Source organism: Streptosporangium pseudovulgare, from assembly GCF_014648055.1.
GTDB lineage: Bacteria > Actinomycetota > Actinomycetes > Streptosporangiales > Streptosporangiaceae > Streptosporangium > Streptosporangium pseudovulgare.
The window spans coordinates 280160-392916 of record NZ_BMQJ01000004.1; the positions used below are offsets into that span (position 1 = coordinate 280160).

108 protein-coding genes, 2 tRNA genes and 2 pseudogenes (3 of these 112 only partly in view) are annotated in these 112757 nt (G+C 72.3%); 64 read left to right on the forward strand and 48 right to left on the reverse strand.

Annotated elements, in window-relative coordinates:
• Positions 1 to 14, forward strand: the final stretch of a protein-coding gene (locus tag IEZ10_RS11035) for a hypothetical protein (protein WP_179825708.1). It extends 193 nt beyond the left edge of the window; the window shows 14 of its 207 coding nt (coding positions 194-207); the start codon falls outside the window, past its left edge; the stop codon is at positions 12 to 14.
• Positions 1 to 447, forward strand: the 3' portion of a protein-coding gene (locus tag IEZ10_RS11040) for a type II toxin-antitoxin system VapC family toxin (RefSeq protein WP_268246296.1). Its footprint begins 36 nt before the window's first position; 447 of the gene's 483 nt are visible here — the last part of the coding sequence; its start codon lies off the left edge, out of view; its stop codon occupies positions 445 to 447. The genes IEZ10_RS11035 and IEZ10_RS11040 overlap by 50 nt, the downstream gene beginning before the upstream one ends.
• Before the next feature lie 292 nt (positions 448 to 739).
• On the forward strand, positions 740 to 1159 hold the full coding sequence (locus IEZ10_RS11045) for a DUF5959 family protein (RefSeq protein WP_189246392.1): 420 nt from the start codon (positions 740 to 742) through the stop codon (positions 1157 to 1159).
• On the opposite strand, the gene IEZ10_RS11050 is transcribed toward IEZ10_RS11045, so the two are convergent.
• From IEZ10_RS11050 to IEZ10_RS11075, 6 genes are all read right to left on the reverse strand, one after another.
• A complete protein-coding gene (locus tag IEZ10_RS11050) occupies positions 1131 to 1772 on the reverse strand; it encodes a site-specific integrase (protein WP_189246552.1) in 642 nt (213 codons plus the stop codon). The genes IEZ10_RS11045 and IEZ10_RS11050 overlap by 29 nt on opposite strands.
• A 353-nt stretch (positions 1773 to 2125) precedes the next feature.
• Complete coding sequence (locus IEZ10_RS11055) at positions 2126 to 2413, reverse strand: hypothetical protein (RefSeq protein WP_229811146.1); 288 nt, start codon at positions 2411 to 2413, stop codon at positions 2126 to 2128.
• Positions 2414 to 2508: 95 nt separating this feature from the next.
• Entirely contained in the window at positions 2509 to 3105 is a 597-nt protein-coding gene (locus tag IEZ10_RS11060; RefSeq protein WP_189246394.1) for a response regulator, read from the reverse strand.
• A complete protein-coding gene (locus IEZ10_RS11065; protein WP_189246395.1) occupies positions 3105 to 4190 on the reverse strand; it encodes a sensor histidine kinase in 1086 nt (361 codons plus the stop codon). Before IEZ10_RS11065 ends, IEZ10_RS11060 begins: the two co-directional genes overlap by 1 nt.
• Positions 4191 to 4194: 4 nt before the next feature.
• The gene (locus tag IEZ10_RS11070) at positions 4195 to 4884 is read right to left on the reverse strand and encodes an ABC transporter permease (protein ID WP_189246396.1); all 690 of its coding nucleotides are present in this window, start codon (positions 4882 to 4884) and stop codon (positions 4195 to 4197) included.
• Positions 4881 to 5594 carry an ABC transporter ATP-binding protein gene (locus IEZ10_RS11075; RefSeq protein WP_189246397.1) on the reverse strand — a complete coding sequence of 238 codons (714 nt, stop codon included), beginning with the start codon at positions 5592 to 5594 and terminating at the stop codon, positions 4881 to 4883. Before IEZ10_RS11075 ends, IEZ10_RS11070 begins: the two co-directional genes overlap by 4 nt.
• Positions 5595 to 6173: 579 nt before the next feature.
• On the opposite strand from IEZ10_RS11075, the gene IEZ10_RS11080 reads away from it, so the two are divergent.
• The 3 genes from IEZ10_RS11080 to IEZ10_RS11090 all read left to right on the forward strand — a co-directional run bounded on the left by IEZ10_RS11080 (position 6174) and on the right by IEZ10_RS11090 (position 7811).
• On the forward strand, positions 6174 to 6458 hold the full coding sequence (locus IEZ10_RS11080; protein WP_229811147.1) for a DUF7710 domain-containing protein: 285 nt from the start codon (positions 6174 to 6176) through the stop codon (positions 6456 to 6458).
• Positions 6459 to 6495: 37 nt separating this feature from the next.
• The gene (locus IEZ10_RS11085; protein WP_189246398.1) at positions 6496 to 6906 is read left to right on the forward strand and encodes a VOC family protein; all 411 of its coding nucleotides are present in this window, start codon (positions 6496 to 6498) and stop codon (positions 6904 to 6906) included.
• A 563-nt stretch (positions 6907 to 7469) separates the two neighbouring features.
• On the forward strand, positions 7470 to 7811 hold the full coding sequence (locus tag IEZ10_RS11090) for a YciI family protein (protein WP_189246399.1): 342 nt from the start codon (positions 7470 to 7472) through the stop codon (positions 7809 to 7811).
• Between the two features lie 215 nt (positions 7812 to 8026).
• Here the strand turns inward: IEZ10_RS11090 and IEZ10_RS38870 are convergent, their stop codons facing one another.
• Positions 8027 to 8182 carry a S8 family serine peptidase gene (locus IEZ10_RS38870; RefSeq protein ID WP_229811148.1) on the reverse strand — a complete coding sequence of 52 codons (156 nt, stop codon included), beginning with the start codon at positions 8180 to 8182 and terminating at the stop codon, positions 8027 to 8029.
• A gap of 352 nt (positions 8183 to 8534) precedes the next feature.
• Between IEZ10_RS38870 and IEZ10_RS11100 the strand changes: the two genes are divergently transcribed.
• From IEZ10_RS11100 to IEZ10_RS11110, 3 genes are read left to right on the forward strand one after another with little or no spacing between them, the layout of a single operon-like run.
• Positions 8535 to 9107, forward strand: coding sequence for a TetR/AcrR family transcriptional regulator (locus IEZ10_RS11100; RefSeq protein WP_189246400.1), 573 nt, complete (start codon positions 8535 to 8537; stop codon positions 9105 to 9107).
• The gene (locus tag IEZ10_RS11105) at positions 9098 to 9586 is read left to right on the forward strand and encodes a cupin domain-containing protein (protein WP_189246401.1); all 489 of its coding nucleotides are present in this window, start codon (positions 9098 to 9100) and stop codon (positions 9584 to 9586) included. Before IEZ10_RS11100 ends, IEZ10_RS11105 begins: the two co-directional genes overlap by 10 nt.
• 28 nt (positions 9587 to 9614) lie before the next feature.
• Positions 9615 to 10079: a DUF4267 domain-containing protein gene (locus IEZ10_RS11110; RefSeq protein ID WP_189246402.1), complete on the forward strand. Its 465-nt coding sequence runs from the start codon at positions 9615 to 9617 to the stop codon at positions 10077 to 10079.
• Positions 10080 to 10481: 402 nt separating this feature from the next.
• Here the strand turns inward: IEZ10_RS11110 and IEZ10_RS11115 are convergent, their stop codons facing one another.
• Positions 10482 to 11060, reverse strand: a complete 579-nt coding sequence (locus IEZ10_RS11115; protein WP_189246403.1) for a TetR/AcrR family transcriptional regulator — start codon at positions 11058 to 11060, stop codon at positions 10482 to 10484.
• Positions 11061 to 11139: 79 nt separating this feature from the next.
• On the opposite strand from IEZ10_RS11115, the gene IEZ10_RS11120 reads away from it, so the two are divergent.
• Entirely contained in the window at positions 11140 to 11556 is a 417-nt protein-coding gene (locus IEZ10_RS11120) for a VOC family protein (protein WP_189246404.1), read from the forward strand.
• 176 nt (positions 11557 to 11732) lie between these two features.
• On the opposite strand, the gene IEZ10_RS11125 is transcribed toward IEZ10_RS11120, so the two are convergent.
• Positions 11733 to 12140, reverse strand: a complete 408-nt coding sequence (locus tag IEZ10_RS11125) for a MerR family transcriptional regulator (protein ID WP_189246405.1) — start codon at positions 12138 to 12140, stop codon at positions 11733 to 11735.
• 49 nt (positions 12141 to 12189) lie between these two features.
• On the opposite strand from IEZ10_RS11125, the gene IEZ10_RS11130 reads away from it, so the two are divergent.
• The 3 genes from IEZ10_RS11130 to IEZ10_RS11140 all read left to right on the forward strand — a co-directional run bounded on the left by IEZ10_RS11130 (position 12190) and on the right by IEZ10_RS11140 (position 14575).
• Entirely contained in the window at positions 12190 to 13074 is an 885-nt protein-coding gene (locus IEZ10_RS11130; RefSeq protein WP_189246406.1) for an NAD(P)-dependent oxidoreductase, read from the forward strand.
• Positions 13075 to 13361: 287 nt separating this feature from the next.
• Complete coding sequence (locus IEZ10_RS11135) at positions 13362 to 13988, forward strand: ClpP family protease (protein ID WP_189246407.1); 627 nt, start codon at positions 13362 to 13364, stop codon at positions 13986 to 13988.
• Complete coding sequence (locus tag IEZ10_RS11140) at positions 13985 to 14575, forward strand: ClpP family protease (protein WP_189246408.1); 591 nt, start codon at positions 13985 to 13987, stop codon at positions 14573 to 14575. Before IEZ10_RS11135 ends, IEZ10_RS11140 begins: the two co-directional genes overlap by 4 nt.
• 27 nt (positions 14576 to 14602) lie before the next feature.
• Here IEZ10_RS11140 and IEZ10_RS11145 read toward each other — a convergent pair whose 3' ends face one another.
• From IEZ10_RS11145 to IEZ10_RS11155, 4 genes are all read right to left on the reverse strand, one after another.
• Positions 14603 to 14959 carry a helix-turn-helix domain-containing protein gene (locus IEZ10_RS11145; protein WP_189246409.1) on the reverse strand — a complete coding sequence of 119 codons (357 nt, stop codon included), beginning with the start codon at positions 14957 to 14959 and terminating at the stop codon, positions 14603 to 14605.
• A gap of 353 nt (positions 14960 to 15312) precedes the next feature.
• Positions 15313 to 16824, reverse strand: a complete 1512-nt coding sequence (locus IEZ10_RS11150; RefSeq protein ID WP_189246410.1) for an aKG-HExxH-type peptide beta-hydroxylase — start codon at positions 16822 to 16824, stop codon at positions 15313 to 15315.
• Between the two features lie 89 nt (positions 16825 to 16913).
• Positions 16914 to 17045 carry a hypothetical protein gene (locus IEZ10_RS39880; RefSeq protein WP_268246297.1) on the reverse strand — a complete coding sequence of 44 codons (132 nt, stop codon included), beginning with the start codon at positions 17043 to 17045 and terminating at the stop codon, positions 16914 to 16916.
• A gap of 109 nt (positions 17046 to 17154) precedes the next feature.
• Positions 17155 to 19941, reverse strand: coding sequence for an AfsR/SARP family transcriptional regulator (locus IEZ10_RS11155; RefSeq protein WP_189246411.1), 2787 nt, complete (start codon positions 19939 to 19941; stop codon positions 17155 to 17157).
• Between the two features lie 432 nt (positions 19942 to 20373).
• On the opposite strand from IEZ10_RS11155, the gene IEZ10_RS11160 reads away from it, so the two are divergent.
• The 4 genes from IEZ10_RS11160 (at position 20374) to IEZ10_RS11175 (ending at position 22913) form a co-directional block, all read left to right on the forward strand.
• The gene (locus IEZ10_RS11160) at positions 20374 to 21306 is read left to right on the forward strand and encodes a hypothetical protein (protein ID WP_189246412.1); all 933 of its coding nucleotides are present in this window, start codon (positions 20374 to 20376) and stop codon (positions 21304 to 21306) included.
• A gap of 51 nt (positions 21307 to 21357) precedes the next feature.
• Positions 21358 to 21906, forward strand: coding sequence for a GNAT family N-acetyltransferase (locus IEZ10_RS11165; protein ID WP_189246413.1), 549 nt, complete (start codon positions 21358 to 21360; stop codon positions 21904 to 21906).
• Between the two features lie 81 nt (positions 21907 to 21987).
• Positions 21988 to 22338, forward strand: a complete 351-nt coding sequence (locus IEZ10_RS11170; protein ID WP_189246414.1) for a VOC family protein — start codon at positions 21988 to 21990, stop codon at positions 22336 to 22338.
• Positions 22339 to 22643: 305 nt separating this feature from the next.
• The gene (locus IEZ10_RS11175) at positions 22644 to 22913 is read left to right on the forward strand and encodes a hypothetical protein (RefSeq protein ID WP_189246415.1); all 270 of its coding nucleotides are present in this window, start codon (positions 22644 to 22646) and stop codon (positions 22911 to 22913) included.
• Between the two features lie 5 nt (positions 22914 to 22918).
• On the opposite strand, the gene IEZ10_RS11180 is transcribed toward IEZ10_RS11175, so the two are convergent.
• From IEZ10_RS11180 to IEZ10_RS11190, 3 genes are read right to left on the reverse strand one after another with little or no spacing between them, the layout of a single operon-like run.
• Complete coding sequence (locus IEZ10_RS11180) at positions 22919 to 23326, reverse strand: antibiotic biosynthesis monooxygenase family protein (RefSeq protein ID WP_189246416.1); 408 nt, start codon at positions 23324 to 23326, stop codon at positions 22919 to 22921.
• Positions 23320 to 23760 carry an acyl-CoA thioesterase gene (locus IEZ10_RS11185; RefSeq protein WP_189246417.1) on the reverse strand — a complete coding sequence of 147 codons (441 nt, stop codon included), beginning with the start codon at positions 23758 to 23760 and terminating at the stop codon, positions 23320 to 23322. Before IEZ10_RS11185 ends, IEZ10_RS11180 begins: the two co-directional genes overlap by 7 nt.
• Positions 23761 to 23762: 2 nt before the next feature.
• Positions 23763 to 24395, reverse strand: a complete 633-nt coding sequence (locus IEZ10_RS11190) for a TetR/AcrR family transcriptional regulator (RefSeq protein WP_189246418.1) — start codon at positions 24393 to 24395, stop codon at positions 23763 to 23765.
• Positions 24396 to 24524: 129 nt separating this feature from the next.
• Between IEZ10_RS11190 and IEZ10_RS11195 the strand changes: the two genes are divergently transcribed.
• On the forward strand, positions 24525 to 25040 hold the full coding sequence (locus IEZ10_RS11195; RefSeq protein ID WP_229811149.1) for a DoxX family protein: 516 nt from the start codon (positions 24525 to 24527) through the stop codon (positions 25038 to 25040).
• 109 nt (positions 25041 to 25149) lie between these two features.
• Here IEZ10_RS11195 and IEZ10_RS11200 read toward each other — a convergent pair whose 3' ends face one another.
• On the reverse strand, positions 25150 to 25611 hold the full coding sequence (locus tag IEZ10_RS11200; protein WP_229811150.1) for a MarR family winged helix-turn-helix transcriptional regulator: 462 nt from the start codon (positions 25609 to 25611) through the stop codon (positions 25150 to 25152).
• A 120-nt stretch (positions 25612 to 25731) separates the two neighbouring features.
• On the opposite strand from IEZ10_RS11200, the gene IEZ10_RS11205 reads away from it, so the two are divergent.
• The gene (locus IEZ10_RS11205; protein ID WP_229811151.1) at positions 25732 to 26799 is read left to right on the forward strand and encodes an SMP-30/gluconolactonase/LRE family protein; all 1068 of its coding nucleotides are present in this window, start codon (positions 25732 to 25734) and stop codon (positions 26797 to 26799) included.
• Positions 26800 to 27011: 212 nt separating this feature from the next.
• Here the strand turns inward: IEZ10_RS11205 and IEZ10_RS11210 are convergent, their stop codons facing one another.
• On the reverse strand, positions 27012 to 27437 hold the full coding sequence (locus IEZ10_RS11210) for a winged helix-turn-helix transcriptional regulator (RefSeq protein ID WP_189246419.1): 426 nt from the start codon (positions 27435 to 27437) through the stop codon (positions 27012 to 27014).
• A 102-nt stretch (positions 27438 to 27539) separates the two neighbouring features.
• On the opposite strand from IEZ10_RS11210, the gene IEZ10_RS11215 reads away from it, so the two are divergent.
• Positions 27540 to 28163 carry an NAD(P)-dependent oxidoreductase gene (locus tag IEZ10_RS11215; protein ID WP_189246420.1) on the forward strand — a complete coding sequence of 208 codons (624 nt, stop codon included), beginning with the start codon at positions 27540 to 27542 and terminating at the stop codon, positions 28161 to 28163.
• Positions 28164 to 28202: 39 nt separating this feature from the next.
• Here the strand turns inward: IEZ10_RS11215 and IEZ10_RS11220 are convergent, their stop codons facing one another.
• The gene (locus IEZ10_RS11220; protein ID WP_189246421.1) at positions 28203 to 28754 is read right to left on the reverse strand and encodes a CGNR zinc finger domain-containing protein; all 552 of its coding nucleotides are present in this window, start codon (positions 28752 to 28754) and stop codon (positions 28203 to 28205) included.
• Between the two features lie 87 nt (positions 28755 to 28841).
• On the opposite strand from IEZ10_RS11220, the gene IEZ10_RS11225 reads away from it, so the two are divergent.
• Positions 28842 to 30128, forward strand: coding sequence for an MFS transporter (locus IEZ10_RS11225; protein WP_229811152.1), 1287 nt, complete (start codon positions 28842 to 28844; stop codon positions 30126 to 30128).
• A gap of 33 nt (positions 30129 to 30161) precedes the next feature.
• Here IEZ10_RS11225 and IEZ10_RS11230 read toward each other — a convergent pair whose 3' ends face one another.
• The 3 genes from IEZ10_RS11230 to IEZ10_RS11240 form a co-directional block, all read right to left on the reverse strand.
• Positions 30162 to 31424 (reverse strand): AI-2E family transporter, encoded by a 1263-nt coding sequence (locus IEZ10_RS11230; protein ID WP_189246422.1) that lies wholly within the window; start codon positions 31422 to 31424, stop codon positions 30162 to 30164.
• A gap of 77 nt (positions 31425 to 31501) precedes the next feature.
• The gene (locus IEZ10_RS11235) at positions 31502 to 32782 is read right to left on the reverse strand and encodes a hypothetical protein (RefSeq protein WP_229811153.1); all 1281 of its coding nucleotides are present in this window, start codon (positions 32780 to 32782) and stop codon (positions 31502 to 31504) included.
• Positions 32783 to 32828: 46 nt separating this feature from the next.
• Positions 32829 to 34499 carry a dolichyl-phosphate-mannose--protein mannosyltransferase gene (locus tag IEZ10_RS11240; RefSeq protein WP_189246558.1) on the reverse strand — a complete coding sequence of 557 codons (1671 nt, stop codon included), beginning with the start codon at positions 34497 to 34499 and terminating at the stop codon, positions 32829 to 32831.
• Between the two features lie 242 nt (positions 34500 to 34741).
• On the opposite strand from IEZ10_RS11240, the gene rsmI reads away from it, so the two are divergent.
• Positions 34742 to 35596 (forward strand): 16S rRNA (cytidine(1402)-2'-O)-methyltransferase, encoded by an 855-nt coding sequence (rsmI, locus tag IEZ10_RS11245; protein ID WP_189246423.1) that lies wholly within the window; start codon positions 34742 to 34744, stop codon positions 35594 to 35596.
• A gap of 66 nt (positions 35597 to 35662) precedes the next feature.
• Here rsmI and IEZ10_RS11250 read toward each other — a convergent pair whose 3' ends face one another.
• Positions 35663 to 37243, reverse strand: coding sequence for a hypothetical protein (locus IEZ10_RS11250; RefSeq protein WP_229811154.1), 1581 nt, complete (start codon positions 37241 to 37243; stop codon positions 35663 to 35665).
• A 100-nt stretch (positions 37244 to 37343) separates the two neighbouring features.
• Here IEZ10_RS11250 and IEZ10_RS11255 point away from each other — a divergent pair, with 100 nt between their 5' ends.
• The 6 genes from IEZ10_RS11255 (at position 37344) to IEZ10_RS11280 (ending at position 45562) form a co-directional block, all read left to right on the forward strand.
• Positions 37344 to 38606 carry a glycosyltransferase gene (locus tag IEZ10_RS11255; RefSeq protein ID WP_189246424.1) on the forward strand — a complete coding sequence of 421 codons (1263 nt, stop codon included), beginning with the start codon at positions 37344 to 37346 and terminating at the stop codon, positions 38604 to 38606.
• A gap of 210 nt (positions 38607 to 38816) precedes the next feature.
• Positions 38817 to 40604: a methionine--tRNA ligase gene (gene metG / locus IEZ10_RS11260; protein ID WP_189246425.1), complete on the forward strand. Its 1788-nt coding sequence runs from the start codon at positions 38817 to 38819 to the stop codon at positions 40602 to 40604.
• A gap of 7 nt (positions 40605 to 40611) precedes the next feature.
• Entirely contained in the window at positions 40612 to 41472 is an 861-nt protein-coding gene (locus IEZ10_RS11265) for a TatD family hydrolase (protein WP_189246426.1), read from the forward strand.
• 213 nt (positions 41473 to 41685) lie between these two features.
• The gene (gene rsmA / locus IEZ10_RS11270; protein ID WP_189246427.1) at positions 41686 to 42534 is read left to right on the forward strand and encodes a 16S rRNA (adenine(1518)-N(6)/adenine(1519)-N(6))-dimethyltransferase RsmA; all 849 of its coding nucleotides are present in this window, start codon (positions 41686 to 41688) and stop codon (positions 42532 to 42534) included.
• Positions 42535 to 42676: 142 nt separating this feature from the next.
• A complete protein-coding gene (locus IEZ10_RS11275; RefSeq protein WP_189246428.1) occupies positions 42677 to 43588 on the forward strand; it encodes a 4-(cytidine 5'-diphospho)-2-C-methyl-D-erythritol kinase in 912 nt (303 codons plus the stop codon).
• A gap of 159 nt (positions 43589 to 43747) precedes the next feature.
• Positions 43748 to 45562 carry an ABC-F family ATP-binding cassette domain-containing protein gene (locus IEZ10_RS11280; protein WP_189246429.1) on the forward strand — a complete coding sequence of 605 codons (1815 nt, stop codon included), beginning with the start codon at positions 43748 to 43750 and terminating at the stop codon, positions 45560 to 45562.
• A 135-nt stretch (positions 45563 to 45697) separates the two neighbouring features.
• Here the strand turns inward: IEZ10_RS11280 and IEZ10_RS11285 are convergent, their stop codons facing one another.
• Positions 45698 to 46261: a MarR family winged helix-turn-helix transcriptional regulator gene (locus tag IEZ10_RS11285; protein ID WP_189246430.1), complete on the reverse strand. Its 564-nt coding sequence runs from the start codon at positions 46259 to 46261 to the stop codon at positions 45698 to 45700.
• 56 nt (positions 46262 to 46317) lie between these two features.
• On the opposite strand from IEZ10_RS11285, the gene IEZ10_RS11290 reads away from it, so the two are divergent.
• Positions 46318 to 47085, forward strand: a complete 768-nt coding sequence (locus tag IEZ10_RS11290) for a trans-aconitate 2-methyltransferase (RefSeq protein WP_229811155.1) — start codon at positions 46318 to 46320, stop codon at positions 47083 to 47085.
• 72 nt (positions 47086 to 47157) lie between these two features.
• Positions 47158 to 48654, forward strand: a complete 1497-nt coding sequence (locus IEZ10_RS11295; RefSeq protein WP_229811180.1) for a CYTH and CHAD domain-containing protein — start codon at positions 47158 to 47160, stop codon at positions 48652 to 48654.
• Positions 48655 to 48757: 103 nt separating this feature from the next.
• Here IEZ10_RS11295 and IEZ10_RS11300 read toward each other — a convergent pair whose 3' ends face one another.
• The 4 genes from IEZ10_RS11300 to IEZ10_RS11315 all read right to left on the reverse strand — a co-directional run bounded on the left by IEZ10_RS11300 (position 48758) and on the right by IEZ10_RS11315 (position 53973).
• Positions 48758 to 49645 carry an NUDIX hydrolase gene (locus IEZ10_RS11300; protein ID WP_189246432.1) on the reverse strand — a complete coding sequence of 296 codons (888 nt, stop codon included), beginning with the start codon at positions 49643 to 49645 and terminating at the stop codon, positions 48758 to 48760.
• Positions 49638 to 51701: an RNA degradosome polyphosphate kinase gene (locus IEZ10_RS11305; protein ID WP_189246433.1), complete on the reverse strand. Its 2064-nt coding sequence runs from the start codon at positions 51699 to 51701 to the stop codon at positions 49638 to 49640. The genes IEZ10_RS11300 and IEZ10_RS11305 overlap by 8 nt, the downstream gene beginning before the upstream one ends.
• 75 nt (positions 51702 to 51776) lie before the next feature.
• Positions 51777 to 52733 carry a TetR/AcrR family transcriptional regulator gene (locus IEZ10_RS11310; protein WP_229811156.1) on the reverse strand — a complete coding sequence of 319 codons (957 nt, stop codon included), beginning with the start codon at positions 52731 to 52733 and terminating at the stop codon, positions 51777 to 51779.
• Positions 52734 to 53031: 298 nt separating this feature from the next.
• Positions 53032 to 53973, reverse strand: a complete 942-nt coding sequence (locus IEZ10_RS11315) for an acyl-CoA desaturase (RefSeq protein WP_189246434.1) — start codon at positions 53971 to 53973, stop codon at positions 53032 to 53034.
• A 325-nt stretch (positions 53974 to 54298) separates the two neighbouring features.
• Here IEZ10_RS11315 and IEZ10_RS11320 point away from each other — a divergent pair.
• The 5 genes from IEZ10_RS11320 to pth all read left to right on the forward strand — a co-directional run bounded on the left by IEZ10_RS11320 (position 54299) and on the right by pth (position 58524).
• Positions 54299 to 54370 (forward strand) — tRNA-Gln (locus tag IEZ10_RS11320).
• A gap of 169 nt (positions 54371 to 54539) precedes the next feature.
• A complete protein-coding gene (gene glmU / locus IEZ10_RS11325) occupies positions 54540 to 55991 on the forward strand; it encodes a bifunctional UDP-N-acetylglucosamine diphosphorylase/glucosamine-1-phosphate N-acetyltransferase GlmU (RefSeq protein ID WP_189246435.1) in 1452 nt (483 codons plus the stop codon).
• A 76-nt stretch (positions 55992 to 56067) separates the two neighbouring features.
• Entirely contained in the window at positions 56068 to 57045 is a 978-nt protein-coding gene (locus IEZ10_RS11330; protein ID WP_189246436.1) for a ribose-phosphate diphosphokinase, read from the forward strand.
• 199 nt (positions 57046 to 57244) lie between these two features.
• Positions 57245 to 57853, forward strand: a complete 609-nt coding sequence (locus IEZ10_RS11335; protein ID WP_189246437.1) for a 50S ribosomal protein L25/general stress protein Ctc — start codon at positions 57245 to 57247, stop codon at positions 57851 to 57853.
• A 74-nt stretch (positions 57854 to 57927) separates the two neighbouring features.
• Positions 57928 to 58524 (forward strand): aminoacyl-tRNA hydrolase, encoded by a 597-nt coding sequence (gene pth / locus IEZ10_RS11340; RefSeq protein ID WP_229811157.1) that lies wholly within the window; start codon positions 57928 to 57930, stop codon positions 58522 to 58524.
• A gap of 47 nt (positions 58525 to 58571) precedes the next feature.
• Here the strand turns inward: pth and IEZ10_RS40390 are convergent, their stop codons facing one another.
• Positions 58572 to 58910 (reverse strand): zinc ribbon domain-containing protein, encoded by a 339-nt coding sequence (locus tag IEZ10_RS40390; RefSeq protein WP_373287388.1) that lies wholly within the window; start codon positions 58908 to 58910, stop codon positions 58572 to 58574.
• A 178-nt stretch (positions 58911 to 59088) separates the two neighbouring features.
• A pseudogene (locus tag IEZ10_RS40395) lies at positions 59089 to 59169 on the reverse strand (helix-turn-helix domain-containing protein); the annotation flags it as partial.
• A 350-nt stretch (positions 59170 to 59519) separates the two neighbouring features.
• Here IEZ10_RS40395 and IEZ10_RS11350 point away from each other — a divergent pair.
• The 8 genes and pseudogenes from IEZ10_RS11350 to IEZ10_RS11385 all read left to right on the forward strand — a co-directional run.
• Positions 59520 to 59729 (forward strand): annotated as a pseudogene (locus IEZ10_RS11350) (sugar transferase); the annotation flags it as partial.
• A 1-nt stretch (position 59730) separates the two neighbouring features.
• Positions 59731 to 60498 carry a 3'(2'),5'-bisphosphate nucleotidase CysQ gene (locus tag IEZ10_RS11355; protein ID WP_189246439.1) on the forward strand — a complete coding sequence of 256 codons (768 nt, stop codon included), beginning with the start codon at positions 59731 to 59733 and terminating at the stop codon, positions 60496 to 60498.
• A 19-nt stretch (positions 60499 to 60517) separates the two neighbouring features.
• Entirely contained in the window at positions 60518 to 61432 is a 915-nt protein-coding gene (gene cysD / locus IEZ10_RS11360) for a sulfate adenylyltransferase subunit CysD (RefSeq protein WP_189246440.1), read from the forward strand.
• Between the two features lie 97 nt (positions 61433 to 61529).
• Positions 61530 to 62792: a sulfate adenylyltransferase subunit CysN gene (gene cysN, locus IEZ10_RS11365; RefSeq protein WP_189246441.1), complete on the forward strand. Its 1263-nt coding sequence runs from the start codon at positions 61530 to 61532 to the stop codon at positions 62790 to 62792.
• Positions 62793 to 63020: 228 nt separating this feature from the next.
• On the forward strand, positions 63021 to 64061 hold the full coding sequence (locus IEZ10_RS11370; protein WP_229811158.1) for a sulfotransferase: 1041 nt from the start codon (positions 63021 to 63023) through the stop codon (positions 64059 to 64061).
• Complete coding sequence (locus tag IEZ10_RS11375) at positions 64058 to 64996, forward strand: glycosyltransferase family 2 protein (RefSeq protein ID WP_189246443.1); 939 nt, start codon at positions 64058 to 64060, stop codon at positions 64994 to 64996. Before IEZ10_RS11370 ends, IEZ10_RS11375 begins: the two co-directional genes overlap by 4 nt.
• A gap of 227 nt (positions 64997 to 65223) precedes the next feature.
• On the forward strand, positions 65224 to 65967 hold the full coding sequence (locus IEZ10_RS11380) for a WecB/TagA/CpsF family glycosyltransferase (RefSeq protein WP_506004877.1): 744 nt from the start codon (positions 65224 to 65226) through the stop codon (positions 65965 to 65967).
• 147 nt (positions 65968 to 66114) lie between these two features.
• Positions 66115 to 66765 carry a TetR/AcrR family transcriptional regulator gene (locus IEZ10_RS11385; protein ID WP_189246445.1) on the forward strand — a complete coding sequence of 217 codons (651 nt, stop codon included), beginning with the start codon at positions 66115 to 66117 and terminating at the stop codon, positions 66763 to 66765.
• Between the two features lie 47 nt (positions 66766 to 66812).
• On the opposite strand, the gene IEZ10_RS11390 is transcribed toward IEZ10_RS11385, so the two are convergent.
• The 8 genes from IEZ10_RS11390 to IEZ10_RS40270 all read right to left on the reverse strand — a co-directional run bounded on the left by IEZ10_RS11390 (position 66813) and on the right by IEZ10_RS40270 (position 77391).
• A complete protein-coding gene (locus IEZ10_RS11390; protein WP_189246446.1) occupies positions 66813 to 68378 on the reverse strand; it encodes a sigma-70 family RNA polymerase sigma factor in 1566 nt (521 codons plus the stop codon).
• Positions 68379 to 70163, reverse strand: a complete 1785-nt coding sequence (locus IEZ10_RS11395) for a ricin-type beta-trefoil lectin domain protein (RefSeq protein WP_189246447.1) — start codon at positions 70161 to 70163, stop codon at positions 68379 to 68381.
• 209 nt (positions 70164 to 70372) lie between these two features.
• Positions 70373 to 71278: a sulfotransferase gene (locus IEZ10_RS11400; protein WP_189246448.1), complete on the reverse strand. Its 906-nt coding sequence runs from the start codon at positions 71276 to 71278 to the stop codon at positions 70373 to 70375.
• Positions 71275 to 72969, reverse strand: a complete 1695-nt coding sequence (locus IEZ10_RS11405) for a lipopolysaccharide biosynthesis protein (protein ID WP_229811159.1) — start codon at positions 72967 to 72969, stop codon at positions 71275 to 71277. Before IEZ10_RS11405 ends, IEZ10_RS11400 begins: the two co-directional genes overlap by 4 nt.
• 97 nt (positions 72970 to 73066) lie before the next feature.
• A complete protein-coding gene (locus IEZ10_RS11410; RefSeq protein WP_189246449.1) occupies positions 73067 to 73924 on the reverse strand; it encodes a sulfotransferase family protein in 858 nt (285 codons plus the stop codon).
• 82 nt (positions 73925 to 74006) lie between these two features.
• Positions 74007 to 75008, reverse strand: a complete 1002-nt coding sequence (locus IEZ10_RS11415; RefSeq protein ID WP_189246450.1) for a hypothetical protein — start codon at positions 75006 to 75008, stop codon at positions 74007 to 74009.
• Positions 75005 to 76519 (reverse strand): hypothetical protein, encoded by a 1515-nt coding sequence (locus IEZ10_RS11420; protein WP_229811161.1) that lies wholly within the window; start codon positions 76517 to 76519, stop codon positions 75005 to 75007. The genes IEZ10_RS11415 and IEZ10_RS11420 overlap by 4 nt, the downstream gene beginning before the upstream one ends.
• Entirely contained in the window at positions 76516 to 77391 is an 876-nt protein-coding gene (locus IEZ10_RS40270) for a Wzz/FepE/Etk N-terminal domain-containing protein (RefSeq protein WP_189246451.1), read from the reverse strand. The genes IEZ10_RS11420 and IEZ10_RS40270 overlap by 4 nt, the downstream gene beginning before the upstream one ends.
• 940 nt (positions 77392 to 78331) lie before the next feature.
• Here IEZ10_RS40270 and IEZ10_RS38890 point away from each other — a divergent pair.
• On the forward strand, positions 78332 to 79324 hold the full coding sequence (locus IEZ10_RS38890) for a glycoside hydrolase family 26 protein (RefSeq protein WP_229811181.1): 993 nt from the start codon (positions 78332 to 78334) through the stop codon (positions 79322 to 79324).
• Here IEZ10_RS38890 and IEZ10_RS11435 read toward each other — a convergent pair.
• The 3 genes from IEZ10_RS11435 to IEZ10_RS11445 all read right to left on the reverse strand — a co-directional run bounded on the left by IEZ10_RS11435 (position 79208) and on the right by IEZ10_RS11445 (position 82277).
• Complete coding sequence (locus IEZ10_RS11435; protein WP_189246452.1) at positions 79208 to 80161, reverse strand: sulfite exporter TauE/SafE family protein; 954 nt, start codon at positions 80159 to 80161, stop codon at positions 79208 to 79210. The genes IEZ10_RS38890 and IEZ10_RS11435 overlap by 117 nt on opposite strands.
• 30 nt (positions 80162 to 80191) lie before the next feature.
• Positions 80192 to 81433, reverse strand: coding sequence for an adenylyl-sulfate kinase (gene cysC, locus IEZ10_RS11440; RefSeq protein ID WP_189246453.1), 1242 nt, complete (start codon positions 81431 to 81433; stop codon positions 80192 to 80194).
• A 115-nt stretch (positions 81434 to 81548) separates the two neighbouring features.
• Positions 81549 to 82277: a class I SAM-dependent methyltransferase gene (locus tag IEZ10_RS11445; RefSeq protein ID WP_189246454.1), complete on the reverse strand. Its 729-nt coding sequence runs from the start codon at positions 82275 to 82277 to the stop codon at positions 81549 to 81551.
• A 152-nt stretch (positions 82278 to 82429) separates the two neighbouring features.
• Here IEZ10_RS11445 and mfd point away from each other — a divergent pair, with 152 nt between their 5' ends.
• The 14 genes from mfd to IEZ10_RS11515 all read left to right on the forward strand — a co-directional run bounded on the left by mfd (position 82430) and on the right by IEZ10_RS11515 (position 97645).
• Positions 82430 to 85999: a transcription-repair coupling factor gene (gene mfd, locus IEZ10_RS11450; protein ID WP_189246455.1), complete on the forward strand. Its 3570-nt coding sequence runs from the start codon at positions 82430 to 82432 to the stop codon at positions 85997 to 85999.
• A gap of 126 nt (positions 86000 to 86125) precedes the next feature.
• Complete coding sequence (locus IEZ10_RS11455; RefSeq protein ID WP_189246456.1) at positions 86126 to 86746, forward strand: SurA N-terminal domain-containing protein; 621 nt, start codon at positions 86126 to 86128, stop codon at positions 86744 to 86746.
• 96 nt (positions 86747 to 86842) lie between these two features.
• The gene (locus IEZ10_RS11460; RefSeq protein ID WP_189246457.1) at positions 86843 to 87820 is read left to right on the forward strand and encodes a nucleoside triphosphate pyrophosphohydrolase; all 978 of its coding nucleotides are present in this window, start codon (positions 86843 to 86845) and stop codon (positions 87818 to 87820) included.
• 77 nt (positions 87821 to 87897) lie between these two features.
• The gene (eno, locus tag IEZ10_RS11465; protein ID WP_189246458.1) at positions 87898 to 89175 is read left to right on the forward strand and encodes a phosphopyruvate hydratase; all 1278 of its coding nucleotides are present in this window, start codon (positions 87898 to 87900) and stop codon (positions 89173 to 89175) included.
• A 121-nt stretch (positions 89176 to 89296) separates the two neighbouring features.
• Positions 89297 to 89719, forward strand: a complete 423-nt coding sequence (locus IEZ10_RS11470; protein WP_229811162.1) for an FtsB family cell division protein — start codon at positions 89297 to 89299, stop codon at positions 89717 to 89719.
• A 41-nt stretch (positions 89720 to 89760) separates the two neighbouring features.
• Complete coding sequence (locus tag IEZ10_RS11475; protein ID WP_229811163.1) at positions 89761 to 90345, forward strand: DUF501 domain-containing protein; 585 nt, start codon at positions 89761 to 89763, stop codon at positions 90343 to 90345.
• Complete coding sequence (locus IEZ10_RS11480) at positions 90342 to 91313, forward strand: Ppx/GppA phosphatase family protein (protein ID WP_189246460.1); 972 nt, start codon at positions 90342 to 90344, stop codon at positions 91311 to 91313. Before IEZ10_RS11475 ends, IEZ10_RS11480 begins: the two co-directional genes overlap by 4 nt.
• 177 nt (positions 91314 to 91490) lie before the next feature.
• Positions 91491 to 92873, forward strand: a complete 1383-nt coding sequence (locus tag IEZ10_RS11485; RefSeq protein WP_189246461.1) for a hypothetical protein — start codon at positions 91491 to 91493, stop codon at positions 92871 to 92873.
• Positions 92874 to 93106: 233 nt separating this feature from the next.
• Positions 93107 to 93904, forward strand: coding sequence for a uracil-DNA glycosylase (locus IEZ10_RS11490; RefSeq protein WP_189246462.1), 798 nt, complete (start codon positions 93107 to 93109; stop codon positions 93902 to 93904).
• A gap of 169 nt (positions 93905 to 94073) precedes the next feature.
• Positions 94074 to 95390 carry an NAD(P)/FAD-dependent oxidoreductase gene (locus IEZ10_RS11495; RefSeq protein ID WP_189246463.1) on the forward strand — a complete coding sequence of 439 codons (1317 nt, stop codon included), beginning with the start codon at positions 94074 to 94076 and terminating at the stop codon, positions 95388 to 95390.
• 167 nt (positions 95391 to 95557) lie between these two features.
• A tRNA-Leu gene (locus tag IEZ10_RS11500) sits at positions 95558 to 95630 on the forward strand.
• Positions 95631 to 95895: 265 nt separating this feature from the next.
• Positions 95896 to 96678 carry a Bax inhibitor-1/YccA family protein gene (locus IEZ10_RS11505; RefSeq protein ID WP_189246464.1) on the forward strand — a complete coding sequence of 261 codons (783 nt, stop codon included), beginning with the start codon at positions 95896 to 95898 and terminating at the stop codon, positions 96676 to 96678.
• A 259-nt stretch (positions 96679 to 96937) separates the two neighbouring features.
• On the forward strand, positions 96938 to 97165 hold the full coding sequence (locus tag IEZ10_RS11510; protein ID WP_179826446.1) for a DUF4287 domain-containing protein: 228 nt from the start codon (positions 96938 to 96940) through the stop codon (positions 97163 to 97165).
• Positions 97166 to 97234: 69 nt separating this feature from the next.
• Positions 97235 to 97645: a PPOX class F420-dependent oxidoreductase gene (locus IEZ10_RS11515; RefSeq protein ID WP_189246465.1), complete on the forward strand. Its 411-nt coding sequence runs from the start codon at positions 97235 to 97237 to the stop codon at positions 97643 to 97645.
• Between the two features lie 201 nt (positions 97646 to 97846).
• Here the strand turns inward: IEZ10_RS11515 and IEZ10_RS11520 are convergent, their stop codons facing one another.
• From IEZ10_RS11520 to IEZ10_RS11530, 3 genes are all read right to left on the reverse strand, one after another.
• On the reverse strand, positions 97847 to 99067 hold the full coding sequence (locus tag IEZ10_RS11520; protein WP_189246466.1) for an acetyl-CoA C-acetyltransferase: 1221 nt from the start codon (positions 99065 to 99067) through the stop codon (positions 97847 to 97849).
• Positions 99068 to 99269: 202 nt separating this feature from the next.
• Positions 99270 to 100640 (reverse strand): outer membrane protein assembly factor BamB family protein, encoded by a 1371-nt coding sequence (locus IEZ10_RS11525; protein ID WP_189246467.1) that lies wholly within the window; start codon positions 100638 to 100640, stop codon positions 99270 to 99272.
• Between the two features lie 53 nt (positions 100641 to 100693).
• Positions 100694 to 101668 carry an SGNH/GDSL hydrolase family protein gene (locus IEZ10_RS11530; protein WP_189246468.1) on the reverse strand — a complete coding sequence of 325 codons (975 nt, stop codon included), beginning with the start codon at positions 101666 to 101668 and terminating at the stop codon, positions 100694 to 100696.
• 138 nt (positions 101669 to 101806) lie between these two features.
• On the opposite strand from IEZ10_RS11530, the gene IEZ10_RS11535 reads away from it, so the two are divergent.
• A complete protein-coding gene (locus IEZ10_RS11535) occupies positions 101807 to 103177 on the forward strand; it encodes a cystathionine beta-synthase (RefSeq protein ID WP_189246563.1) in 1371 nt (456 codons plus the stop codon).
• Positions 103178 to 103396: 219 nt separating this feature from the next.
• Here the strand turns inward: IEZ10_RS11535 and IEZ10_RS11540 are convergent, their stop codons facing one another.
• Positions 103397 to 104593, reverse strand: coding sequence for a sensor histidine kinase (locus tag IEZ10_RS11540; RefSeq protein WP_189246469.1), 1197 nt, complete (start codon positions 104591 to 104593; stop codon positions 103397 to 103399).
• A gap of 136 nt (positions 104594 to 104729) precedes the next feature.
• Here IEZ10_RS11540 and IEZ10_RS11545 point away from each other — a divergent pair, with 136 nt between their 5' ends.
• Complete coding sequence (locus IEZ10_RS11545; protein ID WP_189246470.1) at positions 104730 to 104975, forward strand: hypothetical protein; 246 nt, start codon at positions 104730 to 104732, stop codon at positions 104973 to 104975.
• 225 nt (positions 104976 to 105200) lie between these two features.
• The gene (locus tag IEZ10_RS11550) at positions 105201 to 106340 is read left to right on the forward strand and encodes a cystathionine gamma-synthase (protein WP_189246471.1); all 1140 of its coding nucleotides are present in this window, start codon (positions 105201 to 105203) and stop codon (positions 106338 to 106340) included.
• 153 nt (positions 106341 to 106493) lie between these two features.
• On the opposite strand, the gene IEZ10_RS11555 is transcribed toward IEZ10_RS11550, so the two are convergent.
• Positions 106494 to 106937: a hypothetical protein gene (locus IEZ10_RS11555; protein ID WP_189246472.1), complete on the reverse strand. Its 444-nt coding sequence runs from the start codon at positions 106935 to 106937 to the stop codon at positions 106494 to 106496.
• Positions 106938 to 107303: 366 nt separating this feature from the next.
• Between IEZ10_RS11555 and IEZ10_RS11560 the strand changes: the two genes are divergently transcribed.
• The gene (locus IEZ10_RS11560; RefSeq protein ID WP_189246473.1) at positions 107304 to 107726 is read left to right on the forward strand and encodes a DUF6292 family protein; all 423 of its coding nucleotides are present in this window, start codon (positions 107304 to 107306) and stop codon (positions 107724 to 107726) included.
• 189 nt (positions 107727 to 107915) lie between these two features.
• On the opposite strand, the gene IEZ10_RS11565 is transcribed toward IEZ10_RS11560, so the two are convergent.
• Together IEZ10_RS11565 and IEZ10_RS11570 are read right to left on the reverse strand one after the other, a co-directional pair.
• Complete coding sequence (locus IEZ10_RS11565) at positions 107916 to 109865, reverse strand: vWA domain-containing protein (protein ID WP_189246474.1); 1950 nt, start codon at positions 109863 to 109865, stop codon at positions 107916 to 107918.
• A 52-nt stretch (positions 109866 to 109917) separates the two neighbouring features.
• Positions 109918 to 111315: a sigma 54-interacting transcriptional regulator gene (locus IEZ10_RS11570; protein ID WP_189246475.1), complete on the reverse strand. Its 1398-nt coding sequence runs from the start codon at positions 111313 to 111315 to the stop codon at positions 109918 to 109920.
• Between the two features lie 152 nt (positions 111316 to 111467).
• Here IEZ10_RS11570 and IEZ10_RS11575 point away from each other — a divergent pair, with 152 nt between their 5' ends.
• Together IEZ10_RS11575 and IEZ10_RS11580 are read left to right on the forward strand one after the other, a co-directional pair.
• Positions 111468 to 112658 (forward strand): FIST signal transduction protein, encoded by a 1191-nt coding sequence (locus tag IEZ10_RS11575; RefSeq protein ID WP_229811164.1) that lies wholly within the window; start codon positions 111468 to 111470, stop codon positions 112656 to 112658.
• Positions 112659 to 112667: 9 nt separating this feature from the next.
• Positions 112668 to 112757, forward strand: the start of a protein-coding gene (locus tag IEZ10_RS11580) for an ROK family protein (protein ID WP_189246476.1). Its footprint extends 948 nt past the window's final position; the window shows 90 of its 1038 coding nt (coding positions 1-90); its start codon is at positions 112668 to 112670; its stop codon lies beyond the right edge, outside the window.

Sequence of the window (112757 nt, forward strand, 5' to 3'; positions counted from 1 at the left end):
GATCGGGCTTCTGACGTGCTCCTGTGCGACTCGGGTGTGCTCATCGCGGTCGGGAGCAAGAAGGACAGGCACCATCACGCGTGTCTCGATCTGCTGCGCCGTACCAAAGGACCGATCCTTGTGCCGTCGCCGGTGCTTGGTGAGGTGGGGTATTACCTGACGGCCCGGGTCGGTCCCGAGGCGGAGCTGAACTTCCTGAGATCCTTCGGCGGCAACGGCTTCCGCCTGGCCGAGCTTGAGGACAGAGACCTCGTTCGCATGGCGGAGTTGGCGCAGCAGTACATCGGCTTCCCTCTGGGAATCGTCGACGCGTCGGTCATCGCGGTGGCCGAACGCTTGGGGCTGTCGACGATCGCCACGGTCGATCATCGGCACTTCCGCGCGGTGAGACCTCGCCATGTCGATGCGTTCGCCCTCCTGCCGGAAGGGATCACGAGCTTCGGCTGAATGGTCGGGACCAGGACAGACTCATGATCAGCGAAGGCCGGCCGGAGTCAGTGAGAAGTCAGCGAACCCGCTGGCACGAGGACGCGGCCGGGATCATCAGACGGTACTGGCACGGCACCTGACGGCACCGGACGTCATCCGATGAGCTGGTCCGGCACGTCCCACCAGTGTTCGCATCGAAGGGGTCAGGGGTTCGAATCCCCTCATCTCCACAAGGTCGAAGGCCGGTTCCGAAGTCGGGACCGGCCTTTTCGATTTTCTGGGTGACTATGCCTTGCTAAGGTGATCGCCCATGGGTGAGTTCGCGTCCCTTGAGCTAGTCCGCCTCGGGGACGACGAGGCCCATGTTGTCGTGCAGGTGAAGGGGCAATCAGCGCCGTCCGAAGATGTCCTCGATGCACGGATCCTGGTTGCCAGCGAGTTCATGAGGGGCGAGCTCGGTACCTACCTGCTTCCTGATGATCTCGATCAGTGGGTAGTAGCGCTCGATGAACTCGCTGCCGGACGCGACGTGTGTTGGATGGACGACGGACGGGCTCCCGAGATTGAGATCCGGTTGTGCCAGTCGTACGGCGGGGCTGAGGTATGGGTCAAGGATCATCCTGCATCGCTCGTGTGGGTCCGGTTGCTCGTACGCCTGGAGCCTGGATGGATCGAGAATCAGCGCTCCAGGCTGCGACACGTCAGACAGATGTGGCTTGGTCAAGGGTGAGGTGATTTTCCCGTCGCTCTGGGAACAGATGGTCCATCGCTTGGGCTCCCTCCAACAGAGTCGGCCGGAGTTGCTTCCGGTAGACGGTCTCTGTGACGTCGGTGCTGCGGTGGCCGACCAGGCGCGAGATGGTCTCGATGGGCATGCCGGAGTCCGACAGCAGTGAGACGAAGCCGTGGCGCATCTCGCGGGGTGTCCACTCCTGGGTGTTGAGGCCGGCCTTCTTGAGGACGTCCCGGAACGAACGGCGGACGTTGTGGGAGTCCAGCTCCGTGCCGACCTTGGACGCGAACACGAGGCCGTTGTCCTGCCGGCTCGCGCCCGCCGCCTTGCGAGCCACGTCCTGGCGCTCACGGTGGAGCTTGAGTGCGTCCACGCACCGTCTCGGCATGGCCAGTGTGCGTCGGGACCTGCGGGTCTTGGTGTCGCCGCCCTCCCGGACCGAGCGCCAGACCATGATGGACGGCGGGGTGCCGTCGAGGTCGACGTGGGGCCAGGTGAGCGCCCGCAGCTCCTCCGTCCGCGCCCCGAGCAGCAGCGGCAGCACGATGTAGGCGTGCAGCGCCGTACCCTCGGACGCCTTGAGCACGGCTTCCGCCTGGTCGAGGGTCAGCGACTTCGACGGGACCCATCACCTCTGCCCCCTCCAGCATCGCGGGCCGGAGCTGCTTTCGATATACGGTCTCAGTGACGGTGGTATTGCGGTGGCCGACCAGGTGAGAATGTGGCCGCCATCGCCCAACCGGAGGCCGGCCTGGCCGTCCGGCTGTGGCCCGCTTCGCCCACCGGGACTGGTGAAAGCTGACCCGCGCCGGATCCTCGCCCTGGTGAGGGCATCGTCGATCCTTCCCCTGCCCTGCCGATCGCAGGGCAGGCGAAATCCAGGCTCGACGCCTCCCCAAAGGCCCCCATTCGAGTTGCTCTCGGGAGCGCGCGAGCCACCGTCGGTTGGAACCTGGAGGGTGCTCACGCGACCTCGGATGCCGCCGAGGGCCTGATATCGGCGGCGCCCTGCTCGTCCCAGCAGGTCTGCAAGAGAGCGAGGGTCTGCTCGACGACCCAGCGCTGTTCTCCTGGGCCGGAGCCGCGCCCGGTGCCACGGCGGGTGATCAGCGGCCGTACCTGCAGTTGCCGGACCAGGTGGCGGTACGTGTCGTGGTCGTGGCCGCGATCGGCGAGCACGACCTCGGGCCGCTGCCGGGGTCGGCCGCGCGCGGCCGGTCCAGGGGCCCTCGTGCAGGCGCTGCCGGACACCGGCGGCGCCTGCACTCCGACGGCATCAAGCCACCGCCGGACGCTGCCACCACCAGCGCAGATCCCAACCATGATCCCGAAGCGTCACCGGAGTACTAGATGAGCCCTCGCCCCATGGCCACGACGACCGCCGCGGCCCTGCTGTCGACGCCGAGCTTGGCGAAGACGTGTTTCAGATGCGTCTTCACCGTCGTCTCGCTGATGAGCAGGGCCCGGGCGATCTCCTTGTTCGCCGAGCCCCGCGCCACCAGGCGCAGCACCTCCAGTTCGCGCGGGCTCGGCTCCTGGACCGGGGGCTTGCCGATGAGCGCGGACGCGATCGACGGGGCCAGGACGGCGCCGCCAGCGGCGGCCGTACGGACCGCCCGGTGCAGGTCCTCCCGCGGCGCGTCCTTCAGCAGGTAGCCCGCCACTCCGGCGGCCATGGCCCGCGTCACGTCGGCGTCCGTGTCGTACGTCGTCAGCACGATCACTTTGATCTCCGGGTGGTCCATGCGGAGCCGCTGGATCGCGCCGACACCGTCGAGGCCGGGCATGCGCAGGTCCATCAGCACCACGTGCGGCCGCGCCCGCCTGGCCATGACCAACGCCTCGAACCCGTCGGACGCCTCCGCCACGACCTCGATGTCCGCCACGTGGTCGAACATGCCGCGCAGTCCGTCGCGGACCACCGGGTGGTCATCGACGATCATCAGTCTGAGGGGATGCGCAGGCACAGCGCCGTCCCTTCTCCCGGTGCCGACTCCACCGTCAGTGTGCCACCCACGCTGCCGGCCCGCTCACGCATGGCCGCCAGCCCGTAACCCGCGCTCCGTACGGCCGGGTCGAAGCCCACCCCGTCGTCGAACACGTCGAGCGTCACCTCGTCGTCCATATAGGTCAGCGTGATCGCCACCCTGCCCGCCCGGGCGTGTTTCGCCGCGTTCGACAGCCCTTCCTGCACCGCCCGCACCAGCGTTGTTCCCACCTCGCCGGACAGCGGCCGGGGCGTGCCCTCCACCGACACGGTCGCCGTCACCCCCGACGTCCGCGACCACCGCCCGGCCACCTCGGTGAGCGCCGCGTCGAGCCGCGCGTCGGCGAGCGGGCCAGGCCGCAGCGCGTCGACCGAGCGCCGCGCCTCCCGCAGGTTGTCGCGCGCGAGGTCCTTGGCCAGTGCGATCCTCTTCTGCGCGGCGGGCAGATCGGGCATCGCCTGCTCGGCCGCCTCCAGTTGGGTGATGATCCCGCTCAGCCCCTGCGCGAGGGTGTCGTGGATCTCCCTGGCCAGCCTCGCCCGCTCCTCCAGCACGCCGACCGTCCTGTTCTGCGCGCTCTGCCTGGACACGTAGTCCACGAACAGTCCGATCGCCACCACCAGACCCGAGCTGCCGATGAGCCGCCAGACGGAGTTGGGCTCGTCCAGGTAACCCCTGGCCGCGAACGTGCTGAGGACCGTCGCCACCGCCCCCACGTAGGACCAGGGGGTGGCCAGCATCAGGTACGGCTGGGGCATCAGCCCGAAGATCACCACGTCGAAGGACCGATTCCGCGTCACCAGCGCGATGTAGAGCGCGCAGATGACCGCCAGGTGTATCGCCATCGGGCTGAGCCGCCCGAGCAGCCGCGGCCGCCGTACGACGAAGAAGCCGTGCCAGCCGGCCAGCAGCGCGACGATCCCCAGGGTCAGCGGGTCGGGGGCCGCGTCCTCGCCGAACGAGAGGACCAGTCCGAGCGCCAGGCAGGCGTAATAGAGCACGTGGAAGGCGCGCAACCAGCGCGCCTCCCAGATGTTCACGCCCTCACTCCCATCGGAACAGCGTGGCGGCGACGGCCGTGGCCACCACGATTATCCCGGCGAGGATCAGCAGGGGGAAGACCGCGGCGGTGCCGGACCAGGCGACGCGAAGGGCGTCCACGCCGGGGGTCAGGGGCAGGAAGTCGCCGATCCGGCGCAGCGCGTCGGGCAGGGCCTTCCTGGGTACGGCCGCGCCGGACAGGAAGATCATCGGGAACATGACCAGCATGCCGATCAGGCTCGCGCCCCTGGTGTTGCGCACGACGGCGGCTATCACGAAGCCGAGCGAGCAGGCCATGACCGAGCAGAGCAGGAAGGCGGCGGCCAGCACGGGGACGTTGCCGGGCGCCTGCGCGCCGAACGCCGCGATCGCCGTGGCCACCAGGAGCACCGAGCCCGCCAGGCCCGCGGCGACCTGCGCCACCAGTTGGGCGCCGAGCAGCAGGACGGGGGAGATCGGCGTGGTGGCCAGCCGCTTGAGCACCTTGCGCTCCCGGTAGGAGGCCACGATGCCCGGCAGCGCGCCCATCCCGCCGATGGCGACGATCATCGCGAGATACCCGGGGACCGCGTCGCCGTCGCCGCGCTTGAGCACCAGCAGCATGAGCGGAAAGGCGATCATGAAGAACAGTGAGGCGGGATCGCGGAGCAGCAGCCTGAGCTCGGTGGCCGTCAGAGCGGTGAACGCCTTCATCGGTCTGCTCCCTCCAGCGCGAAGTAGGCCTCTTCCAGCGAGGCGGTCCCGGTCTGAGCGACGATGTCACCCGGCGTGCCCATGGCCCGCACGCGGCCGCGGGCGAGGACGGCGACCCTGTCACAGAGCGCTTCGGTCTCGTCGAAGTAGTGGCTGACCAGCACGACGGTGGTGCCCGTCATCTTCAGGTCGTTGACCAGCCGCCAGGTCTCGCGGCGCGCGATCGGGTCCAGGCCCGTGGTCAGCTCGTCCAGCACGACCACCTCGGGGGCGCCGACGAGGGCGAGCGCGAGCATCAGCCGCTGCTTCTGCCCGCCGGACAGGTCGCCGAACGCCTTCCTTGCCAGAGGCTGGAGACCCCAGCGCTCCATCAGCTGCCGCCAGTCCGCCGCGTCGCGATAGAAGGAGCCGAACATGCGCAGCGCCTCGGCGACCTTGATCCGCTCGGGCAGAGAGCTCTCCTGCAGTTGCGCGCCGATGCGCTGGGCCAGGGCCCGCCGCCGGCGCGCGGGGTCCTCGCCGAGCACCCGCACCGCGCCCGCGTCGGGTCGCCTGAGCCCGATCAGGCACTCGACGGTCGTGGTCTTGCCCGCACCGTTGTGGCCGACGATCCCGAACGTCTCACCGGCCCTGACCGTGAACGTCACCCCGTCCACGGCCCGTGTGTCTCCGTACGTCTTGCGCAGGTCCGTCACCTCGATGGCTTCCATGCCTCAAGGTTCGTGCGGGGGCGAGCCGTACGGCATCATCCATCACGTCGTCCGGCATCCCCCGTTCGGAGGATGGTCGCGCGGGCAAGCTCCGTGGCCATGCTCGGTGCTCCGGTGGCGGCGCCACCGGGCATGGGGCCGGCCGGGCCCGCCGCGGCCGTGTTCGGCACCCGGGCCGTCCTCGGCGCCACCGCGGCGCCGGCCGTACTCATCACATTCGCGACCTTGCCGGTGCCATCGGTGCGGCGGATCCGCGGAGACGGTTCTCCGGCTGAACAGAACCAGCGGCCCTCCGGCTCCCAGACCGCCAGAGAGGAGGGCGAGACCGCGACCACCCGGTAGGGCGGGGGTGAGCTCTTCGGGAAGCGATCCTCTTGCAGTCGGGAAGCGATCACCCAGGCACCCTTGGAGCACCCGGTGAAAGCGACTCGTGAACACCCCGCCCAGGCCAGAGGCCGTTTCCGAGAGACCGGGAGCGGCCTTCTGCGTTGCCGGGTGACCAACCGAGTGACTACGGTCCATCCACGGGGGTCGTGCCCCTCCGGGTTTCGCGGAGTCCAGTGACGAGGTGTCTCAGCGGTGAGCGATTCCAGTCCCGTGACCGTGTGGGTCTTCCTGGGCGAGGACGCCCAGTGGCCGTCAGGCGTGTTCCGGACGCGAGAGCGCGCAGAGTCTTGGATCAAGGCCGGCAAGCTGACGGGGATGCTCACGGAATACCCCCTCGACACAGGTGTCTACGACTGGGCGATCGAGCACGGCCACTTCCAGCCCCGCGCCGCCCATCAGCAGACCCCCTCGTTCGTCGGGCGCTTCACGACCGCGTGCCAGGAGCACTTCCACTACGCCGAGGGTGACCCGGACTGAAGCGCCTGCATCAAAGATCTTGTGACAGGATCTCGGGATGCTGCGACTCACCGATTTCATCATCGACTGCCCGGACACGATGAAGCTGGCGGCCTTCTACTCTGAGGTGACGGGCCGTCCGATCAAGGAAGGCAGCCACGAGGACTGGGCCGGCATCAAGTTCGGCGAGGTCGAGCTGGCCTTCATCCGGGTGGACGACTACCGCGCTCCGCAGTGGCCCGACGGTGAGCACCCCAAGCAGTTCCACCTCGACTTCGAAGTGGACGAGATCGAGTCCGAGCAGCGCCGCGTCCTCGACCTCGGTGCGACGCTGCAGCAGGACTTCATCGGCCCCGAAGGCTACGGCTGGCGGGTCTACACCGACCCGATCGGCCATCCCTTCTGCCTGTGCCGCAACAAGGGCGTCATCTGGACCGACCAGGGCCCGATCTGGCCCAAGCGCGACTAGAGGGCTTACTCGTCTGTCCGAGTGTCAGTCGCACTCCTCGGACCACCTGTTCGGCGGTGTACCGCAGCCGCCCGTGCTGTGACACCTCGATGCCGTGGAACCGGTGCCCACCCGGGGCCCCGCACCGAGAACGGGAAGACGCACCTCCTGTTGTGCTCGTTGATCCTGTACGGTTCGCCGGCCTGCAGGGCACCCAAAGCGATGGTCTTCCGGGAAGGGGTCGGTGATGACGACCTGGGTCCCCTCATGGACGCCTGCGTAACCGCCCTCCACCCGGCATTTCTGCTCCGAAATCATGTTGTCCGAGGCACCTCCGGCGACGCTCGCTGTTTTCTTGTCAGAAAGAGACATCCGGCGAGGTGGACGCTCTCGCCGGGCATGGGTCTACGTCAGAGTGCTGAGCTAGGAGCCGGGAAAGAGTTCGTCCATCGCCTCGGCCCCTTCCAGGAGCATCGGGTGGGATCGCCTGCGGTAGACCGTCTCCGTCTTTTGCCTCATGCGTGGTGCGCCGGCGTCGGCGAGGATGGGTGCGATCCCGGAAGCGCGAAGAAGGAGCCGACGCGATGACGAAGTACCTGATCTCGTTCCCGAGCGGCGCCATGGTCTTTCCCGACGAGGATCTGCAGGCGGTTTCGGATGCGTCGCACGCTGTGGTGCAGGAGGCGAAGGACGCCGGCGTCTGGGTGTTCGGCGGTGGCATCGACGAAAGCGTTCCGCCTGTCATGGTGGATGGGGATGGGACCGTGACCGAGGGAACATACCCGCAGACGCAGCAGCTCGAAGGCGGCTACGCGGTTCTGGAGCTGCCGTCCCGCGAGGCGGCACTGGAGTGGGCCGCGAAGATCGCGGTCGCGTGCCGATGCGCGCAGGAGGTCCGCGCGTTCCAGTACGATCCCGCCGGCTGACGGGCCTCGACCTCGCTGGGAATCGCATTCCGCCTCGGCCGGATCCCCTCTTCGCCCCAGCGCCGTTCATGTTCCGCGGACGACCCGGGGATGCCGCCGGATTCATCGGGTGGGCGCCCGTCGGATGCCGATCATCTCGGTGTACGGGTCCTCGCCGGCGAGGACCTTGCTCCGCGCCGCCATGGTGGCGACACCCGGCGCGGTGATGTCGGGCTTCAGCCCCCGTCGCTTGTCCGCGGACCCTGGCTGGAGAAGCGGGCGAGTTGATCGGCACCGTCCACCGCGCCGACGGCGAGCGCCGCGGCGGCGGTGGCAGGGGAGGCGACGGTGCCCTGCTCGCCGTAGTTGCCCGCCGCCACCACGAAGAGCACGCCGTACCGCTCGGTCAGCGTCCGGACGGTCTCCTCCAGCGGGTCGAGGCCGGGTGGCCTTCCCCGTCGTCCTGGAACCTTCCGCGCGGCAGAGCCGGGTGGCCTCCCGCGTCATCCTGGAGTCTTCCACGCCGTAGGACCGGGTGACCTCCCGCGTCACCTCGGAGTCTTCCGCGTCGCAGGACCTGTCGGCATGCCGATCGAGCGGTGCGGGCCCTTGCCGTCCCCATGGCCGCTCCACCAATTACGAAACTGTAGTTGCGCAATCCCGGGGTGAGGAGTAGCTTCTTTTTCGCTACCTGAGTTTCGTAATGGGGAGGTCGGCATGGTGCCTCGGGGACGGCCGCGTGACATGGAGGTTGACGAGCGGGTGCTGCGGATCGCCGCCGCCCTGATACTCGAGCGCGGCTACACCGGTCTGTCCATCGACGAGGTGGCCGAGCAGGCGGGAGTGGCCAAGACCACGCTGTACCGCCGCTGGCCGACCAAGGACCACCTGGCCGTCGCGGTGGTGGCGCGACTGCAAGCCGATGACGAGATCACCGACACCGGCGACATCCGGGCCGACCTCGTCAACTATCTGGAGAAGATCGCCGCCGGGCTCAACCGCATGCGCGCGGCCGGGCACCGCCAGGGCCCCTCCGCCGGAGCGGTCGGCGAGCTCGTGGCCGCCGCGGCCAGGCACGAGGACATCGGCCGGCTGACCCGCGAGCAGTACGCCGAGCGCAACGCCCTCGCGCTAGCCCTGATCGAGCGGGCGCGCGTGCGCGGCGAGCTGCGCGCGGACCTCGACGCCGAGGCGCTGTTCGACCAGATGGCCGGCGCCCTCTACTACCGAGTAATGATCACAGGCGCGCCGGTCGACCGGGCCTACGCAGAACGGCTCGTGTCCTCCGCGCTCGAAGGGAACCTGACATGTCACTGATCGTGGAAACCGCCGTCGTCCGCGAAGTCGACGCCGAGACCATCATCTCGCCCGCGGCGACCGGACGGCTGCTGATCGACTCCAGCGACACCGGCGGCGCGCTGAGCACCATCCGGATGACGCTCGCCGAAGGCGCGGATGGCGCCGTGCCCCACCACCACGCCACCTCCACCGAATTTTTCTACATTCTGGAGGGCAAGGCCCGCATCCTGTCGGGCGAGCAGATCGTGACGCTGGAACGGGGCGACGTTGCGGCCGTGCCCCCGCTGACACCCCACGCGTTCGCCGCCGCCCCCGGCCACACCGCCGACCTTCTCATCGTCGTCGCCCCCGGGATCCAGCGCTTCGAGTACTTCCGCCTGCTCGACCGCCTCCGCCGGGGCGAGGCCACGCTCGAGGAACTGCTGGCCTCCCAGGAGCTCTACGACAACCACTTCCTCGACAGCCCCGCCTGGACCCGCGATCGCCAGGCGTCCTGACCCCCACCCGTGCTGAAGGAGACCTTTCATGTCCGCGAAGCTGCCGTCCCGTGTCACGATCGGCACCATCCTCTCTGTCATCGGTGCCCTCTTCATCGGCTACGTCGGGGTGAGCTATCTGCTGGCTCCCCAGTCCATGGCGCCCGATTTCGGCCTGCCGACCTGGCCGCACGGTGAGGGCGCGGGATTCCTCGCCGTCAAGGGGGTCCGGGATGTCGTGTCCGGCCTGGTGATCGTCGCGGTCGCTCTGGCAGGGAACCGCCGTGTCCTGGGATGGGTCATGCTGGCCATCGCGCTCACCCCGATCGGCGACATGTTCATCGTGCTGTTCTCCGATGGGGCGCCCGCCACCGCCTTCGGTGTGCACGGCGCCACCGCCTTGGCGGTCATGGTCGCCGGTGGCCTGCTGCTCAGCGGTTCCCGGCCCCAGACTCAGATCCAGACCCAGACCCAGACCCAGACCCAGGCCCAGCCCTCCGCGCGCCTCGCATAGCCCCGCAGGTTTTGCGACGGGCCGGTGATCTGCCCGGATTCCATCAGGAGCCGGGAAGAGATCACCCTCCTGCCGGAAAGCGGTCTTCTGCGAAGACATGTCCGGCCAGGCCGTACACACCCGTGAACACCCCGGTCGGGGCCGTTCCCGAGACGGCTGGTGGTCGGTTGACGAGATCCTGTCCGATCGACTTGATCGAATGGGATTCCGTCGTTTTCCGGGTCGGTGGGGTCGTTGGAGGGCTTGTCCGAGCGCGTGCGACGGCGTGGGGAGGGGGACGGGCGGTGTTCGGCCGTCCGCGGGCGCGTCACGGGGCCGGTTCCGCTGGTCATCCCGTACGAGGACGTGAATCTCGTCTCTCCCGTCCGAAGGGCGGGGCGTTCTCGCCGGCTGGACCGCCGGTCAGGTGCGCAGGGACTCCAATATGCGGGTGAGGGCGGCCTTGGTGTCGGCGAGGGCGCCGGGGTCGGTCGAGGTGGCGAGCCACAGGGCGGCCTCGTTCATGGCGCCGGAGAGCAGGTGGGTCAGGGGGGCGATCGGTTGCCTGGCGATGACGCCGGCCTCGATCAGGCGGGTCAGCGCGTCGGTGAGGTGGCGGGCTGAGGCGGCTTCGTCGAACGCGCGCCACTCGTTCCAGCCGAGTACGGCGGGGCCGTCGATCAGCATGATCCGCTGGATGTCCGGGTCGGCGCTCGCGGTGAGGAAGGCGTGGCATCCGGCGACGAACTGGTCCCAGGGATCCGGCTCGGCGTCGGCGGTCGTGGCCACGCGCCGGCCGACCTCGTCCTGCACCTGCGCGAGGACGGCTCGGAACAGCGCCATCTTGTCATCGAAGTGGTGGTAGAGGGCGCCCTTGGTGACGCCGACGGCGTTGACGATCTGGGACAGGCCCACGGCGCCGTAGCCCTCGGCCGCGAACAGCCGCCTGCTCTCCCGCAGCAGTGCGCGTCTGGTCTGTTCGCGTTGCTCGGCTCTGCTCATGTCGCTCCTCGGGCTGTTGACATACCGATGGTACGCCAAATAGCTTTCGCATACCAACGGTATGCGAAAAGGGTTCGCCATGATTCTGACCAGCTTCTATCCGGTCGTCTGCACCAAGCGCCTGGCCGAGAGCCGGGACTTCTACGTCGGCCTGTTCGGCTTCGAGCCGACCTTCGAGGCGGACTGGTACGTGAGCCTGCGGCGGCCCGGCGCGCGGCCGTACGAGCTGGCCCTGCTCGACCACGAGCACCCGACGCTGCCCGAGGCGTACCGGGCGCCGGTGCGGGGGCTGCTGCTCGATTTCGAGGTGGAGGACGTCGACGCGGAGTGGGAGCGGCTGGTCGTACGGCACGGCCTGCGGCCCGAGCTGGAGCTGCGTAGCGAGGGCTTCGGGCAGCGGCACTTCATCGTCGCCGATCCGAGCGGGGTGCTGATCGACGTGATCACGCCGATCGAGCCGTCCGCCGAGTACGCGGAGCAGTTCAGGGCGGGCTAGGGGATGATCACTTCCTGGGCCGGGCCGGGCCGACCGCCGCGGGGGCGAGGCCGAGCAGGACGGAGGGCCCGGTTCCAGGTCATGGAGCCGGACCTTTTGCCATTGCCACCTGGAAGATCCTTCGAACGGGTCCGGAAGGTGACCCTGGGTTCCTGGCCGGAAACCCAGCGGATGGCTCAGGCGGGGACGGGCTCCTGGCCGACGGCTTCAAAGGGGGGATAGCTCTCGCCGGCCATCCGTTCGGCCGCGTCGATGTAGTCGGCGAGGGCGTCGCGGGATCGGGCGAGCCTGTCCATCTGATCGTCCAGTCGCCGCAACCGTGACCGCATCGCGGCCAGCAACTCGGGACATCCGAGTAGCTCCGGGGCTTCTCCGGCCGCGCAGGGCAGCAGGTACGCGATGTCCTCGGAGGACAGGCCCGCACCGAGCAGGTGCCGGATCTGCTTCACCCGCAGTACGGCGTTCTCGTCGTACTCGCGGTAACCGTTCGCGCCGCGGTCCGCCTCCAGCAGCCCCTGGGCTTCGTAGTAGCGCAACTGATGGGTGTTCACGCCCGTCCGGCGACTCAGTTCCCCGATCAGCATCGAGACCTCACTTGACCTTCACACCGGTATCAACGTTGACGATGCTGCCATGAACAGCAGAACCGACACACCCGTGACGGTCATCGGACTCGGGCTGATGGGCCGGGCGCTCGCCGGCGCGTTCCTGAGAGCCGGGCATCCCACGACCGTGTGGAACCGCACGACCTCCAAGGCCGACCAGCTGGTGGCCGAGGGCGCACGGCTGGCGCCGACGGTTGCCGACGCGCTCGGGGCGGGTTCCCTGACGATCATCTGCGTCACCGACTACCAGGCCGTGTACGAGCTGCTCGGCGCGAGCGACGGCGAGCTGGACGGCAAGACGTTGATCAACCTGACCTCGGGCGACTCGACCCAGGCCAGGGAAGCCGCACAATGGGCCGGGCAACGCGGCGCCCACTACCTGGACGGCGCCATAATGGCCATCCCATCGGCGATCGGGACCGCCGAGGCGGTGATTCTGCACAGCGGGCCGCGGCCGGACTTCGAGGCGCACAGGTCGACGCTCGACGCGCTTGGCACCGTCACCTACCTCGGTGCGGACCAGGGGCTGGCGTCCCTGTACGACGTGGCCGGCCTCGCCATGATGTGGAGCGTCCTGAACGCCTGGCTCCAGGGCACCGCCCTGCTCAGGACGGCCGGGGTCGACGCCGCGACGTATGCGCCGTTCGCGCGGCAGATCGCTGCCACTGTTGCCGAATGGCTGCCCGGGTACGCCGAGCAGATCGACAGCGGCTCCTTCCCGGCCGAGGTGTCGGCCCTGGAGACCGACGCGCGGGCGATGGCACACCTGATCGAGGAGAGCGAGACGGTGGGTGTCAACACCGAACTGCCAAAGCTGTTCAAGTCGATGGCCGACCGCTCGATCGCCGCCGGACACGGTGGGGAGCAGTATCCGGTGCTGATCGAGGAATTCAGCAGACCCCGTAAGAACTGACCAGCCCCGGCGCCGGGTTCTCAGCGGTCTCGGTGAAGCCGACTCCGTGCGGTCCGTGGGAAGCGATCATCTCCACCCCGGGAGGCGATCTCCCAGGGCACCGGCCCACCCCGGCTCGCCCCCGCCCGTGAACACCCCGCAGGGCGGAAGGCCCGGCTCCAGCTCCTGGGGCCGGGACTTCGACAGCTCACGAAGCCGGGCCTTCGACGCTTTCGCGCTGCTCAGAGCAGATCTGCCGCAGGCGGATCGCGTCGACGTCGATCCGGAACGCCCCACATGATGGACGCATGGGCGAAGAATCGAAACTTCCACTTTTCGACGCGCGGGTGAGACGTCAGCTTTACGAAGAGCGTGTTCTCGTTCTCGACGGTCCTCTCGATGACGACAACGGGACGTTGCTCGCCACGCAACTGATAGCGCTCGCCACGCAGGACGCGTCGGCCGATATCGCATTGTGGATTCATTCCCCGGGCGGCTCGGTTCCATCGATGCTTGCGATCCGTGACATCATGCGGCTCATTCCCTGCGACGTGTCGACCCTCGCAATGGGTATCGCATACAGCGCCGGGCAGTTCCTGCTGTCATCGGGTACCCGAGGGAAGCGCCGCGCCCTGCCGCACGCACGTGTCCTGATGCACCAGGGCTCGGCCGGGATCGGTGGCACCGCGGTCGACATCGAGCTGCAGGCCGACGACCTCCGGCACACTCGCGACACGGTGCTCGGTCTCATCGCCGAGGACACGGGTCAGCCCGTGGAGCGCATATTCGAGGACTCCCTGCACGATCGCTGGTACACGGCGCAGGAGGCACTGGACTACGGCTTCATCGACGCGATCGTCCAGAGCTTCGACGAAATAGCGCCACGCAGCCGCCCGCGGTCCGGATTCGGCGTCACCGAAGGAGTCGGTAAGTGAGCACGTACACGATCCCCAACGTCATCGCCCAGAATCCGCGTGGCGAGCGGATCATGGATGTCTACTCGCACCTTCTCACCGAGCGAATCGTCTATCTGGGGACCGCGATCGACGCGGGCGTCGCGAACGCGCTCATCGCACAGCTTATTTTTCTGGAGTCCGACAACCCCGAGGCCGGCATACAGTTCTATATCAACTGTGAGGGCGGGGACCCGAGCGCGATGCTCGCGATATATGACACCATGCGCTATATCCGCCCGCAGGTTGAGACGACCTGCGTCGGGCAGGCCATCGCGGTGGGCGCCGTCCTTCTCGCCGCGGGCGCCGAAGGAAAGCGTGCCGCTCTCCCGCACGCACGAGTGATCCTGCACCAACCGGCCGCTCAGGGGCGCGGAACGATCCCCGATCTCATCTTGCAGGCCGACGAGGTCGTACGTATCCGAGCGGACATCGAGCGCATACTGTCACGGCACACGGGTCAGACCGTCGAGACCCTGCGCGCCGACACCGACCACGATCGCGTGTTCACCGCGACCGCGGCCTTGGAGTACGGGCTCCTCGATCAGATCATCGAGGAGCGCTCATAGGCTCGTGAACGATCCCGGCTGGCCGCGTCAAGCGGCCAGGGCGTACGCCGCCGAGCAGGTGGCACCCCTCGACGTGCTGTTCTGAGCGGACCGCAGGCTCTCTGCGACGGCAAGGGTCAGATCGACCAGGGTGACGTCCAGCGCGCCGGCGACCGCGGCGATCATCTCGCTCGATGGCTCTTTGACGCCTCGTTCCATCTCGGAGAGATACTGCGGCGAGACGCCGGCGCGACGCGCCGTCTCGCTCAGCTTCTCGCCCCGCTCGTGACGAAGACCTCTGAGACGCTCACCGAGCACGTGCCGCCACAGCGGCTCGCGAGCCGGAGACGGCTTGGGGGCGGTCCGATCGGTCGCCGGACGTAGCGGCGGGACAGAGGAGGCCATACCTCACCATAGGTAGGCGACGCGTTCGAGTTCTGCCGGCTTCGCGCAGAGCGGAACCGTCCCCGCCTCCTCCGTCCGGACCCTCGGGGCCGGTGAGGATCGCGACCCGTCTGGACGTGACCCAGGTCAGGGGCCGTTCCCGAGAGGCCGGGAGCGGCCTCTCGCGTTGCCGTGCGACCACGCGTCCTCGACGATCGCCGCGGAAACGGCCCGCCGTTCGTGGTCCTGGAGACGGGCGCGGCGAACGGCCACCCGGGGGCGCTCCGCCCCGTACGCGAGACGCTCGGCTGGGAGACAGCCGAGCGTCCGCGTCTTCTATCTTCGAACTTCGCCGGAACGCCGGGCCGGCGCCCTCACGCGGGCACGATGAGTCCCGCGGACACCAGGGCCGCGAGGCCCGCCTCCAGGCGTTCGTCTGTGACGTCCCCCGTCGCCGCGCGGTACCGGCTCCGGATGGAGTCGATGTCCCCGCCGTCGCAGAGGGCGTAGATGGCCCAGGCGTGCTCGTTGAGCCAGCGGAACCGCGGGGGTTCCGGAGAGAACGCGAGCAGTTGCCGGTGCTCGGGAATCGGGCACGCGAAGACCGGCTCCGCCTTCCGGTATCCCGAGACCGGGACCGAGACCGGGACCGGGACCGGCTCGTCCGACACCGGGCGCCGAGCCGGTTCCGGGAGCGCCGTGTCGGCCGCGCCTCCGGGCTCGCCCGTCCCGGCGGCCACCGCGGGTCCGCCCGCGGATCCGGTCCCCGGCGCGAGAGCGTCCAGCGCCTCCAGCAGCCAGTCCACGAACCGCCCGCCCTCGGGGGTCAGCTGGTCGCGGTACGTCTCGGCCGCCTGCCGGCCGAGGTATCGCGCGCGCTGCAGGCCGGTGAGGTAATCGCCGGTCTCCGCCGCCTCGCTCCCCTCGGTCGGCGCGTCGACGACCTCGGTCTTCGGCGGCTCGCCGTACCGGTCGCGCAACTCGGCCGGGGCATCGGCCGCCGCCGCGCGGAAGAGCACCATGTGGACGTACACGTGCAGGGCGAAGAGCACCCGGGTCAGGGCCCATGAGCTGATCCGCCATGGGATGGGCACCGTCTGGTCGGGGTCGCGCACCATGGAGCACGTCCGCAGGATGTCGAACAGCTTGAGATGCAGACCCTCGTGGAGCAGGATCTCCGCGGTCATCCACGGGTCGCCGAGCTGTTCCGGCGCCATGAGGACGGCGGACGGCAGCGGATCGCCACCCGCGAGCGAGTTGAACGGACCGTCCGTCATCTCGCCGCGCGCGAATCCCACGAGCGAGATGTGCGGGAGGACCCCGGCGGCCGCGTTGGGCAGGAGATCGGCCAGCAGCGCCCGGCCCCGATGGAGCGCCACGAGCATGTCCTCATCCGGGACGACCCTGCCGGCGTCACGGGCGTCGGCGAGGGACCCGGCGAGGAGTTCCTCCAGCCGGTCCGCCACGACCTGTTCGGCGGGGGAGGCCGGCCGCAGCTCGGTCCACACCCACGCGGGGCTCCGGTCGGGGGACAGCAGGACCGCGGGGGCGGTCAACCGTTCGCAGGGGCCCCGGCCTTCGGAGAAGGCGCCCAGATCGAGGGCGAGGTAGTGCGCGAGCGAGCCGGGCTCGGCGGCCCCGTTCTCCAGGGCGACGACGTCGTCCTCGAAGGCGTTCCGCAGGACGGGGTCGTACATCATCGGGCGCAGCGCCGCGTCGTCCAGCTCGGCGAGCTGCTTGAAAAGCGGCGCGGCGTCGGGTAGGCGTCCGGCCAGGACGGTCAGTCCCAGGCGGTAACGGGCGATGTTCTTGGCTTCGATGACGGTGCTGGCCCCGAACTCGGGGTCGGATGCCAACGCCAGGTCGGCCTGTTCGGTGAGGTTCAACGTGCCGCCGTCCTCCGCAGCTTGCCAGGGTGTCTGGGACGGCGGTACGGGCACGCCCGTACCGCCGCCGGTCGAGTCGTCTCAGACGGTCACTGCTGCGGCGACGCCGGGGCCCCGTAGGCGGGGTACCAGGCGCGCTCGTGCGAGGAGTCGGTCAGCACGGTCGGCTGCCCGTCGGTCCTCAGGGAGAAGGCAGGCGGGGTCACGTTCTGGGTGGGCATGGTTCCTCCGTCGGTGTCGGTACGGACCACGGTCGCCGCACCGTTTTCCCGGTGCGACTCGGCAAGGTTCACCCACCGGCGCATAACGGGCGCATAACCTCATGCCGGCTCAGACGGCCGCTATCAACGCCCGGACCTCGTCCGCCTCCGGATCGTCCAGTTCTTCGAGGACGGCCAGGGCGCGGTGGAGACGATCGAGGGCGGCCTCCGTCCGCCCCGTCTCCCGCAGCAGCCGCGCGACGCTCCGCAGCGTCGACGCCTCGCCTTTGAGGTCCCCTGAACGGCGCAGGACGGCGACGGCCTGTTCGAAGTGGCGCAGGGCGTCGCCGGGCCGTCGCAGGCCCTCGTACGCCTGCGCCATGCAGTCCAGGCCGTAGCCCTCTCCCCGCGGATCCTCGATCGCGCGCCAGATGCCGAGCGACTCCCGGGACCAGCGGATCGCCTCCTCGAACTCGTTCTGATGCAGGCACACGTATCCCAGGTTGATGAGCGCCGAGGCCTCGCCGTACCGGTCCTCGTCCGCCCGTACCTGGGCGAGGGACTCATGGAGGCATTCCCTGGCCTCGTCGTAGCGGTGGATCTGCGTATAGGTGATCGCCAGTCCGATGATCGCTCTCCCCGAGATCTCCCCTTCCCCCGCGCTCCGCTGGAGGTCGATCGCCCGCCGGATGGCGTCGATGGCCTCGTCGTATCTCCTTCGCTCGCGCAGCGCGCTCCCCATCGCGATCAGGATCGCCGCCTCGTCGGAGGCCCGGCCGCTGCGGTGCGCGGCGTCGATGCCGTTCCGGTGGACCTCCATCTGCTCCGCCCAGCGGCTCCTGATGTAGAGGTAGTCGAGCAGGTTGCGCGAGAGCAGCGAGACGAGGGTGAGATGCCCGGCCTCGACGCCCGTGCGCACCGACGCCACGAGGTTCACCCGTTCGAGCTCGTACCAGGCCAGCGCTTCCTCGCGGGTGACGAAGACGAGGGCCGGGCACCGGCCGGGCTCGCCGTCGGGGAGATGCGGCTGAGCGTCGGGGGTGAGCATGGATCTTCCCGCAGCCGCCGTGCGCAGGTACCAGTCCAGGAGCCGGTGGGTGGCCGTCGCGCGTTCGCCCGGCTCCTCCTCCGCCATGCTGTGGGCGGCGTAGACCCGCACCAGATCGTGGAAACGGTAACGGCCGTCACCGGTGACTTCGAGCAGATGGCAGTCGGCCAGCGCGTCGACGAGCGGCCCGGCCTCGTCCGGAGTCAGGTCGCAGAGGGCCGCGGCCGCCTCAGGGCCGAACTCGGGGCCGGGGTGGAGGCTCAGAAGCCGGAACATCCTGGCGGCCTCCGCGGGGAGCGCCCGGTACGACCAGGAGAGGACGGCGCGGATCGAGGTGGCGCCGTCATCGTCGACCTCGAGTACGTCGAGGCGACTGCGCTCGTCGGCCAGATCGTCGGCCAGAGCCGTGAGGGACGGCCCGGGGGCGATCATGGCCCTCTCGGCCGCGATCCGCAGCGCCAGCGGAAGACAGCCGCACAGCCGGGCGAGGCGGTGCGCGGCGGCGGGTTCGGCGTCCAGCCGATCTGCGCCGATGATCCTGCCGAGCAGTTCCACGGCCTCGGCCGGTGACAGCGCGCCGAGGGTCAGGCGGTGCGCGCCGTCCCGGGCGACGAGGCCGGCCAGGCGGTTGCGGCTGGTCACCACGGCCAGGCAGCCCGGTTCGCCCGGCAGCAGCGGGCGGACCTGCTCCGCGTCGACGGCGTTGTCGAGGACCACGAGCATCCGTTTGCCCGAGAGCAGACCGCGGTAGAGGGCGGCGCGCCGGTCCTCCTGCTCGGGGACCTCGCCGGGGTCGACTCCGAGAGCCTGGAGCAGGTACTCCAGGGCATCACCGGAGGACATCGGCGGACGGGACGGGTCGAAGCCGCGCAGGTCCACGAAGAGCTGCCCGTGTGGGAACCGCCCGGCGGCGTGGTGCCCGAAGTGCACCGCCAAGGCGGTCTTGCCCACTCCGCCGCCTCCGGCGATCGCGGAGATCACCACGGCGCTCGCGTCGATCCGCTCGGTCACGTCGGTGAGTCGCTCCAGCTCGGCGAGCTGGTCCGCTCTCCCGGTGAAATGGCTGACCGCCCTCGGCAGATGCCAGGGCGCCGCGGCGTTCCCCTGCCTCCGCGGAACCGGACGCGGCCCCGGCGACTCCGATTCGGCGGCCAGGATGCTGCGGTGCAGCTCCTGGAGTTCCGCGCCGGGGGCGATGCCGAGCTCTTCCGCCAGTGTTCCGCGGGCCTGGAGGAACGCCTCCAGGGCGTCGCCCTGCCGCCCGGCCTGGCACAGGCCCCGCATCAGGAGAGCCCACAGGCGTTCCCGTAACGGGTGCTCGACGACCTGGGCGCGCAGCTCGGGCAGAACGTCCTCGTGGTGGCCCAGACCCAGCCGTGCGTCGAACCACTCCTCCAGCGCGGCGATCCGGTGTTCACGGAACCGCGTGGCCGCGGCCGTGAAGATCGGGTACGGAGGGACGTCCTGCAGGGGCTCGCCCCGCCAGAGCGCCAGCGCCTGGCCGAGCAGGCCGACGATCTCCTCGGGGTCGGTCCGCTCCCGGGCCTGCCGGACGAGGCCGGTGAAGACGTCCAGGTCGAGTTCTCCCGGCCGGACCTCGATCAGGTATCCCCGGCCGGACCGCCCGACGATCCGCGACGCCTCAGTGCCCAGCCTCCGGCGCAGCGCCGTCAGATGCTGGCGGAGGTTGGGCCCGGCGGACGCGGGTGGTTCCTCGCCCCAGACGGCGTCGACCAGGTGGTCCACCGTGACGGGGCGATTCGCCGACAACAGCAGCGCGGTGAGCAGCGCCCGCTGTCTCGTGCCGGGTAAGGGCACGGCCGCGCCGTCGATGAGGACCTCCGTGGGCCCCAGTAAACGAAACCGCATCGCCCGTTCCTCCGATCGATCACGCCTGCGGAAGGATGGCACCCCGGATCGACGGCACGGCTGATCGCCGTGGTGGTCTGGGTGCTCGCGCCTCACCACACGGCCCTGCGCGACCCCCGGCGCGACGCGGCCGTTTCTACTGCCCGGAACACACATTTCGGACCGGTTTATTGGCGAAGACAAGATATGGTCCTCACGCCACTTGATCAATTGTTTCGGCGCGCACCGGATCCGCGGTCGACGTGCTCCCGCTCATCGCCTGCGACGTCGTGAACGGTCGGCGCAGTGCGTGCCCGGACGCGCTCGGCCCGCCGGCCGAGGTCGGACCTCTCGTATTCCGTGAATGCGTGCCCGGACGTGCTCGGCTCGCCGGCCGGGGGCGAACTTCTCGTATTCCGTGAACGGGCGGTCCCGATGGTTTAGGGTGCGGCGGTGAGCGTGATCGATTGGTTGTTCGAATCCGACCCCGCCATCCGCTGGCAGGTGCTGCGCGACCTCACCGGCTCCTCGCCCGGCGAGGTCGCCGCCGAGCGGGCGCGTGTGGAGCACGAGGGCTGGGGCGCCCGTCTCCTGGCGCTTCAGGGCCCCGACGGGTCGTGGGACGGCGGCGCCTGCTTCCCGGCGTCCTACACCGGCGGCGAGCCCGGGCAGCCCTGGACGCCGACGATGCACACCCTGCAGACCCTGCGGATCCTCGGGCTCGACCCGGCGTCGGAGGCGGCAGGCCGCGCGATCCCGCTCGTCGCCGAGCACGGACGATGGGAGCACGCCGGGCAGCGGTACTTCGACGGCGAGGTCGAGCCGTGCATCAACGGCAGGACGATCGAGACCGGCGCCTACTTCGGGGTGGACGTCTCGGCGATCGTGGAGCGGGTCATCGGTGAGCGGCTCGCCGACGGCGGATGGAACTGCGAGGCCGAGAACGGTTCCGTGCGCTCCTCGTTCGACACGACGATCAACGTGCTGGACGGCCTGCTCGAATTCGAGCGCGCGACCGGCGGGTCCGCCGCGGTGCGCCAGGCACGGCGCGGCGGGGAGGAGTACCTGCTCGAACGCGGCCTGTTCCGCCGCAGGAGCACCGGTGAGGTCGCCGACGCGGCGTACCTCGACTTCGCCTTCCCGTACTACTGGCACCACGACGTGCTGCGCGCGCTCGGCTACTTCAGGCGCTCGGGGGCCGAACCGGATCCCCGGATGGCGGAGGCCGTGGAGGTCGTCCGCTCCAAGCGGCAGCCCGACGGCCGCTGGCTGCTCGACCGCGTCCACCCGGGTCGCGTCCACTTCCCCTTCGAGGAGGGCGTGGGGAGGCCGAGCCGCTGGAACACCCTCCGCGCGCTCAGGGTGCTCGACTGGTGGCGGGGCTGACCCCGCACGCGCGTTCTTGCGCCGCCGAGGTCGCTCCCGGAGGATCTGCCCATGAGGCAGGACGTGATCACGACCGAGTGGCTGACCCTGCGACCGTTCACCGCCGCCGACATCCCGTGGGTTCACGAGGTGTCCATGGATCCCGCCCTCCAGCGGTTCGTCGAGCTGCCTTCGCCCTACCGCCTGGAGAACGCCGCGTTCTTCGTCGAGCGGCTCGCCGCCCCGGGATGGGACGGCGGCCGGCGGGTGGAGTTCCTCGCGGAGGAATCCGGTACCGGGACCCGCCTCGGCCGCGTGGGGCTGGGCTCGAAGGGGAACGGCCTGGCCGAGATCGGCTACTGGGTGGATCCCCGGGCCCGCAAGCGCGGGGTCGCCACCGACGCGGTGCGGGCCGTCTGCCGATGGGCCTTCGGAACGCTGAACCTGGAGATCATCGAGTGGCGGTGCGAAGTCGGGAACACGGCGTCGAGGCGAGTCGCCGAGAAGGCGGGGTTCCTGGTCGAGGCGACGCTTCGCAGGCGTCTCTTCCATCGGGGCATGCGCGTCGACGCCTGGGTCGGCTCCCTGCTCCGGGATGAGGCGTACGGTCGACGGCGGTGATCCGCCGGACGAACGCGAGGACCGCCCGTCCACGGGTGGAATGCTGGACGAGGTGCCGATACGGTCCTACCATAACGGCCCATGACTCGATTCAATCACATCGACCTCGTCGAATTCCCGGCGGAATCCACCGAACAACTCCAGGCCGCCAAGGAGTTTTTCGGCCAGATATTCGGCTGGAAATTCCAGGACTGGAGTGACCATTACGCCGACACCGCGGACAGCGGCGTGAGCAGCGGACTCATCGCCGACGCCGGGGAGCGGGCCCGCATGCCATTGGCGGTCGTCCATGTCGACGACCTGGAAGCGGCGTACGAAAAGGTAACCGGCGCCGGTGGAACCATCGTGAAAGAGATATTCTCTTTTCCCGGCGGCCGGCGCTTCCATTTCAGGGACCCGGCCGGCAACGAGCTGGCGGCCTGGTCCGAGTGATCCCGGGCGATCGAGGGTGATCGGGGGCCCGCCGCGGGCCCTTCGCGCGCACGCCGGCCGACGGGCCGGCGTGCGACCGTAAAGCTCTCGGCGGCCGTGTTACGGCTCGCGGGGAACGGGCACCCCAGCTGAGGGACCCTGATTCGTGACTCCTCCACCCTCCGAGGGAGCGGCTCTCGCCTCCCTCGGCCGAGGTGGGCGACGGACAAGCCCTGCCCGCTCCGAACACGCGGGCGGTCGCGGGGAAGCGACTTCCCAGCCGGGCGGACCCGGCAGCCCCCTCGCCAGATTCGATGGAGGCCATCATGGCGGCGAGATCCACATCGGCCGCGCCCGGCAAACGGGGCGGCGGGCTCGGCAAGCTCCGGGATTTGCACGTCACCGTGCCGGTGATCGGCAAGGTGACCCTTCCACCTCCCGAGCACCTCGCCTTCTACGCGGTGCTGGGCGCGCTGGGAGCCCTGGAGATCGTCGACTGGCCCATCGTGCTCGTCATCGGGGCCGGTCACCTCCTGGCCGGGCAGCAGCGCTCCCGTGTCCTGCGCGGGGCCGGGCAGGCCGCCGAGGCGGCGTAGCCGGGCTAAGACTTTTGTGGATCCTTGCCGTGGTGAGGATCCACGAAACAGGTCCCGGGCCCGGGCGGGACGACCTGGTCCAGGCCGTCGATCTGCCAGGTACGGGATCGGAGCACGCCCCGGTGGCGGTACTCACGCATGATCCGCACGTGTGCGCGCAGCCGTACGAACGCCTGGAGATCGTCCTCATCGCGCCACACCGACAGTGAACCGACCCGGCGTCCGGGAAGGTCCGCCCACAGCCACATGCCCACCGCGCCCGGCAGGGTCGGCCACAGGCGGCTCAGCGAGAGGCCGTGCCGGGCGATCCCGGGCAGGTCGAGGAGCCGGTTCGTCCGATAGTCCGTCAGCGCGGCCACCAGCGGGCCCGGGCGGCCGGCCGCCGGACCGGCGATCCAGCGGGTCCTCAGCATGCCGCCGCCGTACGGCGGAGCAGGGGTTCGGCGGCGGCGCGCAGCTCGTCGCTGAGCGGCGTCGGCCGCAGCGTGGCCGGGTCCAGGTTGACGTTGACGCGGTAGCCGTCGGCGTGCACCACCGCGCGGTCGGGCGACAGCACGCGGAAGCCGTACATGTTGCTGGTGCGGCCCATGCGCTCGATCCAGAAGTGCACCACCGGCTCACCGGCCCCGGCGATGGGGGCGTGGTAGGTCACCTTGAACTCGCGCACGGCCAGGAACACGTCTTTGAACGCCGACCGGGCCGGGTCCGTCGCCCAGCCCAGGCGCTGCCAGTACGCGCCGACCGCCCGCTCGACCAGCAGGGCGTACCGGGAGTTGTGCAGCAGCCCCATGGCGTCGAGATCATCGAAATGCACCTGGACCGGCTCGAACACACCGTCTTCAGTCATGGTCAGTCCTCCGGGAGAAGCGCGGGGTCGGGGCAGAGCGCGCGCAGGCGTTGCAGTACGGCGCGGCGGGCGTGGGTGAACGAGGCGTGTCCTTCGTGCAGGCGGGAGTGCGGGACGACCATCTCGCCGAGCGCGTCGATCTCGTAGGCGAGCTGGTCCGGGTCCACGCTCCCGGCCAGTTCGCCCAGCGCCGCGGCCTCGGCCACCTGCCGCCGGACGAACTCCAGCCACTCGCGCATGGCCCGCGCGACGCGGTCGCGCACCGGCCCTGGGCGGTCGTCGAACTCGGCCTGCACGGTGAAGAAGAAGCAGCCGCCGGGCAGCACGCCGTCGCTGTAGAACTTCAGCCGCGCCTCGTGCAGCGCGAACAGCCGTCGCACACCGGCGGGGGCCCGCAGGGCGGGCGCCACCACCGATTCGGCCCACTGGCGGGCGGCCCATTCGACGGCGTCGAGCTGGAGCTGCTCCTTGTCGCGCCAGTGGGCGAAGAACCCGGACTTGCTGGTGCCGGTCGCCGCCGCCAGCCGTCCCAGGGAGAGTCCGTCCAGTCCTTCGACGGAGGCCAGGCTCACCGCCCGCTCCAGGATCGCCTCCCGGCTGCGCGACCCGCGCAGCCGTCGGCCGTCGTGTGTCATGGGCGCCAAACTACATTAACGACCGATCGTTTGTATATCTCCGCGGGAGATCCCGTCCGCCGGAACTTCCATTGGATAGTGAAACTATCCATAATTGGATACTGTAGCTATCCAAAAGGGGTGAGTCTCATGACGTTGATCGTTCTCATCGTGGCCACGCTGGTCTTCCGTCTGCTGGGCGCGGTGCTCCATCTGGCTCGTTTCGCCACCTGGCGGGTGAGCGCCGCGCACGGCCTGGCCGTCATGCTGGTGATGACGGCCAGTGCCCACTTCGTCCCGCCGGGCGTGACCTTCATGCCGAACCACGCCGACATGGTGGCGATGGTCCCGCCGTTCGTCCCGTTCCCGGCCTTCGTGGTCTACCTGACCGGCGTCCTGGAACTGGCCGGGGCGGTGGGTCTCGTGCTGCCGGCCACCCGGCGGGCGGCCGGGATCTGCCTGGCGCTGCTGTTCGTGCTCATGCTCCCGGCCAACGTCCACGCCGCGCTCGCCGGGACGACCCTCGGCGGAGAACCGGCGACGCCGCTGTGGCAGCGCGTCCCCGAGCAGATCCTCTACATCGGCGTGGCGCTCTGGGCCGCGGGCGTCCTGGAGAGGCGTGCCGCCCGTACGGCCCCCGTGAGCGGCGCGTCCCCGGCGCTCTGAGGCTCCCGCCCTCTCCGGGGCGACCGGCGGGACGGATGTCCCGCCGGCCGGAGACCCGTCTCGCCCGGTCGTCCCGGCGTGGGGAGCCGGGGCAGCCGGGTCCGCCCTGTCAGTCGCGGCCGCCCGGCTGGTCCGAGCGGGCCGACTGGAGGAACTCGATGCAGCGGCCCAGCAGGGCGACCAGCGTCTCCCGCTCCTCCGGGCTGAACTCGGCGGCGAGTCCCCGCTCGACCCGCACCGCGCGGGCGTCGCCGTCGGCCAGCACCCGCTCGCCCTTCTCGGTGAGCCGGGTCTCCAGGATGTTCCGGTGCCACTCGTGCGGGGTGCGCTCGATCAGGCCGTTCTCCTGGAGGTTCTTGAGCACGGTGTTCATGGTCGGCGGGGTGACCGCGCACGCCCGGGCGAGTGCGGCGGCCGAGATCCCGGGGTTCCGCGACAGGTGCAGCAGCGCCGCGTACTGCGACACCGTCAGGTGAGCCGGCTTCAGCGCGGACTGCTTGGCCGCGCTGAGCGCCTGCTCCGCCCGCTTGAGGTGGGATCCCAGGCGCTCCGGAACCGGCATCGAGGTCATTCCTGCATGTTAACGGCCTGGAGGATTCGCGGATTGACGATCATTAGAACTCTAATTATCGTTAGAGCTCGATTCGAGCATAGCCATCTAAGAATCTTGAGCAGTCGAATGGAGAAGCCTGTGTTCCGAGTTCGCAGGTCCGTCACCGTCGCGACCGCGGCTCTCGCCGCCGCCCTCGCCTGTGCCCCGGTGGCCCAGGCGGTTCCGGCCGGCCCGGCCACGGCCGTCACCTCCACCGTCGCGGGCGCCATGGCCCCTGCGGCCGATCGGCTCGCGTCGGCCCCCTCCGGGGCGCGCCTCCGGATCTCCACCGCGTACGAGCTGCCGGGGGAGCGGGTCTATCCGGAGGGCATCGCCGCCGACCCGCGCACCGGAGACCTCTACGCCGGGTCGTTCGCCGACGGCACGGTCTTCAGGATGGCCCCGGGACGGCGCACGGCCCAGATCTTCCTGCCGGCGGGCGCTGACGGCCGGCACACCGCCAACGGGCTGAAGGCCGACCGGTTCGGACGGCTGTGGGTGACCGACTCCACCACCGGGGTCTCCGTGTACGACACGCGCAGCCGCCGCCTGCTGGCCCGCTTCGAGGTGCCGGGCGAGGGCGCGCGGTTCGTCAACGACATCGCCGTCACCCCGGACGGCGGCGCCTACCTGACCGACAGCGCCCGCGCCGTGGTCTACCGGGTCACGCCCGACCGGCTGGCCGACGCGGGTGACGAGCCCGTGGCGCTCACCCCCCGGTTCGACCTGGGCGGTCTCCTCGACGCCCACGCGCCCGGCGCGTACACCCTGAACGGGATCGTCGCCGACCCATCCGGGCGATACCTGCTGGTCGTGGACATGGCCGGCGGTGACCTCTACCGGCTCGACACCGGCTCGGGCGCGATCCGCCGGGTCGCGCTGCACGGCGGCGACCTGCGCAACGCCGACGGGCTGGAGCTGCGGGACGGCACGCTCTGGGCCGTCCACAACTCCGACTACGCCATCAGCCGGTGGCGGGTCTCCCGGGACGGCTCCTCGGCCCGGCTGGAGCGGCGGGCGGCCGACGAGGAACTGCGGCTCCCGACGACCCTGGTACGGGTCCGTGGGACCCTCTACGTGATCCGCTCGCAGTTCGACAAGGGCGGCCCGATGGGGGAGGGAACCCCGGAGACGCCCTTCACCGTCGCCGCCGTGCGCGGGATCTGAGCCCTCCGGGATCCGGGCGCTCCTGCCCCGTCCGTCCGGGCGTTCCAGCGGGAGTCACGGCGTAGGCGTAGGCGTCACGGCGGGGGCGTCGCGAAGCCGGCCCCGCCTCACCCGCCCCTACCTCACTCGTCCATGCCTCACCCGCTCGCGCTTCACATGCTCGCGCTTCACATGCTCGCGCTTCACATGCTCGCGCTTCACATGCTCGCGCTTCACCCGCCCGTGCCTCCGGCCGCCCGGCCGAAGGCACGGGCACGCGCGGGCCGCGGCCCGGTGGCGTCGTCGTAGGTCTCGCGGGCGTCGATCAGCTCGTCCCAGTGCTCCTCCGCCCAGGCGCACGCGGCGGCCAGCGGCACGAGCATGCTGCGGCCCAGCGGGGTCAGCCCGTACTCCACGTGCGGGGTGGCCCCGGCGCGGACCGTACGGCTGACCAGGCCGCTGCGTTCGAGGGAGCGCAGCGACCCGGTGAGGACCTTGGGGGTGACGCGACGCAGCGGCACGCGCAGCTCGGAGAACCGGCGCGGCCCGTCTTCGAGGCACCGGATGATGAGCGCCGCCCACTTGTCGCCGAACCGGATCGGGTTGAGCGGGGACGGGCACAGCTCGTCGAACATGTCGGCGGGCAGAGGCTCCCTCATGACCTCACGATAGCCGGTATCCCGGCGGTAACCGCGGCTGCGGATAGCGTCCGCGGGCAGGCCGGGCGCACGGGACCCGGCCCCGGTGAAAGGCGGTTCCCCATGGACATCGTGATCTTCGGCGCGGGCGGCAGGGCCGGGCGGCAGGCCGTCGCCGAGGCGCTCCGGCGCGGCCACCGGGTCACCGCCGTGGTGCGCGACCCCGCGCGCCACGGCGACCTGACCGGCGCGCGGGTGGTGGCGGGCGACGTCATGGACGAGGCGGGCGTCGAGCGGGTGGCCGCCGGGCACGACGCCGCGATCAGTGCCGCCGCGGACCTGGCCGTGCCACCGCGCGACTTCTTCACCTCCTCGGCCCGCGCCCTGTCGGCCGGCCTGGCGAAGGCGGGGGTGGGCCGTCTGGTGGTGGTCGGCCTCTCGTCCGTCCTGCCCGGCGCGTCCGGCCTGCCGCTGATGGACGAGCCCGGCTACCCGAATGAGTACCGCGCCTTCTACCTCGGCCACGCGGCGGGCCTCGACGAGCTGCGGGCGTGCGAGCCGGACTGGGCGTACGTCGCGCCCGCGGGCGACTTCGACCACGGCGGCGTCCCGACGGGGCGGTACCGGGTCGCCGAGCACGGCGACCCGGACAGCCGGATCACCTACGAGGACTTCGCGATCGCGCTGCTGGACGAGGTCGAGACCCCGCGAACCCGCCGCGCCGCCGTAGGCGTCCGGGAGGCGTGACCCCGGCGGCCCGGTCCCCGGCCGGGACCGCCGAGCCCGTCAGCGGGCGCGGGCCCGGAAGGCTGCGGCCTTGGCGCGGTTGCCGCAGCCGCGCATGTCGCACCAGCGGCGGGAGCGGCGGTGGGAGAGGTCGACGTAGAGCCGGGTGCAGGGGGACGCCTCGCACTCGCGGACCAGGGCCGCGTGCGGGCCGCCGAGGAGTTCGGCGGCGGCCCGTGCCACGGCGGACAGGGCGGCGGGCAGGTCGCCGGTCCGCTCCAGGACGCCGTGGGCGCGCAGCCGTACGGCGGGCGGGGGGTACGCGGCGACACGGTTGAGCAGGTCGAGGTCGGCGGTCTCTGAGGAGGGGGCGGTGGATGGGGAGGCGACGCGGGCGGCGGAGGCCAGCCGGTAGATCGCCTCGCGCAGCGCCCTCGCCCGCGTCAGGTCGTCGTCGTCGACGTCCGGCGGGGCGTCGAGGAGGCCCGCCTCGACCGTCCAGCGGGCCAGGTCGGCGGGGGTCGCCAGCAGGTCGACGCGCTCTCCTCTGCGGCGCCCGACCGTCCCGGCCAGGTCGAGGCCGAGGTCACCGCTGACGAAGGTGAACTCCATGAGGCCAATAGTAACCCCTTTGACAGGTTATTTGGTTCCTGCCAGTCTAAGTAACCGTTCAAGACGGTTACTTTTGAGAGGGTCAATGTGACGACCTCACTCTCCGCCGGCGCGCGCATCGCCCCCGAGACGCGCCGGTACGCCCCCCGCCACCGGTGGGTCGTCCTGTCCGTGGGCGTCGCCGCGCAGGCGAGCTTCTCGGTGATGTTCTCCGGCATCCCGGTCACCGGGGTCGTGATGCGCTCCGGCTACCACCTGTCCATCGGCGCGCTCGGCCTGGTCCTCGGCTGCCTGGGGCTGGGCGTGGCGGTGTCGGACATCGCGTGGGGACTGCTCACCGACCGGTTCGGCGACCGGCGCGTCCTGCTCACCGGGCTGGTCTCCACCGGTGCGCTGCTGGCGCTGATGGCCGTCGCCGTCACCCCCGCCGAACGGCCCGGGACGGCCGCGCTCGCCGGGTGCCTGCTGGCCGCCGGGGCGCTCGGCGGCAGCGTCAACGGCGCCTCCGGCCGCGCGGTCATGACCTGGTTCGCCGACGGGGAACGAGGGCTGGCCATGAGCATCCGCCAGACCGCGATCCCGGTCGGCGGCGCCGTCGGCGTGGCCCTGCTCCCGGCCCTGGCATCCTCCTACGGCTTCCGCGCCGCCTACGCGGCGCCGGCCGTGTTCTGCCTGATCACCGCCGTGGCGGTCTGGCACTGGCTGCGCGGCCCCGGCCCGGAGACCGCCTCACCGAAACCCGCCTCCCCGGAAACCGCGTCCGGCCCGGAGGCCGTCCCCGGGGCGTGCCGGCCCGCGCCCGCCGTCTCACCCCTGCGGCGCCGGGACGTGTGGCGGGTGGCCCTGGCCGGCAGCCTGCTCACCGTCCCGCAGATCGCCGTGCTCACCTTCACCGCGGTCTTCCTGCACGACGCCAGGGACACCGGGACGGCCCTGGCCGCCGCGGCCGTGCTGGTCGCCCAGCTCGGTGGCGGCGTGGCCCGCATCTGGACCGGGCGGCGCAGCGACCGGAGCGGCGACCGCCGCACCCCCATCCGGCTCATCGGGACGCTCACCGCCCTCGCCATGGCCGGCGCCGCCGTCCTGACCCACGCCCCGGCCCCGCTGACCGTCGCGGCCCTGGCGCTCGGTGGGCTGCTGGCCAACTCCTGGCATGGCCTCGCCTACACCGAGATCGCCGTCATGGCGGGCGCGGACCGGGCCGGCACCGCCCTCGGCCTGGTGGGCACCACGATCTTCGCCGCGGCCTTCGTCACCCCGCTGCTCGTGCCCGTCGTCCTCGCCGCCTCCTCCTGGCAGGGGGTGTGGGCGTTCGCGGCGACGGCGCCGCTGCTGGCCGTACCGCTCACCCCGGGGAGGCGGCGTTCGCCGTGAGGTCCCGGCGGCCTGAGAGGGGCGTGTCCCGTGTCAGGCCTGTTCCTGGCGGGGCATGATCACCTCGCGGATGATGAGCAGGATGGCCGCGACCAGCGGGATGCCCAGCAGCGCCCCCACCACGCCGAGCAGGGCGCCGCCGAGCAGCGCCCCGACGACCGTGGCGAGCGGCGGGACGTCCACCGAGCTCTTCATCACGCTCGGCGCGATCCAGTAGTTCTCGATCTGCTGGTAGACGGTGAAGAAGACGATGCAGACGATGCCGACCGTGGGCGAGACGAAGAACCCGACCAGGGAGGCGATCCCCGCGCCGATGAAGGCGCCCACCATCGGGATCAGGTCGGTCAGGGCCACGATCAGGGAGAGCCCCAGGGCGTAGGGGACCTTCATGAGGACCAGGAAGAAGAAGGTCGCCACCCCGGCGATGAGGGAGATGATGAGGTTCCCGGCGACGTAGCCGCCGATGCTGGCGATGATCTGGTCGCCGAGCAGGCTCGCCCGGGTACGGCGGGAGCGCGGCACCAGGCGGTAGGCCATCTTCTTCAGGGAGTTGAGGGAGCCCAGGAAGTACAGCGTCAGGACCAGCACGGTCAGCGAGTTGAAGACCGCCCCGATGAGCACCTGGCCGAAGCCGAGCACGCCGCCGAACATCTGGCTGCCGAAGTCGCCGCTCGTCACGTACTGCTGGAGTCGTTCCAGGATCTGGAAGCGCTGGTCCAGGTCGCGGATCACGGGGTTGTCCTGCAGCTCCTGCACGTACTGCGGGAGCTTCTCCACGAAGTCGGTGGACTGCGTGGTCAGCGGCGGCACCACGGCCAGGCCGAAGGCGCCGAAGACGGCGATGACGCAGAGGAAGACCGCGGTGATCGCCACCATGCGGGGCAGGCCGTGCCGCTGCAGGGCCTCGACCGCCGGGTTCAGGCCGATGGCGAGGAAGAGCGAGACGACGATCAGGATGATCACCGAGCTGGCGCTCACCACGGCCTGCACCAGCCACCAGGCGGTCAGCACGCCGAGCGCGGCGGTGAAGCCGAACACGAACGGGTGGTTGCGCATGGACCGGCCCGGCCGCCCGAAGGGCAGGTCGGGAGGGTCCGCGGAGGCGTCGAGCGGCCGCAGGGGGCCGGCCGAGGTGAGGATCGGCTCGGCGGGCCCGGCCGTGTCGACGGGATCGGCCGCGACCGGGTCGGGGGCCTCGGGGCCGGCCGGGACGGCCTGAGCCGTCCGGGTGGCGCCGGATGACGGCGCTTCGGTCGCCGCGGCGCCGTCGGGGGTGGGGGAGCGGTGCTCGGACACGGAGGGCACCTGCCCGTCGTTTGGGCGAATAGTCGGATTCAACGGGTGATGACCGCCACCGGCGGCACTGGGAGCGGTCATGACGCCTTGGCGTACGTGCGGGGGCGCAGGGCGTGACTGCGCAGCGCCGCCAGGGCCGCGGACCGGCCCGCAGGGGTCAGCCGCCCGCCGGTCCGCAACCCGAAGGCGGCCAGGCGCCGCGCGAGGTCGGCCAGGACGGCGTCCACCTCCCTGGCCCGCCCCTCCCCGCGGCCGACCACCCCGGCGACGCGGTCGCGGTCGGCGGGGGCTCCCTCGGCGAGCAGCATCAGCGCCGCCTCGCGGGCCGAGGCGCGGAAGGCGTCCTCCCCGGGAGCGGGGGCCAGCAGCGCGGCGGACGCCGTCTCCCACAGCAGGTCGCGGTCGCCGAGCAGGCGCCGCCCCTCCCGGGTGGTCACCAGCCTCCGGCCCGCGCGGCGCAGCGCGCCCATGCGTCCCTCGGCCAGCTCGCGGGCCGCCTCCAGCTCCCCGTCGCTCCAGTGGCTCCCCTCGGGTGCCGGGCGGGCCGGGTCGCGGTCCTGGGGCAGCGGGATCCCGCCGGGGCGGCGGCCCAGCTCCAGCAGCCACCGCAGCGCGGCGAGGAACGTTCCGGCCGGAGCCGGGACCGGGGCGTGCAGGTGCGCCTCGAAGGGCTGGGCGAGCTCACGCCAGGCGGCGCCCCGGCCCAGCACCCAGCGGTTGAGCCGCTCGCCCCGGACCCGGTGCAGCCAGCTGTCGCCGCCGAGGTCGGCGCGGGGTTCGGTCAGCCAGCGGCGGGTCAGCGCCTCGCGCCCGGCGGCCGAGTCCGCGGCCGGCTCCCCGCAGACGCGGGCCAGCTCCAGCGCGGCCGAGCAGGCGCCGTGCGCGCCCAGCTCCTCGGGGCCCATGATCGAGCTCCACCGCAGCTCGGGGAGGTCGGGCGGGAGCAGGCCGGTGGCGTCCAGGGCGCGCCGGCAGGCGGCCGTCCCGGCCTCCTCGCCGGACCGCTCGTAGGTCCGCAGGATCCGCGCGGTGACCGGCGAGGAGCAGAGCGCGGCGTAGCGGCCGAGGCCGCCCAGCTCCAGCAGCCTGCCCAGCGCCGCGGCGACCGCCCCGCGGTCGCCCGCGACCTGCGTCGGCAGCGTGTACCAGAGGAACTCGCACACGGTCAGCTCGGTGAGGGTCTCCAGCGGCTCGCCGCCGGTGAGCCGGTCGATCGCGTCGCGGGCGTGCCCGGCGTGGCCGGGTTCGGACCGCTCCAGCTCGGCCAGCAGCGCGGCCACGTCCGGCGCGGGCACGCTCCGCAGCCTGCCGTGGCCGGGCCTGCCCTGGCGATGGAGGTGACGCAGTCGTTCGTGCACCGTGCCTACCCTAGGAAATCCGCATCCGAGCACCACATGGGAACGATCAGATCCAGCCCTTCTTGAAGAGCATCCGCGCGCTCCAGTCCGTGTAGGGAATGATCTCGGCGGTGAGGACGGGGTACAGCCACCAGAAGTTGAGGAGCGCCAGCAGCGTGAAGGCGCCGACGACCACCCCCCCGACCATACGCCTGCGCGGCGGGGCGTCCGCGCGGCCCAGGACGAGCCCGGCGGCCAGGGTCAGTGCCAGGATCATGAACGGCACCATCGGGGCCGTGTAGAACAGGAACATCGTGCGGTTGTCGGCGATCGCCCAGTAGAACCAGGGCAGCCAGCCCGCGAGATAGGCGAGCAGCACGGCCCCGGCCCGCCAGTCGCGGGTCGAGACGTACCAGGTGAACATGGCGACGAGCGCGGCGAGCCCGCCGTACCAGATGATCGGGGTGCCGACCCCGAGGACGGCCTGCGAGCAGTTCTGCACGCCGCAGCCGGTCTTGGGCGACTCGTAGAAGAACGCCACCGGGCGCAGCAGCAGCGGCCAGCTCCACGGTTCGGACTGGTAGTTGTGCGGGGTGGTCAGGCCGTTGTGGAAGCCGAGGACCTGGAAGTGGTAGGCGAGCCACGACCGGACCGAGTCGAAGACGAAGTAGGCGGGGCCGTGGGAGGTGGCGCGCTCCCAGTTGCGGCCCCAGCCGCCGGCGGTGGCGAACCAGCCGCTCCACGAGGCGATGTAGGCGACGGCGGGGGCGAGGGCCATGGCGGTCAGCGCGGTCGGCAGGTCCTTGCTCGCCGCGCCGCCGTACGGCCTGCGCAGGCCGACGGCCTTGCGGGCGCCGGCGTCCCAGACGAGGGACATGACGGCGAAGGCGATCAGGAAGAAGATGCCGGACCACTTGACGGCGCAGGCCGCCCCCAGGCAGATGCCGGCCGCGATGCGCCAGGGGCGCCAGCCGAGCCAGGGGCCGTGCTCGTCGAGCGGGGAGGTCTCGTACCAGGCGGCCAGGCGGGCGCGGGCCCGGTCGCGGTCGGTGACCAGGCAGGCGAAGCCGGCCAGCACCCAGAACATCAGGAAGATGTCGAGCAGCGCGGTGCGGGACAGCACGAAGTGCAGCCCGTCGACCGCCAGCAGCAGCCCGGCGAGGCAGCCGAGCAGGGTGGAGCGGGTCATCCGGCGGGCGACGCGGGCCAGGACGAGGATCGACACGGCGCCGGCGAGGGCGGCGGCGAAGCGCCAGCCGAACGGGGTCATGCCGAAGATCTGCTCGCCCAGCGCGATCATCCACTTGCCCAGCGGCGGGTGGACGACGTAGGAGGCGCACTTGTCGAGCTGGTCGGCCGCGCATCGCTGCCAGATGTCGGTGTTGCCCTGGATCAGCAGCGCGTTGGCGTTGTCCAGCGGGGTGTGCTCGGTGCCGAAGTTCAGTAGCGCGAAGCCGTCCTTGGCGTAGTACGTCTCGTCGAACATGACCGCCTTCGGGCGGTCCAGGTCGACGAAGCGCAGGATCGCACCGAACGCCGCCACCAGCGCCGGGCCCAGCCATCCCCACAGGACGCTCCCGGGCATCGGCGGGACCAGGCGGTCACGCACGGAGCGTGCCGATTCGCGGGTCGGCGAGGGGTCGGGCTGCTCGAACCCCTTGTTGGTGAAATCGGTCACGGCCACCCGGCCATCGTACGGGCCACCCCGCCCGGCCACCCAGGGAAACCCCGGCCGCATGCCCAATTGAGGGTGATATTCCCGGGTGATCCGGGTTGGGCGCCGAGTGGGGCGGTCCTCCGGCGGGACCCGCCCCGTGGCGGCGCCGGTGAACGGGTACGGTCTCCCGGCCGGTCCCCGGGAGGAGACCGTTTCCATGGGGGTGAACCCGAACGACCTCGAGGCTCCGGCCGGTCCCCGGGCGGGCCGCCCCCGCGCGCCGGTGAACGGGGGCCGATCCCCGGGCGGGGGCCCGCCCCAGGATGCGCGAGGATGGGAGCGTGACGGACAACGGCAGGCTGGTGCTGGCGGGAGCCCCGATCGGGCAGGCGGGCGACGCCTCCCCGAGGTTGCGCGACGCCCTGGAGAGCGCCGACGTGGTCGCGGCCGAGGACACCCGGCGCCTGCGCCGGCTGGCCGCCGAGCTGGGCGCCGAGATCGGCGGGCGCGTCGTCTCCTACTACGACGCCAACGAGTCCGGCCGGGCCGCCGAGCTCCTCGCCGCGCTCCAGGAGGGCCGGACCGTCCTGGTGATCACCGACGCCGGCATGCCCGGCGTCTCCGACCCCGGCTACCGCCTGACCAGCCTGGCCGTGGAGGCCGGGATCACGGTCACCTCGCTGCCCGGCCCCTCGGCGGTCACCACCGCCCTGGCCGTGTCCGGCCTGCCCAGCGACCGCTTCTGCTTCGAGGGCTTCCCGCCGCGCAAGCCCGGCGAACGCGCCCGCAGGCTCGCCGCCCTGGCCGCCGAGGAGCGCACGATGGTGTTCTTCGAGGCGCCGCACCGGCTGGCCGCCGCGCTGGAGGCGATGGCCGGGGCGTTCGGGCCGGACCGGCCCGCCGCCGTCTGCCGCGAGCTCACCAAGACCTACGAGGAGGTACGGCGGGGCGGCCTCGGCGAGCTGGCCGAATGGGCGGCCGGCGGGGTCAGGGGCGAGATCACCGTGGTCGTCGCCGGACGCGTCCACGACGCCGCGCCCCCGTCGATCGAGGAACTGGTCGAGGAGGTGGCCCGCCGGGAGGAGGCGGGCACGTCGAGGAAGCAGGCGATCGTCGACGTCGCCAAGGGCGCGGGCGTGCCCAAGCGGGTCCTGTACGACGCCGTCCACCAGGTGTGACCCGTTCGATCCGGAGGCCGCCGCGGGACCCGGCGCGCGGGTCCCGGTGAACGGCCCCCGGGGGCCTCAGCGCCGGGTGCGTCCCGGGCGCCGCGCGGCCGTCGCGGACGCCGGACGCGCGCCGGGCCGGGCGCCCGCGAGCCGCGGCGCGACCCCCCGGAGCCACGGCACCCCGTGCCGCAGCGAGATCGCGGCGGCCAGGCAGGCCAGCGGCACCGCGGGCAGCACGTAGCGGTAGTCGAACTCCGCGGTGGCCGCCGGGGCCAGGAGGAGGCCGAAGGAGGCCAGCCACGGCAGCAGCACCGGGCCGCCCAGCCTGCGCCAGCGCACCGCCACCCCGGCCAGGCCGATCAGCAGCAGCACGCCGAGCACCAGGCCGGGCAGCCGCACGATTCGCTGGTAGCCCTGCATGAACGCGGCCCACGGGTCGTTCACCCGGGTGCCGACCACCTTCGCCCGGCCGTCGATCGGCGCGGTCCGCAGGCCCGGGTCGTAGAGCTGGGCGTCGCCGTCGGTGGTGCCCTTGTACGAGGACCAGGAGGGCAGGACCTTGTCCTCGAAGGGGAACTCGTACTGCAGGTAGGTCTTGTAGTCGGGGAAGCGCGGCCGGCCCCAGTGGAAGGCCCGGACGAAGTCGAGGCCGACCCGGGCGAGGTAGTCGCCCGGCTGGGACAGGATGGCCCGCTTGGCGAAGTCCCCGGCGACCCGGTTCATCTCGGGGGTGAAGGTGGTGCCGGAGCCGAAGGCGTGGAAGCGCTGGCCGTCGCCGTTGGCCCACCACAGGTAGTTCTGGCCGGAGAAGTGGCGCTGGCTCGGCGGCGCGGTGATGCACAGCAGCGCCAGCTCCAGCTCCTCACGCGGGTCGACGCCCATCTTCTTGCAGTCGGAGAACAGGGCCGTGCGCATGTAGAGGATCGCGCCGTCGCTGTTGGTCATCGCGAAGTTGCCGTGCGCGGAGGCGAACCACGCCATGTACGCCGTCACCGGGATCGCGCAGGCCGTCACCATGGCGGCGACCGGCCGCCAGCCGGTCCGCTTGACCAGGAGGTAGACCACCACCAGCGCGAGGATCGGCAGGCCGATCGACCGGGTGAGCGCGGTCAGGGCGAGCAGCAGGCCGACGACGGCGCCCAGCCGCCACGACATCTTCCGGTGCCACAGCACCAGCGTCACGACGCCGACGACCAGCAGCATGAACATGGTGTCGGACATGACCAGGTGTTCGAGCTGGATCTGGTAGGCGTCGAACAGCACCGGCGCCGTCGCCAGCGTCGCCCCCCAGGCGGGCAGCCCGAACTTCCGGCGCAGCAGCGCGTACATCAGGACGGCGACGGCCAGGCCCATGAGGTGCTGGGTGAAGACGACCAGTCCGAAACTGTGAAATGGTCTGAGCAGAAGCAGCCAGAAGGAGTAACCGTTCGGCCGCAGGGCACTGGGCCGTTCGGGGTTCACCGCCCCGGAGACGTAGTCGTAGGAGTCGTTGAACCACAGCGCCGGGCCGTAGCCGATCATGGTGACCAGCCGCAGCGCGAACGCCGCCGCCAGGGCGGCGAGGAAGACACGGTGACGGCGGACGAACGCCAGGAGACGCGCTCTCCAGCCCGCTGGAGGCTCGTCCAGGCATGGTCGTTCGGCCACGGTAACCATGCCTTACAGGATGCCAGTCCTTTCACGGAGTTGCCCCGCGCACGAGGCGGCACAGGGCATCATGATGAGATTGGCTTGTGCCGGATCGAAGGGTTGAGACGTGGAACTGACCGTGGTCATGCCATGCCTGAACGAGGCGGAGACCGTGGAGACCTGCGTACGCAAGGCGCTGGCCTGCATGCGGGACCACGGGATCGACGGTGAGGTGCTGATCGCCGACAACGGCAGCACCGACGGCTCGCAGCAGCTGGCGCGCGACGCCGGCGCCCGGGTCGTGCACGTGGACGCCAAGGGGTACGGCAACGCGCTCATGGGCGGCATCCGCGCGGCGCGCGGCAAGTACGTCATCATGGGCGACGCCGACGACTCCTACGACTTCACCTCGCTGCTGCCGTTCGTCGAGCAGCTGCGCGACGGCGCCGACCTGGTGATGGGCAACCGGTTCAAGGGAGGCATCGCGCCGGGGGCCATGCCCCCGCTGCACCGCTACCTCGGCAACCCGGTGCTGTCCTTCATCGGCCGCCTGTTCTTCCCCAGCGCCATCGGCGACTTCCACTGCGGCCTGCGGGGCTTCCGCCGCGACTCCATCCTGCGGCTCGGCCTGCAGACCGGAGGCATGGAGTTCGCCAGCGAGATGGTGGTGCGCTCGACCCTCTCCGGCCTCGACGTGCGCGAGGTGCCCACCACGCTCTCGCCGGACGGCCGCTCCCGCCCGCCGCACCTGCGCTCCTGGCGTGACGGCTGGCGCCACCTGCGCTTCCTGCTGCTGTACAGCCCCCGCTGGCTGTTCCTGATCCCGGGCATGATCCTGATGACCCTGGGCCTGGTGGCGGGCACCGCGCTGACCTTCGGCCCGGTCTACATCGGCAAGCTCGCCTTCGACGTCGACACCCTGGTCGGGGCGTCGGCCGCGATGGTGATCGGCTTCCAGGCCACGCTGTTCGCGGTGTTCACCAAGGTGTACGCGGCCGAGGAGGGCTTCCTGCCGGAGGACCGGCGGGTGCGCAAGCTCGTCGACGTGGTCACCCTGGAGAAGGGCCTGGTCGTGGGCGGCCTGCTGGCCCTGGCCGGCCTCGGCGGCCTGGCCGCCTCGCTGGTCCACTGGCAGACCCGCAGCTTCGGCACGCTGATCCCGTCGGAGTCGCTGCGCCTGGTCGTGCCCTCGGCCACCGCGCTGATCATGAGCTTCCAGACCATCTTCGCGGCCCTGTTCGTCAGCATCCTGGGCATCCGCCGTACCAAGGAGACGCCCATCGACGTGGCGGCCTCCGCCGCGGAGGAGGCGGCCGAGGCCGTCAGCCGGGAGGATGGCCGAGCCGCGAACCGGGACGAACCGGCCGGCAGCCGGGGCGGCGCCGCCTGATCCCCGCGTAGCCCTGATCCCCGTGCAGCGCTGATCCCCGCGCGGCGCTGATCCCCGCGTAGTGCTGATCCCCGTGCGGCGCGTCCGGACCGCACCGGGCCGCGCCGGGTTCCGGTACGGGCGGACTCCGGTACGGCGGTGCGGCCCGCGGGGCGGCGCCTCCCGATTCCGGGCGGCGAAGCCCGGGTGGCGTCCCTTAGGCTTGGGCACATGTCCCACCACATCCTGACCGCGGTCGCCTGGCCCTATGCCAACGGCCCCCGCCACATCGGGCACGTGTCCGGCTTCGGCGTGCCGTCCGACATCTTCAGCCGCTACCAGCGGATGGCGGGCAACAAGGTCCTGATGGTGAGCGGGACCGACGAGCACGGCACCCCGATCCAGGTCCAGGCCGACAAGGAGGGCGTGACCGCCCGCGAGCTCGCCGACCGCTACAACCGGGTGATCGCCGAGGACCTCCGGGGCCTGGGGCTGTCCTACGACCTGTTCACCCGCACCACCACCGCCAACCACTACGCGGTGGTGCAGGAGATCTTCAAGGGCCTGTACGACAACGGCTACATCTTCCCCCGGACCACCATGGGGGCGATCTCGCCGTCCACCGGCCGCACCCTGCCCGACCGTTACATCGAGGGCACCTGTCCGATCTGCCACTTCGACGGCGCCCGCGGCGACCAGTGCGACAACTGCGGCAACCAGCTCGACCCGATCCAGCTGATCAATCCGGTCAGCCGGATCAACGGCGAGACCCCGATCTTCGTCGAGACCGAGCACTTCATGCTCGACCTGCCGGCGTTCGCCGAGGTCCTCGGGTCCTGGCTGCAGTCCAAGCAGGGCGAGTGGCGGCCCAACGTGCTGAAGTTCGCCCTGAACCTCCTGGGCGACCTGCAGCCCCGAGCGATGAGCCGCGACCTCGACTGGGGCGTGCCGATCCCGCTGGACGGCTGGCGCGACCAGCCCAACAAGCGGCTGTACGTGTGGTTCGACGCCGTCGTGGGCTACCTCAGCGCCACCATCGAGTGGGCCCGCCGCTCCGGCGACCCCGACGCCTGGCGGCAGTGGTGGCAGAACCCCGACGCCCGGGGTTACTACTTCATGGGCAAGGACAACATCGTCTTCCACGCGGAGATCTGGCCGGCGCTGCTGTTCGGCTACAACGGCCAGGGCGCCCGCGACGGCCGGCCCGGCTCCCTCGGCGAGCTGAGCCTGCCGTCGGAGGTCGTCTCCAGCGAGTTCCTGACCATGGAGGGCCGCAAGTTCTCCTCCTCCCGCCAGGTCGTCATCTACGTGCGCGACTTCCTGGCGCGCTACGACGCCGACGCGCTGCGCTACTACATCGCCGTGGCCGGCCCGGAGACCCAGGACACCGACTTCACCTGGTCGGAGTTCCTCAACCGCAACAACGGCGAGCTGGTGGCGGCCTGGGGCAACCTGGTCAACCGCTCGATCTCGATGGCCGCCAAGAACTTCGGGGCCATCCCCGAGGCGGGCGACCTCACCGACGCCGACCGCGCCATGCTGGAGCGCAGCCGGGCCGCCTTCCCCCGGGTCGCCGCCGGGTTCGAGCGCTCCCGGTTCAAGAACGCCACGAACGAGGCGTTCGACGTCATCCGCGAGGCGAACAAGTATCTCGCCGAGCAGGAGCCGTGGAAGCGCAAGGACGACCCGGAGCGGGTGAAGTCGATCCTGCACGTCGCCCTGCAGGTCGTCGACGACGCCAAGACCCTGCTGACCCCGGTGCTGCCCGCCTCCTCCGACAAGGTCCACGCCATGCTCGGCGGTGAGGGCGCCTGGTCCGGCATGCCGGAGATCCAGGAGGTCGAGGACCTCGACGAGCCCGGCCGGAGCTACCCGATCATCACCGGGTCCTACGACGGCACCGCGCGCTGGGAGTCCACGCCCATCCGGGCCGGCGTCCCGCTGGCGCCGCCGACCCCGCTGTTCTCCAAGCTGGACCCCAAGATCGTGGACGAGGAGCTCGCCCGGCTGGGCGGCTGACACGACGATGAGCGACACCAGGCTTCCCGCAGCCCCCGAGCCCCTCGCCACGGAGGTGTTCGACAGCCACTGCCACCTGGACATCATGGTGGGCCACCGCCAGGCGTCCTCGGGTGACCCGGTCGCCCTGGCCGCCCAGGCGGCCCGGGCGAGCGTCGAGGAGATCGTCCGGCAGGCCCGCGAGGTGGGCGTGACCCGGCTGGTCACCGTCGGCTACGACCTGCCGTCCTCGCGGTGGAACGCCGAGGCCGCCGCGGCGCACCCCGACGTGTACGCCGCGGTGGCGATCCACCCCAACGAGGCGCACGCCGCGACCCCGGAGGTCCTCGCCGAGATCGAGGAGCTGGCCCGCCTGCCGCACGTCCGTGCGGTGGGCGAGACCGGCCTCGACTACTACCGCGACTGGGCCTCCAAGGAGGACCAGCACGCGAGCTTCCGCGCGCACATCGAGATCGCCAAGCGGACCGGCCGGGCCCTGGTGATCCACGACCGCGACGCCCACGACGACGTGCTGGCCGTGCTCGCCGACCAGGGCGCCCCCGACGTGGTGGTCTTCCACAGCTTCTCCGGCGACGCCGAGCTGGCCAAGCGATGCGCCCGGGCGGGATATTTCATGTCCTTCTCCGGGCCGGTCACCTACAAGAACGCCGCCGGCCTCCGCGAGGCCGCCGCGATCGTGCCCGACGAGCTGCTGCTGGTCGAGACCGACGCGCCCTACCTCCCGCCGACGCCGCATCGGGGCAAGCCCAACGCCCCCTACCTGGTCCCGCTCACCCTGCGCTGCCTGGCCGAGGTCCGGGGGGCCGACCCGGACGCCCTGGCCCGCGTGATCAGCGCGAACGGCGAGGCGGTCTTCGGTGCGTGGTGAGACCCGCGGCGACACGCACGGTGAGACCCGCGGCGACACGCACGGTGAGACCCGCGGCGACGCGCATGGTGAGATCCGTGGCGGCGCGCATGGTGAGATCCGTGGCGGTGCGCGCGGTGAGATCCGCCGCGTGCGCGACGCGGCCGGCGGCGGTCCCGCCGTGCGCGGCACGATGACACGCGGGACACGGCCGGCGGCGTGCGGGGGCCGGTCATGAGCGGCCTCCTGGGCCCGGCGGAGATCCGCGACCTGGCGGCGCGGCTGGGCATCCGCCCCACCAAGAAGCTCGGCCAGAACTTCGTCATCGACGGCGGCACGGTCCGAAAGATCGTCCGTGCCGCCGGGCTGCGCCCCGACGACGTGGTCATCGAGGTCGGCCCCGGCCTGGGTTCGCTGACCCTGGCGCTGCTGCCGGAGGCCCGCGGCGTGACGGCGGTGGAGATCGACCCGGTGCTGGCCGGGCAGCTTCCGCTGACCGTCGCCGAGCACGCCCCCGAGCTGGCCGACCGGCTCGCCGTCGTGCACGCCGACGCCCTCCGGGTCGCCCCCGGCGACCTGCCGGGGGACCCGCCGACCGCGCTGGTGGCCAACCTCCCCTACAACGTCGCGGTCCCGGTGGTGCTGCACCTGCTGCAGACCCTGCCGTCGCTGCGCACCGTGCTGGTCATGGTCCAGGCCGAGGTGGCCGACCGGCTGGCCGCGGCGCCCGGCTCCCGCGTGTACGGTGTCCCGTCGGTCAAGGCCGCCTGGTACGCCGACGTGCGCCGGGCCGGCCCCGTCGGCCGCACGGTCTTCTGGCCGGCGCCCAACGTCGACTCCGGCCTCGTCGCGATGACCCGCCGCGAGCCGCCCACCACGGGGGTGTCCCGCGAGGACGTCTTCGCGGCCGTGGACGCCGCCTTCGCCCAGCGCCGCAAGACCCTGCGCGCCGCCCTGGCCTCCTGGGCCGGCTCGCCCGCCGCCGCCGAGCGGGCGTTGCGGGCGGCGGGGATCGACCCGTCCCGCCGGGGAGAGCAGCTCACGGTCGAGGACTTCGCGCGTATCGCGGAGAACCGCCCTTAGGTTCTGTTTCGCGGATCTTTGTCGCGTCGTGGGTCCTTAAAACCGGCCCTAGCGTGGCGAAACGCCGGGGCTGACGGGGAGGCGGGAACGCGCCCGGTTACGATCGGACCTCATCATCCCCTGAGCGAGAGCCTTGAGGAACATGAACTCCGTGACCGTCCGCGTGCCGGCCAAGGTGAACCTGCAACTGGCGGTCGGGCCGCTGCGTGACGACGGCTACCACGACCTGGTGAACGTCTTCCACGCCGTCTCGATCTTCGACGAGGTGACGGCCACCGCCGAGACCGGGATGCGGGTCCGCGTCGAGGGCGACAGCGCCGGCCAGGTGCCCGAGGACGACGACAACCTCGCCATCCGCGCGGCCTCCGCGCTGGCCCGCCACGCCGGCCGGTCGTACGGCGTGAGCCTGCTGATCCGCAAGTCGATCCCGGTCGCCGGGGGGATGGCGGGCGGCAGCGCCGACGCCGCCGCGGCGCTGGTCGCCTGCAACGAGCTGTGGGGCCTAGGCCTTCCGCTGGCGGATCTGCTGGAGATCGGCGCGGACATCGGCAGCGACGTCCCGTTCGCCCTGCTCGGCGGCACGGCCGTCGGCACCGGCCGGGGGGAGCGGCTGACCCCGCTTGAGGTCGGCGGCACCTTCCACTGGGTGTTCGCCCTGGCCGAGGGCGGCCTGTCCACGCCCGCCGTCTACGCCGAGTGCGACCGGATCCGCGAGGCGACGGGCACCGACGCCGCCTGGCCGCAGACGTCGGAGCCGCTGCTGGACGCGCTGCGCCGGGGGGACGCCAAGGCGCTGGGCGCGGAGCTGGCCAACGACCTGCAGCCCGCCGCCGTCATGCTCCGCCGTTCCCTGGCCCGGACGCTGGACGCCGGGCGCGAGCACGGCGCGCTGGGCGCGATCGTCTCCGGCTCCGGCCCGACCTGCGCCTTCCTGGCCGACTCCGAGACCCACGCGGTCGAGCTGGCCGCCGCCCTGCGGGCCGAGGGCGTGGCCCGCGACGCGGTGACCGCCCACGGCCCCGTCCCCGGCCCGGCGGTCGGGCAGCGCCCCTGAACCGGCCCGCTCACGGCCGTCCGTGCCGTCCGTGCCGCCCGTGCCGCCCGTGCGGTCCGTGCCGCCCGTGCGGTCCGTGTCCGCGGTGACCGGGCGGCCGCCCCGATCCTCTCCGGGGCGACGGCCGCGCGGTCCGGGAGCGGATACCCTTGTAGGGCGATGAATCTGGTCAATCTCGAGTCGGTCTCCCACTCCTACGGCCCCAAGCCCCTTCTCAGCGACGTCTCCCTCGGCATCGAGGCGGGTGACCGCATCGGGGTGGTCGGCCGCAACGGCGGTGGCAAGACCACGCTCATCTCGGTGATCGCCGGCGCCCTCAAGCCCAACGAGGGGCGCGTCACCCACAACCGCGGCCTGCAGATCGGCGTGCTGTCCCAGGGCGACGACCTCGACCCGGACCGGCCGGTGGGCGAGACCGTCCTCGGCGGCCGGGCCGAGCACGAGTGGGCGGGCGACGCCGGCATCCGCGAGATCCTCGCCAACCTCCTCGGCGACATCGACCTCACCGTCCCGGTCGGGAGCCTGTCGGGCGGCGAGCGGCGCCGTACGGCGCTGGCCCGGCTGCTGATCGGCGAGCACGAGCTGATCGTCCTGGACGAGCCCACCAACCACCTCGACATCGAGGCCATCGACTGGCTGGCCCGGCACCTCACGGGCCGCAGGTCGGCGCTGCTGGTGGTCACCCACGACCGGTGGTTCCTGGACGCCGTCTCCACCCGCACCTGGGAGGTCGTGGACGGCGCGGTCGAGCGCTACGAGGGCGGGTACGCCGCCTACGTGCTGGCCAAGGCCGAGCGCGCCCGGATCGCTGCCGCCGCCGAGGCGCGCCGCCAGAACCTCATGCGCAAGGAGATCGCCTGGCTGCGGCGCGGCCCGCCCGCCCGCACCTCCAAGCCCAAGTTCCGCATCGACGCCGCCCAGGCGCTGATCGCCGACGAGCCGCCGGCGCGGGAGACCGTCGAGCTGGTCAAGTTCGCCGCGGCGCGGCTGGGCCGTACGGTCTACGACCTGGAGGACGTCACCCTGCACGCCGGCGGTCCCGGCCGGGGCCCGCTGGTGCTCGACCACTCGACCTGGCAGTTCGGCCCGGGTGACCGGATCGGCCTGATCGGCGTGAACGGCTCGGGCAAGTCCTCGGTGCTGCGGCTGCTGTCCGGCACGGTCGAGCCCGACGCGGGACGGGTCGTGCGGGGCCGTACGGTCCGCCTGGCGCACCTGTCGCAGGAGCTGGCCGAGCTCGACCCCGCCCGGCGGGTGCTGGAGACCGTCGAGGAGGTCCGCAAGTTCGTCCAGGTCGGCAAGAAGGAGTGGACGGCCTCGGCGCTGCTGGAGCGGCTCGGCTTCAAGGGCGAGGCGCAGTGGAAGGTCGTCGGCGACCTGTCCGGCGGCGAGCGGCGGCGGCTGCAGATGCTGCGGCTGCTGATGGACGACCCCAACGTGCTGCTGCTCGACGAGCCGACCAACGACCTCGACATCGAGACGCTGAACGAGCTGGAGGACCTGCTCGACGGCTGGCCCGGCACGCTGATCCTGGTCAGCCACGACCGCTACTTCCTGGAGCGGGTGTGCGACCGGGTCGTGGCGCTGCTCGGTGACGGGAAGCTGTCGATGCTGCCCGGCGGGGTGGACGAGTATCTCGCCCGGCGGGCCTCCGGCACGGCGCTGTCGGCCCGCGCCGCCGCCGGCGGGTCCGCGTCCGCCTCCCCGGCCGCGTCCGCGCCGGCGGACGGGACGAAGGCTCAGACGGGCCTGTCGGCCAAGGAGGAGCGGGAGCTGCGCAAAGAGCTGTCCCGCCTGGAGCGCCAGCTCGACAAGCTGAGCGGCCGGGAGGAGAAGCTGCACGCCGCCATGGCCGAGGCCGCCTCCGACTACGGCCGGCTGGCCTCGCTGGACGCCGAGCTCAAGGAGATCCTGTCCGAGAAGGACGGGATCGAGGCCGAGTGGCTGGAGACGGCCGACCGCCTGGGCGAGTGACCGGGCCTTCCGGGCGTCCGGGCGGGTGACCGAGAGGCTGGCCGCCCGCCGTTCCCGGGGGCGGTCACCGCGGAGGGCGTCCGCGGCCGAATGATCCCCTCCGGCCGGTTTACCCTCCGGCAGGCGGGCAGTAGATCATCCGTGCGCTCCGGAAGCTCCGGTTTCATCGGCGTCAAAAGGGACGAGTAGCGTGCGCAGCAGGTCCGCGAGGGCCTGCTGCTCATGCTCTCCCAGCGCCGCCAGCAGGTCGCGCTCGCGCCGGAGCAGGTCGTCGAAGGCGCCGTCCACCCGTTCCCGCCCCGCGTCGGTCAGCGACACCAGCACGCCCCGCCGGTCCTCGGGGTCGGGCCGCCGCCGGACCAGCCCGGCCGCGGCGAGACGGTCGATCCGGTTGGTCATCGTCCCGGAGGTCACCAGGGTCGCGCGGAGCAGGGCTCCGGGGCTCAGCTCGTACGGCTCGCCGGCCCGGCGCAGCGCCGTCAGCACGTCGAACTCCCAGATCTCCAGGCCGTGCTCGGCGAAGGAGGCCCGGCGGGCGCGGTCCAGGTGGCGGGCGAGCCGGGAGACCCGGCTGAGCACCTGGAGAGGCGCCACGTCGAGCTCCGGGCGCTCCGTGCGCCAGGCGGCCACCAGCCGGTCGACCTCGTCCTCGTGCCGGTCCGCCCGGCTGTCGCCGTCGTCCGCGTGCTGCAGGGTCATGACACGATTCTATCTCTCTTGACATCGAGATATCTCGGCGGATATCAATTATCTTGATGTCAAGAGATGTGTGGGATCCCGTGGTCTACGGCCGCTACGCCGGTGAGCGTGCGCGGCCGTTCTTCGAGCTCGTCGCCAGAGTAGCGGCCGAGCGGCCCTCGTACGTGGTGGACGCCGGATGCGGCAGCGGCGAGCTCACCGCGCAGCTCGCCGCGCGGTGGCCCGAGGCCGACGTCCACGGCTTCGACTCCTCGCCCGCGATGATCGCCGAGGCGGTGCCGGGCGAGCGGCTGACCTTCTCCGTCGGGGACGTCACCCGGTGGCGGCCCGAACGGCCGGTGGACGTGCTGATCTCCAACGCCGTCCTGCAGTGGGTGCCCGGTCACCGCGAACTGCTGCCCGCCTGGGTGGACGCGCTCGCCCCGGGCGGCTGGCTCGCCTTCCAGGTGCCCGGCAACTTCGACTTCCCCAGCCACACGATCCTGCGCGAGCTGTACGCCACGGACAGGTGGCGCGACCGGCTCGGGGACCTGGCGCGGTGGTCCCCGGTCGGCGACCCGGCCGAGTACCTGGAGCTGCTGTCCGGGCTCGGCTGCCGGGTGGACGCCTGGGAGACCACCTACCTGCACGTCCTGGAGGGGCAGGACGCCGTGCTGCGCTGGGTCGGCGGCACCGCCCTGCGCCCCGCGCTCGACCGGCTGGACCCCCGGGAGACCGAGGAGTTCCTCGCCGACTGCGGCGCGCGGCTGGGCGAGGCGTACCCGCGCAGGCCGTACGGCACCGTCTTCCCGTTCCGCAGGATCTTCGTGGTCGCCCGCAGGTGATGTTTCCGGGCGCGGAACGGGGCATCAATACCCACTGCGCGGTGTGAGTCGACCGGGGAGCGGCCTGTGGCGATGGAGATCGAGGACAAGTTCGACGTGCCCGCCGGGTTCGAGGTCCCGGACCTGACCGGGCTGCCCGGGGTCACGGAGGCGGCCGGGCCGGTGACCCACCGGCTCGTCGCGGTCTACTTCGACACCCCCGACCTGCGGCTGGCCGCCCGCGGCGTCACGCTGCGGCGGCGCAGGGGCGGGACCGACGCGGGCTGGCACCTGAAGCTGCCCAGGTCCGAGGGGGCCCGGCAGGAGATCACCCGTCCGCTCGGCCGGAGCGCGAAGACCGTCCCCGCCGACCTCGCCGACCTCGTGCTCGCCCTCACCCGGGGCGCGCCCCTGGCCCCCGTCGCCGAGCTGGAGACGCACCGTACGGTGACCACCCTGGTCAACGGCGCGGGCGTGCGGCTGGTGGAGATCGCCGACGACCGGGTCACCGGCACCGTCCCCGAGGCCGCCGCGGACGGCGAACCCGGAGCCGGGCCGCACGTGGAACGGTGGCGCGAGGTGGAGGCCGAGCTCATCGGGGGCGACGAGCGGCTGCTCCGCAAGGTCGGCAAGCGGCTGGCCGCCGCCGGGGCCGTACCCGCCGCGTCGCCGAGCAAGCTCGCCCGCGCGCTCGGCGCCGCCCGCCCCATCCCCGGACGGCCCCGCCCGCGCACCCGGCCCGGATCCGCCGGGGAGGTCGTCGCCGGCTACCTCACCGCCCAGGCGGACGCCCTGCTCGCCCAGGACCCCCGCGTACGGCGGGCCGACGAGGACGCCGTGCACCGGATGCGCGTCGCCGCCCGCCGGCTCCGCAGCGCGTTGAAATCGTTCGACGCCGTCGTGGAGGACACCGCCGGGCTCCGGAAGGAGCTGAAGTGGCTGGGGCGGGTGCTCGGCGAGGCGCGGGACGCCGAGGTGGTCAGGGAACGCCTCATCGCCGGGTTCGACGCCCTCGGGGAGGGGGCGGTGTCGGGCCCGGTCCGGCTCCGCCTCGACGCCGAACTGGGAGCCGCCGAGCGGGAGGCCTTGGACCGCGTGCGGGAGGCGCTGCGCGGGGAGCGCTACTTCGCCCTGCTGGACGCCCTCGACGCGCTGACCGGCGCCCCGGCGCTGACCGGCGCGGCGGACCGGCCGGCCAGGACCCTCCGCGCCCTGGCCGCCGGGAGCTGGCGGCGGGTGGTCAAGGCGCATCGGGCCGCCCTGGCCGTCGCCGACCCCGCCGGGCGCGAGCACGCCATGCACGACGTGCGCAAGGCCGCCAAGAGGGCCCGCTACACCGCCGAGGCGATCGGCATGGACGAGCTCGCCGAGCGGGCCGAGGCCGTACAGGACGCGCTGGGCGCTCGCCTGGACGGCGTCGTCGCCCAGGGACGGCTGGCCGCGGTCGCCGACGCCGCGCGGCGGGACGGGGAGGACACCTTCACCTACGGCGTGCTGACCGGCCTGGAGCGGGCCCGCACCGAACGGGCCCGCGAGGAGTTCCCACGCCTGTGGAAGAAGACGTCGAAGGCGGTCGCGAAACTCCTGTGAGGACCCACGGCGCCGGTCCCGGAGGGCCGCGGTTCCCGGGCGCCGGCACCGTGACGCCGGCGCCCGGGGACCGCTGGATCGGACGGCGCCCGGGGGCGCGGGGTCAGACGGCGTGGCTCTCGGCGGCGACGAGGCGGCCCGTGACGTGGTGGAGCACCATGAAGCCGCCCTTGGACAGGCGGGCCTCCTCCCGCCCGACGCCGACGCCGGTCATCAGGCCGGGCAGGACCTTGCCGTGGCTGCAGACCGCGGCGGGCCGGCCGGCGGCCAGGAGACCGGTGACCAGGCGCAGGGCCGTACCGGGGTCGTGGCGGCTCTCCGACAGCGCCGGCTCGGGGCGGATCGCGAGACCGGCCCGCCCGGCGTACGGTTCCAGGGTCTGCACGCACCGCCTGCTGGGGGAGCTGACCAGCTCGGCGGGCAGGTAGCCGGGCAGGACGCCGGCCAGCGCCGCGGCCTGCGCCGCGCCGTCCCGGTCGATCGGCCGCTCGTCGTCGTCGCCCTCCCACTCCCCGCGCGACCCGGCCAGGGCATGCCGTACGAGGACGAGCGTGGTGGTGGACAGCGGCGCGGAGACGAGCGCGTCCAGCAGGCCCGCGTCCCACTCGTAGGTCAGCAGCCGGGCGGCCTCGTCCACCGGCACCCAGGCGACCTCGTCCACCTCGTCGTCCTCCTGTTCGGCGACGGGGCGGGCGTCCTCGGCCACCCGGGCCGTCCAGTAGTCGACGCGCTTGGGCCGGCCGCCGACCAGGTAGTGGACCGGCGGCAGCGGCCGGCCGAGCAGCACCGCCAGGCCCGTCTCCTCGGCCACCTCGCGCAGGGCTCCGGCGACGACGTGCTCGCCCGGCCGCAGCTTGCCCTTGGGGAACGTCCAGTCGTGGAGCTTCGGCCGGTGCACGAGCGCGACCTCCGGCGCGGACTCCCGCCCCCGCCACACCACCGCTCCGGCCGCGCGGATCGGATCCGGCGGGCGGGTGTCCGGGTCAGTCATCTATCGTCCTCCAGCGCCGGGTGCCGATCAGGTGGTCCTGCAGGTCCTCGCCGCCGTGCCGGGTCCACGTGCCGTCGGCGTTGAGCCACCAGGTGGCGGTGTCCTCCGACATCGCGAGGTCCAGCAGGCCCGACAGATATGCCCGCTGCCGCTGGCTCGTCACCTTCACCAGCGCCTCGACCCGGCGGTCCAGGTTGCGGCGCATCAGGTCGGCGCTGCCGATCCAGATCTCCGGCCGGCGGCCCCGGCCGAACTCGTAGATCCGCGAGTGCTCCAGGAACCGGCCCAGGACGCTCCTGACCCGGATGTTCTCCGACAGGCCGGGGACGCCCGGCCGCAGCGTGCAGACCCCCCGCACCCACAGGTCCACCGGGACGCCGGCTTGCGAGGCGCGGTAGAGCGCGTCGATGACCGGCTCGTCCACCAGGGAGTTCGTCTTGATCCTGATGCCCGCCGGGCGGCCCGCCTCCTGGTGGGCGGCCTCCCGCTCGATCCTGGCCACCAGCCCGCCGCGCAGCGAGTGCGGCGCCACCAGCAGCCGCCGGTAGGCCGAGTGGTCGGAGTAGCCGGTCAGGTGGATGAACAGGTCGGTGACGTCCTCGCCGACCAGCGGGTCGGCGGTGAGCAGGCCCAGGTCCTCGTAGACGCGGGCGGTCTTGGGGTTGTAGTTGCCGGTGCCGATGTGGCAGTAGGCGCGCAGCTCCCCCGAGGGCTCCTGCCGTACCACCAGCGCCAGCTTGCAGTGGGTCTTCAGGCCGACCACGCCGTAGACCACGTGGCAGCCGGCCCGCTCCAGCTTGCGGGCCCAGGTGATGTTGGCGTGCTCGTCGAAGCGCGCCTTGATCTCCACCACCACGACGACCTGCTTGCCCGCCTCGGCCGCGTCGATCAGCGCGTCCACGATCGGCGACTCGCCGCTGGTCCGGTAGAGCGTCTGCTTGATGGCCAGCACGTCCGGGTCCGCCGCCGCCTGCTCGATGAAGCGCTGCACGCTCGTGGCGAAGGAGTCGTACGGGTGGTGCAGCAGCACGTCCCGCTCGCGCAGCACCGCGAAGATGTCGTCGGAGACGTGCACGACCTCGGCGGGCACGAACGGGCGGAAGCCCAGCTCGCCCCGGTCCAGGTCGGCGATGGCGTGCATGCCGGTCAGGTCCAGCGGGCCGGGCAGCCGGTAGATCTCGTGCTCGGCCACGCCCAGCTCGTCCACCAGCAGGTCGAGGACCTCGGGGGTGATGCTCTCCTCGACCTCCAGCCGGACCGGCGGGCCGAAGCGGCGTTTGAGCAGCTCGCGCTCCAGCGCCTGCATGAGGTTCTCGGTGACGTCCTCGTCCACGTCCAGGTCCTCGTTGCGGGTCACCCGGAAGGCGTGGTGCTCGACGATCTCCATGCCCTTGAAGAGCTGGCCGAGGTGGGCGGCGATCACGTCCTCCAGCGGCACGAACCGGTCCCTGGACGCGGCGACGAAGCGGGGGAGCCGGCTCGGCACCTTCACCCGGGCGAACACGGTGTGGCCGGTCGCCGGGTTGCGTACGGTGACCGCGAGGTTCAGCGACAGCCCGGAGATGTAGGGGAACGGGTGGGCGGGATCGACGGCCAGCGGGGTGAGCACCGGCCGGATCCGCTCCCGGAACAGCCTGCGCATCGCGGTGCGCTCGTCGCGGCCCAGGTCGTCCCAGCGCACGATCTCGATGCCCTCGGCGGCGAGCCGCGGGCACAGCAGCTCGTGGAAGCAGGCCGCGTGCCGCAGCGCGAGGTCGTGGGCGATCGAGGAGATCCGGGTGAGCTCCTCGCTGGGCTTCAGCCCGCTCTTGGTCCGCAGCAGCAGGCCGGTGGCCATCCGCCGTTTGAGGCCGGCCACCCGTACCCGGAAGAACTCGTCGAGGTTTCCGGCGAAGATCGCGAGGAACCTGACCCGTTCCAGGAGGGGCAGGGAGGGGTCCTCGGCCAGCTCCAGCACCCGCTGGTTGAACTGGAGCCAGCTCTCCTCGCGGTTGAGGAACCGGTCCTGGGGAAGAGGTGGCTCTCCAGGGTCGGCATGCACGACTTCTACGGACATATGACGACAATGCCCGGTTTTTAGAAACTCAACGTGAACGCCGGATCAACGGGCGCCGTCACCCGCCGGATCGGTTCAGGACCCCGGCTGCTCACCGGGGTGCTCGGCGGCCCTGGTCTGCCTGGCGGCCTCCCGCTGCTCGCGCTGACGGGTCTTCTCCAGCTCCTTGAGGTCGCGCTCGCGGGCCTTCTCCCGCTCCCTGAGCAGCCGTTCCTGCTCCTTCAGCTCCCGCTCCCGCGCCTTCTCGGCCTCCTTCAGCTCGCGCTGGCGGATCTTCTCCTGCTCGCGGGCGAGCTTCTCGGCCTCGCGCCGTTCGCGTTCGCGGACCTTCTCCAGCTCCTTGAGGTCGCGCTCGCGGGCCTTCTCCCGCTCCCTGAGCTCCTTCTCCGACGGCCGGGACCGCAGCTGGTCCGGGCCGCGGGAGGCGGTCAGGCGGGGGTGCGGGTCCAGGCCCTTCAGGCCGTTCCAGGCGAGGTTGACCAGGTGGGCGGCCACCTCCTCGCGCGGCGGCCGGCGCACGTCGAGCCACCACTGGCCGGTCAGCGCCACCATGCCGACCAGCATCTGCGCGTACATGGGGGCGAGCTTGGGGTCGTAGCCCCGGCGGACGAACTCGTCCACCATGACGTCCTCGACCTGGCTGGCGATGTCGTTGATCAGGCTGGCGAACGTGCCGGTCCCGGAGGCGGCGTGGGAGTCGCGGATCAGGATCCGGAAGCCCTCGCTGTTCTCCTCCACGTAGGCGAGCAGCGCGAGGGCGGCCCGCTCCAGCTTGACCAGCGCGTGCGAGGCCGCCAGCGCCTCGGTCACCATGCCGAGGAGCTTGTCCATCTCCCGGTCGACGACGACCGCGTAGACGCCCTCCTTGCCGCCGAAGTGCTCGTAGACCACCGGCTTGGAGACGCCGGCGGTGGCGGCTATCTCCTCCACCGAGGTGCCGTCGAACCCCTTCTCGGCGAACAGGGACCGGCTGATCTGGATCAGCTGTTCCCGGCGTTCCTTGCCTGACATGCGTCGTCGGGGTTCGTTCACGGTTCTAATAATGGCGTCCCCGGGTCGCGAAGCGGGAACCACGTCCTGGACGGCGTCGATTCCGGCACTCCGGTCGATCGTCTCGTCCGAGGTCACGGCGGCCGCCCGCCGCGCGGTCCCGGACGGAGCGGCGGGCGGCGCCGTACCGCCGGAGACCGTTGCGGAGAGTCCGGGTGGGGCGCCGGGCGGCGCCACGGTGAGACGGGCCGCGGGGGGACGCGCGGTTCCGGGGTTCTGGGACGGGATGCCGGGCGGCGCTGCGGTGACGCGGGCCGCCCCGGGACTCCGTGATGGGCCGTCAGGCGGCAATGCGCTTCGCCGCCAGTCGCTCCGGGGTCGGCCAGCGGACGGAGTGGGCCCAGCCGAGCTTCTCGAACAGCCGGATCACGCCGGCGCTGAGATCGATCTGGCCCTTGAGCACGCCGTGCCGGGCGCAGGTCGGGTCGGAGTGGTGCAGGTTGTGCCAGGACTCGCCGAAGGAGGGGATGGCCAGCCACCACACGTTGCGTGACTTGTCACGCGACTCGAAGACCTCCTCGCCGAAGACGTGGCAGATGGAGTTGATCGACCAGGTGACGTGGTGCAGCAGGCCGATGCGGACCAGCGTGCCCCAGAAGAATCCGGTCGCCATGCCCCACCAGGACCAGCTCAGCAGGCCGCCGAGGACGGCGGGCAGCACCATCGAGGTGATCGCCAGCACCGGGAAGTACCTGTGCAGCTTGATGATGTCGGGGTCCTTGACCAGGTCGGGGGCGTACTTCTCCCGGTTGGCCCGGTCGGCCTCGAACAGCCAGCCCATGTGGGCCCAGAGCAGCCCCTTGCTCACCGCCCAGAAGCCGGTGCCGAACCGCCACGGCGAGTGCGGGTCGCCCTCCTTGTCGGAGAACTTGTGGTGCTTGCGGTGGGTGGCCACCCAGTCGAGCACCGACATCTCCAGCGAGAGGCTGCCGGCGATGCCCAGCGCGATCTTCAGCGGTCGCTTGGCCTTGAACGACCCGTGGGTGAAGTAACGGTGCAGGCCGACGGTGACGCCGAGGCCGGTGATCACGTAGAGGACGAGGGCGATGACGACGTCCGTCCAGCCGAGCCCCCACCCCCAGGCGAACGGCACGGCGGCGACGAGCGCGATCAGCGGCAGGGCGACGACCACCCCGAACGTGATGATCTCGGGCCGGGTCTTGGGCTCTGGGTCGACGTCTGGTTTCGGAGAGGGGGCGGAACGCTCTTCAAGGACGGTCATGGGCTACCTCGATACGACTCATAGGAGAAGGGCGATTTCGTCCGGCTACGCAACCGTAACCTACGCCATCGTAGGTTAGGAATACCTGTGGCCGGATGTGGAGAAGATGACGCTCCTCGGTGGTTCCCGTGGTCGGTTCACGACTTGCTACCACCGAGCGGATCTGCTAGACGACGTCTTCCGGTCCATGCCCGCAGCGGGGTCCCCCTACTCCTTCCGGTTCCCGTGGCGCAGGCGGAGCCGAAACGAGGCGCGTTCGATATCGATCGCTCGGTATCGTGGGGGATGGCCGGGGGGCCCGGACCGGTTCGGGCGGCCCTGTCGATCCGGTATTGGGTAATTGGCAGCCCGCAAGGTTTTGGTCCTTGTTGTCCAGGTTCGAGTCCTGGTGCCGGAGCTACGACTTTTGACGGTTTTATTGGTCCGGCTAGTCGGCTGGGTGGGTTCCCGGGCGGGCAGGTATCCTCACGTTGTCGAGTGGGTGACCGTCCGATGCCCTGAAGAGGGCGGCCTTCGGTCATCCGCTCCGTCAATGTCTCAGCCGCGACGCCGAGGGAGCCTCGTCCGTGAGTGTGCCGCGCCCGGCCGCCGTCATCGTCCTCGCCGCCGGCGAGGGCACCCGGATGAAGTCGAAAACACCCAAGATCCTGCACGAGCTGTGCGGCCGCGCACTCGTGGACCACATGCTCGCCGCCGCTCGAGGTCTCGAACCCGAGCGGCTCATTGTTGTCATAGGCCACGAGCGCGAACGGGTGCGCGAGCACCTCGCGCGGACCGGCCCCGACACCCAGGCCGTCGTGCAGCCCGAGCAGCGCGGCACCGGCAACGCGGTCCGGGTGGTGCTGGAGACCGCCGGGGCCATCGACGGCACGGTCCTGGTGACCTACGGCGACACGCCGCTGCTGCGCACCGAGACCCTCGCCGCGCTGCTGGAACGGCACGACCGCGACGGCAACGCCGTCACCGTGCTCACCGCGGAGGTCCCCGACCCCCGCGGCTACGGCCGGATCGTCCGCGACGGGACGGGAGCGGTCCTCGCCATCGTCGAGGAGAAGGACGCCACCCCCGAGCAGCGGCTGATCCGGGAGATGAACTCCGGCGTCTACGCCTTCGACGGCCGCCTGCTGGCCGACGCGGTCAAGCGGGTCTCCACCGCCAACGCCCAGGGCGAGGAGTACCTCACCGACGTGCTGTCCATCCTCCGGGAGGACGGCCACCGGGTCGGCGCGCACGTCGCGGCCGACCACGTCGAGGTGGAGGGCGTCAACGACCGGGTGCAGCTCGCCTTCGCCCGCCGCGTCCTCAACACCCGCCTGCTGGAGCGGCACATGCGGGCCGGGGTCACGGTCGTCGACCCCGCCACCACGTGGGTGGACGTGGACGTCACCCTGGAACCCGACGTGGTCCTCCACCCCGGCACCCAGCTGCACGGCCGTACGGCCGTCGCCGAGGGCGCCGAGATCGGCCCCGGCGTCACCCTGACCGACACGGTCGTCGGCGAGGACGCGGTGGTGCGCAACGCCGTCTGCGTCGAGGCCGAGATCGGCCCCGGCGCCCAGGTCGGACCGTACGCCTACCTGCGCCCCGGCACCGTCCTCGCGCGCGGGGCCAAGGCCGGGACGTACGTGGAGATGAAGAACGCCCGGATCGGCGAGGGCACGAAGGTGCCCCACCTGACCTATGTGGGCGACGCCACGATCGGGACGGGCTCCAACATCGGAGCCGCCTGCGTCTTCGTCAACTACGACGGAGCCGAGAAACACCACACGACGGTGGGTGACCACGTCCGGGTCGGCAGCGACAACATGCTCGTCGCGCCGATCACCATCGGGGACGGCGCCTACACGGCGGCGGGCTCGGTGCTCACCAACGACGTCCCTCCGGGGGCGATGGCGGTGGCCCGGGGCCGGCAGCGCAACATTGAAGGGTGGGTCGCGCGCAGGCGCGCGGGCACCAAATCGGCCGAGGCGGCCCAAAAGGCCATCGAGACCGGAAACCAGCAGGGGAGCAAGACGTGAGCAAGCGCAGCGAGCCGGCCGGCGGGCACGGCAGCGTCGCGACGACGACCGAGGGCCGTCAGGCGAGGAGGACGGCATGAGCGGCATGAAGCAGACCGGTGAGAAGCAGCTGATGTTCTTCTCCGGACGCGCCTACCCGGAGCTGGCCGAGGAGGTGGCGAGCCACCTCGGGATCGACCCGACCCCCACCACCCTGCGTGACTTCGCCAACGGTGAGATCTACGCCCGCTACCTGGAGTCCGTCCGGGGCTGCGACGCCTTCGTCATCCAGAGCCACACCGGTCCGATCAACAAGTGGATCATGGAGCAGCTGATCATGGTGGACGCGCTCAAGCGCGCCTCCGCCAAGCGGATCACCGTGATCATGCCGTTCTTCGGCTACGCCCGCCAGGACAAGAAGGGCCGCGGCCGCGAGCCCATCACCGCCCGCCTCATGGCCGACCTGTTCAAGACCGCGGGCGCCGACCGGCTGATGTCCATCGACCTGCACACCTCGCAGATCCAGGGCTTCTTCGACGGCCCGGTCGACCACCTGTTCGCCATGCCGGTGCTGGTCGACTACCTCAAGGACAAGCTCGACCTGGAGAGCACCACCGTCGTCTCGCCCGACACCGGCCGCGTCCGGCTGTCGGAGCGCTGGGCCGACACCCTCGGCACCCCGCTGGCCTTCATCCACAAGCGCCGCGACCTCGACGTGGCCAACCAGGTGAAGGTGAACGAGGTCGTCGGCAAGGTGCGGGGCCGTACCTGCGTGCTGATCGACGACATGATCGACACCGCGGGCACGATCTGCAAGGCCGCCGACGCGCTGTACGAGCAGGGCGCCACCGACGTGATCGTGGCCGCCACGCACGCGGTGTTCTCCGACCCCGCGGTGGACCGGCTGAAGAACTCCGGCATCTCCGAGGTGATCGTCACCAACACCCTCCCGCTGGAGGAGGAGAAGAGGTTCGACAAGCTCACCGTCCTGTCGATCGCCCCGCTGATCGCCCGCGCGATCAGCGAGGTGTTCAACGACGGCTCGGTGACCAGCCTCTTCGAGGGCGACACCTGATCCTCCCGGCACCCCGCCGCACCCCCCGCGACACCCCCGCGAGACCCCGCCGAGGCGGCGACCCGAGCCTCGGCGGGCCGAACCCGGCCCGCGTGCCGGTAGGCTGTTCGGGTCGCGCGCGCTCGTAACGCCTTCCGCTAGGGCGGGTGAGGGGGAGCGCGCCCTTCAGATCCCATCGAAGATCCCTAGGAGATCCGCCGTGTCCGAAGTAGTCATCAACGCCGAGACGCGCACCCGGTTCGGCAAGGGTGCCGCCCGCAAGATCCGCCGCGAGGACAAGGTCCCCGTCGTCCTGTACGGGCACGGCACCGAGCCGCAGCACCTCATGCTCCCGGGCCACGAGCTCCTGCTCGCCCTGCGCACGCCGAACGTGCTGATCCGCCTCAAGGGCGCGGCCGACGAGCTGGCCCTGCCCAAGGGCGTCCAGCGCGACCCGATCAAGGGCTTCCTGGAGCACGTCGACCTCCTCCTCGTCAAGCGCGGCGAGAAGGTCACCGTCGAGATCCCGGTCACCACGGTGGGCGAGGTCGCCGACGGCGTTCTCGACCAGCAGCTCGTCTCCATCGCCGTCGAGGCCGAGGCGACCCACATCCCGACCGGCGTCGAGGTCGACGTCGAGGGCCTGGAGGTCGGCACCCAGATCACCGCGGGCGACCTGAAGCTGCCCAAGGGCGCCACCCTGGCCGCCGACCCCGAGACCCTGGTCCTGCACGTCACCTCCGCCGCCGCCCCCGTCGAGGAGGCCGCCGAGGGCGAGGCCGCCGAGGGTGAGGCCGCCGAGGCCGCACCGGCCGAGGCCGCCGAGTAGTTTCATCTGCTAGACCTTGTCAGGGCAGCCCGCGACCGGGCTGCCCTGACGCGCATGTGGAAGGGGCGCCGACCATGGACCGCTGGCTGGTCGTGGGGCTGGGGAATCCCGGGCCGGAGTACGCCGGTAACCGGCACAACGCGGGCTTCATGGTGGCCGACGAGCTCGCCGCCCGCATCGGGGGGCGGTTCAAGGCGCACCGGTCGCGTGCCGAGGCGCTGGAGGGGCGCGTGGCGGGCGCCCCCGCCGTGCTGGCCAAGCCGCTGTCCTACATGAACCTCTCCGGCGGCCCGGTCAAGGCCCTCGCCGACTTCTACAAGGTCGACCCGGCCCGGGTGATCGCCGTCCATGACGAGCTCGACATCCCGTACGGCGCGCTGCGCGCCAAGCTCGGCGGCGGCGACAACGGCCACAACGGACTGAAGTCGATCACCAAGTCCCTGGGCACACGGGACTACCTGCGGCTGCGGTTCGGCATCGGCCGCCCGCCCGGCCGGATGGACCCCGCCGCCTTCGTCCTGCGCGACTTCGCCACCGCCGAGCGCAAGGACCTGCCGTTCCTCGTCGACCGGGCCGCCGACATGGTCGAGTCGCTGATCACCTCCGGCCTGGAGGCCACCCAGAACGCCTTCCACTCGGCCGACCTGAAGCTCTCGGGCCCGCCCCGTTGACGCGCTCCCCGGCCTGAAGGCCCGGAGATTCAGCCCGTGCCGCGCACTCACGCGGCACCTCTGAGGCTTCCTGGTTCGCCGGGTCGTGCCACCGCGAGCGGTGGTCTTACCGCCCCTCCACAGGCGTTCAGCCTGTCCGCCCGTCCGGCGGCCAGGATGTTGATCGCCGCGTTGACGTCCCGGTCGTGAGCCGCGCCACAGGCGCAGGTCCACGACCGGACGTTCAACGGCATCTCGTCCTGCACGGTCCCGCACGCCGAGCACAGCTTCGACGAGGGAAACCAGCGGTCGATCTTCGCGAAAGTGCGGCCGTACCGGGCGGCCTTGTACTCCAGTCCGCTTGCCGGTGATCGAGGCGAAGAAGGTGCGGTGGGCGGCGTTGAGATCGGCGAGCGCCTGCTGGAGCACCACGGCGGACACCTCGCCCAGCCAGGAGCGTTCCGGCGTCTTCTTCGCCTCGGTGATGACCCGCTTGGACAGGTCGGCGTCGGAGACGTACGGCAGGCCCGCCTCGCGGGCTGTCCGGCGTGCGCGCAGCCCGTCGTTGAACACCACGCGGGCGCACCCGAAGGCCCGCGCCAGCGCCTGGCGCTGGGCGGCGTCCGGGGAGAGCCGATACCGGTAACGCAGCCGCACGGCCATCATCGTGCCATCCGGTCATGACCGAACGTATGGGAATCCGGGCGATCCGTGAACACATCGGCGACCGCGCCAACACCGCCCACCACCCCGGCGAGCACACCGTCGCCGAACGCGGGCGGCCGGCCCTTCGCCGTCCCGGTGCCCTATGCCTGGTGGGCCGAGCGGCAAGACCAGGAAGGCCAGGACACGCTCGCGCCCTAGCGGGCCTCCGCGCGGGCCTTCACCCCCGCACCTGAAGGCCGGAGCACCGGCCTGCATTAGGTAGCGTCTGGTGACCGTAGGTAAAGGATCGACTACGCTGGGGGCGCGGGCGCGACGTGAACACCGTCCTGCCGGCCATGGCACTCGCCCTCCTTGGCCGGTACGGCGACGACGTCCGCCGCAGGCTGCCGGTCAAGCCCGGGATGACCGGCCTGTGGCCGCTCACCGGGCACCCTGACATTCCATGGGAGGAATCAGTACGGTGGGAGCTGCGTTACGCAGAGGACTGGTCCCTCACGCTGGACCTGCAGATTCTCTGGAAGACATGGGTGGCCGCCGCACGAGGAACGGGAGTGCACTGAATTGACGATCCGGGACGACCACGTTCTCGCGGCGGATCTCGCGGCCGAGGCCGGTGAGAGGCTGCTGGCGCTGCGCGCCGAGCTGGGGTTCGGCGACCCCGCGGCCCTGCGCAAGGAGGGCGACACCGCCTCCCACCTGTTCCTCATGGACGCCCTGGCCCGCTCGCGCCCCGGCGACGCCGTGCTGTCGGAGGAGGCGACCCGGGAGGAGCGCCTCGACCCCCGCCGCCTCGCGGCCGAACGGGTGTGGATCGTCGATCCCCTCGACGGCACCCGCGAGTTCGCCGAGGAGGGCCGCGCCGACTGGGCGGTCCACGTGGCGCTCTGGGAGCGCGGCGCCCTGACGGCCGGCGCGGTCGCCCTGCCCGCGCAGGGCCGCACCCCGTCCACCCTCGAACCCCCCGTACGGCCGGCGCCCGCAGCCGGAGGCAGGCCGCGGATCGCGGTCAGCCGCACCCGCCCGCCGGAGTTCGTCCGGGCCCTCGCCGAGCGCGTCGGGGCCGACCTGGTGCCGATCGGCTCGGCCGGCGCGAAGATCTCCGCGGTGCTCACCGGCGAGGTCGAGGCGTACGTGCACGCCGGTGGCCAGTACGAATGGGACTCCGCCGCGCCGGTCGCCGTGGCCCTGGCCGCCGGAGCGCACGCCAGCCGGATCGACGGCTCGCCGCTCCGCTACAACCAGGGGGACCCCTCACTGCCGGATATCCTTGTTTCCCTACCGGAACTGGCGCCAGCATTGCTTGACGGCATCCGGGACCTGCACCGATAAGCACCGCTAGGAGAGTCTGATGCTCCAGTGCGACTACACCACGTCGCAGCTCGACGTCCTCGAGGCAGAGTCCATTCACATCATGCGTGAGGTGGCGGCCGAGTTCGAGCGTCCCTGTCTCCTCTTCTCAGGCGGTAAGGACTCCATCGTCATGCTCCGCATCGCGGAGAAGGCGTTCTGGCCGGCCCCGATCCCCTTCCCCCTGCTGCACGTCGACACCGGCCACAACTTCCCCGAGGTCATCGAGTTCCGTGACCGCCGCGCCGACGAGCTCGGCGCGCGCCTGATCGTGGCCAGCGTCCAGGAGTCCATCGACGCCGGCCGGGTGACCGAGGAGACCGGCCGCCGGGCCTCCCGCAACCGGCTGCAGACCACCACGCTGCTGGACGCCATCGAGGACGGCGAGTTCGACGCGGTGTTCGGCGGCGCCCGCCGCGACGAGGAGAAGGCCCGGGCCAAGGAGCGGGTGTTCTCCTTCCGCGACGAGTTCGGCCAGTGGGACCCGAAGAACCAGCGCCCCGAGCTGTGGAACCTCTACAACGCGAAGATCCGCAAGGGCGAGCACATCCGGGTGTTCCCGCTGTCCAACTGGACCGAGCTGGACATCTGGGACTACATCCGGCGTGAGGGCATCGAGATCCCCTCGATCTACTACGCCCACACGCGCAAGGTGTTCGAGCGCGACGGCATGCTGCTGTCCGAGAGCGAGTTCGTCACCCGCGACGAGGACGAGCAGGTCTTCGAGGCCGTGGTCCGCTACCGCACGGTCGGCGACGTGACCTGCACCGGCGCCGTCCAGTCCGCCGCCGCCACGGTCGAGGAGATCATCGCCGAGATCGCCGCCACCCGGATCACCGAGCGCGGCGCCACCCGCGCCGACGACCGGGCCTCCGAGGCGTCGATGGAGGACCGCAAGCGGGAGGGCTACTTCTAGTGAGCGCGGTCCCTTCCCGGCCGGCCCGCACGGCCCGGCAGTCCCTTCCCGCGCGGCCCTCCCGCGCACGCCGTACGACCTCTGGAGAGCGGTTCTGATGGACATCCTTCGCTTCGCCACGGCGGGCAGCGTCGACGACGGCAAGTCGACCCTCATCGGGCGGCTGCTCTTCGACTCCAAGGCGATCTTCGAGGACCAGCTGGAGGCGGTCGAGCGCACCTCCCGCGACCGCGGCACCGAGTACACCGACCTGTCGCTGCTCACCGACGGCCTGCGCGCCGAGCGGGAGCAGGGCATCACGATCGACGTGGCCTACCGCTACTTCGCCACGCCCCGGCGGAAGTTCATCATCGCCGACACCCCCGGGCACATCCAGTACACCCGCAACATGGTGACCGGCGCCTCCACCGCCGACCTGGCGATCGTCCTGATCGACGCCCGCAAGGGCGTGCTGGAGCAGTCGCGGCGGCACGCGTTCCTCACCACGCTGCTGCGGGTGCCGCACCTGGTGCTCGCGGTGAACAAGATGGACCTGGTCGACTACTCCCAGGAGCGGTTCGAGGAGATCCGCGAGGAGTTCACGGCGTTCGCCGCCAAGCTGAACGCCCCGGACCTGACGTTCATCCCGATCTCGGCGCTGCACGGCGACAACGTGGTGTCCCGCTCGGAGAACATGCCGTGGTACAACGGCTCCTCCCTGCTGCACCACCTGGAGAACGTGCACATCGCCTCCGACCGCAACCTGGTCGACGTGCGCTTCCCGGTCCAGTACGTCATCCGGCCGCAGCGCGCCACCGACCCGGCCCTGCACGACTACCGGGGATACGCCGGGCAGGTCGCGGGCGGCGTGCTGAAGCCCGGCGACGAGGTCGTGCACCTGCCGTCGGGGCTGAGCACCCGCATCGCCTCGATCGACACCTTCGACGGCCCGGTGCAGGAGGCGTTCGCGCCGATGTCGGTGACGCTCCGCCTTGAGGACGACATCGACATCTCGCGCGGTGACATGATCTGCCGTCCCAACAACCAGCCGCAGGTCACCCAGGAGCTGGAGGCGATGGTCTGCTGGATGGCCGACGCCACCAAGCTGGCTCCGCGCGCCAAGCTGACCATCAAGCACACCACCCGCACGGCCCGGGTGCTGGTCAAGGACCTGCACTACCGGCTCGACGTCAACACCCTGCACCGCGACGAGGAGGCCGGGTCCCTCGGGCTGAACGAGATCGGGCGCGTCTCGCTCCGCGTCACCCAGCCCCTGTTCGTGGACGACTACGCGAGGAACCGCCTCACCGGCGGCTTCATCCTCGTGGACGAGGCCACCAACAACACCGTCGGCGCCGGGATGATCACCGACGCCCGTTAGACCTGTTCCGCGGATCCCCGCCGTGGCGCGGGCCCGCCCGGGCGACCGCGGTGGGTGTGACGATCCGCGGGCCGCCGGACCGATCGTCCGGCCCGAGCGGGCCGCCGGGCCGGACGGCCGGTCCGGCCCGGCGTCCCCGGGTAGATCCTTTGTCCTTTCCACGATGGATCGGTAACTCTCCGCACTAAGATGTGCACGTTCCGTATCCGACGGGTAAGGATTCGTGCCGTGCCTGACAAGCCGCCTCCCGCCCGGGTCGTCTTCCTCGGCGGTCTCGGCCGCAGCGGGACCACCCTGCTGGAGCGCCTGCTCGGCGAGGTCCCCGGCGTCGTGCCGCTCGGCGAGGTCGTCCACCTCTGGGCCAGGGGCGTGCTGGCGAACGAGTCCTGCGGCTGCCGGCGGCCGTTCAGCGCGTGCCCGTTCTGGCGGGAGGTCGGCGAGCGCGCGTTCGGCGGCTGGCCGGACGACCTCGCCCATCGGATGCTCCGGCTCAGGCGTCGGGTGGACCGCACCCGGCGCGTTCCCGAGCTGGCCCGCCGCCTCCCCGGGTCTCCGGCGCGTGCCGGGTCCACCGGGTCCGCGGCGTTCGCCGGGTCCTCCGGGCGCGCGGAGCGCCTGGGGCCCGTGACGCCCTGGGAGGCCGTGCGCTTCGCGGAGCTCGCGGAGTCTCCCGAGCTCGCCGAGTACGCCGCGGCGCACCGCCGCCTGTACGACGCGGCGGCCGAGGTCTCCGGCAGGCCGGTCGTGGTCGACTCCAGCAAGCACGCCTCCACCGCCTTCTGCCTGACGGCGGCCGGGCTCGACGTGCGCGTGGTGCACGTCGTGCGCGACCCCCGCGCGGTCGCCCACTCCTGGCGCAGGCGGGTGCCCCGCCCGGAGGACGGCCGGCCGATGACCCGCTGGTCGCCGGCCCGCACCTCGCTGCACTGGCTCGCCCAGAACCTCAGCCTGGAGCTGCTGGCGCGCGGCGGCGCCCGCGTCACCCGGGTCCGCTACGAGGACCTGCTCGACGCCCCGGCCGCCGTCCTCGGCCGCCTGGCCGCCGAGGCCGGTCTCCCGCCCCGTCTCGACTTCCTCTCCGCCGGCCGGGCCGACCTCTCCCCGGCCCACACGGTCTCCGGCAACCCCGTGCGTTTCACGGTCGGCCGGATCGGCCTGGACCCCGACGACGGCTGGCGCACCGCCGCCCCGGCGCGGCACCGGCGCCTGGTCGCCGCGCTGACCTGGCCACTCATGATCAAGTACGGCTACGACAGGAGGCCGGCGTGAGCCCATCGGTGGGCGTGGTCATCCCCACGCGGGGACATCGGCCCGACCGGCTGCGCGCCGCGATCCGCGCCGCGCTCGGCCAGGACCACCCCGGCCCCCTGGAGGTGGTCGTCGTCGTCGACGGCGGCGACCCGGCGGCGGTCGCCGACCGGACGGCCGACCTCCTGGCCGGCCGGTGCCCGGCCGCCTCCGGCGAGGAGGCGCCGCGCCGGGTCCGGGTGGTGGCCAACCGCCTCAGCCCCGGTCTGCCGGGGGCCCGAAACACCGGTATCGCGGTGCTCGGCACCGACCTGGTGGCCTTCTGCGACGACGACGACGAATGGGCGCCCGGCAAGGTCGCCGCCCAGGTCGCCGCCCTGGAGTCGCGGCCCGGCGCGGAGTTCTCCAGCTGCGCCATCGAGGTCGAGTACGGCTCGCGCCGCGTCCCCCGGCTGGCCGGGACCGGCACCGTCACCCGGGCGCACCTGCTGCGTTCGCGCATGGTGATGGTCCACTCCTCGACGTTCCTGTTCCGGCGGGGCGCCTTCTGGGCCGACGAGAGCGCGCCGGGGGGCCAGAACGAAGACTGGGACCTCGCGCTGCGCGCGGCCGCGCGCCACCCGATCGTGCACGTGGACCGTCCCCTGGTGCGGGTGCGCTGGGGCGGTTCGGCGTACGCGACCCGCTGGGCCGACCGAATCGCCGGGCTGGAGTGGATGCTCGCCCGGCACCCCGATCTGGTCGTGGACCCGCGCGGCGCGGCGCGGGTCTACGGCCAGCTCGCCTTCCACCACGCCGCCCTCGGCCGGCGACGGGAGGCGGGCCGCTGGGCCTGGCGGGCGTTCACCGCGCGCCGCGGCGAGCCCCGGGTGCCGCTCGCGCTCGCCGTGGCCGCGGGCCTGGTGCCGGCCGGGACCGTCCTCGGGACGCTCCACAGTCTCGGGCGCGGCATCTGATGGCGCTCCGGGCCGTCCAGGAGACGCATCAGGCCCCGCAGAAGACGCGCCAGGCCGGTCAGGAGGCCGGTTGGGCCGGTCAGGCGGCACGTCGGGCCGGCCGAACGCACGGAGCCGTTCCGGAGACGGCCGCCCGGGACGCGCACCGACCCGCCCGGGAGGCGGTGCGCGCCCAGAGGCGGCCGTGGCCCGGCGACGACCACGGACGGCCGCGCCACCGGGTGCGCGTGGCGGGCCTCACGATCGACCCGATGACCGAGGGGGAGGTCGTCGACCACGTGGTCGGCGCGCTGAAACGCGGCGAGGGCGGTCACCTCGTCACCCCCAACATGGACATCGCCTGGACCGCCGCCCACGACCCCGGGACGCGCGAGCTCGTCGAGCGGGCCGACCTGTCGGTCGCCGACGGCATGCCGCTGGTGTGGGCGGCCAGGCTGCTCGGCACGCCCCTGCCGGCGAGGGTCGCCGGGGCCGACCTGATCTGGTCGCTGTCGGAGGCGGCCGCCTTCTACCGCCACCCGGTCTACCTCCTCGGCGGCCCGCCGGGGGTGGCCCGGCAGGCGGCCGACCGGCTGGTCCGGCGCCATCCCTCGCTCGTCGTCGCGGGCACGCAGGCTCCGCCGTACGGGTTCGAGACGGACCCCGGCGGCCACGACGAGATCAGGGAGGCGCTGGTGTCCGCCGCGCCCCGGCTGGTCTTCGTCGGGCTCGGCTTCCCCAAGCAGGAGCGGCTCATCGCGCGGCTCCGGGACGACCTTCCCGGCACCTGGTTCGTGGGGTGCGGCTCGGCCATCGCGTTCGCGGCCGGGGCGACGCCCCGGGCGCCGGTGTGGATGCGGGGGGCGGGGCTGGAGTGGCTCTTCCGCCTGGTTCACGAGCCCGGCCGGCTGGCCCGCCGCTACCTCCGCCACGACCTGCCCTTCACGCTCCGGCTCCTGGGCTCCTGCCTCCTGCATCGGCTCTTCTCCTGAGCCCTGCCTTCTGCATCGGCTCTTCTCCTGGGCTCCTGCCTCCTGCGCCGGCTCTTCTCCTGAGCCCCGCCTCCCGGCCGGTTCGGTCACGCTCCCGGGCCCCGCGTCCCGGTTGACCTGGTCGTCCGGCCGAACTAGCTTTTACTCATGCGAGTAAGCCAGGCCGGTGAGGGACGCTCGCTCGCCGCGACCGCCCGCCGCGCGCAGATCGTGGCGGCGACCATCGAGACGATCGCCGAGCTGGGCTACCCGCAGACCTCCTTCGCCCGCATCGCCGAGCGGGCCGGGCTGAGCAGCACCCGGCTCATCTCCTACCACTTCGCGGGCAAGGACGAGCTGATCGGCGCGGTCGTCACCGAGGTCCACCGGACGATCGGGCGGTTCATGGCCGAACGGCTGGCCGACCTTCCCGATGCCCGGCGCGCGCTGCGGGCCTACATCACCGGCGTGGTGGAGTTCGTCGCCGGACACCGGGCGCAGATGCAGGCATTGATGGAGATCTTCCTCGACTTCCGCGGGAAGGACGGCGACGACCGCTCCTACGACGCCGCGACCGAACGGCAGGTCCTCGGCTCCCTTGAGGAGATCCTGCGCTGGGGGCAGGCCACCGGCGAGTTCCGCGACTTCGACACCTTCGTGATGGCCGCGACCGTCCAGCGGTCCGTGGACGGCCTGCCGTTCCTGCTGCGAACCGAGCCCGAGCTCGACCTTTCCCGCTACGCGGACGAGCTGGCGACCATCTTCGACCTCGCCACCCGGAACCGGCGCCCCCTCTCCGAAGGTGAGGAGGCCCGGTGAACGGACGCGGTCCGACCCGTGGGCGCCGCCCCGCGCGCCTCCGCGGATCAGTCGTCCACGAGGGTGACGCGCTGGTCGGCTGAGCCGGTGTAGGGGCCGTAGAGGATGAACGCCGTCGGCGGACGCTTGCCGGCGAATTCCTTGCCGATGGACAGTGCCTTGCCGGAAGGGACGCTCACCAGCCGGCGTACGCCGTCACTGAAGGCCGGGCGGTGCCAGCGCTGGGCCGGGACGGAGGCGCATGGCTTGATCCGGACCGCGAGCATGCCGCCGCCGTTGAAGGCGACGGTGTCGTACCGCTCGCCGGCGGCCAGGCAGCGTCCGCTGACGACGTTGACGAGCTGGAACCGCTGGGCGCCGCCCCGCGTACGCCAGGCCGTACGCGGGTCGGCGCACGGCAGCGCCGCCACCAGCCCACCCGCGGCACCGACGCATCGGCCCGCGTAGGCGATCCGGGTGCCCGGCTGGGGGCTGGGCTCGCGGGGGGACCGCGACGCGGGTCTCGGGGTCGTCACGCGGGCGGCCGGGGTTCTCTCGCGGGTGGGAGCCCGGGTCCTCACGCGGGTGGACTCGGGCTCCCGGGGCCTCACACGGGTGGGCCTCGGGGTGGGTGACGCGCCCGGCGCGGGCGCGGCGACCTGCGCGGGCGGGGAGGGGGCCGGATCCGCCGGCAGAGTGAACACGGCCACGGTCACGGCCACGGCCACGGCGGCGATGATCGCCGTCACCCCCGACACCGGGATCACCCAGCCCGGCAGCGCGGCCCCCTTCGACGCGACGCCCGGCGTCCCGGTCCCCGCCCCGGCCGGTGTCCCGGCGGGGGCCCCGGCCCCCGCCGTGCCCGGTGCCCCCGCTCCCGCCGCGGTCCACTTCCCCGCTCCCAGGGCGAGCGGGAACAGGGCGATCGGCAGCGCCGCGCGGAGCGTGGCGTTGAGGTCGAGCAGCTCCGCGTGCGCCCGGGCGCAGCTCGCGCAGGATTCCAGGTGCCCGCGCAGCGCCCGCGGAAGGCGGCCGCTTCTCTTGCGCACGACCGCCGCCAGCGGTTCGGCGTACTCCCGGCAGCGGGGTGACGCGCCGGACGCGTACGCGGCCAGGTACGCCTTGCGCAGCCCCTCGCGGGCGCGGAAGGCCAGCACGCCGACGTTGCCGGGAGTGATGCCGAGGATCTTCGCGACCCGCTCGGGCTCCTCGTCCTCGATCAGGGTGTGCCAGAGCACGGTCTGCCAGCGTGCGGGCAGCGAGCGGTAGGCGCGGGTCACGAGATCGTCCGGCGGCTCCGGCGCGTCCGTCGTGAGATCGTCCTCGCGGAACTCGTCGGTCAGGACGAACCGCTGGTCGGAGCGCGCCCACTCCGCCGCCGTGTTGCGGACCACCGCGTACAGATAGGGACGCCAGTCGCCGATCGGTCCGGCCGGGCCGTTCCGGACGGTCCGCAGGGTCCGCGCGAACGCCTCGCTGGCCAGGTCCTCGGCGGTGTGCGGGTCCCGGCACAGGCGGCGGGCGAAAGCGATGACGGCCGGGTAGTGCCGCTCGTACAACTCGGAGACGGCACGGTCGTCCCCGGCCCTGACCATTCGGGTCAGGGCCAGATCATCACTTTCCGGGTTGATCACTTATCTGATTGTAAATTTGACGGAATTCTTCTGATACGCGGCCTTGGCGTAGACGCCGGCGGGCTTGGCGGAGGAGGCGACGAGGCGGGTGGCCTTCGTGGTCGCGCTCTTCAGCGTGACCGAGCCGCCGGCCTTCTCCAGCAGCCAGCACTGTCCCTTGGCGGCCCCGCTGCACTTGACCAGGACGACCGAGCGCTTGCCGCCGCTGACCTTGCCGAGCGCCATGCAGCGGTTCTGGCGGCGCACCTGCACGTGCTCGCCGACCGTCACGACGTTCCACGTGGCGCCGCAGGCACCGAGGCGCACCCTGGTGCCGGACGAGGTCAGGCAGGTGCCGTACGTGCTCCTGAACCGGACGTTCCGGCCCCGCACGGGGGTCTCGGCGGGGGCGGGGGTGGGGTCGAGCGACTCGGCCGGGCCCGACGTGACGGCCGGCTCCGGAGCGGAGGTCGGCGTCGCGGTCGGCGCGCCGGTCGGTCCGGCGGTCGGTCCGGCGGTCGGTCCGGTGGTCGGCCGGGCGGTCGACTGTGACGTGGCCGTCGGGGCCGGGGTGCTCGGCCGGGTGGGCGAGGAGGCCAGGCCGCCCAGCAGCTCGGCCACGAACTCACCCTTGCCGTCGCGTACCACCGCTCCGCCGTCACGGTTGTCCTTGACGGCCGGCTTCCCGCCGGCGCGGCTGGTGAAGTTGGTCCTGTCCTGACCGGCGTCCGGCAGCCACTGCTGCGCCTTGTCCTTCTTCGCGCACGGGCCGGTCACGACGGTGTCCGCCATGGTGAGGCAGCGGCCGGTCGCCGCGTTGCGGATCGTGAGGTACCCGTCGTCGTCGATGCCGCGCTGCCACGTCTGCGCGGAGCCGTCCGTACACGCGCGCTGCACGACCTGTGCCGCGCTCCCGTCGAGGCATCTGCCGCCGTCCACCACCTTGATGCGGAACCGCCACACCGGGCTCGGCTGGTCCTGGATCAGGTACGGGCTGAACGCGACGTTCCTGATCCTCTCCAGCTCCGGTTGCCGTACCGGCGTCGGCTCGAAGTACCGGAAGTCGTCGATCCGGCACGAGTCGAGGTGGTAGTTGGACGCGGGGTCGCTCGTGCACTCCTTCCGGGTGCCCATGTTCCGGCAGACCGGGTCGTTGCCGTTCACGCCGCCCCCGTCGCAGTGCGAGAGCCCGAAGCTGTGGATCAGCTCGTGGGTGAGCCCGGCCTCGCTCCAGCACCAGCGCGGGAGGATGACGTTGCCGGTGCTCAGGCCGGCGTTGGCGCCGCCGCCCGTACAGGAGTCCGTGATCTCGTTGTCCCTGACGAGGTACAACGGCTTGACCCGGTTGGTCTGCCAGAGCGTACGCACCAGGGCCGGCTGGGAGGCGAGGTTCTCCGCCATCGCCTTGCCCATCTCGGCTCGGTTGCGGCCCTTGGTGAACGGCAGCTTCGCCACCACCGGACGGCAGTCACCGTCCTGCACGAACCGGATCCGCCGGGAGACCCCGAACCGCTCGGCACTTGAGTCGACCGTCTGGTCGGTCTCCCAGATGGTGTTCAGCAGGGCGGCGCTGTCGGCCTCCCAGGCGTCCTGCCCGGGCTGGTGGACGTAGATCGGCAGCACCCAGCCCTTGTCCTTGGCATCCACCTCGTCACAGGCGAACCGCGACTGGGCCGCCGGAACCGCCGCCGTGGCGGACGACTGGACCGCCGGGGCCGCCGCCACGGCGGGCGACGGCGCCGCCAGGCCCGCCCCGCCCATCGACAACAGCAGCGCCGCTATGAGGATGGATCTCAACGTGCTCAATCCGAGCTCCTTTCGTTCACAGAGGAAGGAGTCCGGCCACTCGCCTGGATTACGCGGCTTCGGATATTTTTCTGTCCTGTCGCGGTTTCGTGGTGTTCGAGGCGGCCACACGCGTGGTGTGGGAGCCGAGGGGGTCGTCGCCGGCCATGACGGTGACCGCCCTCCTTCCGGGCTGCCGCGGCCCGCCGTACGGCGGCCGTCCGCACGGATCAGGGAGCGGCCAGCCGCCTGATCCGGTGGGCCTCCTCGCGGCTCAGCCGCGCCGCGGCCGAGGCCGCCGCCCGCCGGGAGTCCATCGGGCGGTACGCGGTGCGGGACAGGCCGCTCCAGGCGAAGCCGCCGCCCGGCCGCCCGGCGGCCGCGGTGCAGGCGCGGGAGATGCGGCGTTCGGCGCGGGAGGACCAGGTCAGGCCCGCCCAGTCGTACAGGCCGCGGAAACCCCGCACCGGGTCGGCGGCCAGCTCCTCGTAGCTCACCAGCAGGATGCCGGGGTGCCGCGCGGCGAGGTCGGCGGCGACGTCCCGGGCGGCCCGCCACAGGGCGACGGTCGTGGTCATCGGATCCGGGCAGTCCGCCAGTGGGCGCAGCTCCGCCAGGCACGGGTGGTCGCGGACCAGCAGCGGCTGCCCGAGCAGCTCCCGGGGGCTGACCGCCCAGCCGAGCCGCCGCCAGCTCCCCACCAGCCCCACCGGGTCGCGGAGCAGCAGGATCACCCGGCAACCCAGCCGCTCGGCGAACCAGCCGGCCGAGAACAGCGCGAAGGGGTCGTCCAGCAGCGCCCGCCGTCCGGCCAGCCTGCCCAGCGTGAACGCCGTGCCGTACCGGACCAGCCGTGCCAGGTCGTACGGCGAGCGGTTGCGGCGCAGCTCGGCCAGGAAGCGGTAGCGCAGCGCGACGGTGTCGGCGAAGGCGCGCAGCCAGACCGCCTCGTTGTCCGGGCAGATGTACTGGAAGCGGTGGGTCACGCGGGCGTCGAGCACCCCCGGGCAGCCGCCGGGCGGATGCCCGGGGTTCAGGGGCTCGTTGACGTAGACCAGCTCGCCCCCGGCGGCGAGCATCTTGCCCGTCCAGCTCGTGCCGCTCCTCGGCAACCCGGTCACCAGCACGGGCGTCATCGGCGGCCTCCGGCTCGGCGGCCCGGATCCCCGCCGGTACCGCGCTCCGTGTCCCCGCCCGGATCATGGCCCGGTTCCCCGCCGGTACCGCGCTCTGTGGCCCTGCTCGGATCATGGCCCGGTTCCCCGCCGGTACCGCGCTCTGTGGCCCTGCTCGGATCATGGCCCGGTTCCCTGTCCGCGTCATGGTCCGCGACGTGGAACAGGTCCCCGTCCGCCCCACGGTCCGCGTCGTCCATGTCGGCGGACGCGGGCGGGGAGGCCGTACGGCGCGGCGGACGCCACGGCGTCAGCGCGGCGACGCTGTGCGCGCCGAAGGGGCGCAGGCCGTAGCGCCGGTTGATCCGCCACAGCGGGAGCAGGTTCTTGACCAGCGTGCCCCCGGACCAGCCGAGGGCGGCGCCGAGCACGCCCGCGGAGGGGACCAGCAGCACGTCCAGCGCCACGGTCGTCGCGACGGCCGCCACCAGGTTGGCCAGGCTGGAACGGGTGTGCCCGGCCGCGGACAGCGCCACGTCGGCCATGCCGCAGGCGGTGGCGGCCATCATCGTCCCGGCCAGCACGAGCGCCACCGGCACGCCGGAGGCGTAGCCGTCACCGAACACGCCGAGCAGCCACGGCGCGAGCGAGGCGTAGCCCAGCCAGATCGGCCAGGTCGGCACGACCAGCCACATCGTGGCCGACTGGTACAGCGCGCGGGCGCGCGGCAGGTCTCCCTCGGCCAGCGCGCGCACCAGCCCGGGCTGCACCGCCTGGGCCAGCCCCTGCCCGGCGAGCTGTCCCACGACCTTGAACCGGGTCGCCGCGGTGTAGACGGCCGCCTCCGCCGGGCCGGCGAGCGCCGCGACGACCAGGACGTCCAGCCGCTGGAAGACCGACTGGAGCGCGGCTGCGGCCGACCGGGGCCAGGTGTCGCGCCACAGGTCGAGCGCGGCGCCCGGCGGGCGCGGCCCGCGCGGCAGCCGCCGGCGCAGCCAGAGCGCGGCCGGCACCAGGACCACCGTGTACGGCCAGGCCCAGGCCGCCGCGAGCGCCGTGAGCGTGACGGCGTCCACTGCCTTCACTGCCTCCGCTGCCTCCACGGCGTTCATGGAGGCCACGGCGTTCACGGCGGCCGGCGCGAGGCCGCCCCCGCCGGTGTGCGCGGCCCAGAGGACCAGCGCCACCCCGGCGAGCTGGGCCGACGGCAGGAACAGGCCGGTGAGCAGGACGGTGGGCCGCATCGCGCCGAACCCGCGGGTCGCGGCCACCGCGACGTCCGCGCACACCACCGCCGGCAGCGCGGCGGCCAGCACGCGCGACGCGGGGTCGGCAGGGTAGCGGGCGGCGACGACGGCGACGGCGACGGCCAGCGAGAGCGCCGCGACCGGGACGAACGCCGCGCGGACGTAGCCGCGGGCGGGGCCGTAACCCAGGGGGCGTGACCGGGCGATGAGGCGGACCAGCCCGTTTCCGGCGTCCAGGCGCAGAATCCCGGCGGTGGTCAGGCAGAGCGCCGTCGCGGTGAAGAACGCTCCCGCCGTCTGCCGGTCCGTCCCCCGGGTGACCAGCACGACCGTCGCGAACTGCGCGGCGGCGCCTGCCCCGGCCCCGGCCAGGCCCGCCAGCCCGGCCCGCGCCGTCCCGCGCATCGAGCCCGGTCCGCCCGGTGCGGTGCGGCCCGGCGGGCGCGGGGAGGTCAGTGCGGCCACGACGGCCTCCCGGCGGCCGGTCCGGGAGCGTGGGACGTGGATGTGCGGCGCGGACCGGGCCGGGCCGGCGTCATCGTGCGGCGCGGACCGGGCCGGGTCAGCGTCGCCATGACGGCTCCGCGCCGAGCCACGGTGAGAGCCGGGCGTCGGGCTCCTCGAAGCGAGCGGCCAGCTCGCGGCGGAGCGGCCCGGGCATCGGGGCGGGCCGCGGCCGGGCGTTGTGCCGTTCGAACCGCGGGTCGCCGAGGTGCGGCAGGCCGAGGAACTCCAGCACCCGGTCGTAGACGACCTCCGGATCGGCGAAGAACCGCCCGCTGTCCAGGACGAGCAGCCGGTCCCGGCCGAACAGGGGCTCCAGGCGGGCGAGCTGCTCGGCGTAACGGCCCCGGGCGAGATAGGCGTGGTGGCGGTGGGCGTGGCTCACCGAGTGCGGGCCGGCGCGCAGGACGTCCTCGGCCCCGGCCAGCCGCTCCTCCTCCAGCTCCACCGCGCGGGCGAAGTCGGGCTCGGTCTCGAAGCCCCGGGCCAGCTCGTGGGCGTGCGCGGAGAAGGCGCGCTCGACGGGGTCGCGGACCAGCACGATCAGCTTCACCCCGGGCAGGTCGCGGGCGATCCGGGGACCGGCGAGCGGGTGGAACAGGTAGTAGGGGGACGATTCGAACGCCTGGGGGCGGCAGCCGTACCGGCGGGCCAGGCGCGCGGTCCGGGCCCCGAGCGGGAAGTGGGCGCGGTACCACGGAAGACCCCGTTCATAGGCCACGTCGAAGTAGTGGACGCCCTTGTGGAGCACCGGTTTGAGGATCAGCGGATGCCGCGCCAGCGCCCGGTACAGCGAGGTGGTGCCACAGCGCTGCGCCCCGATGATCAGGAAGGACGGCAGGAGCCGCTGCCCGGCGGTCAGTCGTCCCACGGCACGGGACACGGCATGGGCCGGGCGCTTCACCCCGGGGATCACTATGAACTCCTCTGCGCGTGGGGATCGGGTCGGAATCCCCCTTCTCTGGAAGGGGGTGGCCTGAGGCGAGGGCCTCCTCGCCTCAGACGAGGGTCTCCTCGAAGTCGACGGCGGGGCCGAGCCACCGGCCGGGCGGGCCGAGGGGGGAGTGCCCGTCGGCGGCGTGCCGGTCGGCCAGGGCGATGAGGTAGCGGGCGGCGGTCAGCCTGGCCTCGGCCGCGGTCAGCCCGAACGGAGCCAGGACGCGCAGCGCACGGGCCACGCAGGCGCGGGCCGCGGTGGCGGGGTCGGTACGGCGCAGCGCGCGCTGGAAGAAGTGGTGGACGGCGTCGAAGCCGAGCGGCACCCCGGTGGCGAACCGCTCCCAGTCCCACACCAGCAGCCGCCCGTCCGGGCCGCGCGCGATGTTCCACGGCGAGAAGTCGCCGTGCCAGGCGAACCCGTCCGGTCCGCCGGCCTCGTCGTGCCGGGTGAACCCGTCCGGTCCGCCGTCCTGGCCGTCCCGGTGGATCCGGCCGAGGCGGCTGATCTCGCCGACCGCCTCGACGAGCAGGTCCTCGGGCACGGGGCCGCGCCGTACGGGCAGCGGGGACAGTGCGAGCACGGACAGGCCGCGCCACGTCCCGTGGTGCAGCACGACCGGGGGGACGACGGTCTTCAGCGGCACGTCCGCCAGCAGACCGAGTGTCCGGGCCTCGTGCGCGACGAGGGCGCGGGCGCGGTCGGTGTCGCCGATCTTCACGAAGGCGGCCGGGCCGTCCGGGGTGCGGGCCTCCAGGATCGGCTTGCGGTTGGCCCGCCGGGCCGGGCGGACGTGCAGCACGACCCGGACCGGCGCGCTCAGCGCCTCACCGAGGTAGGTCTCGATGCTGTCCTCCCCGGAGGGGATCATGACCCTCCGGCCGGGGTGCCACCACCGCCGCGGCGCGAGTCTGCGGGGGAGCAGGGGGTGCGGGAGCAGGCTGTAGGGGCGGACCTCGCCGGCGCCGGGGAACAGCAGGCGGACGGTCCGGTCGAGGTAGCGCAGCCGGGCGTGGGCGTCGCCGGCGCGGCCCGCTCGGGGCTCGGTCCGGGGGCTGGTCAATCGAACACGCCTCCTCCGCGGACGACCGGCTCGGAACGGCCGGGGGACGATGCGCCGGAACGGCCGGGGGACGGTGCGCCGGGAGGGCCGGGAAGCGACCCGGAGCGGCGCCGTGGGACGGGAGCACCGCGTGAGGGGTCCGGATCCCGAGTGCCGGACGGAGTGTTCGGAACGGGGGAGCCGGACGGGGCGTTCGGAACCGGGGAGCCGGGCGAGAGCCGCGGGACCGGGGTGCCGGTCTGGTTCCGCCACAGGAGCGCGAAGGAGACCAGGTACAGGCCGAGCGGTGTGACCAGCCCGTCGTAGACGAACATGTAGAGCAGGGTGAGGATCATCACCAGGACCCCGGCCATCCCGATCGGGCTCCGGTCGCGCCAGTGGCGGCGGACGGCTCCGGCGAAGAAGGCCACGTACAGCGCGGCCCCGGTGAACCCCTGCGTGATCATCAGGTGCCAGAGCTGGCCGTCGCTGCCCAGCGGGGGATGGCCGCAGGTGTCGCACCAGTCGGTCTTCCCGGTGGTGATCGTGCGGTGGTTGCCGGTGGCGTTGCGGGTGTTGCCGTAGCCGATCACCGGGGAGGTGCGCGCGGCGGCGACGGTGGCCGAGACGGTGAAGGCGCGGATGTCGTTGCTGTGCGGGTTGTCCAGGCGCTGGGCGACCATCGTCCGCAGCGGGGAGAGCAGGAGCGCCAGCGCCGCCGCGGCGACGGCCGCGCAGAGCACGGCGCGGGTCCGGCCGCCCAGGCGCAGCAGCAGGTAGGCCACGCCGACGCCCAGGCCGATCCACAGGCCCCGGTTGAGGGAGTAGACGATCGGCACGGCGGCCAGCGCGAGCAGCGATGGCACGGCCAGGCGCCGGCGCGGCCCGCCGTACACCCACCAGCCGACCACGAACCAGACGAGCAGCACCGAGACGTTGCTGCCCCAGGCGTTGGCCCACTCGAAGGGCGCCTCCGGGCGCGGTGAGGCGTGGCCGAGCACCTTCTGCACCTGCGCCGCGGTGGGATGGATCAGGTTGTGGACGAAGGGATTGCCGCTGACCGCACCGGGCAGCAGCCGCTCGACGGGCGAGGTGAAGTCGGCGTGCGGGGCGACCACCCCCAGCAGACCGCCCGCGACGGTCGTGACGAACAGCGCGCCCAGCATGCGGACCAGGGTGAGCTGGGGGAGCTCCCGCTCGGTCAGGTTGCCGAGGTAGAGGACCATGATCGTCAGCGAGGCGTAGAGGGCCAGGCGCATGAGGTATCCCGCGATCCGCCCGGGGCCGAACTCGCCGTAGGTGCCCGGGGGCATCTCGCCGAGCATGAGCGCGCTGACGAGGTATCCGGCCAGCAGCAGCAGCCAGAGCCCGAAGCCGCGCGGCGTCCTGATCGGCCGTCGCCGCCACAGGACCAGCGCCATCGCCGGGGCGAGCGCGATCACCGACAGTCCGCCGAGGCCCAGCGCCCACCACAGCGGGTATCCGACCAGCAGCGCGGCGATCGGCCAGGCCGCGCGGTGCGGCAGGGTCACCACCGGGCGGCCGCCTCGCCGGGCGCGGCCAGGCGCCGGGCGCCGGGGCGGGGCCGGGTGGCCGGGCGCTCGGGCAGCCATCGGGCGAGGCCCGCCCCGGCGAGCAGGCCGGTCATCAGGCCGCTGCCGAGGTACAGCGGGGGGCTGGGCGCGCTGGGCCTGACCGGCGGCACGGCGTCGCTGATCACCGACCCGGGGGTGACGGCGACGGTCCGCAGCGCGTCGTACCGGAGGGTCAGGCTCGCGGACTGGCGGCCCAGGACGTTCTGCCGGTGGGCGGCCAGGGTGCGTTCGGCGGTGCCTCTGGCCAGGCGGGGCAGCGCCTCCGCGCCCGTCGCCAGGCTCGTGTTGACCTGGCGCAGCTTGGCCAGGAGCGCCCGCAACTGCGCGTCACGGGCCCGCTCGGCCGACTCGCCGCGGTTGGCGAGATAGGCCCTGGCGTAGGCGGAGGCCCCGGCGGCGGCGGCGCGAGGATCGGCGGCGGTGTAGGAGAGGCCGAGGACCGAGGTGTTGGGCGGGACGGAGACCTCGACGGGCCCGGGGGAGCGGCCGAGCAGGGCGCGGACCCGGGCCGCCACGACCGCGGACTTGGCGATCTGGGCCTCGGTGTCGAGGTTGAGCGGCTCACGCTGGCGGTTGGTGACCTGGTTGACCTGCTCGGGGAGGCCGGTGGGGGAGACGAGCACCTGCGCGGAGGCGGTGTAGGAGGGCGGGACCACCCGGAGCAGGAGACCGCCGCAGCCGATACCGGCGGTGATGAAGATCAGCAGGATCGGCCACCTGCGGCGGAGCAGGGACGTGTAGTCCGCCAGGTCTCCGCCGGGGCGGCGGGCGGGCGCGCCCGGGGACGGGCCCGGATGAAACGCCGTCAATCGAACGCACCTCCTTCACGGGGATCGACACGGCCCGGTCGACGCGGGCTTCACGGGCGTCGCCGCGCCTGGAGGCCCTTTCCCTCAGGAGGGGGTCGTCGATGTGCGCCCCTCTCGGGCGGGTCGGCGCTGGGAGAACCCTAGGAACTATAGGTCGGCTTTTCGGTTTCCCGGACCGATACACAAGATTTTCTTTAGATTGTTCTCGCCTGTCGCGGCGCGATGGTCAGCGTTTATCGGATATTTCCTATTCGCCGCCCTCGCGCGGTTTCCGGCGCGTCGCCACCCGCGCCGGTCCGTCGTTTCCGCAGGCCGTACGGCCTGTGCCCGGCGGCGGCCCGGTCGGTGGCCGGTGGCGACGCGGTTCGCCGCCGGTGGTGACGCGACCCGGAGTGGAACCCGGGGGAAAGGGCCATGAAGGCGGCGGTACGGCCGGCGTGGAACCCGGCGAAAAGGTCCGCGAGGGCCGTGGGAAAAGAATATGGAGGCTGCTTTGCCGGGAATACTGGACTGTCCGAGCGTTTTGCGGAGAAAAGCGGGATTGGCCGTTTCCGGAGCCTTGATCCTCGTGCCGCTTGTGGCCCTCGGCGCCTGCGGCCCCGCGCCGGCCGGGCCGGGACTCCCGCCGCGCCCCCCGGCGAAGGTCCCGGGAGTACCCGGAGCGCCCGGAACCCCGGGAACGCCCGGAACCCCGGGAACGCCTGGAGCCTCCGGAACGGCGCCACCTGACGCGTGGCCGCCGGAAACGTGGCCGTCGGGGACCGGCGCGCCGGAGCCGGGGGCCGCCCGGTCCGACGGCCCACCGGGGCCGCCCTCGCCGGCGGCGCCCTGCGCGGTCACCGACGTCCTCGTCCCCACCTGCGGGGCGTGGTGGGGCATCGCGCCGGAGGTCTTCACCGGGAGGTCCCCGGCGCGGGCGCTGGAGCGGGCCGAGGCCCGCATGGGCCGCCGGGCCGGCATCGTGCACGTCTACCACCGGGGCGCGGAGCTGTTCCCCACCGCCGAGGAACGCTCGATCGCCGCCGGTCCCGGCGGTCCCCGGCTGCTGCTGGTCAACTGGAAGCCGTCCTTCGACCGCACCTGGGCGGAGATCGCCCGGGGCGCGCTGGACCGGCGGATCGACCGGCTGGCCAGGCACATCAGGCGGACCTTCCCCGGGAGGTTCTTCCTGACCGTCCACCACGAACCGGAGAACGACGTGCGCGAGGAGCCCGGCTCGGGGATGACCGCCGCCGACTACGCGGCGATGTTCCGGCACGTGGTGACGCGCCTGCGCGAGCGGGGGGTGCGCAACGCGGTCACCGTCATGACCTACATGGGCGCGCCCAACTGGGCCGTCGCGCCGTGGTTCGCGCGGCTCTACCCCGGCGACGACGTGGTCGACTGGGTCGCCCTGGACCCCTACCTGGACCCCTCCGCCGAGGGCCGGACGGGCTCATCCGCCGGGGCCGGCCCCTCTGCCGGGATGGACCCCTCTGCCGGGATGGACCCCTCCGCAGGTGCGGATCACCCCGCCGAGGGCCGGACGAACACACGGACGGACCCCTCAACCCGGGCGGACCCCTTATCCCGGGCGGATCCCTCCACCCGGACGGGCGGCTTCGCCGGGCTGGTGGACCGGACGCGCCCGGACGCCGCCGGCTGGCCCGGGTTCCACCGCTGGATGCGGTGGCGCTTCCCGGACAAGCCGATCATGCTCGCCGAGTGGGGCGTGTTCGAGCGCCCCGGCAGGCCCGGCGCCAAGGCGGCGTTCTTCGCCGCGGTCCGCCGGGAGATGCGGCTCTATCCGCAGATCAAGGCGCTGGTGTACTTCGACTCACCGCGCGCGCCGCGCGGCGACACCCGTTTCGACGCCACCGCCGACGCGGCCCGCGCCTTCGCCGACCTCGTCCGCGACCCCTACCTCGGAGCCACCCCGGTGCCGCAGGAGTGACCAGCCCGCGGCTCCGGCGGCCACCGCCGCGGCGAGGATCCACAGCAGGGCGGCGTTGCCCACGCCGAGGAGCTTCAGCGCCGAGGCCAGCAGCACCACCGCGAGGATCGCCCGGATCACCCCGCCGGGGGCCCGGGAGGAGATCCGCGCGCCGACGTAGACACCGGGGATCGAGCCGGCCAGCAGCGAGGTGGTGAGGTCGAGCTGGAAGTCGCCGAACAGCAGGTGGCCCACGGCGGCCGAGGCGACCAGCGGCACGGCCTGGACGAGGTCGGTGCCGACGAGCTGGTTGGACTTCAGCGCCGGGTAGAGGGCGAGCAGCGCCACGATGATCAGCGAGCCGGATCCCACGGAGGAGATGCCGACCACGATTCCACCAATCGTACCGACCAGTAAGGTCGGGATTGGGCGCACGACAATGGACCCCAGGTCCGCCGAGACGGGCCCTTCGCGCCGCGCCAGCCACGCCTTGGCGACCAGGCCCGCGACGGCCAGCAGCAGCGCGACGCCCAGGGCGTACTTGATCGTCTGCTGGATCGCCTCGCCGTCCCCGAACGCGCGGGCCACCAGCACCCCGCAGAAGGCGCCCGGCACCGACCCCGCGCACAGCCAGCCGACGAGCCGGAGGCTGACCGTGCCGCGCCGCAGGTGGACGAGCCCGCCCACCGGCTTCATCACGGCCGAGGCGACGAGGTCGCTGGAGACGGCGGCCAGCGGCGGCACGTTGAAGAACAGCATCATCATCGGCGTCATGAGCGCGCCGCCGCCCATGCCGGTCAGCCCGACGATGATCGCGACGAGGAAGGACCCGAGGGCCAAAGGGAGGTCGATGTCCATGAGTCGCTCACCACTCCTCGCTCGGGGGTCTCAGCGGACCCACCCTCCACGGACCAGCGGATCGAGCACCCGGCCGACGGCATCCTCGACGGAGACGCCGGTGGTGTCGATGACCAGGTCGGCGTCGTCGGGCTCCTCGTAGGGGTCGGAGACGCCGGTGAACTCGGGGATCAGCCCGGCGCGCGCCTTGGCGTACAGCCCCTTGCGGTCGCGCCGTTCGCACTCCTCCAGGGGCGTGGCCACGTGGACGAGCAGGAAGTCGCCGCCGACGGCCTCGACCATGGCGCGGACCTCGGCGCGGGTCGCGGCGTACGGCGCGATGGGGGCGCAGATCGCCAGCCCGCCGTGCCGGGCGACCTCGGCGGCGACGAACCCGATCCGGCGGATGTTGAGGTCGCGGTCCTGGCGGGAGAAGCTCAGCCCCGCCGACAGCAGGCGGCGCACCACGTCGCCGTCGAGGTAGGTCACCGTACGGCTGCCGCGCTCCAGCAGCGCGTCGCGCAGCCCCCGGGCGACGGTGGACTTGCCCGACCCGGACAGGCCGGTGAAGAAGACCACCAGCCCGCGGCGGTGCGGCGGGCCGGGGATGGTCACCGGCTCGGGGCCGGCCAGGTGCTCGGCGGCGCCGTACGCCTCGGCCACCCGTTCGCGCAGCTCCAGGTCGACGGCCGTCTCCTCGCGGGGCGCGAGCGGCACCGCGGCCACGAGCGTGCCCTCCGGCAGCAGGTCGCGGGCGCGCAACGCGGCGCGGACCACCGCGGGCCCGCCCTCGCCGAACACCAGGGGCAGCAGCAGGACGACCGCGTCCAGCTCCCGGGCGACGGCCCGGATCTCCTCCAGGTCGTCGAGCGGGCCGCGCATGGTGACCGCCAGCGCCGGCCGTCCGGCCAGCTCCTTGCGGACCTCCTCCGGCGTACGGCGCAGCCGGGCGAACGGCCCGTGCTCGGCCGCGCCCAGCGCCTCCACCGGCCCGGCGGCCAGGCCGTCGCGCCGTTCGGTGACGGTCAGCACGGCCAGCGCGGCGCCCTCGGGGTCGCGAAGCGTGACGCGGTCGCCGGGGGCGGCCGGGTGGTCCTCGGGAAGGGCGAGGGTGACGGGCGCCGGCCACGGCGTGCCGTCGGCCAGCGTGCCGTGCCCGGCCACCGCGTGCGCGTCGGCCGGTCCCATGAAGCCGGTGAGCGGGTGGAACGCGCCCGAGAGCAGCAGCTCCAGGTCGGCCAGCTCGTGGGCGTCGGGGGTGTGCTCGTGCGCCGCCGTCGTCTCCGCCGTCATCTCCCCGCCGTCCCCACGCCCATCGCTCCCTAATTTCGACCGACAATTCCGATCGACTTAGTCGGATTTCGTCAGCTTACTCGCAACCGGAACGCTCGCACCAGCCCGTGGCCGGTCAGATCACCCGGGCGAAGTGGCTGTGCGGGTTGCGGATGACCATGATGATCTCATCGTGCGAGGCCGGCAGCGCGCCCCTTGAGAGCTTCTCCACCGCCGAGCAGGCGAAGGCCACCAGGCCCGCCAGCCGCCCCTTCAGTGCCGGGCCGCTCCGGCACGAGGCGTCGTCGGTGACCATCAGCCCGCGCGTCAGGCAGAAGGAGTGCATCCCCTGGCGGGAGGTGACCGGCCGGTAGCGGGCCGGCAGCGGCCCCACGGCGTCCTTCGGGGCGAACCTTCGCCACAGCAGCCGCCGCAGCGGCGCGGGCAGCAGCCGGTCGCACGTGCCGTAGGCCGAGGCCCGGTCGCGCATCCGCACCAGCATCAGCCCGCCCGGCCGCAGGCCGGTCAGCAGCCGGTCGAGCACCAGCTCGGGATGGTCCAGCCGTTCCAGCAGGAAGGGCACGTACACGACGTCGAACGCCCGCGGCGGCACCGGCACCGTCCGCAGGTCGCCGAGCGTCCAGGAGTCGAGATCCTTGCGGGCGGAGGTGCTCTCGCGCAGCACCGGCAGATCCTCGTCGATCCCGGTGACGCGCGCCTCCACCCCCTCCAGATCCAACGGATCGGGCCGGCCGCACCCGGCCACCAGGACGTCGAGCCGCCGTCCCGACAGCCCCGCCCACTGCTCGCGGATGCGCCGACCGAACATGTCGTCGTGACCGACGACCGACCGTACCTCAGACATGTCACCGAGAGTAGTCAACACATGGCGATTCGCCGTGCATTTACCACTCTCGACGGGGGACCGGCGTGTGCAAGTAGCCTTGGGAGGTCACCCCCGCGCCCGCCGGCCGGGGGCAGTCGTGTTTTCCGTCGTGGGGCTGTGGGCGAAAACTGATGAGCCTTTCCGGACTGCTGGACCTTGTCGTCTCCGAGCCGAAGCTGGCCTCTCCGCTGGAGAGCGTGCGCGCGGGAGACCTCTCCGACGTGCCGCTGGTCGCTCCACCGGCGCTGCGGCCGTTCGCGGTGGCCGCGCTGGCCCGCGACGGCGCCGAGGGGGGCGGGCGCACCGTGCTCGCGGTGACCGCCACCGGCCGCGAGGCCGAGGACCTCGCCGCCGCCGTCGGAAGCCTCCTCGACCCCGCCACGGTCGCGGTCTTCCCGGCCTGGGAGACGCTGCCGCACGAGCGGCTGTCGCCGCGCAGCGACACGGTGGGCCAGCGGCTGGCCGTACTGCGCAGGCTGACGCACCCGGTCGAGGGCGACCCCGCCGCGGGCCCGCTGCGGGTGATCGTCGCGCCGGTGCGCGCGGTGCTCCAGCCGATCGTGCGCGGCCTGGGCGACCTCTCGCCGGTACGGCTGCGCGCCGGCGACGACGCCGACCTCGACCAGGTCGTCGCGCGGCTCGTGGAGAACGGCTACAACCGCGTCGACATGGTCGAGAAGCGCGGCGAGGTGGCCGTCCGGGGCGGCCTGCTGGACGTCTTCCCGCCGACCGAGGAGCACCCGCTGCGGCTGGAGTTCTGGGGCGACTCGGTGGAGGAGATCCGCTGGTTCAAGGTCGCCGACCAGCGGTCGCTGGAGGCGGCGGAGGAGGGCCTGTTCGCCGCGCCCTGCCGCGAGCTGCTGCTGACCGACGACGTCCGCGCCCGCGCCCGCGAGCTGGCCGAGCGCCACCCCGCGCTCGCGGAGATCCTCGACCAGCTCGCCGACGGCGTCGCCATGGAGGGCATGGAGGCGTTCGCGCCGGTCCTGGCCGGGGAGATGGACCTGCTGCTGGACCACCTGCCGGCCCGGTCGGCGGTGTTCGTCTGCGACCCCGAGCGCATCCGCGGCCGCGCCGACGACCTGGTGCGCACCAGCCAGGAGTTCCTGGAGGCGTCCTGGATCAACGCCGCGTCCGGCGGCGAGGCGCCGATCGACCTGGGGGCGGCGGCGTTCCGCAGCCTGGAGGACGTCCGCGAGCGGGCCGGGGAGCTCGGCCAGCCGTGGTGGTCGATCGCGCCGTTCGGCGCCGGCGCGGACGGCGGGCCCGGGGAGCCCTCCGGGGTGGTCCCGGACGGCGGGGCGGTGGTCCTGCCGGCGCACGAGGCCGAGTCCTACCGCGGCGACACCCAGCGGGCGCTGAGCGACATCAAGGGCTGGCTGGACCAGGACAAGGTCGTCGTGCTGCTCAGCGAGGGGTACGGCCCCGCCGAGCGGATGGCCGAGCTGCTGCGCGGCGCGGACATGCCCGCCCGCCTGGAGCGCGACCTCGGCCGCCGGCCGGAGCCGGGGGTCGTGCACGTCAGCACCGGCCTGGTCGAGCACGGCTTCGTCAACTCCTTCCTGGCCGTGCTGACCCACCTGGACCTGGTCGGCCAGAAGGCGTCCACCAAGGACATGCGGCGCCTGCCGTCCAAGCGCCGCAACATGGTCGACCCGCTGCAGCTCAAGGTCGGTGACCACGTCGTGCACGAGCAGCACGGCGTGGGCCGCTACGTGGAGATGGTGCAGCGGACCGTGCAGGGCGCCACCCGCGAGTACCTCGTCATCGAGTACGCCAAGGGCGACCGTCTTTACGTCCCCACCGACCAGCTCGACGAGGTCACCCGCTACGTCGGCGGCGAGTCGCCCACCCTGAACCGGATGGGCGGCGCCGACTGGGCCAAGGCCAAGACCAAGGCGAAGAAGGCGGTCCGGGAGATCGCCGGGGAGCTGATCCGCCTCTACTCCGCCCGGATGGCCTCGCCCGGCCACGCGTTCGGCTCCGACACGCCCTGGCAGCGCGAGATGGAGGACGCCTTCCCCTACGCCGAGACCGGCGACCAGCTCGAAGCCATCGAGGAGGTCAAGCGCGACATGGAGCGCGGCGTCCCGATGGACCGGCTGATCTGCGGCGACGTCGGCTACGGCAAGACCGAGATCGCGGTGCGCGCGGCGTTCAAGGCCGTGCAGGACGGCAAGCAGGTGGCGGTGCTGGTGCCCACCACGCTGCTGGTCCAGCAGCACCTGTCCACCTTCGCCGAGCGCTTCTCCGGCTTCCCGCTGAACGTGCGGCCGATGTCGCGCTTCCAGACCGACGCCGAGATCTCCGCGACCGTCGAGGGTCTGCGCGACGGCACGGTGGACGTGGTGATCGGTACCCACCGGCTGTTCTCCCCCGAGGTCAGGTTCAAGGACCTCGGACTGATCATCATCGACGAGGAGCAGCGGTTCGGCGTCGAGCACAAGGAGGCCATGAAGCACCTGCGGACCCAGGTCGACGTGCTCGCCATGTCCGCCACGCCGATCCCGCGCACCCTGGAGATGGGCCTGACCGGCATCCGCGAGATGTCGACGATCCTCACGCCGCCGGAGGAGCGCCACCCCATCCTGACCTTCGTCGGCCCCTACGACGAGCGGCAGATCGGCGCCGCGATCCGGCGCGAGCTGATGCGCGACGGCCAGGTCTTCTTCGTGCACAACCGCGTCTCCAGCATCGGCAAGGTCGCCGCGAGGCTGCGCGAGCTGGTGCCCGAGGCCAGGGTCGCCGTCGCGCACGGCCAGATGCAGGAGCACCAGCTTGAGAAGATCATGGTGGGCTTCTGGGAGCGCGAGTTCGACGTGCTCGTCTCCACCACGATCGTCGAGTCCGGGCTGGACGTGCCCAACGCCAACACGCTGATCGTGGACCGGGCCGACAACTACGGCCTGTCCCAGCTGCACCAGCTGCGCGGCCGGGTCGGCCGGGGCCGCGAGCGCGGCTACGCCTACTTCCTGTACCCGCCGGAGAAGCCGCTCACCGAGACCGCCCACGAGCGGCTGGCCACCATCTCCCAGCACACCGAGATGGGCGCGGGCATGTACGTGGCGATGAAGGACCTGGAGCTGCGCGGCGCGGGCAACATCCTCGGCGCCGAGCAGTCCGGCTTCATCGCCGGCGTCGGCTTCGACCTCTACGTCCGGATGATGGCCGAGGCCGTCCAGGAGCAGAAGGCCAAGGTGTCCGGCGTGCCGGCCGAGGAGGCCGAGCGGCCGGAGGTCAAGGTCGAGCTGCCCATCGACGCCCACATCCCGCACGACTACGTCACCTCCGAGCGGCTGCGCCTGGAGGCGTACAAGCGGATCGCCGCCGTCGCCTCCGACGCCCAGGTCGCCGCGGTGCGCGACGAGCTCGTCGACCGGTACGGCAGGCCGCCCCAGCCGGTGGAGAACCTGCTGGAGGTCGCCCGCTTCCGGATCCGCGCCCGTACGGCCGGCCTCACCGACGTCACCCTGCAGGGCCAGAACATCAGGTTCGCCCCGGTGCACCTGAAGGACTCCCAGCAGGTGCGGCTGCAGCGTCTCTACCCCAAGGCGCTGCTGAAGCAGGCGGCCGGCACGCTGCTGGTGCCCGTACCCAAGACCCGGCCGCTCGGCGGGCAGCCGCTGCGCGACCTGGACCTGCTGAAGTGGTGCGGCGACCTGGTCCAGGCGATGTTCCTGGAGGGCGCTCCGAAGGCGTAGGTCCCCGGGGAGGAGCCCCGGGCGCGTTCCCGGGGACCCTCCCGCGAGGCGGGAGCCCCGCTCCCGGAGGGCTTCCCGCCGGGCGTGGCGGTAAGGTAAGCGGCGTTTGTCGTGAAGGGATCGCATGTGAAGTCGACTCGAGTTCGCGTCATCCTGGCGGTCGCCGCCACCGGTGTCGCTCTGACGGCCTGCTCCCCCTCGCAGGCCGGTGCCGCCGCCGTCGTCGGCGGCGACCGGATCAGCTCCGGCGAGCTGGACCGCAACGTCCAGGAGTACGAGGCCGCGCTGGCCAGGGCGGACATGTCCGCGCTGAAGCAGCAGTTCCCCGGCAGCGTCCCGCAGGTGGTGCTCTACCAGCTCGCCACCGCCAGGCAGTACACCAAGGTCGCCGAGAGCAAGGGCATCATGGTCACCGAGGGCGAGGTCGACCAGGTGATCAACTCCCAGGGCGGCGCCGCCCAGTACGAGCAGCAGCTCCTGCAGAAGGCCGTGGCGCCCTCGCAGGCGCGCGCCTACACCCGGGCGAGCCTGATGATCACCAAGCTCATGGCCAAGTACGGCGGCGGCGCCGACCAGGAGGCCCTGCAGCGCGGCCAGCAGCAGGTGGTCGACGACCTGAAGTCCGTGCGGATCGAGTGGAACCCGCGGTTCGGCAAGATCAACGCGCAGCCGAGCCAGGAGCAGCCGCAGATCTTCACCGCCGAGGACCGCTTCGGCAAGGCGTCGGAGTCCGCGCTCACCCAGTGACGCCGGCTCGCCGGGCTCCGGCGCGGCGGGGCGACCCCGCCCCGGGGCCCGGAGGCGGCGCCGGGCATGTGGTGGTCCCTGGGTAACCTCGGGGACATGCCCCTGATCGTCGTCACCACCTCGCCCCGGGTCGCGCCGGGGCTGCTCAGCCGGCGCGCCTGGCAGGTCCTCGAGGAGGGCCCGGTGCTCACTCAGGCGGCCGGCCACCCGCTCCTGCCCTACCTCGCCGAGGCCGGGATCACCGTCGAGGTCGTGACCGCCGACCCCGCCGCCCTGGTCCGGCGGGCGCGGGGAGAGACCGTCGTGTGGCTGGAGGCCGACGAGGCGCTGATGCGCTCGGTCGGCCACGCCGCGCTGGCGCTCGACGAGCCGCCGCTGATCGAGGTCGTCCCGGGCTCCTACGACCTGCCCGGGGCCCGGCTGCTGGACCTGGTGTCGGTGATGGACCGGCTGCGGACCGGCTGCCCGTGGGACGCGAAGCAGACCCACGAGTCGCTGGTGCCGTACCTCCTCGAAGAGGCCTACGAGGTGCTGGAGACCATCGAGGAGGGCGACCGCGCCGCCCTGCGCGAGGAACTGGGCGACCTGCTGCTCCAGGTGGTCTTCCACGCCCGCGTCGCCCGCGACCGCCCGGACGCCGAGGGCGGCTTCGACATCGACGACGTGGCCGACGCGATCGTCGCCAAGCTGGTCCGGCGCCACCCGCACGTCTTCGCCGACGTCAGGGTCGAGGGCGCCGAGGAGGTCAGCGACAACTGGGAGGTCATCAAGGCCGCCGAGCGCGCGGCCAAGAACGCCGGTGACGCGGGGTCGGTCCTGGACGGCGTCCCGATGGGCCAGCCCGCGCTCTCCCTCGCCGCCCAGCTCCTGCGGCGCGCCGAGCGCGCCGGAGCCCCCGCCGATCTCGGCGACTCGGCCGGGGACGACCTCGGGGCCCGGCTCTTCGCGTTGGTACGGCAGGCGCAGGCGGCCGGGCTCGACCCGGAGGCCGAGCTGCGCGCCGCGGCCCGCGCCTACCGCGATCGGGTCCGCGCCTGGGAGACGCGGGACGAGGGCCGCCGTACCGACGGGTAGGACGGCGGTCACCGTGTCGCGGGGCGGGCCTCGATAGGCTTCTGCGGCAAACTGTCCTGCGACTTTAGGAGTGCTTCGTGGCTTCCATCGAGGGCGTCACCGCTCGCGAGATCCTTGACTCCCGGGGCAACCCGACGGTCGAGGTCGACATCCTGCTGGACGACGGCAGCCAGGGCCGGGCCGCGGTGCCGAGCGGCGCGTCCACCGGCCAGTTCGAGGCCGTGGAGCTGCGCGACGGCGACGAGCGCTTCGGCGGCAAGGGTGTCGAGAAGGCCGTCCTCGGCGTGACCGACGAGATCGCCGACGAGATCGTCGGGTTCGACGCCGCCGAGCAGCGCACCATCGACCAGGTCATGATCGACCTGGACGGCACGCCGAACAAGTCCCGTCTGGGCGCCAACGCGATCCTGGGCGTCTCCCTGGCCGTGGCCAAGGCCGCCGCCGACAGCGCCGAGCTGCCGCTGTTCCGCTACCTCGGCGGCCCCAACGCGCACCTGCTGCCCGTGCCGATGATGAACATCCTCAACGGTGGCGCGCACGCCGACACGAACGTGGACATCCAGGAGTTCATGATCGCGCCGATCGGGGCGGAGACGTTCCGCGAGGCCGTGCGGATGGGCACCGAGGTCTACCACGCCCTCAAGGCGGTGCTGAAGGAGAAGGGCTACGCCACCGGCCTGGGCGACGAGGGCGGCTTCGCGCCGAGCCTGCCGTCCAACCGCGACGCGCTGGACCTGATCATGGTCGCCATCGGGAAGGCCGGTTACACGCCCGGCGAGGACGTCGCGCTGGCCCTCGACGTGGCCGCCTCGGAGTTCCACGACAACGGCGTCTACACCATCGACGGCAAGGGCTGCTCGGCCGCCGAGCTGATCGACTTCTACGAGGACCTGGTCGGCTCCTACCCGCTGGTCTCCATCGAGGACCCGCTGGACGAGAGCGACTGGGAGGGCTGGAAGGCCATCACCGAGCGGCTCGGCGACCGGGTGCAGCTCGTCGGCGACGACCTGTTCGTCACCAACCCCGAGCGCCTGGCCCGCGGCATCGCCGAGGGCGCCGCCAACGCGCTGCTGGTCAAGGTCAACCAGATCGGCACCCTGACCGAGACCCTCGACGCGGTGGACCTGGCCCACCGCAGCGGCTACCGCTGCATGATGAGCCACCGCTCCGGCGAGACCGAGGACACGACGATCGCCGACCTCGCCGTGGCCGTCAACTGCGGCCAGATCAAGACCGGCGCCCCGGCCCGCTCCGACCGCGTGGCCAAGTACAACCAGCTCCTGCGCATCGAGGAACTGCTCGACGACGCCGCCCGCTACGCGGGTCGCGCCGCTTTCCCGAGGTTCCAGGGGTAGGTTCGCCTGTACGGCTTGCGCCCGGTTTGCCGGGGCACGGGCCGTACGCGAGGGAGGCCGGCCCCGCGGGTCCGCGCGGGCCGGCCGTACGGGCCCCCGGACCCGGGGTGACGAGAGGCGGGTGGATGCGTTGGCGAGACGGCCGCAGCTGACCGGGCGGGCCGCAGTGCTGGCGGTCGTGGTGTGCGCGATCGCGATGAGCCTCGCCTACCCGATCCGGGAGTACGTCGCGCAGCGCCGCCAGATCGCCCAGCTGGAGCAGGCGCAGGCCAGGGAGCAGTCCGCGATCAAGGCCCTGGACGACCGCCGCAGGCAGCTCCTGGACCCCGGCTACATCAAGAAGACGGCCAGGGAGCGGCTCTTCTACTGCGACCCCGGGCAGAAGTGCTACGTCGTGATGGGCGACGACCGCGCGGCGGAGCGGCGCAAGAGCGCGGCGGGGCCGAAGAAGGCCGTGAAGGCGCCCTGGTACGAGACCCTGTGGCAGTCGGTCGAGGCCGCCGACACCGGCCGGGGCCGGAAGGCGGCCGGGGCCGGGGGATGACCCCGATACCCTTGGTGTCGTCTTTCTCAGGGGGTGTCACGATGGTGGACGATCGCGATGTGGCGGCGGTGGAGCGGCAGCTCGGCCGGGCGCCGCGCGGCCTGCGGGCGGTGGCGCACCGCTGCCCGTGCGGGCTGCCCGACGTGGTGGAGACGGCCCCCCGGCTGCCCGACGGCACGCCGTTCCCGACGCTGTTCTACCTCACCTGCCCGAAGGCGGCCTCGGCCGTCGGCCGGCTGGAGACCTCCGGCGTGATGCGCGAGATGCAGGCCAGGCTCGCCGACGACCCCGAGCTCGCCCGCGCCTACCGGGCGGCCCACGACGACTACGTCGCCCGCCGCGACAAGGCCGCCGCCGAGGAGGGCCTCGCGCCGCTGCCCCGTGACATGCAGAGCAGCGGGGGCATGCCCGCCCGGGTCAAGTGCCTGCACGCCCTGGTCGCGCACGAGCTGGCGGTGCCGGGGAGCAACCCCTTCGGCCGCGAGGCGCTCGACGCGCTCGGCGAGTGGTGGGCCGACGGGCCGTGCTGCCCCGCCCCCGACCCCGCCCCCGGGTCCGGTGCGGAGCCGGGCCCGCGCGAGCCGCAGGCGGGCCCCGCCACGACCACCGAACAGGAGACCCCGTGACCCGCGTCGCCGCGATCGACTGTGGCACCAACTCCGTCCGCCTGCTGATCGCGGACGTCGCCCACGACACCCTGACCGACGTGGACCGGCGGATGGAGATCGTCCGGCTCGGGCAGGGCGTGGACCAGACCGGCAGGCTCGCCCCCGAGGCCCTGGAGCGCACGTTCGCCGCGATGCGCGGCTACGCCGGGCTCATCGAGCGGCACGGGGTCTCGGCGGTCCGCGTGGTGGCCACCAGCGCGACGAGGGACGCCGCCAACCGGCAGGACTTCGTGGACGGCGTGCGCGACGTCTTCGGGGTGGAGCCCGAGGTGGTCACGGGGGCCGAGGAGGCGGAGCTGTCCTTCACCGGCGCCACCCACGACCTCGTACGGCTCTCGCCCGAGACCGGCCTGCCGAGCCCGGAGGGCACCCGCCCGCCGTACCTGGTGGTGGACATCGGCGGCGGCTCCACCGAGTTCGTGGTCGGCTCGACGCACGTGGAGGCCGCGCTGTCGGTGGACATCGGCTGCGTGCGGCTGACCGAGCGGCACCTGCGCGGCGCGGGGAGCCCGCCGCCCGCCGAGGTGGTCGAGGCGCTGGTGGCCGACGTCGACGACGCGCTCGACCGGGTCTCCGGCGAGGTCCCGGTGGAGCGGGCGCTCACGCTGGTGGGGCTCGCCGGATCGGTGACGACGGTCGCGGGAATGGCGCTCGACCTTCCGGAATACGACCCGCGGAAAATTCATCATTCGCGAATTGCGGCGACGCGGGTGCACCAGATCTCCGCGCGCCTGCTGGAGATGACGCATGACGAGCGGGCGGCGGTCCCCGTCATGCACCCCGGCCGGGTCGACGTCATCGTCGCGGGGGCGCTCATCCTCGACCGCGTCATGGAGCGGTACGGGTTCGAGGAGGTCGTGGTGAGCGAACACGACATTCTGGATGGAATCGCCTGGTCTATCGCCAAACCTGACAAAAGCATGTGAAACCACTACAGACTCTGGACAATTCTCCTATTAGTGGAGTATTGAGGGGTACTTTCGTTTATGGTTAGGTAAAGAAGCTTTAGCGAGGCTTTGCCGTGGGGCCCGGCACAGCTGGTGTCGGGGCGGCAACCGTCTCCGGAGCGATCTTCATGTTCCTAACGAACGGAGCAACCCCTCATGTCCGGACTAGCACGTAAGCTAGCCGTCCTGAGCGCCGGTACGGCCATGCTGGCGACCATGACGGCGGGACTGATGGCCTCGCCCGCAGCGGCGGCCAGCGGTTCCACCCAGGCGCGGGCCTCGGCGGCCCACGGCGCCCCGAAGGCCGCGGTGTCGGTCGGCGCGCCCAAGGCGTCCCCGTCGAAGTCCACCGACTGTCCCGTCAAGGTGACCTTCTCCTCGAAGATCAAGGTGAAGGCCTACGGCGGCAAGACCACCGTCGCCTACCGCTGGCTGCGCGGTGACGGCTCCAAGAGCGGTATCAAGAAGATCACGCTCAAGGGCAAGGGCGTCAAGTACGTCGCGGTGAAGGAGTCCGCCACCTTCAAGGGCGGCGACCTCAGGAGCTGGAACTCGGTCCAGGTCCTGGCGCCGCGCAAGGTCACCTCGGCCAAGGGCTACTTCACCGTCGCCTGCGGCGAGGACCAGGGCGACGGCGGCAAGGAAGAGGTCGTCAAGCCCCGTCCCCGCCACTGGACCGCCACCCGCGTCTGGGTGGACGAGCGTGACTGCAAGGCCGTCGCGACCGGCCGGATCAGCACCTCCGGCAAGCGCTGGGTGCGCTACCAGTGGGTCGTCAACGGCCACGTCGTCGACCGCGACTCGGTCTACGTGAACGGCTCGCGCCGGGTCCAGTACGTGATCGAGCCGGGTCACGACCTGCGCGGTCAGGTGCGGCTGGAGGTCGTCGGCCGCGGCGGCTCCTCGGACGGCTCCTACTTCAGGATCCACTGTGAGGACCACTCGCCGAAGGTGAGCGCCTCCGTGGACTCCCCGGCCGACTACTCCGGCACCTGCCCGGTCACCCGTACCTTCTCCGGCACCATCCGCGTCTCCGACGCCGACGGCCCGGTGCGGTACCGCTGGATCCGCGACGGCGTCGCCGGCTCCTGGGAGACCGTCTCCTTCTACGGCCACGGTCCGCAGAGCCGTACCGTGAGCGACTCCTGGAAGGCGTCGGAGTCCGGCACCGCCAGGCGGGCGATCGAGATCGCGGGTGGCCCGACCTCCGGCACCGCCGCGGCCAAGGTCACCTGTGAGACGGCCCCCGAGGTCAAGGCGTTCATCACCGGCGTCTCGGCCGAGCAGACGGCGGGCACCTGCCCGGCGGCCACGCTCAGCGGCACCGGCAAGATCTACGCGACCGGCGCGATCAAGGTCAAGTACGTCTGGACCGTCAACGGCGCCACGGTGAAGTCGGGCGATCTGGACTTCACCGCGGCCGGCGAGCAGACGGTGTCCTTCTCCACCGGCTCCAACGGCAAGGCCGGCACCGCCACCCTGTCGATCGTCGGCGGTGGCAACTCGTCTGCCGAGTACAAGGCGGCCTGCGAGGCGTAGTACCGATGTCCGGGCGGACCCGGACGGGCGGCGTGTGAATCCGACGCCCGCCCGGGTCCGAACGAAATGAGGAAGGCGGCGTCCGCGTCCGGCGGGCGCCGCCTTTCCGCGTTCTCACCCCGTTCCGGACAGGCCACGCCTTCACCGGCGCCCGCCCGTCCGGCTTTCCCCCGCGCGGCGAAAGCAGCGGTTCCGGTCCGGGGCATCCCCCCGCGTCGGGCACCATCGAAGGCATGACCTGTGTTCCTCCCGGATCCGGCTGGCCGGGCGACCCGGCCCGGCCCGACACCCCCGTCGCCCACGACGCCGCCGAGGTGGCGGAGCTGGCCAGGACGAGCGGCACGCTCGCCGAGCTGACGGCCCGGCAGTCGGTCTGCCGGGCCTGCCCGCGCCTGGTGGACTGGCGGGAGGAGGTCGCGGCGGTCAAGCGGCGGGCGTTCACCGGGGAGACCTACTGGGGCAGGCCGATCGCGGGCTGGGGCGAGGAGAAGCCGGGAATCCTCATCGTCGGGCTGGCCCCGGCGGCGCACGGGGGCAACCGCACCGGCCGGATCTTCACCGGCGACCGCAGCGGCGACTGGCTGTTCGCCTCGCTGTACCGGACCGGCCTGGCCGCCCAGGAGACCAGCGTCCACGCCGGCGACGGACAGCGGCTCATCGGGACGCGCATGGTGGCGGCCGTGCGGTGCGCCCCGCCCGCCAACAAGCCCGACCCGGCGGAGCGGGCGGCGTGCTCCCCGTGGCTGACCGAGGAGATCGCGATGGTCGCCGGCAGCGTGCGGGTGGTGGTGGCGCTGGGCGGTTTCGCATGGCAGGCGGTCTGGCCGGCGCTGCGGGAGGCGGGATACGACCTGCCGCGCCCGCGGCCGGCCTTCGGGCACGGCGCCGAGGTGGAGATCTCCCGCGACGGCGTCCCCGCGTACCTGCTGGGGTGCTACCACCCGAGCCAGCAGAACACCTTCACCGGCAGGGTCACCACCGGCATGCTCGACGCCGTCTTCACCCGGGCGAACACGCTGAGAAAGTTGTGAAGTCAATCACAAGTGAACAATTTCGAGATCTTCTGGGCGAAATGCGTAGTTTTTCCGGATCAATCTGAGAAGATCTTCAAGTTTTGCACCCCCCGCAGTGGCATCATCCGACGAATCGACATAGGCTTGTGAAAGCTTTCACAAAGCAAAGGATAAGGATGGCGCTGAAGTGAACCGCAACTCCAAGCACGTCGTGGTCGTCGGTGGGGGCTACGTCGGCCTCTACACCGTGCTGCGCCTGCAGCACACGCTCCGCAAGGAACTGCGCGACGGCAGCGTGCGGATCACCGTCCTCACCCCCGAGTCGTACATGACCTACCAGCCGTTCCTCCCCGAGGCCGCCGCCGGGAACATCTCGCCCCGCCACGTCGTGGTCCCGCTCCGCCGGGTGCTGAAGAAGGCGACGATCCTCAACGGCAAGGTCACCAAGGTCGACCACGCGTCCAAGAAGGTCACTTTCGCGCCGAACGTCGGCACCGAGCACGAGATCGGCTACGACATCATCGTCATGGCCGCCGGCTCGATCTCCCGCACGCTCCCCGTCCCCGGTCTCGCCGACGCCGCCATCGGCTTCAAGACGATCGGCGAGGCGACCGCGCTCCGCAACCGGGTTCTCGCCCTGCTCGACCGGGCCGAGTCCGACGACGACGAGGCGCTGCGCCGCCGGGCGCTGACGTTCGTCGTGGTCGGCGGCGGCTTCGCGGGCGTCGAGGCCCTGGCCGAGCTGGAGGACATGTCGCTGGACGCGGTGCGCTACTACCGCAACATCACCCGCGACGACATCCGCTGGGTCCTGGTCGAGGCGACCGACCGCATCCTCCCCGAGGTCGGCCCCGAGATGGGCAAGTGGACCGCCGAGCAGCTGCGCGAACGCGGCATCGAGGTCAGGCTCGGCACCCGCCTGGAATCCTGCGTCGGCGGTCACGTCAAGCTCTCCGACGGCGAGGAGTTCGAGTCGGCCACCATCGTGTGGACCGCGGGCGTCAAGCCCAGCCCGGTCGTCAACGCCGGAGACCTGCCGCTGGACGAGCGCGGCCGGATCAAGACCACCACCCGCCTGACGGTGGCCGGGGTCCAGGACGCCTACTCCGCCGGCGACGTGGCGGGCGTGCCCGACGTGACCAACCCCGGCCAGTACTGCGCGCCCAACGCCCAGCACGCCGTACGGCAGGCCAAGGTCCTCGCCGACAACCTCACCCGCCAGCTCCACGGGCAGCAGCTGGTCGACTACCGGCACAAGTACGTCGGTTCGGTCGCCGGTCTGGGTCTGCACAAGGGCGTGGCCAACGTCTACGGCCTCAAGCTCCGCGGGATGCCCGCCTGGTTCATGCACCGGACGTACCACATGTCGCGGATCCCCACCTTCAACCGCAAGGTCCGCGTGGTGGTCGACTGGACCCTGGCGCTGTTCTTCAAGCGGGAGACCGTCTCGCTCCGGGAGATCCACGAGCCCCGCACCGAGTTCCGCGAGGCCGCGACGACCTGATCCCGCATCCCGGACCGCCCCCGCGCGGCGTGCCGGACCCGCGACCCGAGCCCCCGGAAGGCCCCGTCCTTCCGGGGGCTCTATCGCATACATCGATCATGGTTTGTGTGACGCCTGATACAAAGCTGTGCTCCTCGGATGAGTGGTCCGTTACGTATGATTGCGGCGTCCCCGTAGCCCAACGGCAGAGGCAAACCCCTTAAAAGGGTTCGAGTGAGGGTTCGAGTCCCTCCGGGGGCACTTGCCGATCTCGCCCGGCGCCGTCCCCCGGGGAGTTCCCGCCCGGCCGGAAGGCCGCCGGTCCGCGATCCGGAGATCCGGTGGGAAAGACGGGAACCGCACGGATGACCCGTGCGTTGAGATCTACGGCGGTAGCCGTACGGCCTGCCCGGCGGCGAACGCCGGTCCCGTGTCCGCGGGGCCGGTCCAACGAAGATCAATGCGATACGGCCGTGTGACGACCGATCCGATCATTCATCGTGCAGGTCGCAGCGTGGAGGCAGTGATGGAGAGCAGAAACCCGGTATTCCGGCAGGCGAACGCGCACCAGCGGGGCTGGGGCACGCCGACGCCGACCCCCGAGCAGCTTCAGGGGATGTACGACAGGCCGTCGTACGCACCGCCCGCCCAGCGGGCCATGACGATCGACGACGTGGTCGTGCGCGGGTTCATCACGCTCGGCACGCTGGTCGTCTCCGCCGCGGCGGCCTGGGCGCTGAACCTCGGCACCGCCGCCATGATGCTCGGCGTGATCGTCGGCCTGGTGCTCGGCCTGATCGTCTCCTTCAAGCAGAGCACCAACCCCGTGCTGATCCTCGGTTACGCGGTCGGCTACGGCGTGGCCGTCGGCGTGGCGAGCCACGTCTACAACGACCTGTACAACGGCATCGTCCTGCAGGCGGTGCTCGGCACGGCGCTGGCCTTCGGCGGCACCCTCGCGGTGTACGCGCTGCGGATCGTCCGGGTGACGCCGAAGTTCACCAAGTTCGTCGTGGCCGCGGGCCTGGCGCTGATGGGCCTCATGCTCGTCAACTGGATCGCCGGTTACTTCATGGAAGGCGGCCTCGGGCTGCGCACCGGTGACGGCCTGCTGTCCTACGCCTTCAGCGTCGCCGCCATCCTGATCGGCTGCTTCTTCCTGCTGCTCGACTTCAACTCGGTGGAGGAGGGTGTGCGGGCCGGCGTCCCCGAGCGGTACTCCTGGCTGATGGCCTTCGGCCTGACGGTCACCCTGGTCTGGCTCTACCTGGAGATCCTGCGACTGATCAGCTACTTCTCACGGGACTAGCGGCCGTCCCGCCGCCGTCCTGCCCGAACCCCCGCCGGAGCCGCTCCGGCGGGGGTTCGCGCTTCCCGGGGGGCTCTCCCGCACGAAGGTTCTTTCTTACCGGGAAGAGGGGTTTCTCTTACGGAAGATGGGCATGACGGTTGATGAGGAGCGAGCAGTGGATGTCGGAACACGGCGGCGCCCTTGTGGATGAGGGCTTGCCATCCGGTGGATCGTGATGCACTGTCGAGCAAAGGAAGCCCTATTCCTGGAGGTGTCCATGTCGTTGAACCACTCACCGGAGACGCAGAGCAAACTGATCGCAAGGGTTCCCGACATCACGGGACGCGCACTCCCAGAGTGGTTCCAGGCCATCGACAACGGCCCGTCCTTCCTCCGTTGCGACGAGCGGGCCAACTGGCTCGCAACAGAGCACGGGCTGACCCACGGCTACGCCGCGGCCATCGTCCACGAGCACGAGCGTCACCGCCGCAGCCGTTATCTGTAAGTCGTCTATCCCAAGCCCGTGCCCCGCCCGGGGGTGCGGGCTTGCCCGTGCCACCCGCATGATGGGGGCATGGATCTTGACAGAGCACGCGACTTCATCCGCGACAACCACCGGGCCGTCATGCTCACCCGGCGCGCCGACGGCCGCCCGCAGATGTCCCCGGTCACCGTGGGCCTGGACGCCGAAGGACGAGCCGTCGTCAGCAGCCGGGAGACCGCGGCGAAGGTCCGCAACGCCCGCAGGGATCCGAACGTGGCGCTCTGCGTGACGACCGACGCCTTCTTCGGCCCGTGGATCCAGATCGAGGGGACCGCGGAGATCGTCTCGCTGCCCGAGGCGATGGAGCACCTCGTCTCCTACTACCGTGACATCTCCGGCGAGCACCCCGACTGGGACGACTACCGGGCGGCCATGGAACGCGAGCGGCGGGTCGTCATGCGGATCGACCTCACCCGCGCCGGGCCGGACGTGCACGGCTGAGCGGTTCCGCCGGCCCCGCGCCGGGCCGCCGGGCCGTCGGGTCGATCCCGCGGGGCCGGCCAGGAACGGCGAGGGCCGGCCCCGCGGGACCGACGTGGGGGTGCGGCCCCGCGGACGGCCCCGGCACGCGGAACCCGGATCCCGTCCTGTGGATCTCCGCCTGAGCGACCGCGGCAGGCGGGACGATCCGCGGAACCGGACCTAGCTGAGGCGCTCCAGGACCATGGCCATGCCCTGGCCGCCGCCCACGCACATGGTCTCCAGGCCGATCGAGCGGTCGTGGAACCGCAGGCTGTTGATCAGCGTGGAGGTGATCCGGGCGCCGGTCATGCCGAACGGGTGGCCCACCGCGATGGCGCCGCCGTTGACGTTGAGCCGGTCGAGGTCGATGCCGAGCTCCTGGTAGGACGGGATGACCTGGGCCGCGAACGCCTCGTTGATCTCGACGAGGTCGACGTCGCCGATGGACATGCCCGCCCGCGCCAGGGCCTGCCGGGACGCCTCGACCGGCCCGAGGCCCATGATCTCCGGAGACAGGCCGGTCACGCCGGTGGAGACGACCCGGGCCAGCGGGGTGATGCCCAGCTCGGCGGCCTTGGTGTCGCTCATCACGATCACCGCGGCGGCGCCGTCGTTCAGCGGGCAGCAGTTGCCCGCGGTGACCGTCCCGTCGGGACGGAAGACCGGCTTGAGCTGCGAGACCGCCTCGTAGGTGGTGCCCGCCCGGGGACCGTCGTCCTTGCTCACCACGGTCCCGTCGGGCAGCGTCACCGGGGTGATGTCGGTCTCCCAGAAGCCGTTGGCGATCGCCTTCTCGGCGAGGTTCTGCGAGCGGACGCCGAACTCGTCCTGCTCCTGGCGGGACACGCCCCGCAGCGCGGCGACGTTTTCGGCGGTCTGGCCCATCGCGGTGTAGATGTCGGGCAGCGCGCCGTCCTCGCGCGGGTCACGCCAGACGTCGCCCCCGCCCTCGGCGGCCCGCGCCGTACGGGCCCTGGCCTCGTCGAACAGCGGGTTCATCGTCTCGGGCAGCGAGTCGGAGTTGCCCTTGGCGAAGCGGGAGACGCACTCCACGCCCGCGGAGACGAACACGTCGCCCTCGCCCGCCTTGATGGCGTGCAGGGCCATCCGGGTGGTCTGCAGCGAGGACGAGCAGTAACGGGTGATCGTGGTGCCGGGCACGCCGTCCAGCCCGAGGAGGGTGGCGACCACCCGGCCCATGTTGTACCCCTGCTCGCCGCCGGGCAGGCCGCAGCCGAGCATCAGGTCGTCGATGGCGGCCGGGTCGAGCTGCGGCACCTTCGCCAGCGCGGCCTTGATGATCTGCGCGGTCAGGTCGTCGGGACGGATGTCCTTGAGGGACCCCTTGAAGGCGCGGCCGATCGGCGAGCGTGCGGTCGCGACGATGACTGCCTCGGGCATGTGGCTCTCCTGGGTTCGTGTGCCTCTCCTCCTGCGGAGGTTACCGCGCGGTAGTCCGAATGCCACGCCTCGGGGCCGCAGAAAACAGAACTTTGTACGGCAGGCGATCCGCCGGGGGATGGAACTGGTCAGCCGTACATGCCGGGGGCGGCGCGGGCCGGCTCAGCCGTACACGCCGGGGCGGGGCGGTGCCGTCCTCGCCTCAGCCGTACATGCCGGGGGCGGTGCCGGTGCCGTCCTCGACGCCGTGCAGGCCGCCCTTCTCGTCGCGCCAGATCCGCCAGCCGCTCTGGCTGCCGGTGAACCACGCCGGCGGCGCGCCGGGCCCCCGCGGCGTGACCTTCTCACCCTTGGCGAGGTCGAACTCGCACAGGGAGGCCACCGAGTAGAAGCCGGGGACCTGGTTCCTCAACGCGAGCGGCTTGGGATCGGTGACGCAGAAGGACCAGCCGCGCCGCCCGGTGATCTCGCCGGGGCGGCCGGTGGCGAGGTCGAAGACCGTGCCGGGCTTGCCGTGCTTGAGGAAGCCGAGCGTGTCCATCCGCTCGGGGAAGGCGAGCCACCAGCCGGAGCCGGGGATCCGGTCCGGGGGGATCTGGCCGAGGACCCGGCCGCTGTCGGCGTCGAGCCGGGCGAACCCGCCGTACCGGCCCTGCGCGTCGACCGGGCGGACCACCGGCGCGAAACCGGGGCTGCCGCTGGGGTAGACCCGCACCACCGAGGGTCGGATCCAGTTGACCGTGCCGTCGGCGACCCTGACGGAGAAGAACCCGAAGGCGGAGGGCTTCTTCGTCGAGGGGTCGGTGTACGGCGCGACGTAGCCGACGAGATTGCCGGAGGTCGCCCCGAACGACCAGCCGCCCGAGAGGTCGACCCCCGCGCCGAGGGGCTGTTCAACCGGCAGCTTCCAGCCGAGCTTTCCGGTCCTCAGGTCGCGCGACTCCAGGACGGGGTGCCGGGCCAGGCGCAGCAGCACGGCATGGGAGGCGTCGGACCACTCCACCTCGGCGATCCCGGGGAGCCTCCACAGCACCTTGCCGGTGGCCGGGTCGAGCACGACCATCCGGGCCGTCTCCAGGGCGGTGTTCTCCGGCACGCACACCAGCGCCCCGCACCGCTGCGGCCCGAACGTGGAGTGCAGCGGGCGGGTCCACCGCCGCGCGCCGGTCCGGGCGTCACGGGCGACGAGCAGGGCGTTCCACCGGCCGCGCCGGAACGGATCGACGGTCACCGCGACGGCCTGACCGCCGCCGGTCTCGACGAGAGCCGGGGCCGGGACGCCCATCCCCGGCAGCCGGCCCGCCATGGTCGCCGGCTGGGCCCACAGCCTCCGGCCCGAGGCGAGGTCGAGGGCCACCGTCTCCAGCGTGCCGCCGGGCAGCAGGGAGGTCGTCGCGGCGACGCCCCCGGCCGAGACGGTGCGGCTGACCGCGTTCACGTCCGGGTTGTGCCAGGTGGGATAGGCGGGGGTGGCCGCTTCGCTGCCGGAGCAGCCGGACAGGGCGGAACCGGACAGGGCCAGGGCTCCGGCGAGCGCCAGGATCGGTTTCGCGGGGGGCCGGATGGCGGGCATTCCACTCCAATGCGGGCGAGGCGTGACGGCCTCGACGCGGAGGGTGACCGGGGTCAGGCGTCGCGAGGCTGGACCCAGGGACGCCGGCGGAGCATCGTCACCCATCGTCCGTGGGGTCCGGTGGCCCGGCCGGCGACGCGGGTCGCGGAGACCTCGGCGCCGGGCTCCTCCGCGGCCATGGCCGCCGCGAGGTAGATCGACTCGCTGCGCCGCGGCCGCGGCTCGGGCCACAGTCCCAGCGCATTGCCTACAGACGGTAGCACCGCGTAAGCAACCTGTAGGTAGCCTTCGACAGATGGGTGGAATCGATCGGGCCCGAACATCTCGTCCGGATTCGTGTCGAACTCCGGGCCGAGCATGTCGGCGAAGGCGACCGTCCGCCCACCGGCCTCCACCACCGCGACCGTCTGCGCGGCGGCGAGCTGGCGGCTCCAGCGCCGGGTCACCCAGCGCAGCGGCTGGGCGATCGGCCGGACCGTGCCGAGGTCCGGGCAGGTTCCCACGACCACCTCGGCCCCGGCCTCCCGCAGCCGCCGCACCGCCTTCTGCAGGTGCCGTACGGCCCGCGCGGGCGGCGTCTGCGTGGTGACGTCGTTGGCGCCGATGAAGATGACCGCGATGTCGGGCAGCGCCCCCAGCGCCCGGTCCACCTGGTCGCCCAGGTCGACGGAGGCCGCCCCCGACCTGCCGACCACGGTCAGCCGGACCGGTCGCCCGGCGATGCCGGCCAGGCTGGAGGCGATCAGCACCGCGGGGGTGTCGGCGGGATCGGTGGTGCCGAGCCCCACCGAGGTGGAGTCGCCGAGCATCACCATGCGGATCGGCTCGCCGTCGAAGTCGCCGTAGATCCCGTCGGCCGGCGGGCCCTCCATGCCGTGCGGGCGGCCGACGATGCGCCGGGCCACCACCGCCTCGGTGAACAGCAGCCCGTAGGTGAGCGCGCCGAGCGCGGTCAGCCCGCCTCCGCCCACCGCGGCGGCGGCCGCGATGCGCCGCGCGGCCCGTGCGGCCCCTGGCGTCCATATCACGTGGCGTTGCCCCCTCGATACGACACGACGGTAGCGTTGGCCTTGAAAGACAGCCAGCCGAGTCCCGGCCACCCACGGGGACCACGGCGTTCCACTCAACAGCTGACAAAGCTATGGTATTTCGAGGTGATCTTCGCCGTGCGCGTATACGACTCGCTCGTCGATCTGATGGGCAACACGCCGCTCGTCCGGCTTCACAAGGTGACGGCGGGGGTCCCGGCCCAGGTGCTCGCCAAGGTCGAGTATTTCAACCCGGGTGGTTCGGTGAAGGACCGGATCGCGGTGCGGATGATCGACGCCGCGGAGAAGTCCGGTGAGCTGCGCCCCGGCGGCACCATCGTGGAGCCCACCTCTGGCAACACGGGTGTCGGCCTGGCCATCGTGGCGCAGCAGCGTGGCTACAAGTGCCTGTTCGTCGTGCCGGACAAGGTGGCCCAGGACAAGATCTCGGTGCTCCGCGCCTACGGCGCCGAGGTCGTGGTCTGCCCGACGGCGGTCTCGCCCGACCACCCGAACTCCTACTACTCGGTCTCCGACCGCCTGGCCAGGGAGATCCCGGGCGCCTGGAAGCCCGACCAGTACTCCAACCCCAACAACCCCGACAGCCACTACCACTCCACCGGCCCGGAGATCTGGGAGCAGACCGAGGGGCGGATCACCCACTTCGTGGCGGGTGTCGGCACCGGCGGTACGATCAGCGGCACCGGCCGCTACCTCAAGGAGGTCTCCGGCGGCCGCGTGAAGATCATCGGCGCCGACCCGGAGGGCTCCGTCTACTCCGGCGGCACCGGCCGGCCGTACCTGGTGGAGGGCGTCGGCGAGGACATCTGGCCGGCCACCTACGACACCACGATCTGCGACGAGATCATCGCGGTCTCCGACAAGGACTCCTTCGGCATGACCCGCCGCCTGGCCCGCGAGGAGGCGCTGCTCGTCGGCGGATCCTGCGGGATGGCGACGGTCGCCGCGCTGCGCGTCGCCCAGCAGGCCGGCCCGGACGACGTGGTCGTCGTGCTGCTGCCCGACGGCGGCCGGGGCTACCTGTCGAAGATCTTCAACGACGAGTGGATGGCCGACTACGGCTTCCTGACCACCTCCAGCGAGGAGGGCCTGGTCAGGGACGTGCTGACCCGCAAGGGCTCCGGCATGCCGGAGTTCGTGCACACCCACCCGCACGAGTCGGTGGACACCGCCATCTCGATCATGCGCGAGTACGGCGTGTCGCAGCTCCCGGTGATGAAGGAGGAGCCGCCGGTCATGGCCGCCGAGGTGGTCGGCTCGATCCTGGAGCGCGACCTGCTCGACGCCCTCTACCGCGGCAAGGTCTCGCCGCACGACCCGCTGGCCGACCACATGTCGCAGCCGCTGCCGATGATCGGGGCGGGCGAGCCCGTCTCCATCGCGGTCGAGGCGCTGGAGAAGGCCGACGCGGCGGTCGTGCTCGACGACGGCAAGCCGGTCGGCCTGCTCACCCGCCACGACCTGCTGGCCTTCCTCGCCAACCACTGATCCCGGCGTCTCCCGCGGCCTCCGCGGGTGGTTCCGATGGCCCCGGCGGTTCCGGCCGCCGCGGGCTGTTCCGGTCTCCTCGGCCCTCTGCGGGCGGTTCGGCCGCCGTGGGCGGTTTGAGGTCTCCCCGGCTCTCGCGGGTGGTTCCCGCCCGGCAGCCGGGAAAGGCCGGCGGCCGGGCGGGAATGGTCCGGTCGCCGTGTGCGGAGGCCGGGCCGGTCAGCCGGGGAACGGGCCGCGCCGGGCCCCGGCGGGGTCCGGCCGTTCCAGCGGGCACTCCGCCACCACCTCCCAGGCGCCCTCGGGGGTGGGGCCCGCGGTCAGCCGGCCGCCCAGCGCCTCGACGCGCTCGGCCATGCCCACGAGGCCGAACCCGCCGCCCAGCCGGGAGAACCGGCCGTCGGAAGCCGAGCCGTAGTTGCGGACGCGCAGCACCACGATCCCGGGCGGGGCGCCGACCGGCCTCAGGTTCGCCTCCACCCAGCCCGCGCCCGGGGCGTGGCGGCGGACGTTGGTCAGCGACTCCTGCAGCACCCGGTGGAGGGTCGTCAGCACCTCCGGGGGAAGGGTGCCGTCGTCGATGCCCGGGGCGATGTCGAAGGCGACCGTGGGGCCGCCGGCGGAGAACCGCTCGACGAGCAGCCGCATGTCCCGCAGCGTGCTGCCCGGGGAGCGGGCCGCCTCGTCCTCGGCGCGCAGCACGCTGACCAGGCGGCGCATCGAGGTCAGCGCGTCGGCCCCGGCGCCGGAGATCGCGTCCAGCGCGGGGATCACGGCGTCGGGTTGCTGCTCGGCGACGACCCGGGCGGCCTGCGCCTGCACGACGATTCCGGTGATGTGGTGGGCGACCAGGTCGTGCAGCTCCCTGGCCAGTTCCAGGCGCTCGGACCGCCGTACCGCGGCCACCGCCTCCCGGCGGCGCTCCAGCTGGAAGCGGAGGTAGGCGCCCGCCCCGGCCGCGAACGCCCAGGGCACGAAGAGAGCGAACGCGGTGGCCACGATCTCGGGAGCCTGCCGCAGGCGCCAGGCCGAGAACTCCAGCACGACCATCGCCGCCAGGGAGAACAGCGCCGCGCGCCGGACCGGCTCGATCGAGCGCAGCCCGCTGACGGTGAGGACCAGCAGCGCCCCGATCTCGGCGAACCCCGGCCTGCCTTCGCCGCCGGTGACCAGGATGATCAGGGTGACGCAGAACGACAGCGCCAGGAAGACGCGGAAGCCGCTCACCCGGCGGGTGCGCCGCCACAGCACGGCGAGGACGCCGACCGCGCCGCACAGCAGGTTGGGCCACACCGGCCACGTGCGGAAGCCCATCGCCAGCGCGACGTCGATCAGGAACAGCAGCCCCAGCCAGCCGATCAGCGCGATCTCGCTGAGCCGTCTGATCCAGTGAACGATGCGATGTGACTCACCCACGCTCACCGAGCCTAGGCCCCCGGTCGGTGTGGTGAATCGGCCGTTCGGCCGACCGGCGCCCGGCAGGACCGGTCCTTCAGCGGAGGCGCGGGGCGGGGTCCACGGGAGATGCTCGATGCGTCGAAGGGGAGGAACCATGACCGTCATCGGAACCGTGCTGCTGACCATCGGATTCGCGATCGGGCTCTGCCTGGCCATGGCGGACCCGGTCCTGCTGTCGCGCGCCGCCGCCAAGGGCAGGGAGGCCGCCCTGAGCAGGAAGGGCGCCGGGACGCCGCCGGAGGGCGCCACCGGGGACACGGCGGACGCGGGTGAGGCGTCCGGCGAGATCATCCGGCTGCCGCGGACGGACACCGGGGAGTACCGGCCCAGGGCGGCCTGAGCCGGAGGGCCCGGCGGCCCGGGACGACCTGGAACGGGGACCACGACCCGGAGCGGCCGGCGCGGCGGTTCGGGGCGGCCCTGAGCCGGAGGGCCCGGCGGCCCGGGACGGCGGGAGCCGGAGGCCGCGGCGGTTCGGGGCGGTTCGGGGCGGCCCGAACCGGCGGGTGGCGGAAGGGGACCGCACCGGGTGGTCCGCCCGCCGGTTCCGAGTAGCGTTGGCCCCATGAGTGAAGGATTCGAAACACTGGCGATCCACGCAGGCCAGGAGCCCGACCCGGTCACCGGGGCGGTCGTCCCGCCGATCTACGCCGTCTCCACCTACAAGCAGGACGGCGTCGGGGGCCTGCGCTCCGGATATGAGTACAGCCGGTCGGCCAACCCGACCAGGGCCGCCCTGGAGGAGGCCGTCGCGGCCGTCGAGGGCGGCGCCCGGGGCCTGGCGTTCGCGTCCGGCCTGGCGGCCGAGGACACCGTGCTGCGCGCCGTCTGCCGGCCGGGCGACCACGTCATCATCCCGAACGACGCCTACGGCGGCACCTACCGGCTCTTCGCCAAGGTGCACGAGCCCTGGTCGCTGCACTACGACCCGGTGCCGCTCGGCGACCTGGACGCGGTGGCGTCCGCGATGACCCCGAAGACGAAGATCGTCTGGGTCGAGACGCCGACCAACCCGCTGCTGAGCGTCTTCGACATCGAGGCGCTGGCCCACCTCGCGCACGAGAACGGCGCGCTGCTGGTGGTGGACAACACCTTCGCCTCGCCGTACCTCCAGCAGCCGCTGTCGCTGGGCGCGGACATCGTGGTGCACTCCACCACCAAGTACGTGGGCGGCCACTCCGACGTGGTCGGCGGGGCGCTCGTCGCGCGCGACGCCGAGGTGGGCGAGAAGCTCGCCTACCACCAGAACGCCATGGGCGCGGTGGCCGGCCCGTTCGACGCGTGGCTGACCCTGCGGGGCCTCAAGACGCTCGCGGTGCGGATGGAGCGCCACTGCGACAACGCCGAGCGGGTCGTGGACCTGCTGCTGGCCCACCCCAAGGTGTCGTCGGTGCTCTACCCGGGCCTGCCCGACCACCCCGGCCACGAGGTGGCCGCCAAGCAGATGAGGCGCTTCGGCGGCATGGTCTCCTTCCGGGTCGCCGGCGGCGAGGCCGAGGCGGTCGAGATCTGCAACCGGACGAAGCTGTTCACCCTCGGCGAGTCGCTCGGCGGGGTGGAGTCGCTGGTCGAGCATCCGGGCCGGATGACCCACGCCTCGGCGGTGGGCTCGCCGCTGGAGGTCCCTTCCGACCTCGTCCGGCTGTCGGTCGGCATCGAGTCGATCGACGACCTGCTCGCCGACCTGACCCGGGCGCTGGGCTGACGGGCTGAGAGAGGGGCACGGCCGTACGGCCCGGCGTGGAGGCGTCGCCGGGCCGGAGGTACGGCCGGCCGCGCGGGCGGCCACCGTTCCGGACGGTCGTGCCGGGCCGCCCCCGCGGGACCGCGCCGCGCCGCGGGCGACCGGCCGGGCCGGTCAGGAGGGACTGCCCCAGACCATCATCACCAGGATGACCAGCCAGATCACGGTGATCACGCCGGAGAGCGCGGCGACCCGCCCGATCTGGACCTTCGCGTCGCCCTTCGGGCTCTCGGCGGTCCCGCCGCCCTCGCGGCCGAGGATCCGCAGGGCGACGCCCTGGTCGCGGACCACCAGGGCGAGGAGCGCCAGGGCGACGATGAACAGCGTCATCGAGATCGACAGGTAGGGCCTGCCGAGATACTCGCGGCCCAGCAGCGCGCCGAACAGGAACACCCCCAGGGCCGCGACGGCGTATATGCGGGTGGTCCGGTGCAGGTAACGCAGGACGTTGACGTCTCCGGCGCGGATGAACCTCGGGGTGGACATGGTGGCGGCGGTGAGCGGCCCCAGCGTGAAGATCGCGAAGCCGATGTGGAGCCAGAGCAGCAGGTCATTCATGCGCCAGACACTAACCCGCGGTGATCCCGCCCGCCTACGGCTCGCTCGGGCCTTACCGACACTTCCCTGGCCGATGATCGTTCTCGGAACGTGGCCCGCCGCGAGCGGCGCCGCGAAAGGTGGGGCCCGGCCGGTGGGCGGCCCGGGTGTCCGGGCGGCGAGCAGGGAGCGGACGGGCCGCGGGGAGCCGGTTCCGGTGTCACGCGAGGGTAGATCTTCGCATTTCGCCCCTGAGCACCCCACCGGGGTGAGTAGGATCACTGGCGAACTCGTTCCCGTGTGTGAGGCCTCAGGCGGCTCTGGTCGCGGCCGTTCCGGGCGGGTGGTGAGACCGATCGTGGACGACGGCACAAGGGAGTGCCCCCAGTGGGTGTAAGACATGTCGAGCCGTACACCGAGGAATGGCGGCGTCAGCCGGCCTTCTACGTGAGCCGCGTCGTCGAGGCGCTGGGCGCCGAGGTCGCCGACTGGTGGGAGGGGCCGTGCGATCCGCGCGCCGCCACGATCCTCCTGACCGGCGGGGACGCGCTGGTGTGGGACGAGGAGAGCGGCTGGCGGCGGGGCCGCTACGTCTCCGGCGACCGTGAGACCTGCACGGTCCTGGCCGACGCCCGCTATCTCGGCGGCGGCCTGCTGCTGCGCCCGGAACGGGTGCCGGCGGCCGTGGTGGACGCGCGGGCCGGGGTGGGCAACAGCACGGCCTGGCGGCCCTGCTACCGCTCCTACCGCCACTACCGCGACGGCTTCGACCTGGCGCTCAACTCCTACCTGGCCTACGCCGGCGCCTGAGCCCGGCCGGATCGGCCGCGCCGTACCCGGCCCCTTCCGAGACGGGGGCGGGCGGCGGCCGGCGCGCCGCGCGGCCCGGCCGCGGCCGGTCACCGGGCCGGCGGGCGCGGCGGGTCAGCGGGCCGGCGGGCGCGGCGGGTCAGCGGGCCGGCGGGCGCGGCGGGTCAGCGGGCCGGCGGGCGCGGCGGGTCAGCGGGCGCGGCGGGTCCGCAGGAAGTCGCTGACGACGTACTCCCCGAGGCGGTCGGCGCTGGAGGAGAACACCCGGCCGCCGTTGCGGCGGGCCACCTCGTTGACGAAGTCCCGCAGCCGCTCGTCGTCGGCGAGCATGAAGACGTTGAGCGTCGCCCGGCGGCGCGTCATCTTGTCCACCTCGGCGAGCGTCAGCTCCAGCGTCTCGCTCGTGGGCGGCCACTCGAAGGCCGCCGAGCCGTTGCGCCGCAGGTGGGCGGTGGGCTCGCCGTCGGTGACCACGAGCACGACCGGCTCGAAGTCGGGGTGGCGGTCCAGGTGCCGCCCCGCGATCAGCAGCGCGTGGTGCAGGTTGGTGCCCTGGACCATGTCCCACTCCAGCCCGGCCAGCTCGTCGGGCGCGAGGACCCTGGCGTAGTTGGAGAAGCCGATGATCTGCACCGAGTCCTGCGGGAACTTCGAGCCGACCAGCGCCTGCAGGGCCAGCGCGGTCTGTTTGGCCGCCGCCCACGTGCCGCGCAGGGCCATCGAGTAGGAGAGGTCCACCAGCAGGCAGACGGCCGCGGCCGTGCGCCGTTCGGTCTCGGCCACCTCGAAGTCGTCGACCGACAGGGTCACCGCTCCGGCGCCCCCGCCGCCGCGCCGTACGGCGTTGACGACCGTGCGGACCACGTCGATGGGCTGCTCGTCGCCGAACCGCCACGGCCGGGAGGAGCCGGTCAGCTCCCCGGCGGAACCTGCGTCGGTCTGGTCGTGGTCGCCGTGGTGCCCGGCGTCGAGGGAGGCGAAGACGCGGCGCAGGGCGGTCTCGCCCAGGCGGCGGACGGCCTTGGGGGTCAGCTCCAGTTTGCCGCGCTGACGGCGGAGGTAGCCCTGTTGCTCCAGCTCGCGCTCGACCTGCCTGAGCGCCTCCAGGTCGTCGACCGCAGAGCGGCCCAGGGCGCGGCGGATCGCGGCCTCGTCGATGTCGTCGAGGCGGGCGCCGGGGTAGTCCTGGCGCAGCGCCGCCTCCAGCTGGGTCAGGTCGGCGAGCTCGTCCAGGGCGGTGACCGCGTCGCCCATCCCCATCGGATCCTCGCCGGTCAGCCGCTCGGGGGTGTTCCAGGCGAGGTCGGGGCGGCGGTTGTGGAGGGCCTCGCCCAGGCGGCGCATCTCCTGGTCCAGGCCGGCCTGCTCCAGCGTCTGGCTCATCAGGTCGGCCAGTTCCTCGCGCTGGTCCGGGGTGAGCGAGGCCAGCAGGCGCTGGGTGGCGGCGGCCCGCCGGGCGAGGATGTCGACCAGCTCCTCCAGGTTGCGTGGCGTCTCCGGGAACATGTCCCCATATTTCGACATGAAGTCGTCGAAGTCGGCCTGGGTGTGCTCGCCCCGGGAATCCCGGTCGAGCATGTCGTTCAGGTCCGACATCATCCGCCGGACCCGCTCCATGACCTCGGGGTCGGGGTCCGCCAGCGCCTGCCGCATGCCGCGGAACTGGCTGTCGAGCACCTCCCGGCGCAGCAGGTCGCGCAGCTCCTCGAAGGTCCGCCGCGCCTCCTGCGACCGCCACCGGTAGTCCGTCAGCTCCCGGATCGCGCTCGCGGTGTCCTCCGGCAGCCCGTCCAGCTCGGCCTCGAGCAGCCGGGCCTCGTCGGAGGGGTCGGGGAACAGCGCGGCCCGCTCCTGTTCGAGGGCCCGGTCCAGCAGGGCGCGGGCCCGCTCCAGCGTCCCGTCGAGGCGGCCGCGCTCGCGCAGCTCGCGACGGCGGCGCCGTACCTCGCGGAGCAGGTCGTCCAGCCCCCGCCGGTCCCGCGCGCCGGGCAGGCCCTGCCGGAGCAGGTCGCGCAGCGCGTGGGCGGGGTTGGAGCCGGACAGCACGGAGTCGCCCATCTGGTCCAGCGCCGAACGCACGTCGTACGGCGGGGCCAGCGGGTCCGGGCCGTCCCGGTACTCGCCATAGCGGTAGGACATGGTGACCCTTCCGGATGCGATGGACCGGCGGCGTTCCGCCGGGGCGGGCGGATCAGGTGCGGTAGACCGCCCCGCCGTCCACCTCGTCCTTGGACAGCCGGCGCAGGAGGTAGAGCCCCTCCATGGCGAACTCCAGGGCCGCCGCGGCGTGCCCCGGGGACTCGTCGCCGATGCCGAGCCGTTCCATGATCTTCGCCAGGCCGGACACCGGGCCGATCCTGCGCAGCAGCTCCGAGGCCGGGATCAGCGGCCCGGACTCGACCTGGGCGCCCTGGGAGAACTTCTCCAGCAGCGCGCTGAGGTCCATGCCGCCCAGCGTGCCGCGGAACGTCTCGGCCACCGCCCGGCGCAGCAGGTGGGCCAGCACCTCGGTCTCCCGGCCCTCCTCGCTGACCTCGAACTCCACCTTGCCGCGCAGCGTGTGCACGATGCCCGGCAGGTCGGCCACCCGGGCCACCGCGCGCTCCTCGCCGGTCAGCGCGGCCCGCCGTACGGCCGAGGCCGCGGCGGTCTCGGCGGCGGCGATGGAGAAGCGGGCCGACACGCCCGACCGTGAGTCCACCGCGGTGGACTCACGGACCAGCCGGGTGAAGCGGGCGATCGTCTCGATCAGGTGGTCGGGCAGGTCGGCGCCGACGTGGTCGAGGTCGGCCTCCTGCCGGATGAGGGAGAGCTCGGTCTCGATCGACAGCGGGTAGTGGGTGCGGATCTCCGCGCCGAAGCGGTCCTTCAGCGGGGTGATGATCCGGCCGCGGTTGGTGTAGTCCTCGGGGTTGGCGCTGGCGATCAGCAGGAGGTCCAGCGGCAGCCGCAGGTTGTAGCCGCGCACCTGGATGTCGCGCTCCTCCAGCACGTTGAGCAGCGCCACCTGGATGCGCTCGGCGAGGTCGGGCAGCTCGTTGACGGAGAAGACGCCCCGGTTGCTCCGCGGCACCAGGCCGTAGTGGACGGTCTCCGGGTCGCCGAGCGTGCGCCCCTCGGCGATCTTGATGGGGTCGACGTCGCCGATCAGGTCGCCGACGGAGGTGTCGGGCGTGGCGAGCTTCTCGCCGTAGCGCTCGTCCCGGTGCCGCCAGGAGACCGGCAGCTCCTCGCCCAGCTCACCGGCCAGGCGGCGGCAGCGGACGCAGGAGGGCGCGTACGGGTGGTCGTTGATCTCGCAGCCGTCCACCACGGGGGTCCACTCGTCGAGCAGACCGGCGACGGTGCGGATCAGCCGGGTCTTGCCCTGGCCGCGCTCGCCCAGCAGGACCAGGTCGTGCCCGGCGAGCAGGGCCCGCTCCAGCTGGGGCAGGACGGTGTCGTCGAATCCCACGATGCCCGGGAACCGCGGCTCCCCCGACCTCAGCCGGGCCAGGAGGTTCTCGCGGATCTCGGCCTTGACGGTTCGGTGGATATGGCCGCTCGCGCGCAGCTCGCGCAGAGTTCGTGGCTCTGGAATGTGAGGCACGCCACCGAGCCTACGTCGCCCGCTCCGAAACCGGCACTCTTATCCCGGTTTCGGATCTTCGCCATTGTTGGTCGTCGGTGGGCGTGCTTGGTCCATCAGTGGGGAGAATCGCTCCAGGACAAGATTTCGGGCAAGAAGGAGAGGCGAGGCGTGTGGCGCTGTTGACGAGCCGTTTCGCCGATGGTCTCGCCGTCGGAACCGATCTGGTCGGGGTGGCCGAGAACGCGGTCCGCCAGGCCTTGGGCGGCCTCAGCGGATCACCCGACCTGCTCTGCTTCTTCATCTGCGGTGACGACCCCGACGAGGTCGCCCGCGCGGGGCTGCGGGCGATGCGGATGGCCGAAGGCGCCGCGGTGATCGGATGCAGCGCCACGGGGGTGATCGGCGACGGCCAGGGCGTGGAGACCACGCCGTCGGTGAGCGCCTGGGCCGCGACGCTCGACGGGGCGCGGCTGACGACCTTCGCCCTGGACACGCTGCGCACCGAGGACCGGTTCGTCGTGGTCGGCCTGCCGGAGAACACCCCGGACGACCACGCGGCCATCCTGCTCGCCGACCCCTACAGCTTCCCCACCGACGGCTTCGTCGAGCGCTCCCACGAGGTGCTGGGCAGCCTCCCGCTGGTCGGCGGCATGGCCAACGCGACCGGGGGGCGCGGGGCGGTGCGGCTGTTCGCCGACGGGCAGGTCCACACCGAGGGCGCCGTCGGCGTGCTGCTCGGCGGCTCGCTCAACGTCGGCACCCTGGTCAGCCAGGGATGCCGCCCGATCGGCCCCACGATGGCCGTCACCGCCGCCGAGGACAACCTCCTCCTGGAGCTCGCCGGCCAGCCCGCCCTCGCCCGGCTGGAGGAGATCGTCAGCGCGCTGGACGAGGACGACCGGGAGCTGGTCGCCTCCGGGCTGCAGATCGGCGTCGCCATGGACGAGTACGCCGAACGGCACGAGCGCGGCGACTTCCTGATCCGGGGTGTGCTCGGCATCGACCCCGAGCGGGAGGCGGTGGCCATCGGCGACGTCGTCGAGATCGGCCGTACCGTGCGCTTCCAGGTGCGCGACGCCGCCACCGCCGACGAGGACCTCTACGAGCTGCTCGACGCCCACCGGGAGGAGTTCGGCGACGTGGACGGCGCGCTGCTGTTCTCCTGCAACGGCCGGGGCTCGGCCATGTTCGGCAGCTCCGACCACGACGCCGCCGCGGTCCGCGACACCCTCGGCCCGGTCAGCGTGGCCGGGTTCTTCGCGGCGGGGGAGGTCGGCCCGGTCTCCGGGCACAACCACGTGCACGGGTTCACCGCCTCCGTCCTGGTCTTCTCCTCCCGGCCGCCCGCGGAGGGGCCGTAGGATCGGCGGATGCCCCAGTCGGTGCTCGCCGTGGACATCGGAGGGACGAAGTTCGCCGTCGCCCTCGTGGACCCCACCGGAAACGTCCAGGAGGCCCGC

Coding starts and splice junctions, on each gene's coding strand:
- metG (WP_189246425.1), top strand. CDS start 38,817: ATGTCCCACCACATCCTGACCGCGGTCGCCTGGCCCTATGCCAACGGC.
- IEZ10_RS11275 (WP_189246428.1), top strand. CDS start 42,677: ATGAACTCCGTGACCGTCCGCGTGCCGGCCAAGGTGAACCTGCAACTG.
- IEZ10_RS11110 (WP_189246402.1), top strand. CDS start 9,615: ATGTCCGCGAAGCTGCCGTCCCGTGTCACGATCGGCACCATCCTCTCT.
- IEZ10_RS11220 (WP_189246421.1), bottom strand. CDS start 28,754: ATGGAGTTCACCTTCGTCAGCGGTGACCTCGGCCTCGACCTGGCCGGG.
- IEZ10_RS11075 (WP_189246397.1), bottom strand. CDS start 5,594: ATGGAAGCCATCGAGGTGACGGACCTGCGCAAGACGTACGGAGACACA.
- IEZ10_RS11505 (WP_189246464.1), top strand. CDS start 95,896: ATGGAGAGCAGAAACCCGGTATTCCGGCAGGCGAACGCGCACCAGCGG.
- cysN (WP_189246441.1), top strand. CDS start 61,530: ATGGACATCCTTCGCTTCGCCACGGCGGGCAGCGTCGACGACGGCAAG.
- IEZ10_RS11490 (WP_189246462.1), top strand. CDS start 93,107: ATGACCTGTGTTCCTCCCGGATCCGGCTGGCCGGGCGACCCGGCCCGG.
- IEZ10_RS11475 (WP_229811163.1), top strand. CDS start 89,761: ATGGTGGACGATCGCGATGTGGCGGCGGTGGAGCGGCAGCTCGGCCGG.
- IEZ10_RS11330 (WP_189246436.1), top strand. CDS start 56,068: ATGAGCGGCATGAAGCAGACCGGTGAGAAGCAGCTGATGTTCTTCTCC.
- IEZ10_RS11170 (WP_189246414.1), top strand. CDS start 21,988: ATGACTCGATTCAATCACATCGACCTCGTCGAATTCCCGGCGGAATCC.
- IEZ10_RS11300 (WP_189246432.1), bottom strand. CDS start 49,645: ATGACTGACCCGGACACCCGCCCGCCGGATCCGATCCGCGCGGCCGGA.
- IEZ10_RS11210 (WP_189246419.1), bottom strand. CDS start 27,437: ATGAGGGAGCCTCTGCCCGCCGACATGTTCGACGAGCTGTGCCCGTCC.
- IEZ10_RS11090 (WP_189246399.1), top strand. CDS start 7,470: ATGACGAAGTACCTGATCTCGTTCCCGAGCGGCGCCATGGTCTTTCCC.
- IEZ10_RS11085 (WP_189246398.1), top strand. CDS start 6,496: ATGCTGCGACTCACCGATTTCATCATCGACTGCCCGGACACGATGAAG.
- IEZ10_RS11045 (WP_189246392.1), top strand. CDS start 740: ATGGGTGAGTTCGCGTCCCTTGAGCTAGTCCGCCTCGGGGACGACGAG.
- IEZ10_RS11200 (WP_229811150.1), bottom strand. CDS start 25,611: ATGACCTCGATGCCGGTTCCGGAGCGCCTGGGATCCCACCTCAAGCGG.
- IEZ10_RS11555 (WP_189246472.1), bottom strand. CDS start 106,937: ATGAATGACCTGCTGCTCTGGCTCCACATCGGCTTCGCGATCTTCACG.
- rsmA (WP_189246427.1), top strand. CDS start 41,686: ATGAGCGGCCTCCTGGGCCCGGCGGAGATCCGCGACCTGGCGGCGCGG.
- IEZ10_RS11290 (WP_229811155.1), top strand. CDS start 46,318: ATGTCAAGAGATGTGTGGGATCCCGTGGTCTACGGCCGCTACGCCGGT.
- IEZ10_RS11315 (WP_189246434.1), bottom strand. CDS start 53,973: ATGACCGTCCTTGAAGAGCGTTCCGCCCCCTCTCCGAAACCAGACGTC.
- IEZ10_RS11100 (WP_189246400.1), top strand. CDS start 8,535: ATGGAGGTTGACGAGCGGGTGCTGCGGATCGCCGCCGCCCTGATACTC.
- IEZ10_RS11400 (WP_189246448.1), bottom strand. CDS start 71,278: ATGACGCCCGTGCTGGTGACCGGGTTGCCGAGGAGCGGCACGAGCTGG.
- IEZ10_RS11195 (WP_229811149.1), top strand. CDS start 24,525: ATGACGTTGATCGTTCTCATCGTGGCCACGCTGGTCTTCCGTCTGCTG.
- IEZ10_RS11070 (WP_189246396.1), bottom strand. CDS start 4,884: ATGAAGGCGTTCACCGCTCTGACGGCCACCGAGCTCAGGCTGCTGCTC.
- IEZ10_RS11190 (WP_189246418.1), bottom strand. CDS start 24,395: ATGACACACGACGGCCGACGGCTGCGCGGGTCGCGCAGCCGGGAGGCG.
- IEZ10_RS11060 (WP_189246394.1), bottom strand. CDS start 3,105: ATGATCGTCGATGACCACCCGGTGGTCCGCGACGGACTGCGCGGCATG.
- IEZ10_RS11305 (WP_189246433.1), bottom strand. CDS start 51,701: ATGTCCGTAGAAGTCGTGCATGCCGACCCTGGAGAGCCACCTCTTCCC.
- cysD (WP_189246440.1), top strand. CDS start 60,518: ATGCTCCAGTGCGACTACACCACGTCGCAGCTCGACGTCCTCGAGGCA.
- IEZ10_RS11510 (WP_179826446.1), top strand. CDS start 96,938: ATGTCGTTGAACCACTCACCGGAGACGCAGAGCAAACTGATCGCAAGG.
- IEZ10_RS11185 (WP_189246417.1), bottom strand. CDS start 23,760: ATGACTGAAGACGGTGTGTTCGAGCCGGTCCAGGTGCATTTCGATGAT.
- IEZ10_RS11215 (WP_189246420.1), top strand. CDS start 27,540: ATGGACATCGTGATCTTCGGCGCGGGCGGCAGGGCCGGGCGGCAGGCC.
- IEZ10_RS11435 (WP_189246452.1), bottom strand. CDS start 80,161: ATGGACATCGACCTCCCTTTGGCCCTCGGGTCCTTCCTCGTCGCGATC.
- IEZ10_RS11265 (WP_189246426.1), top strand. CDS start 40,612: ATGAGCGACACCAGGCTTCCCGCAGCCCCCGAGCCCCTCGCCACGGAG.
- IEZ10_RS11130 (WP_189246406.1), top strand. CDS start 12,190: ATGAACAGCAGAACCGACACACCCGTGACGGTCATCGGACTCGGGCTG.
- IEZ10_RS11120 (WP_189246404.1), top strand. CDS start 11,140: ATGATTCTGACCAGCTTCTATCCGGTCGTCTGCACCAAGCGCCTGGCC.
- IEZ10_RS11250 (WP_229811154.1), bottom strand. CDS start 37,243: ATGGTTACCGTGGCCGAACGACCATGCCTGGACGAGCCTCCAGCGGGC.
- IEZ10_RS11385 (WP_189246445.1), top strand. CDS start 66,115: ATGCGAGTAAGCCAGGCCGGTGAGGGACGCTCGCTCGCCGCGACCGCC.
- IEZ10_RS11525 (WP_189246467.1), bottom strand. CDS start 100,640: ATGCCCGCCATCCGGCCCCCCGCGAAACCGATCCTGGCGCTCGCCGGA.
- IEZ10_RS11180 (WP_189246416.1), bottom strand. CDS start 23,326: ATGCTGAGGACCCGCTGGATCGCCGGTCCGGCGGCCGGCCGCCCGGGC.
- pth (WP_229811157.1), top strand. CDS start 57,928: ATGGACCGCTGGCTGGTCGTGGGGCTGGGGAATCCCGGGCCGGAGTAC.
- IEZ10_RS11125 (WP_189246405.1), bottom strand. CDS start 12,140: ATGCTGATCGGGGAACTGAGTCGCCGGACGGGCGTGAACACCCATCAG.
- IEZ10_RS11550 (WP_189246471.1), top strand. CDS start 105,201: ATGAGTGAAGGATTCGAAACACTGGCGATCCACGCAGGCCAGGAGCCC.
- IEZ10_RS11280 (WP_189246429.1), top strand. CDS start 43,748: ATGAATCTGGTCAATCTCGAGTCGGTCTCCCACTCCTACGGCCCCAAG.
- IEZ10_RS11285 (WP_189246430.1), bottom strand. CDS start 46,261: ATGACCCTGCAGCACGCGGACGACGGCGACAGCCGGGCGGACCGGCAC.
- IEZ10_RS11175 (WP_189246415.1), top strand. CDS start 22,644: ATGGCGGCGAGATCCACATCGGCCGCGCCCGGCAAACGGGGCGGCGGG.
- IEZ10_RS11145 (WP_189246409.1), bottom strand. CDS start 14,959: ATGGCCTCCTCTGTCCCGCCGCTACGTCCGGCGACCGATCGGACCGCC.
- IEZ10_RS11445 (WP_189246454.1), bottom strand. CDS start 82,277: ATGTCTGAGGTACGGTCGGTCGTCGGTCACGACGACATGTTCGGTCGG.
- IEZ10_RS39880 (WP_268246297.1), bottom strand. CDS start 17,045: ATGCCCACCCAGAACGTGACCCCGCCTGCCTTCTCCCTGAGGACCGAC.
- rsmI (WP_189246423.1), top strand. CDS start 34,742: ATGCGCGAGGATGGGAGCGTGACGGACAACGGCAGGCTGGTGCTGGCG.
- IEZ10_RS38890 (WP_229811181.1), top strand. CDS start 78,332: ATGGGCCGCCGGGCCGGCATCGTGCACGTCTACCACCGGGGCGCGGAG.
- IEZ10_RS11135 (WP_189246407.1), top strand. CDS start 13,362: ATGGGCGAAGAATCGAAACTTCCACTTTTCGACGCGCGGGTGAGACGT.
- IEZ10_RS11155 (WP_189246411.1), bottom strand. CDS start 19,941: ATGCGGTTTCGTTTACTGGGGCCCACGGAGGTCCTCATCGACGGCGCG.
- IEZ10_RS11460 (WP_189246457.1), top strand. CDS start 86,843: ATGCCCCTGATCGTCGTCACCACCTCGCCCCGGGTCGCGCCGGGGCTG.
- IEZ10_RS11240 (WP_189246558.1), bottom strand. CDS start 34,499: ATGCGGCCGGGGTTTCCCTGGGTGGCCGGGCGGGGTGGCCCGTACGAT.
- IEZ10_RS11165 (WP_189246413.1), top strand. CDS start 21,358: ATGAGGCAGGACGTGATCACGACCGAGTGGCTGACCCTGCGACCGTTC.
- IEZ10_RS11295 (WP_229811180.1), top strand. CDS start 47,158: ATGGAGATCGAGGACAAGTTCGACGTGCCCGCCGGGTTCGAGGTCCCG.
- IEZ10_RS11105 (WP_189246401.1), top strand. CDS start 9,098: ATGTCACTGATCGTGGAAACCGCCGTCGTCCGCGAAGTCGACGCCGAG.
- mfd (WP_189246455.1), top strand. CDS start 82,430: ATGAGCCTTTCCGGACTGCTGGACCTTGTCGTCTCCGAGCCGAAGCTG.
- cysC (WP_189246453.1), bottom strand. CDS start 81,433: ATGACGGCGGAGACGACGGCGGCGCACGAGCACACCCCCGACGCCCAC.
- IEZ10_RS11515 (WP_189246465.1), top strand. CDS start 97,235: ATGGATCTTGACAGAGCACGCGACTTCATCCGCGACAACCACCGGGCC.
- IEZ10_RS11565 (WP_189246474.1), bottom strand. CDS start 109,865: ATGTCCTACCGCTATGGCGAGTACCGGGACGGCCCGGACCCGCTGGCC.
- IEZ10_RS11520 (WP_189246466.1), bottom strand. CDS start 99,067: ATGCCCGAGGCAGTCATCGTCGCGACCGCACGCTCGCCGATCGGCCGC.
- IEZ10_RS11485 (WP_189246461.1), top strand. CDS start 91,491: ATGTCCGGACTAGCACGTAAGCTAGCCGTCCTGAGCGCCGGTACGGCC.
- IEZ10_RS11545 (WP_189246470.1), top strand. CDS start 104,730: ATGACCGTCATCGGAACCGTGCTGCTGACCATCGGATTCGCGATCGGG.
- IEZ10_RS11115 (WP_189246403.1), bottom strand. CDS start 11,060: ATGAGCAGAGCCGAGCAACGCGAACAGACCAGACGCGCACTGCTGCGG.